Source organism: Helicobacter sp. 23-1045, from assembly GCF_053654655.1.
Window position 1 is genome coordinate 57,070 of the sequence record NZ_JBSIUR010000001.1, and the last position, 114,162, is coordinate 171,231.

General features: G+C 40.4%; 123 protein-coding genes, 5 tRNA genes, 1 other RNA gene and 2 pseudogenes (2 of these 131 cut by a window edge). 93 read left to right on the plus strand and 38 right to left on the minus strand.

The annotated features are described in order from the left end of the window. From ACWIUE_RS00345 to ACWIUE_RS00390, 10 genes are all read left to right on the plus strand, one after another. Positions 1-216, plus strand: partial view of a hypothetical protein gene (locus ACWIUE_RS00345; protein ID WP_454133832.1) — the 3' portion only. It extends 42 nt beyond the left edge of the window; the window shows 216 of its 258 coding nt (coding positions 43-258); the start codon falls outside the window, past its left edge; it ends in the stop codon at positions 214-216. A gap of 226 nt (positions 217-442) precedes the next feature. Continuing rightward, positions 443-571 carry a hypothetical protein gene (locus ACWIUE_RS00350; protein WP_454133834.1) on the plus strand — a complete coding sequence of 43 codons (129 nt, stop codon included), beginning with the start codon at positions 443-445 and terminating at the stop codon, positions 569-571. A 72-nt stretch (positions 572-643) separates the two neighbouring features. After that, entirely contained in the window at positions 644-1,657 is a 1,014-nt protein-coding gene (gene pheS / locus ACWIUE_RS00355) for a phenylalanine--tRNA ligase subunit alpha (RefSeq protein ID WP_454134513.1), read from the plus strand. After that, on the plus strand, positions 1,657-4,176 hold the full coding sequence (gene pheT / locus ACWIUE_RS00360) for a phenylalanine--tRNA ligase subunit beta (RefSeq protein ID WP_454133836.1): 2,520 nt from the start codon (positions 1,657-1,659) through the stop codon (positions 4,174-4,176). Before pheS ends, pheT begins: the two co-directional genes overlap by 1 nt. After that, on the plus strand, positions 4,167-5,513 hold the full coding sequence (gene aroA / locus ACWIUE_RS00365) for a 3-phosphoshikimate 1-carboxyvinyltransferase (RefSeq protein WP_454133838.1): 1,347 nt from the start codon (positions 4,167-4,169) through the stop codon (positions 5,511-5,513). The genes pheT and aroA overlap by 10 nt, the downstream gene beginning before the upstream one ends. Then, positions 5,503-6,321, plus strand: a complete 819-nt coding sequence (locus ACWIUE_RS00370) for a 4-hydroxy-3-methylbut-2-enyl diphosphate reductase (RefSeq protein ID WP_454133840.1) — start codon at positions 5,503-5,505, stop codon at positions 6,319-6,321. The genes aroA and ACWIUE_RS00370 overlap by 11 nt, the downstream gene beginning before the upstream one ends. A 105-nt stretch (positions 6,322-6,426) precedes the next feature. Then, positions 6,427-7,791: a mannose-1-phosphate guanylyltransferase/mannose-6-phosphate isomerase gene (locus tag ACWIUE_RS00375; protein ID WP_454133842.1), complete on the plus strand. Its 1,365-nt coding sequence runs from the start codon at positions 6,427-6,429 to the stop codon at positions 7,789-7,791. Between the two features lie 7 nt (positions 7,792-7,798). Continuing rightward, positions 7,799-7,993 carry a hypothetical protein gene (locus ACWIUE_RS00380; protein WP_454133843.1) on the plus strand — a complete coding sequence of 65 codons (195 nt, stop codon included), beginning with the start codon at positions 7,799-7,801 and terminating at the stop codon, positions 7,991-7,993. Next, positions 7,963-8,115, plus strand: coding sequence for a hypothetical protein (locus tag ACWIUE_RS00385; protein ID WP_454133845.1), 153 nt, complete (start codon positions 7,963-7,965; stop codon positions 8,113-8,115). The genes ACWIUE_RS00380 and ACWIUE_RS00385 overlap by 31 nt, the downstream gene beginning before the upstream one ends. Beyond that, a complete protein-coding gene (locus ACWIUE_RS00390; RefSeq protein ID WP_454133847.1) occupies positions 8,061-8,540 on the plus strand; it encodes a hypothetical protein in 480 nt (159 codons plus the stop codon). The genes ACWIUE_RS00385 and ACWIUE_RS00390 overlap by 55 nt, the downstream gene beginning before the upstream one ends. Here the strand turns inward: ACWIUE_RS00390 and ACWIUE_RS00395 are convergent. The 4 genes and pseudogenes from ACWIUE_RS00395 to ACWIUE_RS00410 all read right to left on the minus strand — a co-directional run bounded on the left by ACWIUE_RS00395 (position 8,465) and on the right by ACWIUE_RS00410 (position 13,806). Next, on the minus strand, positions 8,465-8,719 hold the full coding sequence (locus ACWIUE_RS00395; protein WP_454133848.1) for a hypothetical protein: 255 nt from the start codon (positions 8,717-8,719) through the stop codon (positions 8,465-8,467). The two genes, ACWIUE_RS00390 and ACWIUE_RS00395, sit on opposite strands and share 76 nt — an antisense overlap. 14 nt (positions 8,720-8,733) lie before the next feature. Continuing rightward, positions 8,734-10,818, minus strand: a complete 2,085-nt coding sequence (locus ACWIUE_RS00400) for a PD-(D/E)XK nuclease family protein (RefSeq protein WP_454133850.1) — start codon at positions 10,816-10,818, stop codon at positions 8,734-8,736. A gap of 83 nt (positions 10,819-10,901) precedes the next feature. Then, positions 10,902-12,881 (minus strand): annotated as a pseudogene (tkt, locus tag ACWIUE_RS00405) (transketolase); the annotation flags it as partial. Positions 12,882-13,026: 145 nt separating this feature from the next. Further along, positions 13,027-13,806 (minus strand): outer membrane beta-barrel protein, encoded by a 780-nt coding sequence (locus tag ACWIUE_RS00410; RefSeq protein ID WP_454133852.1) that lies wholly within the window; start codon positions 13,804-13,806, stop codon positions 13,027-13,029. A gap of 408 nt (positions 13,807-14,214) precedes the next feature. Between ACWIUE_RS00410 and ssrA the strand changes: the two genes are divergently transcribed. From ssrA to ACWIUE_RS00450, 8 genes are all read left to right on the plus strand, one after another. Next, positions 14,215-14,587, plus strand: a transfer-messenger RNA (tmRNA) gene (gene ssrA, locus ACWIUE_RS00415). 195 nt (positions 14,588-14,782) lie between these two features. Beyond that, on the plus strand, positions 14,783-15,202 hold the full coding sequence (gene exbB / locus ACWIUE_RS00420) for a TonB-system energizer ExbB (RefSeq protein WP_454133854.1): 420 nt from the start codon (positions 14,783-14,785) through the stop codon (positions 15,200-15,202). Then, positions 15,199-15,579, plus strand: coding sequence for a TonB system transport protein ExbD (gene exbD / locus ACWIUE_RS00425; protein WP_454133856.1), 381 nt, complete (start codon positions 15,199-15,201; stop codon positions 15,577-15,579). Before exbB ends, exbD begins: the two co-directional genes overlap by 4 nt. Beyond that, positions 15,545-16,243: a TonB family protein gene (locus ACWIUE_RS00430; RefSeq protein WP_454133858.1), complete on the plus strand. Its 699-nt coding sequence runs from the start codon at positions 15,545-15,547 to the stop codon at positions 16,241-16,243. Before exbD ends, ACWIUE_RS00430 begins: the two co-directional genes overlap by 35 nt. Position 16,244: 1 nt before the next feature. Further along, positions 16,245-16,553, plus strand: a complete 309-nt coding sequence (locus ACWIUE_RS00435) for a hypothetical protein (protein WP_454133860.1) — start codon at positions 16,245-16,247, stop codon at positions 16,551-16,553. A 55-nt stretch (positions 16,554-16,608) separates the two neighbouring features. Then, positions 16,609-16,848 (plus strand): hypothetical protein, encoded by a 240-nt coding sequence (locus tag ACWIUE_RS00440; RefSeq protein ID WP_454133862.1) that lies wholly within the window; start codon positions 16,609-16,611, stop codon positions 16,846-16,848. Continuing rightward, positions 16,803-17,012 carry a hypothetical protein gene (locus ACWIUE_RS00445; protein WP_454133864.1) on the plus strand — a complete coding sequence of 70 codons (210 nt, stop codon included), beginning with the start codon at positions 16,803-16,805 and terminating at the stop codon, positions 17,010-17,012. The genes ACWIUE_RS00440 and ACWIUE_RS00445 overlap by 46 nt, the downstream gene beginning before the upstream one ends. A 27-nt stretch (positions 17,013-17,039) precedes the next feature. Continuing rightward, on the plus strand, positions 17,040-17,162 hold the full coding sequence (locus ACWIUE_RS00450) for a hypothetical protein (protein WP_454133866.1): 123 nt from the start codon (positions 17,040-17,042) through the stop codon (positions 17,160-17,162). A 241-nt stretch (positions 17,163-17,403) separates the two neighbouring features. On the opposite strand, the gene ACWIUE_RS00455 is transcribed toward ACWIUE_RS00450, so the two are convergent. Continuing rightward, positions 17,404-17,565: a hypothetical protein gene (locus ACWIUE_RS00455; RefSeq protein ID WP_454133868.1), complete on the minus strand. Its 162-nt coding sequence runs from the start codon at positions 17,563-17,565 to the stop codon at positions 17,404-17,406. 215 nt (positions 17,566-17,780) lie between these two features. Here ACWIUE_RS00455 and ACWIUE_RS00460 point away from each other — a divergent pair, with 215 nt between their 5' ends. The 15 genes from ACWIUE_RS00460 (at position 17,781) to ispG (ending at position 29,916) form a co-directional block, all read left to right on the plus strand. Continuing rightward, positions 17,781-20,051 (plus strand): TonB-dependent receptor domain-containing protein, encoded by a 2,271-nt coding sequence (locus ACWIUE_RS00460; RefSeq protein ID WP_454133870.1) that lies wholly within the window; start codon positions 17,781-17,783, stop codon positions 20,049-20,051. 23 nt (positions 20,052-20,074) lie between these two features. Then, the gene (locus ACWIUE_RS00465) at positions 20,075-20,380 is read left to right on the plus strand and encodes a hypothetical protein (protein WP_454133872.1); all 306 of its coding nucleotides are present in this window, start codon (positions 20,075-20,077) and stop codon (positions 20,378-20,380) included. A 121-nt stretch (positions 20,381-20,501) separates the two neighbouring features. Continuing rightward, entirely contained in the window at positions 20,502-20,690 is a 189-nt protein-coding gene (locus tag ACWIUE_RS00470) for a hypothetical protein (RefSeq protein WP_454133874.1), read from the plus strand. After that, positions 20,657-20,785 carry a hypothetical protein gene (locus ACWIUE_RS00475; RefSeq protein ID WP_454133875.1) on the plus strand — a complete coding sequence of 43 codons (129 nt, stop codon included), beginning with the start codon at positions 20,657-20,659 and terminating at the stop codon, positions 20,783-20,785. Before ACWIUE_RS00470 ends, ACWIUE_RS00475 begins: the two co-directional genes overlap by 34 nt. Continuing rightward, positions 20,751-21,173, plus strand: coding sequence for a hypothetical protein (locus ACWIUE_RS00480; RefSeq protein WP_454133877.1), 423 nt, complete (start codon positions 20,751-20,753; stop codon positions 21,171-21,173). The genes ACWIUE_RS00475 and ACWIUE_RS00480 overlap by 35 nt, the downstream gene beginning before the upstream one ends. 13 nt (positions 21,174-21,186) lie before the next feature. Then, positions 21,187-22,188 (plus strand): hypothetical protein, encoded by a 1,002-nt coding sequence (locus tag ACWIUE_RS00485; protein WP_454133878.1) that lies wholly within the window; start codon positions 21,187-21,189, stop codon positions 22,186-22,188. Continuing rightward, positions 22,189-23,427, plus strand: a complete 1,239-nt coding sequence (locus tag ACWIUE_RS00490) for a molybdopterin molybdotransferase MoeA (RefSeq protein WP_454133880.1) — start codon at positions 22,189-22,191, stop codon at positions 23,425-23,427. It begins immediately after the preceding gene. A gap of 70 nt (positions 23,428-23,497) precedes the next feature. Continuing rightward, positions 23,498-23,728 (plus strand): hypothetical protein, encoded by a 231-nt coding sequence (locus ACWIUE_RS00495; protein ID WP_454133882.1) that lies wholly within the window; start codon positions 23,498-23,500, stop codon positions 23,726-23,728. Between the two features lie 149 nt (positions 23,729-23,877). Next, a complete protein-coding gene (locus tag ACWIUE_RS00500; protein WP_454133884.1) occupies positions 23,878-24,294 on the plus strand; it encodes a universal stress protein in 417 nt (138 codons plus the stop codon). Between the two features lie 24 nt (positions 24,295-24,318). Then, entirely contained in the window at positions 24,319-25,548 is a 1,230-nt protein-coding gene (traF, locus tag ACWIUE_RS00505; RefSeq protein ID WP_454133886.1) for a conjugal transfer protein TraF, read from the plus strand. A gap of 8 nt (positions 25,549-25,556) precedes the next feature. Beyond that, positions 25,557-25,787: a hypothetical protein gene (locus ACWIUE_RS00510; protein ID WP_454133888.1), complete on the plus strand. Its 231-nt coding sequence runs from the start codon at positions 25,557-25,559 to the stop codon at positions 25,785-25,787. A 207-nt stretch (positions 25,788-25,994) separates the two neighbouring features. Then, positions 25,995-26,225: a hypothetical protein gene (locus ACWIUE_RS00515; protein ID WP_454133890.1), complete on the plus strand. Its 231-nt coding sequence runs from the start codon at positions 25,995-25,997 to the stop codon at positions 26,223-26,225. A 99-nt stretch (positions 26,226-26,324) separates the two neighbouring features. Beyond that, positions 26,325-28,139 (plus strand): conjugal transfer protein TraF, encoded by a 1,815-nt coding sequence (traF, locus tag ACWIUE_RS00520; protein ID WP_454133892.1) that lies wholly within the window; start codon positions 26,325-26,327, stop codon positions 28,137-28,139. A 15-nt stretch (positions 28,140-28,154) separates the two neighbouring features. Further along, the gene (locus ACWIUE_RS00525) at positions 28,155-28,784 is read left to right on the plus strand and encodes a hypothetical protein (RefSeq protein WP_454133894.1); all 630 of its coding nucleotides are present in this window, start codon (positions 28,155-28,157) and stop codon (positions 28,782-28,784) included. 79 nt (positions 28,785-28,863) lie between these two features. Further along, positions 28,864-29,916 carry a flavodoxin-dependent (E)-4-hydroxy-3-methylbut-2-enyl-diphosphate synthase gene (ispG, locus tag ACWIUE_RS00530; RefSeq protein WP_454133895.1) on the plus strand — a complete coding sequence of 351 codons (1,053 nt, stop codon included), beginning with the start codon at positions 28,864-28,866 and terminating at the stop codon, positions 29,914-29,916. A 230-nt stretch (positions 29,917-30,146) separates the two neighbouring features. Here ispG and ACWIUE_RS00535 read toward each other — a convergent pair whose 3' ends face one another. Further along, a complete protein-coding gene (locus ACWIUE_RS00535) occupies positions 30,147-30,320 on the minus strand; it encodes a hypothetical protein (RefSeq protein WP_454133897.1) in 174 nt (57 codons plus the stop codon). 23 nt (positions 30,321-30,343) lie between these two features. On the opposite strand from ACWIUE_RS00535, the gene ACWIUE_RS00540 reads away from it, so the two are divergent. From ACWIUE_RS00540 to ACWIUE_RS00570, 7 genes are all read left to right on the plus strand, one after another. Continuing rightward, positions 30,344-30,649 carry a c-type cytochrome gene (locus tag ACWIUE_RS00540; protein WP_454133899.1) on the plus strand — a complete coding sequence of 102 codons (306 nt, stop codon included), beginning with the start codon at positions 30,344-30,346 and terminating at the stop codon, positions 30,647-30,649. A 115-nt stretch (positions 30,650-30,764) separates the two neighbouring features. Beyond that, positions 30,765-31,166, plus strand: a complete 402-nt coding sequence (locus ACWIUE_RS00545) for a hypothetical protein (protein ID WP_454133901.1) — start codon at positions 30,765-30,767, stop codon at positions 31,164-31,166. Between the two features lie 8 nt (positions 31,167-31,174). Beyond that, complete coding sequence (locus ACWIUE_RS00550) at positions 31,175-33,079, plus strand: polyprenyl synthetase family protein (RefSeq protein ID WP_454133903.1); 1,905 nt, start codon at positions 31,175-31,177, stop codon at positions 33,077-33,079. Then, entirely contained in the window at positions 33,079-34,380 is a 1,302-nt protein-coding gene (gene hemA, locus ACWIUE_RS00555; protein WP_454133905.1) for a glutamyl-tRNA reductase, read from the plus strand. Before ACWIUE_RS00550 ends, hemA begins: the two co-directional genes overlap by 1 nt. A gap of 15 nt (positions 34,381-34,395) precedes the next feature. Next, positions 34,396-36,516, plus strand: coding sequence for a proline--tRNA ligase (gene proS, locus ACWIUE_RS00560; RefSeq protein WP_454133907.1), 2,121 nt, complete (start codon positions 34,396-34,398; stop codon positions 36,514-36,516). A 24-nt stretch (positions 36,517-36,540) separates the two neighbouring features. After that, the gene (locus ACWIUE_RS00565) at positions 36,541-36,837 is read left to right on the plus strand and encodes a hypothetical protein (RefSeq protein ID WP_454133908.1); all 297 of its coding nucleotides are present in this window, start codon (positions 36,541-36,543) and stop codon (positions 36,835-36,837) included. 64 nt (positions 36,838-36,901) lie between these two features. Next, a complete protein-coding gene (locus tag ACWIUE_RS00570) occupies positions 36,902-37,384 on the plus strand; it encodes an FxsA family protein (protein ID WP_454133910.1) in 483 nt (160 codons plus the stop codon). Here ACWIUE_RS00570 and ACWIUE_RS00575 read toward each other — a convergent pair. The 3 genes from ACWIUE_RS00575 to ACWIUE_RS00585 are packed head-to-tail and all read right to left on the minus strand — an operon-like array spanning position 37,376 to position 39,305. Next, complete coding sequence (locus ACWIUE_RS00575) at positions 37,376-37,570, minus strand: hypothetical protein (protein WP_454133911.1); 195 nt, start codon at positions 37,568-37,570, stop codon at positions 37,376-37,378. The two genes, ACWIUE_RS00570 and ACWIUE_RS00575, sit on opposite strands and share 9 nt — an antisense overlap. 32 nt (positions 37,571-37,602) lie before the next feature. Continuing rightward, positions 37,603-38,241 carry a hypothetical protein gene (locus tag ACWIUE_RS00580; protein ID WP_454133913.1) on the minus strand — a complete coding sequence of 213 codons (639 nt, stop codon included), beginning with the start codon at positions 38,239-38,241 and terminating at the stop codon, positions 37,603-37,605. Continuing rightward, positions 38,238-39,305 (minus strand): EpsG family protein, encoded by a 1,068-nt coding sequence (locus tag ACWIUE_RS00585; RefSeq protein WP_454134514.1) that lies wholly within the window; start codon positions 39,303-39,305, stop codon positions 38,238-38,240. Before ACWIUE_RS00585 ends, ACWIUE_RS00580 begins: the two co-directional genes overlap by 4 nt. Positions 39,306-39,442: 137 nt before the next feature. Between ACWIUE_RS00585 and ACWIUE_RS00590 the strand changes: the two genes are divergently transcribed. From ACWIUE_RS00590 to ACWIUE_RS00615, 6 genes are all read left to right on the plus strand, one after another. Further along, positions 39,443-39,679 (plus strand): hypothetical protein, encoded by a 237-nt coding sequence (locus tag ACWIUE_RS00590; protein ID WP_454133915.1) that lies wholly within the window; start codon positions 39,443-39,445, stop codon positions 39,677-39,679. A gap of 163 nt (positions 39,680-39,842) precedes the next feature. Continuing rightward, a complete protein-coding gene (locus tag ACWIUE_RS00595; protein ID WP_454133917.1) occupies positions 39,843-42,050 on the plus strand; it encodes an NADP-dependent isocitrate dehydrogenase in 2,208 nt (735 codons plus the stop codon). A gap of 45 nt (positions 42,051-42,095) precedes the next feature. Next, positions 42,096-42,317 carry a hypothetical protein gene (locus ACWIUE_RS00600; RefSeq protein ID WP_454133919.1) on the plus strand — a complete coding sequence of 74 codons (222 nt, stop codon included), beginning with the start codon at positions 42,096-42,098 and terminating at the stop codon, positions 42,315-42,317. After that, a complete protein-coding gene (locus ACWIUE_RS00605; protein ID WP_454133921.1) occupies positions 42,314-42,895 on the plus strand; it encodes an HAD family hydrolase in 582 nt (193 codons plus the stop codon). Before ACWIUE_RS00600 ends, ACWIUE_RS00605 begins: the two co-directional genes overlap by 4 nt. Before the next feature lie 17 nt (positions 42,896-42,912). Further along, positions 42,913-43,425, plus strand: a complete 513-nt coding sequence (locus ACWIUE_RS00610; protein WP_454133923.1) for a methyltransferase domain-containing protein — start codon at positions 42,913-42,915, stop codon at positions 43,423-43,425. A 127-nt stretch (positions 43,426-43,552) separates the two neighbouring features. Further along, positions 43,553-43,774 carry a hypothetical protein gene (locus ACWIUE_RS00615; protein WP_454133924.1) on the plus strand — a complete coding sequence of 74 codons (222 nt, stop codon included), beginning with the start codon at positions 43,553-43,555 and terminating at the stop codon, positions 43,772-43,774. On the opposite strand, the gene ACWIUE_RS00620 is transcribed toward ACWIUE_RS00615, so the two are convergent. Further along, entirely contained in the window at positions 43,708-43,965 is a 258-nt protein-coding gene (locus ACWIUE_RS00620; protein ID WP_454133926.1) for a hypothetical protein, read from the minus strand. The two genes, ACWIUE_RS00615 and ACWIUE_RS00620, sit on opposite strands and share 67 nt — an antisense overlap. An 84-nt stretch (positions 43,966-44,049) precedes the next feature. On the opposite strand from ACWIUE_RS00620, the gene ACWIUE_RS00625 reads away from it, so the two are divergent. Next, the gene (locus ACWIUE_RS00625; protein WP_454133928.1) at positions 44,050-44,244 is read left to right on the plus strand and encodes a hypothetical protein; all 195 of its coding nucleotides are present in this window, start codon (positions 44,050-44,052) and stop codon (positions 44,242-44,244) included. Here ACWIUE_RS00625 and ACWIUE_RS00630 read toward each other — a convergent pair. The 6 genes from ACWIUE_RS00630 to ACWIUE_RS00655 form a co-directional block, all read right to left on the minus strand. Continuing rightward, a complete protein-coding gene (locus tag ACWIUE_RS00630) occupies positions 44,222-44,737 on the minus strand; it encodes a hypothetical protein (protein ID WP_454133929.1) in 516 nt (171 codons plus the stop codon). The two genes, ACWIUE_RS00625 and ACWIUE_RS00630, sit on opposite strands and share 23 nt — an antisense overlap. 78 nt (positions 44,738-44,815) lie before the next feature. Beyond that, on the minus strand, positions 44,816-46,522 hold the full coding sequence (locus tag ACWIUE_RS00635; protein WP_454133931.1) for an AAA family ATPase: 1,707 nt from the start codon (positions 46,520-46,522) through the stop codon (positions 44,816-44,818). Continuing rightward, positions 46,509-47,804 (minus strand): tRNA (N(6)-L-threonylcarbamoyladenosine(37)-C(2))-methylthiotransferase MtaB, encoded by a 1,296-nt coding sequence (gene mtaB, locus ACWIUE_RS00640; RefSeq protein ID WP_454133933.1) that lies wholly within the window; start codon positions 47,802-47,804, stop codon positions 46,509-46,511. The genes ACWIUE_RS00635 and mtaB overlap by 14 nt, the downstream gene beginning before the upstream one ends. A 10-nt stretch (positions 47,805-47,814) precedes the next feature. Further along, on the minus strand, positions 47,815-49,428 hold the full coding sequence (locus ACWIUE_RS00645; protein WP_454133935.1) for a mechanosensitive ion channel domain-containing protein: 1,614 nt from the start codon (positions 49,426-49,428) through the stop codon (positions 47,815-47,817). Continuing rightward, on the minus strand, positions 49,425-50,453 hold the full coding sequence (aroB, locus tag ACWIUE_RS00650) for a 3-dehydroquinate synthase (RefSeq protein WP_454133937.1): 1,029 nt from the start codon (positions 50,451-50,453) through the stop codon (positions 49,425-49,427). Before aroB ends, ACWIUE_RS00645 begins: the two co-directional genes overlap by 4 nt. Positions 50,454-50,529: 76 nt before the next feature. Further along, positions 50,530-51,930 carry a TrkA C-terminal domain-containing protein gene (locus tag ACWIUE_RS00655; protein WP_454133939.1) on the minus strand — a complete coding sequence of 467 codons (1,401 nt, stop codon included), beginning with the start codon at positions 51,928-51,930 and terminating at the stop codon, positions 50,530-50,532. Here ACWIUE_RS00655 and ACWIUE_RS00660 point away from each other — a divergent pair. The 3 genes from ACWIUE_RS00660 to ACWIUE_RS00670 are packed head-to-tail and all read left to right on the plus strand — an operon-like array spanning position 51,911 to position 53,729. Continuing rightward, positions 51,911-52,192: a hypothetical protein gene (locus ACWIUE_RS00660; protein ID WP_454133941.1), complete on the plus strand. Its 282-nt coding sequence runs from the start codon at positions 51,911-51,913 to the stop codon at positions 52,190-52,192. The genes ACWIUE_RS00655 and ACWIUE_RS00660 overlap by 20 nt on opposite strands. A gap of 56 nt (positions 52,193-52,248) precedes the next feature. Beyond that, the gene (locus ACWIUE_RS00665) at positions 52,249-53,316 is read left to right on the plus strand and encodes a tyrosine-type recombinase/integrase (protein WP_454133942.1); all 1,068 of its coding nucleotides are present in this window, start codon (positions 52,249-52,251) and stop codon (positions 53,314-53,316) included. Between the two features lie 44 nt (positions 53,317-53,360). After that, positions 53,361-53,729 carry a hypothetical protein gene (locus tag ACWIUE_RS00670; RefSeq protein WP_454133944.1) on the plus strand — a complete coding sequence of 123 codons (369 nt, stop codon included), beginning with the start codon at positions 53,361-53,363 and terminating at the stop codon, positions 53,727-53,729. Here the strand turns inward: ACWIUE_RS00670 and ACWIUE_RS00675 are convergent. Genes ACWIUE_RS00675 through ACWIUE_RS00685 form a run of 3 tightly spaced genes read right to left on the minus strand, consistent with a single transcriptional unit; the run spans position 53,703 to position 56,337 of the window. Beyond that, on the minus strand, positions 53,703-54,323 hold the full coding sequence (locus ACWIUE_RS00675; RefSeq protein ID WP_454133946.1) for a hypothetical protein: 621 nt from the start codon (positions 54,321-54,323) through the stop codon (positions 53,703-53,705). The two genes, ACWIUE_RS00670 and ACWIUE_RS00675, sit on opposite strands and share 27 nt — an antisense overlap. Beyond that, entirely contained in the window at positions 54,320-54,715 is a 396-nt protein-coding gene (locus ACWIUE_RS00680; protein WP_454133947.1) for a hypothetical protein, read from the minus strand. The genes ACWIUE_RS00675 and ACWIUE_RS00680 overlap by 4 nt, the downstream gene beginning before the upstream one ends. Then, positions 54,712-56,337, minus strand: a complete 1,626-nt coding sequence (locus tag ACWIUE_RS00685) for an exo-alpha-sialidase (protein WP_454133949.1) — start codon at positions 56,335-56,337, stop codon at positions 54,712-54,714. The genes ACWIUE_RS00680 and ACWIUE_RS00685 overlap by 4 nt, the downstream gene beginning before the upstream one ends. Before the next feature lie 181 nt (positions 56,338-56,518). Between ACWIUE_RS00685 and ACWIUE_RS00690 the strand changes: the two genes are divergently transcribed. Together ACWIUE_RS00690 and ACWIUE_RS00695 are read left to right on the plus strand one after the other, a co-directional pair. After that, entirely contained in the window at positions 56,519-56,992 is a 474-nt protein-coding gene (locus ACWIUE_RS00690; protein ID WP_454133951.1) for a hypothetical protein, read from the plus strand. Positions 56,993-57,277: 285 nt separating this feature from the next. Beyond that, positions 57,278-59,398: an AAA family ATPase gene (locus ACWIUE_RS00695; protein ID WP_454133953.1), complete on the plus strand. Its 2,121-nt coding sequence runs from the start codon at positions 57,278-57,280 to the stop codon at positions 59,396-59,398. A gap of 104 nt (positions 59,399-59,502) precedes the next feature. On the opposite strand, the gene ACWIUE_RS00700 is transcribed toward ACWIUE_RS00695, so the two are convergent. From ACWIUE_RS00700 to ACWIUE_RS00745, 10 genes are all read right to left on the minus strand, one after another. After that, positions 59,503-60,942, minus strand: a complete 1,440-nt coding sequence (locus ACWIUE_RS00700; RefSeq protein ID WP_454133955.1) for a BspA family leucine-rich repeat surface protein — start codon at positions 60,940-60,942, stop codon at positions 59,503-59,505. A 14-nt stretch (positions 60,943-60,956) separates the two neighbouring features. After that, positions 60,957-63,023, minus strand: coding sequence for a DUF262 domain-containing protein (locus ACWIUE_RS00705; RefSeq protein ID WP_454133957.1), 2,067 nt, complete (start codon positions 63,021-63,023; stop codon positions 60,957-60,959). Between the two features lie 17 nt (positions 63,024-63,040). Next, the gene (locus tag ACWIUE_RS00710; RefSeq protein WP_454133958.1) at positions 63,041-64,564 is read right to left on the minus strand and encodes a DUF262 domain-containing protein; all 1,524 of its coding nucleotides are present in this window, start codon (positions 64,562-64,564) and stop codon (positions 63,041-63,043) included. Next, the gene (locus ACWIUE_RS00715; protein ID WP_454133960.1) at positions 64,536-65,387 is read right to left on the minus strand and encodes a hypothetical protein; all 852 of its coding nucleotides are present in this window, start codon (positions 65,385-65,387) and stop codon (positions 64,536-64,538) included. The genes ACWIUE_RS00710 and ACWIUE_RS00715 overlap by 29 nt, the downstream gene beginning before the upstream one ends. 3 nt (positions 65,388-65,390) lie before the next feature. Beyond that, positions 65,391-66,035 carry a hypothetical protein gene (locus ACWIUE_RS00720; RefSeq protein WP_454133962.1) on the minus strand — a complete coding sequence of 215 codons (645 nt, stop codon included), beginning with the start codon at positions 66,033-66,035 and terminating at the stop codon, positions 65,391-65,393. Between the two features lie 14 nt (positions 66,036-66,049). Continuing rightward, positions 66,050-66,832 carry a hypothetical protein gene (locus tag ACWIUE_RS00725; RefSeq protein WP_454133964.1) on the minus strand — a complete coding sequence of 261 codons (783 nt, stop codon included), beginning with the start codon at positions 66,830-66,832 and terminating at the stop codon, positions 66,050-66,052. 22 nt (positions 66,833-66,854) lie between these two features. After that, positions 66,855-67,385 (minus strand): hypothetical protein, encoded by a 531-nt coding sequence (locus ACWIUE_RS00730; protein ID WP_454133965.1) that lies wholly within the window; start codon positions 67,383-67,385, stop codon positions 66,855-66,857. Next, positions 67,340-67,633 (minus strand): hypothetical protein, encoded by a 294-nt coding sequence (locus ACWIUE_RS00735; protein ID WP_454133967.1) that lies wholly within the window; start codon positions 67,631-67,633, stop codon positions 67,340-67,342. The genes ACWIUE_RS00730 and ACWIUE_RS00735 overlap by 46 nt, the downstream gene beginning before the upstream one ends. 177 nt (positions 67,634-67,810) lie before the next feature. Beyond that, complete coding sequence (locus ACWIUE_RS00740; protein ID WP_454133969.1) at positions 67,811-68,656, minus strand: metallophosphoesterase family protein; 846 nt, start codon at positions 68,654-68,656, stop codon at positions 67,811-67,813. A gap of 5 nt (positions 68,657-68,661) precedes the next feature. Continuing rightward, positions 68,662-68,805 (minus strand): hypothetical protein, encoded by a 144-nt coding sequence (locus ACWIUE_RS00745; RefSeq protein ID WP_454133971.1) that lies wholly within the window; start codon positions 68,803-68,805, stop codon positions 68,662-68,664. Between the two features lie 499 nt (positions 68,806-69,304). Between ACWIUE_RS00745 and ACWIUE_RS00750 the strand changes: the two genes are divergently transcribed. Continuing rightward, positions 69,305-70,114: a hypothetical protein gene (locus ACWIUE_RS00750; protein ID WP_454133973.1), complete on the plus strand. Its 810-nt coding sequence runs from the start codon at positions 69,305-69,307 to the stop codon at positions 70,112-70,114. 354 nt (positions 70,115-70,468) lie between these two features. On the opposite strand, the gene ACWIUE_RS00755 is transcribed toward ACWIUE_RS00750, so the two are convergent. Further along, positions 70,469-71,437 (minus strand): glycosyltransferase family 8 protein, encoded by a 969-nt coding sequence (locus tag ACWIUE_RS00755; protein WP_454133975.1) that lies wholly within the window; start codon positions 71,435-71,437, stop codon positions 70,469-70,471. Beyond that, a complete protein-coding gene (locus ACWIUE_RS00760) occupies positions 71,403-71,549 on the minus strand; it encodes a hypothetical protein (protein WP_454133977.1) in 147 nt (48 codons plus the stop codon). Before ACWIUE_RS00760 ends, ACWIUE_RS00755 begins: the two co-directional genes overlap by 35 nt. A 96-nt stretch (positions 71,550-71,645) precedes the next feature. On the opposite strand from ACWIUE_RS00760, the gene nadA reads away from it, so the two are divergent. From nadA to ACWIUE_RS00790, 6 genes are read left to right on the plus strand one after another with little or no spacing between them, the layout of a single operon-like run. Next, entirely contained in the window at positions 71,646-72,650 is a 1,005-nt protein-coding gene (gene nadA / locus ACWIUE_RS00765; protein ID WP_454133979.1) for a quinolinate synthase NadA, read from the plus strand. Next, the gene (gene nadC, locus ACWIUE_RS00770; RefSeq protein ID WP_454133980.1) at positions 72,651-73,487 is read left to right on the plus strand and encodes a carboxylating nicotinate-nucleotide diphosphorylase; all 837 of its coding nucleotides are present in this window, start codon (positions 72,651-72,653) and stop codon (positions 73,485-73,487) included. A gap of 14 nt (positions 73,488-73,501) precedes the next feature. Further along, the gene (truD, locus tag ACWIUE_RS00775; RefSeq protein WP_454133982.1) at positions 73,502-74,614 is read left to right on the plus strand and encodes a tRNA pseudouridine(13) synthase TruD; all 1,113 of its coding nucleotides are present in this window, start codon (positions 73,502-73,504) and stop codon (positions 74,612-74,614) included. A gap of 1 nt (position 74,615) precedes the next feature. Then, positions 74,616-75,545 (plus strand): zinc metalloprotease HtpX, encoded by a 930-nt coding sequence (gene htpX, locus ACWIUE_RS00780; protein WP_454133984.1) that lies wholly within the window; start codon positions 74,616-74,618, stop codon positions 75,543-75,545. Further along, complete coding sequence (folE, locus tag ACWIUE_RS00785) at positions 75,542-76,078, plus strand: GTP cyclohydrolase I FolE (RefSeq protein WP_454133985.1); 537 nt, start codon at positions 75,542-75,544, stop codon at positions 76,076-76,078. The genes htpX and folE overlap by 4 nt, the downstream gene beginning before the upstream one ends. 41 nt (positions 76,079-76,119) lie before the next feature. Next, complete coding sequence (locus ACWIUE_RS00790; RefSeq protein ID WP_454133987.1) at positions 76,120-76,416, plus strand: hypothetical protein; 297 nt, start codon at positions 76,120-76,122, stop codon at positions 76,414-76,416. Here ACWIUE_RS00790 and ACWIUE_RS00795 read toward each other — a convergent pair. Continuing rightward, on the minus strand, positions 76,410-76,820 hold the full coding sequence (locus ACWIUE_RS00795) for a Fur family transcriptional regulator (protein WP_454133988.1): 411 nt from the start codon (positions 76,818-76,820) through the stop codon (positions 76,410-76,412). The two genes, ACWIUE_RS00790 and ACWIUE_RS00795, sit on opposite strands and share 7 nt — an antisense overlap. A gap of 139 nt (positions 76,821-76,959) precedes the next feature. On the opposite strand from ACWIUE_RS00795, the gene ACWIUE_RS00800 reads away from it, so the two are divergent. The 10 genes and pseudogenes from ACWIUE_RS00800 (at position 76,960) to ACWIUE_RS00845 (ending at position 83,452) form a co-directional block, all read left to right on the plus strand. Beyond that, positions 76,960-78,318, plus strand: a complete 1,359-nt coding sequence (locus tag ACWIUE_RS00800; RefSeq protein ID WP_454133989.1) for a signal recognition particle protein — start codon at positions 76,960-76,962, stop codon at positions 78,316-78,318. Between the two features lie 46 nt (positions 78,319-78,364). After that, entirely contained in the window at positions 78,365-78,589 is a 225-nt protein-coding gene (gene rpsP, locus ACWIUE_RS00805; RefSeq protein WP_454133991.1) for a 30S ribosomal protein S16, read from the plus strand. A 16-nt stretch (positions 78,590-78,605) separates the two neighbouring features. Next, entirely contained in the window at positions 78,606-78,848 is a 243-nt protein-coding gene (locus ACWIUE_RS00810) for a KH domain-containing protein (protein ID WP_454133993.1), read from the plus strand. Next, positions 78,821-79,702, plus strand: coding sequence for a PRC-barrel domain-containing protein (locus tag ACWIUE_RS00815; RefSeq protein ID WP_454133995.1), 882 nt, complete (start codon positions 78,821-78,823; stop codon positions 79,700-79,702). Before ACWIUE_RS00810 ends, ACWIUE_RS00815 begins: the two co-directional genes overlap by 28 nt. Beyond that, the gene (gene trmD, locus ACWIUE_RS00820; protein ID WP_454133997.1) at positions 79,703-80,392 is read left to right on the plus strand and encodes a tRNA (guanosine(37)-N1)-methyltransferase TrmD; all 690 of its coding nucleotides are present in this window, start codon (positions 79,703-79,705) and stop codon (positions 80,390-80,392) included. 2 nt (positions 80,393-80,394) lie between these two features. Then, positions 80,395-80,745: pseudogene (rplS, locus tag ACWIUE_RS00825) on the plus strand (50S ribosomal protein L19); the annotation flags it as partial. A gap of 162 nt (positions 80,746-80,907) precedes the next feature. Further along, positions 80,908-81,861: an HTH domain-containing protein gene (locus ACWIUE_RS00830; protein ID WP_454133999.1), complete on the plus strand. Its 954-nt coding sequence runs from the start codon at positions 80,908-80,910 to the stop codon at positions 81,859-81,861. A 9-nt stretch (positions 81,862-81,870) separates the two neighbouring features. Beyond that, positions 81,871-82,758 (plus strand): helix-turn-helix transcriptional regulator, encoded by an 888-nt coding sequence (locus ACWIUE_RS00835; RefSeq protein ID WP_454134000.1) that lies wholly within the window; start codon positions 81,871-81,873, stop codon positions 82,756-82,758. Between the two features lie 86 nt (positions 82,759-82,844). Then, positions 82,845-83,174 carry an ankyrin repeat domain-containing protein gene (locus ACWIUE_RS00840; protein WP_454134002.1) on the plus strand — a complete coding sequence of 110 codons (330 nt, stop codon included), beginning with the start codon at positions 82,845-82,847 and terminating at the stop codon, positions 83,172-83,174. Continuing rightward, a complete protein-coding gene (locus tag ACWIUE_RS00845) occupies positions 83,078-83,452 on the plus strand; it encodes an ankyrin repeat domain-containing protein (protein WP_454134004.1) in 375 nt (124 codons plus the stop codon). The genes ACWIUE_RS00840 and ACWIUE_RS00845 overlap by 97 nt, the downstream gene beginning before the upstream one ends. A 54-nt stretch (positions 83,453-83,506) precedes the next feature. Here the strand turns inward: ACWIUE_RS00845 and ACWIUE_RS00850 are convergent, their stop codons facing one another. From ACWIUE_RS00850 to waaF, 3 genes are all read right to left on the minus strand, one after another. Further along, positions 83,507-83,635: a hypothetical protein gene (locus tag ACWIUE_RS00850; RefSeq protein ID WP_454134006.1), complete on the minus strand. Its 129-nt coding sequence runs from the start codon at positions 83,633-83,635 to the stop codon at positions 83,507-83,509. A 35-nt stretch (positions 83,636-83,670) separates the two neighbouring features. Beyond that, entirely contained in the window at positions 83,671-83,859 is a 189-nt protein-coding gene (locus ACWIUE_RS00855; protein ID WP_454134008.1) for a hypothetical protein, read from the minus strand. A 79-nt stretch (positions 83,860-83,938) separates the two neighbouring features. Further along, complete coding sequence (gene waaF, locus ACWIUE_RS00860; protein WP_454134010.1) at positions 83,939-84,979, minus strand: lipopolysaccharide heptosyltransferase II; 1,041 nt, start codon at positions 84,977-84,979, stop codon at positions 83,939-83,941. Between the two features lie 112 nt (positions 84,980-85,091). On the opposite strand from waaF, the gene hisS reads away from it, so the two are divergent. From hisS to ACWIUE_RS00875, 3 genes are all read left to right on the plus strand, one after another. Beyond that, positions 85,092-86,387 (plus strand): histidine--tRNA ligase, encoded by a 1,296-nt coding sequence (gene hisS, locus ACWIUE_RS00865; RefSeq protein WP_454134516.1) that lies wholly within the window; start codon positions 85,092-85,094, stop codon positions 86,385-86,387. Positions 86,388-86,465: 78 nt separating this feature from the next. Beyond that, positions 86,466-87,446: a hydroxymethylbilane synthase gene (gene hemC / locus ACWIUE_RS00870; protein WP_454134518.1), complete on the plus strand. Its 981-nt coding sequence runs from the start codon at positions 86,466-86,468 to the stop codon at positions 87,444-87,446. Next, on the plus strand, positions 87,439-88,191 hold the full coding sequence (locus ACWIUE_RS00875) for an arginyltransferase (RefSeq protein WP_454134012.1): 753 nt from the start codon (positions 87,439-87,441) through the stop codon (positions 88,189-88,191). Before hemC ends, ACWIUE_RS00875 begins: the two co-directional genes overlap by 8 nt. 274 nt (positions 88,192-88,465) lie before the next feature. Here ACWIUE_RS00875 and ACWIUE_RS00880 read toward each other — a convergent pair whose 3' ends face one another. Then, positions 88,466-88,675 carry a hypothetical protein gene (locus ACWIUE_RS00880; RefSeq protein WP_454134013.1) on the minus strand — a complete coding sequence of 70 codons (210 nt, stop codon included), beginning with the start codon at positions 88,673-88,675 and terminating at the stop codon, positions 88,466-88,468. 421 nt (positions 88,676-89,096) lie between these two features. On the opposite strand from ACWIUE_RS00880, the gene ACWIUE_RS00885 reads away from it, so the two are divergent. Together ACWIUE_RS00885 and ACWIUE_RS00890 are read left to right on the plus strand one after the other, a co-directional pair. Further along, a complete protein-coding gene (locus ACWIUE_RS00885) occupies positions 89,097-90,650 on the plus strand; it encodes an ankyrin repeat domain-containing protein (RefSeq protein ID WP_454134015.1) in 1,554 nt (517 codons plus the stop codon). A gap of 101 nt (positions 90,651-90,751) precedes the next feature. Then, positions 90,752-92,059, plus strand: coding sequence for a phosphatidylserine decarboxylase (locus tag ACWIUE_RS00890; protein WP_454134017.1), 1,308 nt, complete (start codon positions 90,752-90,754; stop codon positions 92,057-92,059). 7 nt (positions 92,060-92,066) lie between these two features. On the opposite strand, the gene ACWIUE_RS00895 is transcribed toward ACWIUE_RS00890, so the two are convergent. Both ACWIUE_RS00895 and ACWIUE_RS00900 read right to left on the minus strand, forming a co-directional pair. Continuing rightward, positions 92,067-92,879, minus strand: a complete 813-nt coding sequence (locus ACWIUE_RS00895) for a hypothetical protein (RefSeq protein ID WP_454134018.1) — start codon at positions 92,877-92,879, stop codon at positions 92,067-92,069. 36 nt (positions 92,880-92,915) lie between these two features. Next, a complete protein-coding gene (locus ACWIUE_RS00900) occupies positions 92,916-93,605 on the minus strand; it encodes a DUF6056 family protein (RefSeq protein ID WP_454134020.1) in 690 nt (229 codons plus the stop codon). A 215-nt stretch (positions 93,606-93,820) separates the two neighbouring features. Here ACWIUE_RS00900 and ACWIUE_RS00905 point away from each other — a divergent pair. From ACWIUE_RS00905 to polA, 19 genes are all read left to right on the plus strand, one after another. Beyond that, positions 93,821-93,896 (plus strand) — tRNA-Thr (locus ACWIUE_RS00905). A 51-nt stretch (positions 93,897-93,947) separates the two neighbouring features. Continuing rightward, a tRNA-Tyr gene (locus ACWIUE_RS00910) sits at positions 93,948-94,033 on the plus strand. A gap of 18 nt (positions 94,034-94,051) precedes the next feature. Continuing rightward, positions 94,052-94,128: transfer RNA gene (locus ACWIUE_RS00915), tRNA-Gly, on the plus strand. Between the two features lie 67 nt (positions 94,129-94,195). Continuing rightward, positions 94,196-94,270 (plus strand) — tRNA-Thr (locus ACWIUE_RS00920). Between the two features lie 42 nt (positions 94,271-94,312). Further along, positions 94,313-95,512, plus strand: a complete 1,200-nt coding sequence (tuf, locus tag ACWIUE_RS00925) for an elongation factor Tu (protein WP_454134022.1) — start codon at positions 94,313-94,315, stop codon at positions 95,510-95,512. 13 nt (positions 95,513-95,525) lie between these two features. After that, positions 95,526-95,696 carry a 50S ribosomal protein L33 gene (gene rpmG / locus ACWIUE_RS00930; RefSeq protein ID WP_454134024.1) on the plus strand — a complete coding sequence of 57 codons (171 nt, stop codon included), beginning with the start codon at positions 95,526-95,528 and terminating at the stop codon, positions 95,694-95,696. 102 nt (positions 95,697-95,798) lie between these two features. Further along, a tRNA-Trp gene (locus ACWIUE_RS00935) sits at positions 95,799-95,874 on the plus strand. A gap of 70 nt (positions 95,875-95,944) precedes the next feature. Then, complete coding sequence (gene secE / locus ACWIUE_RS00940; protein ID WP_454134026.1) at positions 95,945-96,124, plus strand: preprotein translocase subunit SecE; 180 nt, start codon at positions 95,945-95,947, stop codon at positions 96,122-96,124. A 9-nt stretch (positions 96,125-96,133) separates the two neighbouring features. Further along, entirely contained in the window at positions 96,134-96,664 is a 531-nt protein-coding gene (gene nusG, locus ACWIUE_RS00945) for a transcription termination/antitermination protein NusG (protein ID WP_454134028.1), read from the plus strand. Between the two features lie 31 nt (positions 96,665-96,695). Further along, complete coding sequence (rplK, locus tag ACWIUE_RS00950; protein ID WP_454134030.1) at positions 96,696-97,121, plus strand: 50S ribosomal protein L11; 426 nt, start codon at positions 96,696-96,698, stop codon at positions 97,119-97,121. A gap of 10 nt (positions 97,122-97,131) precedes the next feature. After that, on the plus strand, positions 97,132-97,833 hold the full coding sequence (rplA, locus tag ACWIUE_RS00955; RefSeq protein WP_454134032.1) for a 50S ribosomal protein L1: 702 nt from the start codon (positions 97,132-97,134) through the stop codon (positions 97,831-97,833). A gap of 222 nt (positions 97,834-98,055) precedes the next feature. Next, the gene (gene rplJ / locus ACWIUE_RS00960) at positions 98,056-98,535 is read left to right on the plus strand and encodes a 50S ribosomal protein L10 (protein WP_454134034.1); all 480 of its coding nucleotides are present in this window, start codon (positions 98,056-98,058) and stop codon (positions 98,533-98,535) included. A gap of 16 nt (positions 98,536-98,551) precedes the next feature. Next, on the plus strand, positions 98,552-98,929 hold the full coding sequence (rplL, locus tag ACWIUE_RS00965) for a 50S ribosomal protein L7/L12 (RefSeq protein ID WP_454134036.1): 378 nt from the start codon (positions 98,552-98,554) through the stop codon (positions 98,927-98,929). Positions 98,930-99,048: 119 nt separating this feature from the next. Then, entirely contained in the window at positions 99,049-107,721 is an 8,673-nt protein-coding gene (locus ACWIUE_RS00970; protein WP_454134038.1) for a DNA-directed RNA polymerase subunit beta/beta', read from the plus strand. A 143-nt stretch (positions 107,722-107,864) separates the two neighbouring features. After that, on the plus strand, positions 107,865-108,254 hold the full coding sequence (gene rpsL / locus ACWIUE_RS00975) for a 30S ribosomal protein S12 (protein WP_454134039.1): 390 nt from the start codon (positions 107,865-107,867) through the stop codon (positions 108,252-108,254). Positions 108,255-108,271: 17 nt separating this feature from the next. Then, positions 108,272-108,739, plus strand: a complete 468-nt coding sequence (gene rpsG / locus ACWIUE_RS00980) for a 30S ribosomal protein S7 (protein ID WP_454134041.1) — start codon at positions 108,272-108,274, stop codon at positions 108,737-108,739. Between the two features lie 35 nt (positions 108,740-108,774). Continuing rightward, positions 108,775-110,853 carry an elongation factor G gene (gene fusA, locus ACWIUE_RS00985; protein WP_454134043.1) on the plus strand — a complete coding sequence of 693 codons (2,079 nt, stop codon included), beginning with the start codon at positions 108,775-108,777 and terminating at the stop codon, positions 110,851-110,853. Positions 110,854-110,871: 18 nt separating this feature from the next. Beyond that, positions 110,872-111,627 (plus strand): exodeoxyribonuclease III, encoded by a 756-nt coding sequence (locus ACWIUE_RS00990; RefSeq protein WP_454134045.1) that lies wholly within the window; start codon positions 110,872-110,874, stop codon positions 111,625-111,627. A gap of 56 nt (positions 111,628-111,683) precedes the next feature. Beyond that, positions 111,684-114,162, plus strand: the 5' portion of a protein-coding gene (gene polA, locus ACWIUE_RS00995; protein WP_454134047.1) for a DNA polymerase I. The gene runs 980 nt beyond the window's last position; only the first 2,479 of its 3,459 coding nucleotides appear in the window; its start codon is at positions 111,684-111,686; its stop codon lies beyond the right edge, outside the window.

Consider the following 114,162-nt stretch of genomic DNA (forward strand, 5'->3'; position numbering starts at 1 on the left):
AATTTTATCGATAAGCATTTTCAAGGAAAAGACAAAGCAAAAATAAAGAAAGATGCGCTAGAAATCGCAGATTCTATATTAGAGCAAAGCAATAAGGATGTGGATAAATTAGCTACAAAAAATGATATTTTAGAGATTAAATATGAATTGCTAAAATGGCTCGTTATGACGCAGATTGCGATTGCTGGACTATTAGTCGCTACAAAACTTATGTAAAAGATTCTGTAAAATTCGCAATGCGAATCAAAGGGCAAAAAGTCGTCATTGCGAGGCAGTTTGAGCGAAGCGAAAACAACGAAGCAATCCACAAATAGATTCTGCAAATCAAACAATAATCGCAGAATCTAACACAAAATCGCAGAATCTAATTTAAATTGTCATTTTGAGCGAAGCGAAAAATCTCAAAAAATAGAGATTATTCGCTCACTTCGTTCGCGCGAGAATGACAAAAAAATTTGGATTGCCGCGTTCGCTACGCTCACTCGCAATGACGAAGTGGGGACAGATTATGCTAACGCAGAATCTCGCAATGACGAAAAACACACTAGATTCTGCGTTTTTTCTTATTTAATAAAATATTAACGATTTTTTTAATATAATCACAAATTTTTATTTTTAAAGATAAGGATTTTGCGTGGAGTGGATGGATAGCGCATTTAGCGATATTGAAAATGCAAAGAATTTAGATGAGTTAGAAAAAATTCGCATTAGCATTTTGGGTAAAAAAGGCAAATTAACAGATGAATTTAGCAAGTTAAAATCGCTAGATTCTGCGGTAAAAAAGGAAGTGGCAAAAAAGTTAAACGACGCAAAGAGCGAGTTTGAAGGCGCGCTAGCAAAGGCGAAAAATGCCATTTCGCAAAAATTATTAGCGCAAAAAGTGGAGAGTGAGAGGATTGATGCTTCGCTTTTTAGGGCAAATGCGGTGCAGAATCTCGCCCACCCCATAAACTGCACTTTTGATAAAATCATCGATTATTTTGTCGGGGCGAATTTCAGTATTTCAAGCGGTCCGCTAATTGAGGATGATTTTCATAACTTTGAGGCACTAAATCTCCCCAAATTCCACCCTGCGCGCGATATGCAGGATACTTTTTATTTTAAGGATTCGCATTTGCTTCGCACGCACACTTCGCCCGTGCAAATTCGCTCAATGCAACGACTTATAAAATCAAAAGGCAAATTTCCGCTAAAAATTATCTCCCCGGGCGCAGTTTTTAGGCGCGATTATGATATCACGCACTCGCCTATGTTTCATCAAGTGGAGGGACTTGTGGTAGATAGCGGGAATAAGATAAGTTTTGCGAATTTGAAGTTTATTTTGGAGGATTTTTTGCGCTATATTTTTGGCGATGAGATAAAGGTGCGATTTAGGGCGAGTTTTTTCCCATTTACCGAACCAAGCGCGGAGGTGGATATTGGATGTATTTTTTGCAAGGGGAAGGATGAAAAATGTCGCGTTTGCAAGGGGAGCGGATTTTTAGAAGTGCTTGGATGTGGCGTGGTAAATCACAGCGTTTTTGGCGCACTAAAATTAAAAAATGTCAGCGGATATGCCTTTGGACTTGGCATAGAGCGATTTGCGATGCTTTTATATGGCATAAATGATTTGCGTAGTTTTTATGAGAGCGATTTACGATTATTGGAGCAGTTTTAATGAAATTTAGCAGAAATTTATTATCAAAAATCATTGATATTTCAAAAGTTAGCGATGAAGTCCTTTACAAAACGCTAAATGATATTGGATTGGAAGTAGAGAGTTTTAGGAAAATTAGCGTGCCTAAAAATGTCGTAATCGGCAAGGTGGTGGAAAAGTCAAAGCACGAAAACGCCGATAAATTAAGCATTTGCAAAGTTGATATTGGAAGCGAAGTTTTGCAAATCGTGTGTGGCGCGAAAAATGTCGCCAAAAATCAAATCGTCCCTGTGGCAAAAGTCGGCGCGAAACTCGGCGATTTGGAGATAAAAAAGGGCAATTTGCGTGGCGCAGAATCTAATGGGATGATTTGCTCATCTACCGAACTTGGATTGCCAAAGATTGAGGAAGGCATTTTTGTTTTGGATGATAGCATTGGCGAAATTGTGCTTGGGAGAGAACTTTGCGAATACGCGCTTTTTGATGATAGCATTTTTGAGATTGCAATCACGCCAAATCGCGGGGATTGCCTAAGTGTATTTGGCGTGGCGATGGATTTACTTGCCGCGCTAAATTTAAATTTACAAACGATAAAAAATAGAGAGAAAAATAATGAAATCGCCCCCGGCATTGGCAGAATCTTAAATATTTCCTTTGAGAAAAATCTCCACACTTCGCTTTGCTACAAAGTCGCTCAAATCAAAGATTTATATTGCAATGCGGAGTTACGCCTAAATCTCGCGATAAATGATATGTTAAGCGATGATTGTCTGCATAATATGCTACGATTTAGTTGCTATATGACGGGAGTTATCATCCGCGCGTATGCCTTTGATAAGTTTGCAAACTCTGAGGATAAAATCATTTTGCAAATCAAAAGAGATGAGAATGGAATGGAGGGCGTATTTTTCGAGGATAAAAAACTCTCAACAATCGGTTTGGGCGATGAGATTTTGGCAAATAAGCATTCGCAACTTGTGGTTTTTGAGGCGAGTTTCATCCCACCGCACATAATCGCAGAATCCATCTTTAAAAACGCCATAAAAAGCGACTGCAAAACTTCGTATTTATCTAAAAGAGGCAGTTCGCCGCTGCTTGAAGATGGCATTTTGTGTATTTCGTATTTGTTAGAGAATATGTCGCAAAGTATTATTTACTCATCCACGCAAAACTTGCTCCAAAACTACCCACAGCGCAGAATCGACTTTCACTTTGAGGATATTAGCGCAATTATCGGCAATGTGATAAAAAATGAGGAAATTACAAGCATTCTAAATCGAATGGGATTTATGATAAACTCCGCAAGTGATGATAAAATCAGCGCAATCCCACCGCGCTATCGCCACGATATAAGGTTCGTGCAAGATATCGCAGAAGAGATTTTGCGACTAAAAGGCATTGATTTAGTGGAGGCAAAGGCGCAGATTCTGCCAAATAGCGCGAATATAAATGATGATTATAGATTTTATAAATTTAGGCGAAATATCGCTAAAAAGGCGATTGGCAAAGGATTTTTTGAGGCGTTGCATTATGTATTTTGCCAAAGGGCGACTTTGGAAAAGTATAATCTGCCCTTGATTGCGGAGAATTTAGACTTGCTAAATCCTATCACAAATGAGTTAAACACCCTTCGCACTTCGCTTATCCCCTCAATGCTTGATTCGCTAAAACGCAATCAAAATTTTGGGTATGAAAAACTTGCACTTTTTGAAATGGGAAGCATTTATAACGCAAAGCGGGAGGAATCGCAGAATCTCGCCTTTGTAGCGGGAGGATTAAAAAGCGAGTGCAAATATCCCACGCCAAAGGGGGAAAAGTGGGATTTTTATGCGTTTGCAAGTGCGATTAGCGATATTTTGGGTGGAGTGGAGTTAGAAAACGCAGAATCTGCGGTGGATTTGGCGAAAGATTCTGCGAAAGATTCTGCGGTAAATTTGGCAAAAGATTCTGCGAATAAAGCAGATTCTGCGAAAGATTCTGCGCCAAATTCAAATAAAGATTCTGCAAATAAAGATTCTACCAAAGATTCTGCCAAACGCAAGAAAAGTGCAAAATATGCCACATTCGCAGAATCTAGCGGCGATTTATTTCACAAAGGCATTTGCGCAAAAATCATCAAAAATGGCGCAATAGTCGGCATAATCGGCGCGCTAAATCCATTTATCGCAAGTGATTTGGAGATGGAAAATATTTTTATGGCGCAAATTGATTTGGATAGTCTTTTTAGTGCGGAGAAAAATACTGCATTTAGGGAGTTTTCGCACTTTCAGGGGATGGATAGGGAATTTAGCATTTTGGTAGATAAAAACACAAATTTTAGCGAGATAAAAAGAGCGATTTTAGAGGCGAAAATCCCGCACCTAGCGAAAATTACCGCCCTTGATTTATACAAAAGCGATGAGTTTGGAGATAAAATTAGCATTAGTTTTAAGGCGACATTCCAAGCGATGGATACCACGCTAAAAGCGCAGGATTTGGGCGATAAGAAAATATTAGAGATTCTGCGCCAAACCTTTAATGCGGAGATACGATGCGAATAACGAGCATTTCGCCCAAAAGTGCGGGATTTGGGGCGGAGATTACAAATATTGCAAGTGATAAATCAATCTCGCACCGCGCGGTGATTTTTGCATTTTTAAGCGAAGGGGAGAGCAAAATCCGCAATTTTTTATTTGGCGAGGATACGCTAAATACGCTAAAAATCGCAATGCAGTTAGGAATGCGCGTTTTTGCAGACGGCAAGGCGGTTGAAAATATCGTGCAAATCCCGCAAGGCGCGGAGTTAAAACTGCTTCGCCACAAAGATGGCATTTTGGAGGCAGATGATATTTTGGACTGCGGAAATGCTGGGACTGCAATCCGCCTGTATTTGGGACTTTTGGCAGGGCAGAGTGGCAAATATTTCGTGCTGACAGGCGATAAATATTTGCGAGTGCGCCCGATGGGACGAGTGATTGCGCCTTTGCAAAGTATCGGTGCGGAGATTTATGCTAGGGCAGGGCAGATTGCGCCACTGACGATTTTAGGGCGAAAATTATCGCATTTTTCATTTCACAGCAAAATCTCATCTGCGCAGGTAAAAACCGCGATGATTTTAGCAGCCCTAAACGCAGAATCTAGCGAAAAAAGCGCATTTAGCGAAGTCTCACTAAGTCGCAATCACAGCGAAAAAATGCTACTTGGAATGGGAGCGAATTTAGAAATTTGCGAAAATAAAATCGTAATCGCCCCGCTAACCTCCCCGCTAAAACCGCTAAATTTAAGCATTCCATCCGACCCATCAAGTGCGTTTTATTTCGCTATTTTGGCACTTATTACAAACTCCCATATTGTGCTAAAAAATATGCTTTTAAACAAAACTCGCATTGAGGCATTTTGTGTGTTGCAAAAAATGGGGGCGAAGGTTGAGATAAAATGCGAAGATTCTGCGTTTGAGGAAGTGGGGGAGATTTGCATTTATAAAGATTCTGCGCTAAAAGCAGTGGAGTTAAGTGAAAATATCGCTTGGTTGATTGATGAAATCCCGGCATTAGCGGTTATCTTTGCCTTTGCTAGTGGCAAAAGTGTGGTTAGAAACGCAAAAGAGTTGCGCGCAAAAGAAAGCGATAGAATAAAAGCAACTTTGCAGAATCTAATTAAATTTGGCGTGGAGTGCGAGGAATTTGAGGATGGATTTAGCGTATGTGGTGGATTTAAAATGCCAAATAAAAAAGTTGCAATCGATAGTTTTGGCGACCATCGCATTGCGATGAGTTTCGCGCTATTTGGGGCGGTGTGCGAAGTTGAAGTGCTAGATTCTGCGTGTGTTGATGTGAGTTTTCCAAACTTTTTGGAGATTTTGGGGCGATTTGCGGAGATTAAAAACTATGAAAACTAAACGGGCGGAGAAATATGGATTTTGCTTTGGCGTAAAAAGGGCAATCCGCCTTGCCGAGCAGAATAAAAATGCCATCTCATTAGGTCCGCTAATCCACAATCAAAAGGAAATCGAGCGATTAAAAAATGATTTTGGCGTAAAAGTCGAAATGGATTTAGAAAAGGTTAGCGCGGAAAAAAGCGTCATTATCCGCACGCACGGCATTCCAAAAAATGACTACAAAAAGTTAGCACAATCTAGCGCAAAAATCATCGATGCCACCTGCCCCTTTGTGAAAAAACCACAGCAAATCGCCAAAGAATTAAGCGAGGATGGGTATGAAATCATAATCTTTGGCGATGAAAATCACCCCGAAGTGAAGGGCGTGGCGAGTTATTGCGGGGAGCATTTTCAAATCATAATCCACAAAGACGCCCTGCAAATCCCACAAGGCAAAGTCGCCCTAATCTCGCAAACCACCAAAAATATCAATGATTTTTTAGAAGTGGCGAACTTTTTGATAGCGCACTGCGTGGAAGTGCGCGTGTTTAACACAATCTGCAATGCGACTTTTGATAATCAACACGCAGTTAGAGAACTCGCGCAAGAAGTGGATATTTTAATCGTTGTGGGCGGGAAAAATAGTAGCAACACAAAGCAACTTTTAAATATCGCCTTGCAATTTTGCAAGGATAGTTATTGCGTGGAGGATGAGAGCGACTTGCGGTGCGAGTGGTTCGCGGGGAAGGTGCTTTGCGGTATTACGGCGGGTGCTTCTACGCCTGATTGGATAATCAATAATGTCGAAGCGGAGATTCAAAAAATTTGAAATGCTGATTTTTGCCAAAATGCGGGGATTTGGCGAAATGCGGTTTTAGTGAAATACGCGAAAATTTGAAATGCGAGAAATTATCGAAATAAGGGGATTTGTAAGATGAAAATAGCGATTTTATGCGGTGGGAGCGGGAGTAGATTATTCCCCATTTCGCGCGAGTTGATGCCAAAGCAATTTGTGCCATTTTTTGGAGAAAACTCGCTTTTTAAAGAGACGATTTTGCGAAATCTGCCTTTTGCAGAGGACTTTGTGATTATCACAAATGAAGCGCATTATTTTTTAGCGAAAAACGAAGTTGAGGGAATATCGCAGAATCTGCATTTTATTTTGGAGTGCGTTTCTAAAAATACCGCTTCGGCACTGCTTTTTGTCGCACTGCAAAGCAAAAGTGATGAGGTGATTTTGGCACTGCCTAGCGACCATATTATCAAAGATTTGCCAAAATACAAATGCGCGATACAAAACGCAGAATCTCTTGCAAAGCAGGGTAAAATCGCCCTTTTTGGCATAACTCCCACAAACGCAAACACAGGTTATGGATACATTAGCGATAAAAATGGCAAAGTCGCCTTTTTTGAAAAACCCGATTTTGCCACCGCGCAAAAATACCTAAAAGATGGCGGATATTTTTGGAATAGCGGAATGTTTTGCTTTAAGGCGGGGGTTTTGATTGATGAGTTTAAAAAATATCATCCAAAGTTGCTAAAACTCGCCCAAACCGCGCTAAAAAACGCACTCAAAGATAGCGATTTCACGCATTTGAAACGCGAGGACTGCGAGAGTTTGGAGGATATTAGCATTGATTATGCGATAATGGAAAAGTCGCAAAATCTCGCGCTAATCAAAGCGGACTTTGCGTGGAGCGATGTGGGGAGTTTTGATGCGTTAAGCGATGAATACCCCAAAGATAGCGCGGGGAATGCGAGCAAAAGCGAAGTTTTGGCGCTAGATTCTGCGAATAATTTTATTTTGAGTGAGAAACTCACCGCGCTTGTGGGTGCAAATGATTTGATTGTGGTGGATAGCGCGGACTGCCTTATGATTGCCAAAAGGGGGGAGAGTCAAAATGTCAAAAAAATCACCCAAATTTTAAAGCAAAAAAATAGCGATTTGGTGAAGTTTCATAATTTGGTTTTTCGCCCGTGGGGCAGTTATCAAGTGCTTTTGGAGAGTGCGTTTTATAAAATCAAAAAAATTGTCGTCCGCCCCAAAAAACGCCTGAGTTTGCAAAAGCACTTTCACCGCAACGAGCATTGGATAGTGGTGAGTGGGAGCGCGGTTGTTAGCGTGGATGGGGAAGAATTCGTCCTAAATCGCAATGAAAGCACCTATATCCCGATGGGAAGCGTCCATCGATTAAGCAATGAAGGGAAAATCGATTTGGTAATCATCGAGGCGCAGGTGGGCGAGTATTTGGGGGAGGATGATATAGTTCGCATTGATGATGATTTTAATCGAAAATAGGGGCAATTTGTCTTTGGGTGTTCATTTGCGCCGTTTTCACGCAAAACTGCGCTCAATGAACCCCCAAGTTCTATTTCGCTTGTTTCGCGTAAAAACGGCGCAAAGCAACACCGCAAATACTTCGATTGTGATTACGCACTTCGTGCGAATCAAATTGCAAAAATCCCGTCATTGCGAGGCGAATATCGCCGAAGCAATCTAAAAAATAAAATCCCGTCATTGCGAGAAGTCGCACTTTGGGCGACTTCGTGGCAATCCATTTTTAGATTTTGCGATTATTTGTCATTCTCGCGCGAAGCACTTGTGCGAAGCGAAGAATCTTAAAAAATTTCCCCCTCCCTTGCGGAGAGGGATTAAGGGGGTGGGTAATTTTCGCATTAGATTTTGCGTGTAGATTCTGCGAAATGAGTGCAAATCGCAGAATCTGCATTACTCTCCGCCATTGCGAGATTTTGCGAATTTTGCAGAATCTAATGTGTAGTCGCAGAATCCGCTCCCATTTCGTCATTGCGAGGCACGAAGTGCCGAAGCAATCCAAGATTCTGCGATTCGCAGAATCTAATAAACAAAACGGCGAAAATATCGCAGATTCTGCAAATCAAATAAAAATCGCAGAATCTAAAACAGATATGGATTGCCACGATTCTGCTTTGCAGAATCTCGCAATGACGGATTATTTTACCCACCCCCTTAATCCCCCTCCGCAAGGGAGGGGGAAAATTTGTTCAACCTCCGCAATGGATATGTGATTTTTTGTAAAATCCGCGCTAGATTCTGCGATTTTCGTGCGAGTCGCAGAATCTGATACAAAAAAACACAAAATCGCAGAATCTAACACAAAAAAATCCCAAAACCGCAGAATCTGACACAAAAATCCCAAAATCGCAGAATCTAACACAAAAAATCCCCAAAATCCATCGCATTTCACAAATTCGCAAAATTCTAATATCGCTCACATAAATACACATAATCGCAGTGTTTGCAGGGTTTTATATCCTCACAACGCACGAAATCCACCTCGCCACCTAGCGCACCAAGCGCAGAATCTAGCATTGCTTTTGCGCTTGATTCCGCGCTTTCATCCATAATGATTTCTTTATTGTTTAGCAAGTCAAAATAAAGGCATTCGATTTCACAAGAGCCGTATTCGCGCTCAATAGCAAGTTTATAAATCAAAAGTTGCAAAAATCCATTTTTCCCCAAAATGTCGGTTTGGAGTTTGTAGTCGATTATGCGGATTTTCTCCCCCACCTTGTCAATTCTATCGATTTTGCAGGTAAAGTCAAACCCGCCAAATGCAAACTCCACGCTTTTTTCCACCGCCAAAATTTTCGCTCCATTTTTTAACGCGCCACTTTGCTCTCTAAAAAACGCGCTTAATTTTTTTAGCATAATTTCTAAGTCTAATCTCTCGCTCTGCGCGTAAGATTCTGCGAATGCCCTAATTTTATGTAAGTCAAAATCCTGCCCCATTTCGCAGAGTAAATTATGGATTTTTGTGCCTAAAAATTCCTCTTTTTCCTCGCTACTACGCAGTTTTTCGCATAAATATGAAAAGTAAAACTTCCGCTTGCAATCCAAAAATATTTTTATCGAACTCGCAGAGAGGCGCATTTGCGGGACTTTTGCGATGATTTTATCATCAAAATATTTTTTTGCCTCGCCCACCTCATAAAAATGCCACATTTTATCGCCGTCAAACTCCGCCACCTCGCACAATTCGCCCAAATCATTTAGCAAACTCGCCATCGGCGCATTCTTGCAACACGCGATTTCGACAAATTCCGCATTATTTATCAGCATAAAATAATAGTGCCTTTGCAAGTTCTCTTTATCGCGCAGAGTAGGGAGGTTTAGTCGCTTTCGCAGAGCGGTATTTAAAAACATATCATTATCATTTAGCGCGGGGATAAACTCGCTATTAAAATCTACGATAATAACCCTCTCAAATTTAATCAATCTACTCTCCAAAATCCCCATTACACGCACTTTACCGCCGTTATTATCATCTAAATTTTTGATATTTTTTAGCAGAAATTCGATGATTTCATCGCTGCTTAAAGTCGCCAAAATCTCACGCATCGCAAAAATTTCCGCATCAAAGTCATTTTTCACCGCTTCTAAAATCTCATCACACGATTTTTGGCGTAGATTCTGCACTTTTTTAATCAACTTTATGTCCTTAAATCCCATCGCATAATTTAGATTTTTCTCAAACAACTGCAAATATTTCGCAAAATTCTCATCAGGCAAAATCACCGCAATGCTCTGCGCTCCGTCACTCAACCACTCATTTATCTTCGCAATCACAAGCAAAACTTGACTTATCCGCAAGTCAAATTTATAGAGATTGATTTGCTTTGTGTGCCTTTGCAACGCGCCTTTTTCGCGGAGTTCGCCATCATTTAGGCAAAGCGAATAGTGTGTATTTTGGGCGAGATTCTGCGATAGGATATTTTGCAAAAGATTTAGATTATATTTTGTGGTGGTGAAAAATAGCGTGAGATGGGTAGATTCTGCGATTTGGCGTAAAAGTTGCAGTTCTTTTGCACTCAAAATCCCACCTAAAAAAATATCGATTTCATCATAAGTTTGCAGGAATTTTTGATTGATTTTGTGATTTTTATTGCTTAGATTTTGCTTTGCTAACTCGCTTTGATATTTCTCATAAATGCGCTCCAAAACGCTCAAATGGTCGCTGTAATCGCCATAAGTATCGTGCGTATCAATGTCACTAATTTTCACATTCGCAGAATCTAACTCATCAAAAAACTGAAAAATAAAATTTGAATGCTCCAAAAAACTAATGAAACTTTTCTCAAATCCCAAATCGCTAATTTCGATATTTTTAATCGCCCTCCACAAAAATAAAATGCGGAGATTCTGCGAAGTTTGCGCGATATTTCCGCCACTTAGCGCGTATTCAAAAAACTCGCCAATGCTTTTGCAAGGTGGCAAAAACGCAGAATCTGAGTTTTTCGCAAACTCTAAAAGTGCCCTTTGCGAGGAAAATACGGAGAGTTTCATAGAGTTTAGCGAGATTTTGCGGGAGATTCTGCGATTTTTGCGGTGGATTCTGCGAATTTTGTTGCGATAGATTCTGCGCCGAGATGTTTTGCGATTGTTTGCGCTACGCCCTTTGCGCTAAATCCAAATCGCTCAAACACCGCTTCGCCCTTGCCACTTGCGCCAAAACTATCCATTCCTATCACAAAATCCGCAAATCTATACCATTCTAACCCGCGCGAAGCTTCAAGCGCGAAAATTTTGGGATTTGATTCGCCTGAATCTTTTATAGATTTGCTTGAATCACGCCCTAAGATTCGCTCAATAAACGCGCTATCTTGTTTTATAAACAAATCAAAGCACGGCACAGAAACCACGCGCACGGAAATGCCTTGCGATTCTAATAGATTCGCCGAATCTAATGCCAAATGCACTTCGCTACCGCTTGAAAGAATGACTATTTTTTTGCGTGAATCGGCGTTAGATTCGCCACAAAAATCCTTTAAAATATACGCACCACGCGAACAATCGATATTATGCGAATCTAAAATAGGCAGATTTTGGCGCGATAGCACAAAGGCGCAAGGGAGATTTTGCGACAAAGCAATTTGCCAACATTGCGCGTTTTCATTGCCATCGGCTGGGCGAAATACTAGCAGATTTGGCATAGCGCGAAAATGGCTTAATTGCTCGATAGGCTGGTGCGTTGCGCCATCCTCGCCCACGCCAATTGAATCGTGCGTCCAAATATAAAACACGCGCAAGTGGCTAATCGCGGCGATTCGCACACTTGGGCTCATATAATCGCTAAACACAAAAAATGTCGCACAAAACGGCACAAAAAGCCCATAAGCTGCAATCGCATTGCAAATCGCTCCCATCGCGTGTTCTCGTATGCCAAAGTGCAGATTAGCACCACGCGGAAAATCGCCACTATTTTTTAGCGCGGTATTGTTTGATGGGGCTAAATCCGCGCTACCACCGATAAAACTTTTGCCGATGAATCCTTTGCAATGTTCGCTAATAGCATTTAAAATAATGCCGTTTGTTACGCGCGTAGCGATACCTTTTTCGTAGTCTGCCTTGCTAAAATGCGGAAGTTTTAGCGAATCAAAGTTTGGATTTAGTAGCGAATCAAACAGCGATTTTTTACCACTGCGCTTTAAATTTTGAAGCCACATTTGATAGTGCATATCGCCCACTTCAACCGTGCTCTCAAAGGCGATTTTGGCATCTTTTGGAATGACAAATTCGCCCACAAATTCGCCCCCCGCCATTTTTTTGGCTCTCTTTAAAATCTCCGCTCCCAAAGGTGCGCCGTGTGATTTGTGGCTACCCTCTAACTCTAATGCACCTTTTGCGATTTTGGTTTTGGCGATTATAAGTGTGGGTTTTGTCGCCTTTTTTGCGCGTTTGAGTGCCAAATCTATTTGCCTAAAATTATGTCCATCAATCTCAATGACGCTAAATTTTTGCGCCAAAAACCGCGCTTTGACATTCTCATCAAAGGCGATTTTCGCACTCCCTTCAATCGTAATGCCGTTGCTATCATAAATCAAAATTAAGTTATTTAGCCGATGAAGTCCCGCCAAAGAACACGCCTCATAGCTTATCCCCTCGCTCAAATCGCCATCGCCACAAAAGCAATAAACTTTGTGATTTATCAGTTTTTTGCCAAGCAGTTTTTGTGCGTATTTAGACGCTAATGCGAATCCCACCGCATTTGCAACGCCCTGCCCAAGCGGACCTGTCGTCATCTCAATGCCATCAATCAGCCCATATTCAGGGTGTCCCGCCGTTTTGGAATCCAACTGCCGAAAATTTTTCAAATCCTCCAAACTCACATCATAACCACTCAAATGCAAAAAGCTATAAAGAAGCGCACTTGCGTGTCCACCGCTAAAAATAAGCCTATCGCGGTTTATCCATTTCGGCTCTTTTGGATTGTGGATTAGGTGCTTTGAGAGCACAGCAAGAAAGTCGGAGAGTCCCATAGCAACGCCGGGGTGTCCGCTATTTGCCCTTTGCACCATATCCGCACTTAAAAATCGCAGTGTGTTTGACATTTTTAGCTCTAAATTCATATTATGAAGTCCTTTTGTAAGTTGAAAAATGAAATTTTAGCAAAAAATGTTAAATTCGCAGAATCTATCTTAAAAAATTGTTTAGATTCTGCGAATCGCTTTTGATTTGACAAAATTCGCGCAAATCGCGCGAAATCACTCGAATCTAAAATGTATAAACATACCTTGCAAATCCTATGATACTCAAACCACTCTCATCACTTGAAATTAAATTTCCGCGTGGTTGAACAATCGCTTCGATTGCGTGATGGTCTTTTATCACAAAACGCAAACCAATATTACCACCGACTGAAAAATTAGCATCACCAGAAGGACAAGCCTCCCATTCGGGAGTAGTGCTAACTCCACCACCTTCATTGTAGTTATTGCTACACATTCTATCGTATTTATAATTTGTTAAGCCACCGCCCAAATGAAGTCCTACAATCATACCAACTTTAAATTTTTGAGATTTGTTAAAGTTAAACATTAAATCCAAATTGCCACTAAAAATATGCGCATCTATGGGATTTATCCCAGCTGTGGAGAAAAGAAACTGATAGTCCGCATAAAGGCGCGTTCCAAAGATTCCACTCTCTCCAAAAAACCACTTATAACCCAAAAGCAACTCGCCACCATACTCCACGCGTGAGTTGTTAATCGTGTATTCACCATAATATTGAGTGCTTCCATAAGTTACATCAATCGTATATCCCAGCGCAAGTCCCGCGCCTAGCATAAATCCGCTAGGTTCTTTTGAGTTGTTATCGAGATTTTGCTGTGGCTGTGTGGATTCGCCACTTTTGGCTTGCTCTATTTGCTTTTGCAACTCCAAAATGCGCAATTCTTTTTCAAGTTGCTCGATTTGCGCGTCTTGTGAGATTTCTTGTGCGCTTAGAGCTGTGGCAAATGCGATTGCAAGTGCGACTAAATTTATGATTTTCATTCATCCTCCTTTTGTAAAAAAGAGAGAATTGTAACTGCCCCCCCCTTAAAGTTTTCTTAAAAAATCCTTAAAGTTTTCTTAAATTTTCGCGCGAGATTCTGCGAATCAAATAAAATTTACAGAATCTGTTAAATTTTTCGCGCGAGATTCTGCGAATCGCTTTTGATTTGACAAAATTCGCACGAATTTATATAATTCGCCGTTTTTTTAAACAAAAATTGCCTTTTGGCGATTTTGCATTTTTCAAAAAAATCGTTCTTTCAAATCAAATTTTCTAAATCAAAATGCGAAGTATTGTGGAGATAAAATCGTGGTTTTACGAGGCGAACAACGAGATAGGACATAGAAGTCCATCGAGGCAGTGAGCCGAAGTAATCCGCGATTTTAGCCCACAAGACAAGCACTTTTGGGGCTGATTGGCGTTCGACTAGGATAATTCGGCGTTAGACTGCATACCAGTTTGATAAATCTGTAAAATTATCACCTAAATTTAAACGCTAACAATAGCAAACTTGCTCCAGCCTACGCTAAAGCTGCGTAGTCTTAACTAACCTTTTGGAGCGGGATTTGGCGGGTTTCTAGCATTCGCTTAAATCTCTAACCTTTCGCTAGATGCGCTTTTATCGATATTTGGGGCGATAAATGGCAAAGAAAATGCCCTAAATTGCTTATGTGCGTTTGCGATTCGGCGCACATAAAAAGATTTAGATTTGCTTTAAGTATGTCGAGGTCTCTTGCTAAATGTTTTAGGACTGGGGTTCAATTCCCCACAGCTCCACCAGATTCTGCGATTTTTCATCATTTCATTTTTTAAATTTTCATCATTTTTACAAGTTTTTTGCATTTAAATTTTTGCACTTAAATTTTTTCGCACTCGCAAAAATTCAAATTAAATAAAAACAATTCTTATTTTTTAAGTTAAATTTTATGATTCACTCACTAAAATTCGCAAAATTTTTTCAAAAAAGGTGGTTTTATGGAGTTTCTTAAAGAATATAGCGATTTGCTTGTGTTTGCGATTTTGGGATTTATGAGCTTTTTGGTGGTGTGGTTTAGCGTGGAGCGGGTGATTTTTTACAGACGCTTGAATCTCACGAGCTACACGCGATTAGAGGACTTTGAAGAGGCGATTACCAAAAATCTAACTACGCTTTATATAATCTACTCAAACGCCCCATACATCGGGCTTTTAGGCACGGTGGTGGGTATTATGATAACCTTTTATGATATGGGCGTAAGCGGGACGATGAGCGTAAAAGACATTATGCTAGGGCTCTCACTCGCGCTAAAAGCAACGGCACTAGGGCTTGTAGTGGCGATACCCACGCTAATTATTTATAACGCATTTTTGCGAAAAGTGGATATTTTGCTAAATAAATTTAGGGGCGCAAAATGAGATTACCCCGCAAAGATGGGCTAAACATCGTGCCATTTATCGACATAATGCTAGTGCTTCTTGCTATTGTTTTAAGCACGGCGACTTTCATCTCGCAAGGGCACATCAAAATCAACCCCGCTGAATCAAGCTCCGCACAAGCACCCAAAGACAATCAAACGCTTATAATCACCATTGACAGCGCGAATCAAACATATATCGATAGTAAAAAGGTGTCATTAGATGAGATTCGCGCGAAAATTAAGGCACTAAAAAAAGGCGACTTAATCGAACTCACAAGCGATAAAAACGCCACATTTCAGGCGTTTATTGACATTTTAGATATCATCAAAGAGAGTGAAAATGAAAACTTTGTTATCAAAACTAAAAATAAATAAATTCTCGCCCTTGCAGATTGGCTTTATCGCTTCTTTTATCCTACATAGCGCGCTTTTTGCGTCTTTGCTGGACTTTAAAAGGCTCACACGCGAAAATTCAATGCAATCAAAATCGCTAAATATCGCCATCGCAAACATCGCAGGGCAGAGTTTAGATTCACAACAAGCAAAAAAATCGCCCCAAAAAAAGCATAAAAAGCATAAAAAACACAAACACAAGCACAAAAAACATAAAGTTTTGCAAAAAGAAATGCCTGTTGCGCCTTCACAAACGCCACCGCAAGAGCAAAAAATACAAGAAATCGCAGAATCTAGCGAAGATTCGGCGGTAGATTCGAATGCTGGTGCGAGTGTGAATCAAGGCGAAATAATAGAAATTTTAGGCAGTGGCGATGCCTTGCACGCAAGCATTTTAGATATCATCAACAAAAATCGGGGCAACTACCCCAAAATGGCGCGAATGCAAGGATTGCAAGATAAGATTCGCGTGGAGTTTATTTTGCTTGTAAGTGGCGAAGTGCGGGAGATTCGCATAATCTCTGGGCGACATAGGATTTTGAATAATGATGCCATTTCGGTGATAAAGCGCAGTGCGGGGCAGTTGCCAAAGCCGGAGAGGAATAAAAGGGTGAGTGTGGTTTTGGCGTATGATTTGGTGAAGTAAAATGCTTTCAATTTGTTCTGGGGTATGCGATTTCGCACTTGTAAAAATTTTCGGGCGTTCGCAGACCATTAGTCTAGTCTCACGCCCGAAAATTTTTACAAATACAAAAGCCACACCGCCATTACTTCGATTGTTGCTTCGCAAGGCGAATCAAAGTGTGAAATTTTCGTCATTGCGAGACTTGCCAACGCCGAATCGAAGCAATCCAAAAAAACAAAGCGAATCGTCTCCATTTCGTCATTGCGAGAAAATGCGTAGCATTTTCGTGGCAATCCAAAAAAAAGTCATTCTGTGCGAAGCGTTAGCGTAGCGAAGAATCTCAAAAAAACTCTCCCCCTCCCAAATGCGCGCGGGGGATTAAGGGGGTGGGTAAAAATCCCGTCATTGCGAGAAAATGTGAATTGCAGAATCGAACAAAAAATGCAGAAATCGCAGAATCTAGCGTATTTATTTTCGTCATTGCAAGGCGAATCGCAGAATCTAATAAACAAAATGGCGAAAATATCGCAGATTCTGCGTTTATTTTTGTCATATTGAGCGTAGCGAAATATCTCCGTCATTGCGAGAAGTCGCACTTTGGGCGACTTCGTGGCAATCCACAATAAAATCAAATCCGTGCGAAGCACCCGAATCTCGCCCGCTTCGTGGTGCAAAAAATCGGGGCAAGGGGCAAGTCAGTGCCACCCGCCGATTTTTTGCTAGAAGCGGAGAAGGCGAGGCTCTCCCCCTAAAAGCGAAAAAGCGGCTGCTTTTTGGGAACACAATTTAAATAAAGTCGGGGGGAGCGGGGCGGGGGGTGCAGCCCTTTTTGCGAAAAGATTCAAGTGAATCTAAAAAACAAAATGACGAAAATTTGGCAGATTCTGCGAATCGCACGAAAATCGCAGAATCTAACACAATTTCGCAGAATCTGAAATAGATTGCCACAAGAATTCCGCTACCGCTCACTCTCTCGCAATGACGGAAAAAACGCAGAATCTAGATTCTGCGAAAGGCAACAAAATCGCAGAATCTGTCCTAACTTCGTCATTGCGAGGCGCACGAAGCGAAGCAACCATCCAAATCAGGCGAATTTAAATCACAAAACGAATCAATGCCCCACAAGCAAATCAATGCAGATTCATTGCAAGTAAGTGATTCGTCTAAAACGCAGATTCTTCCTAATGGATTGCCACGATTTTGCTACTCAAAATCTCGCAATGACGGAAAAAAACGCAGAATCTATGCGAGAATCTCGCAATGACGGAGAGTAATACAGATTTTACAAATCGCAGAATCTCGCACGAAATCGCAGAATCTAATGCGAAAATTACCCACCCCATAAATCCCCATCCGCAGGGGAGGGGGGACAAGAGAGTTTCTACGATTTACGCAAATCTCGCGCAATTTCGCAAAGTTTCGCGAAAATTCACATTTTCATTTCTACACATTTTTTACAAGTTTTTTGCATTTTTAAAAACAATTCTTATTTTTTAAGTTAGATTTAAAAATTAAATCGCTATATTTCGCCCTTTAAAATTCAAAAATGGAGAAAATTATGAGAAAAACAAAACATTCAATGCTTTTAGCGTCCTTGCTCTTGGGGGGGGGCGCAATTAGCGTTGCGTTAAGCGATGAGTTAGCAACAAGCGAAGATGAAGTTTATGTCGGCGAGAGCGTGATAAGCGCAAGTGGTTACGAGCAGAATCTAAAAGACGCCCCCGCGAGTGTGAGCGTGGTAAAGGCACAGGATATAAAGTCCCGCCCCGTGCGCGATATTGCGGAGGCGATTTCAAATGTGCCGGGCGTCTCTATCGATAGCAGTGTAAGCAAAACGGGCGGATATGGCATTAGCATTCGTGGTATGGGTAGCGCATACACGCTGATTTTAAGCGATGGCAAACGGACAAATGGCGATTCAAGCCTTTTCCCAAATGGATTTGGCGATAGTGTGACTAGTTTTATGCCACCATTAAGTGCGATTGAGCGAATCGAAGTCATACGCGGTCCCGCTTCTACGCTCTATGGTAGCGATGCGATGGGAGGCGTGGTAAATATCATCACAAAGAAAAACTTTGAGCGATGGGGCGTAAGTGTCGGGGCAAACTACACAGCGCAAGAAAGCAAGGCATTTGGCGATACGATGGGATTCAATCTCTACACCGCAGGTCCGCTAAATGAAGCGAAAAATTGGGGATTAATCTTTCGTGGTAACTTTCAAAATCGCCTCTCCGCAAGAAGTCTAAAAGTCGTCCCCGCAAACGGCAACACACTCAAAGACGCCTCCCGCAATCAAATCGTAGGATTAGCCCCAATGCTTGGATACAATCTAGGGACGCGAATCCTTTGGAGCGATACAAACACCACGCACAGCGGAGCACCACTAAATAGCGTGTATTTTGATGTGGATTATGCGCAGTTATCGTATGATAATAAAAAAGGATTGCTTGGCGACTATAAAGGCGATAGAGCGGCAAACGGCTATGGCGCGGATATGAATATCTATCGCTTTAATAGCATTGTCAATCACAAGGGCAACTATATCGATGACTCAAATGCGACTTTGCAAAAATTAAGCGTTGAGACTTCTTTGCAATACAATCTCACCGCAAATCCCGATAGATTCATCCCAAAAGACGCATTTAGCAACAACGCAACTTCGGCACACGGCGTTAGCAAGGGCGACTCCCGCGCACTCATTGGCAATGATATCATTTTAGACTCCAAAGCCCAAATGCTATTTTATTTCAACCCTATCGTAAGCTTGAATCTAACCGCAGGTGCGCGATATTGGTATAATAACTTCAAAGATAATCTCTTTGCCGTAGCGGGTAAAAAAGCCCTCCAAGAGCAACACATCGGCGCGATTTTCAGCGAAGGCGAAGTGATGCTAGTTGATAGTGTGTTTATCACCGCTGGTGTGCGCGGTAATTTCAACTCCATCTTTGGCGCAAATGCTTCGCCCCGCGCATATATTGCTTATAATGCAATCGATAAATGGCTAACGATAAAAGGTGGGGTTTCAACGGGATATAAAACTCCGGCACTCTCAAATCTCATAAACGGCGTGGCAAATCTAAGCGGACAGGGCACAACTCACACTTATGGCAATCCTAAATTAAAGCCTGAATCTAGCGTAAATTACGAGCTGTCAATCATAAGCGATAATGATTATTTTAACGCCTCTCTTACGGGATTTTACACGGATTTTAGCGATAAAATCACAACTATTTCTGGCGCACCCGCTGGATTTTCGTGCTCGGCAACAGGCACTAATGGTGGCGGTGGCGGTGGCGGTAACGGCGGTAGTTGCTCGCACTACATAAATGCCGACAGAGCGATAACCTACGGCGCAGAAGTCGCACTTGGCATAAAACCCATTTTTGTAGGATATGGCGATGTGAGCTTTGATTCAGCCTATACTTTCACGCACTCCAAAGTCACAAAGGGCAAAAATAAGGGCGAGAGACTTACAAATGTGCCTTTGCATAACTTTAATGCGTCCCTAAACTACGATAGCGAGTATTTTGGTGGATATTTGCGCGGTGAAATCAAAGCGGGGATTTATCGTGCAGGGAGCGGTCGTGGTAATGACAACGGCGCAAAAGAGCGGGCGGCACTTGGCGAGTTTTATAAGCCGATTTATTTAATGCACCTTGGATTTTACGGCGTGCCGATGAAAAATCTTCGCATAAACTTTGCCATCTACAACTTGCTAGGGCAGAATTTTATCGATTATGTGGCGTATAATGGGAGCACTTATGCGAATAATTATAATTATATACGAGAGGGGAGAAGGTATTTCTTATCATTGCAATATGAGTTTTAAGTGTGGCGGGGGCAATTTGTGTCTTGGGTGCATTTTTCGTAGATTTGGCAAATTTCGGGCGTTCGCAGACCGCTAGTCTAGTCTCACGCCCAAAATTTGCCAAAAACTACAAAACCTCCACCGCCATTACTTCGATTGTAATTTGCTATTGCAAATTATTTTGTCATATTGAGCGTAGCGAAATATCTCCGTCATTGCGAGATTTGCCAAAGGCAAATCGTGGCAATCCAAAAAAAATAATCCGTGCGACAGCACCGAATCTCGCCCGCTTCGTGGTGCAAAAAATCGGGAGGAAGGACGCAGTAGTGCGTCCGCCGATTTTTTGCTAGAAGCGGATTAAGCGAGGCACTCCCCCTAAAAGCGAAAAAGCGGCTGTTTTTTGGCGAGTAGGGGGGGCGGGGGGGGGTGCAGCCCTTTTTGTGAAAGAAACAAGCGAATCAAAGGGGCAAAATGGCGAAAATATCGCAGATTCTGCGTTTCACGCGAAAATCGCAGAATCTAATGAAAAAACTGCTAAAAACGCAGAATCGCAGAATCTTAAAAAGAGATTCTTCGCCTACGGCTCAGAATGACAAAAAAAGTGCAGTGCAGAATGACAATGTGGATTGCCACGATTTGCATTCGCAAATCTCGCAATGACGGAAAATAACGCAGATTCTACGCTAGATTCTGCGAAACAAACGAAAAACGCAGAATCTAATGAAAAAACTGCTAAAAACGCAGAATCTAAATAGAGATTTTTCGCTCATTTCATTCGCTCAAAATGACAAGGCAATTTATAGATTGCCACGATTTTGCTACGCAAAATCTCGCAATGACGGATTTTTCGCGCTAGATTCTGCGATTTTGTATTTTTCGCACGATTCGCAGAATCTCAAATTTTCGCACGAATCGCAGAATCTAGATTTTGCGAATCGCACACAAATCGCAGAATCTAATACAAAAAATACCCACCCCCTTAATCCCCCTCCGCAAGGGAGGGGGAAAAGTTTGTGCGAATCTCATCCGCAAGGGAATTTATTTCGTCATTGCGAGGCGAATCGTAGATTCGCCGAAGCAATCCATTTTCACAAAATCCCGCGCAAACTTAAATCATTTTTCATTATAATTTCGCATTTTTAAAAAGGGAGCGATGATGAGTGATTTGACAAATGCGCTAGATTCTACGATACGCCTTGATTTTTTGCAAAATCCGCCACTAAATTCGGCACTTGCTAATCTTATGACGCCAAATTACGCATTTAGCTCGATTGCCGACAAAGAGGCTACTTCGCGCATAAAATCCGCACGCAACGCCATCTCAAAGCTATTTGGCAAACAATCCGCTTTGCCTTTTAGCTTCACTTCAAGCGGGTTTGTGGAGCTATTTTTGCAGTTTAAAAAAATCTATTTTTTGCCTAGTTTGCATTATGAGATTCGCCACGCGTTAGAGATTGTGCGCCCATTTGTGGCGTTGCAAGAGATAAAAGATTTAGCGCAAAATTTAGATTCTACGCAAAAAGATTCTACGCTTTTCATCGCTCCACTCATAAATGAGGACATTTTTAGCCTTAATCAAATCCCGCAGACTTGCAACGCTACCCTTGCGCTTGACATTAGCTACGCCCTTGCTTTGGGGCTAGAAGTGCCACAAAATGCGGATATTTTACTTGCAAACGCGCTCCCGCTTGGACTGCCACGCGATTTTGGACTAATAATTAGCGATAAGATTTACTCTTCTACGATTCACAAAAACGGCGTTAGCGAGGCGTTTTTAGGCGCGATAAATGAGCGCAAGGCAAAGAAATTTAGCGTGGATTTAAGCTACACGCTTTTTGAGAAATTAAAGTCGCTTTTTGGCAAGGATATTGATTTATTAACGCGCGATTTTGCCCCGCACACGCTACCTTTGCGCCTCCGCCATATCAACACGCGCTATTTGATTGAGCATTTGTATTTGGATAGCGTTTTCATTCAGCCCTCACAAGACTGCGCTTTGGGCTTTGTGAAACCATCGCACACGCTTTTATCGCTTGGGTTTAGCCCAAAACAAGCGCGTGAGCTGTGCGCTGTGAGCTTTGAGAAGCTTACAAATGCGGACTTAGTGGCGCAAAAAATCTTTGAATCTTACAAAATGATTCGACTAATGGAGTTTTAAATGATGGATTTAGATAAATATTTGGAGCTTTTAAGTGGGCTAAAAGTCGCGCACAAGGGCGAAAAACGCATTAGCATTTTAAAGGCAAAAGGGCGGATTTTGAGCGAAAATATCACTTGCAAAATCCCCATTCCGCGCTTTGATAACTCCGCGATGGACGGCTATGCGGTGCGTTTTGAGCGGGGCGCGAAACCTTACAAAAGCTATTGCATTAAAGGTAGCATTTTTGCAGGGGATTGGCGTGAGTATATTTTGCAAAAAAATGATGCGTTTTGCATTATGACGGGCGCAAAAGTGCCAAAAAATTGCGATTGCATAGTGCAAAAAGAAAAGGTTGAGATTCGCGGCAGTGAAGCGATTTTGCAAGTTACGCCACAAAAAAATCAGTGCATAAAATTTTGTGGTGAGGATTTCAAAAAAGGCGAAATTTTGCTAAAAAAAGGCACGATTTTGGATTCAAATGCAATCGGTATTCTCGCAACGCAGGGCATTAGCAAGGTATGCGTGAAAAAGCGCGTAAAAATTATCATTTTTGGCAGTGGCAATGAAATCGCGCCTTTAGATTCGCCACTCAAAAACAATCAAATTTATGATATAAATTCGCATTTTATCCGTGCGAATTTTGGCAATTTGAATTGCAAAATCAAATACGGCGGGATTTTGGGTGATAGCGCGAAAACGCTTGAAACCGCGCTAAAAAAAGCAGCGCAAAAATATGACATTATCATCACAAGCGGGGGCGTTAGCGTGGGCGAAAAAGACTATATTCACGCGGTTTTGGCAAAAATGGGCGCAAAAATTTTGAGCGATGGCATAAACATAAAGCCCGGACGCCCTGTGGTGCTATCAAAATTTAACGCAAATCGCAAAGATTGCTTTATACTATCATTGCCCGGAAATCCCATAGGTGCGTTTTTGCAGAGCTATTTTTGTCTGCCGATTTTGGTGGCAAAATTTAGCGGTGTGCCTTTTAAGGGATTTGATTCGCTTATAGATTCGCGTGAAATGCCAAATGGCGCGGATTTTAGGGCGACAAAAGGCACAGCGCATATTATGCTTGGGAGTGTAATGGATTGGCAATTTTTTGCCTTTAATGGTGGCAAATATCAAGGCGCACAAGTCGCCCCGTTGCTTCAAAGTAACGCGTTTGCGATTATTCAAAACAAAGATTTTGTCAAAAAAGGCGAGATGATTCGCATTTTGCCTTATAAAGTGAAATTTATGCAGAATCTAGGCTAGATTCTGCGATTTTCGTGCTTTTTTGATAAAGCGCAGAATCTAGCGCAAAATTTATGCTATAATTTGCACTATGAGTAAAAAAGATTCGACAAAGTCTAAAATCAACGCACTAATATCTGCGATGGTGGTGTTTCTTACAGCGTTATTGGCTGTAATTGGCTATGCTTTTGTTAATTATGAAACGCTTGGTTTTTTCAAGGGTTGCTGTGTTGTTGTTGCTTTGATTATATTGACGATTTTGTTTTGCTTGTGCGTGTTTTTTATAAAAAAGGACTTAAAGCGATTGGAGAAAATGAAATGACTGGGATTTTTGTTGTAATTTTTGGGCTTTGCTGTCTTATTTTTTGTGCGGTTTTTGCGGGTAAAGTTTTGGTTTTGGATGATTAGTGTATTTTTGCAAAACGCCGATATTTTTAGGTTAATGCGAGGCGATGTAAAAAGAGGTAAAAAATGAAAAAGATTTTGTTTGGCGTGAGCGACACGGAGGAATGCAGAAAGGCAGTGGGTTGCCTTGTGAAGCTATTTAGTGGCGTGGCAGAGTTTGAAATTTCTTTGCTACGCGTGGTTAGCGAAGTGTTGGTTTATGCTGAATCTGGCGTTTATGATTATGACAATATCCAAGCAGTGCAAAATGTCGATTCTTGCGAACTTTTGAGCGAATTTGAAGCGAAATTTTTGGAGCACAAGATTCGCACCCATAGGATTGTAAAGCGCGGAAATGCGGCGGATATTTTGCTAGAACTAGCCGAAACGCACGATTTGCTAGTCATCGGTGAGAGTGAAAGCTCGATTTTGCACCGCATTTTTAATTCGCACCAAGATTTGTTTATCTCCGCATCGCCTATCCCTGTGCTGATAGCGAAATAGATGAGATTTAGAAAGGGGGACAATATGAAAAAAATAACAGCGATTTTAGTGAGCGTTGGGGCGTTTGCGGTGAGTGCAAATGCCTTTGAGTTTGGCTATATGGGCAATCGTAGCTTTGGAATGGGCGGAGCTGGCGTAGGCGTGGCAAATTCTGCGTGGGGACTCTACTACAATCCTGCATTGCAGGGCGTGGATAATAAATATAAAATCGGCTACTCGCTAGGTGCGCGAATCAAAGAGCACGGCTTATCAAAACTAAAAGATTTCAATCTATCTAATATTCAAAACGGCTCTACGGCGCAAATAAACTCAATTTTACAAGATAACGAAGTGGCAATCACAAGCGAAAATGGCGTAGTTGTGCAAATCCCACTGCATTTAAGCGCGAGAATTAGCCAAAGTATCGGTGCTGGATTTTTCTACACAAAAAGGGGCGCGATAAATTTCACGGGATATTTGAATGGCAACGGCAATAACACAACTAGCCTAGATAAGGCAAATAACGCCTTTATGGTTACAAACACGCTAGATACACTCGAAGTGCCTGTGAGCTATACAATACAAGTTTATACAGGCGGATTTGGCACATTTCACGCTGGAATCGCGCTAAAATATATCTACGCTGGGCATAGCGCAAGTAAAAGCAAACTTACAAATGATATAAATATCACAAATGCGACTAATGAGATTTTCAAATCGCCATCAGGTGCGCGGACACACACAGCGGGGATTGACATAGGATTCGCCTACGCTGCGCCAAATGAATGGATAGTCATCGGCGTTGTGGCAAAAAATATCAATTCGCCCGTTTTGAAAGCGCAACATTTGGTTGATACAAACGGCACGCCCGCGAATAATGACAAGCTAAAAATGGACGCGCAATATCGGCTAGGTATTTCTACAAGGGCGATTCCTATGACGACTTTGGCGGTGGATTTTGATTTGAAGCCAAATTATGAATTTAGCGGATTTAACACAAAAGTCGATACTAATGCAAATTCTATCGGTGTAATTCGTAGGGAGGTGCAGTATATCAGCTTTGGCGCAATGCTAAATGCGGGACTTTTGGACTTGCGACTTGGCGCAGCAAAGGACATAAAAGAGAAAAACGCAAAGGACGGGTGGCTAGTTAGCGCGGGAATCGGCTTTGGCTACTTTGACTTTTCGTTTTTTAGTAGCACAAAAATGTCAAAAGTTGTCAAAAATCTCCCCACAGAGTTTGGATTCAAACTTGGCGGAAGTTTTAGCTTTTAGGGTGTGATATGAGCAAAAAAGATTCAAGTAAAGCTACAATAAACATACTTACAGCCGCAATGGTGGTATTTATGACATCACTACTTGCCGTTATTGGATTTATTTTTATTCATCGCCGAAATTTTGATTTTGTTGATGGATGTTTGGTTATAGCTGGTATAATTGGACTGGCTATACTTATGTGTGCGTGTATATTGTGGTTAAAAAAAGAAATTAAACGATTGGAGAAAATGAAATGATTGGATTATTTGTTTTGATATTTGCATTTTTAAGTCTTGTTTTTTGTGTGTTTTTTATGGGTAAGGTTTTGACTACGCACGACTAACGATTGGAGAAAATGAAATGATTGGTTTGTTTGTTTTGACATTTGGAGTGATGTGCGTTATATTTTGCGTATGCTTTGCGCTTAAAACATTGAGTTCAATATAGTTGAGTTATGGTGTGATATGAGCAAGAAAGACAATGTCAAAGCTAAAATTAGCTTTTTTCAAGCTATTATTATTGTGCTTGTAACTACGCTGTTTGCAATATTTGGCTATACGGCAATTCATTATAAAGAATTTGATTATTTGCTTGGAATTGGCACAGCGATAGGCATTGCTTTACTTATCATTTTGCTTTGCGTGTTTGGTAAATATTTTAAAAACAACCTTGATAAATTGGAGAAAATGAAATGATTGGAATTTGCGTGGCATTATTTGCAATAATTGGACTTTTTGGCTCTTTGCTATATATCGCTAGGATTATAAGCGAGTGAATCATAAAAAGGGGGAACTATGAAAAAACTAGCATTTATCGCGCTAATAGTTAGCAATATTTTCGCATTAGAATTTGGGCAGCTTGGCAATACTCCCGCATCTGTGGGCGGTGCTGGTGTCGCGTATAAGAAAAATGCGTGGGCGGTTTATTATAATCCCGCGATTTTAGGCGCGAATCGTAATGCAAATATCGCATATAGCTTTGGCGTGGGCTATGCCGATAGCAATGTGCTAGAACTTGCATCCATAGATGTAAATTCGCTTATGAATCTCCCAAAAGAAATCGAGTCACTAACTAAAAATCCAAAAACGCAACAAGCCACACAAACGCAAACACAAGTCAAACGCGCAAGGCGAAGCGCAGAATCTCGCAATACACAGCAAGCAGACGCCACCACAACTAACACTTGGAAATTTGGCGATTTAGGCATTTTAGGCGAAGTGCTAGGCAATCTCACAGGTAACGGCACAACAGGCGGAGGTGGCAATGGCGGTGGCACAAGCACAGATTTAACTAGCGATAAATTAAAAGAATATCTTTGCGGTAAAGTAGGCAGTGGCACAACCACACAGAACAAAGCGGGAAAAAATGGAACAGATAATTGCAGTTTAGACAATGTCAAAGAAAAATTAAGCGGTAACACAACCGCCACAGAGGCAATCAAAAAAGAACTTGGCGAGGCGATTAGAAAAACCGCAGAATCTAACCCCGATAGCCAAACGCCCCTTGCCGTTTTGGAGAGTATCGTAAGCGGACTTGACCCTAGCAAAATCCCTGATTTAGTTGAAAGTGTGAAAGGTGGTAAAGTCGAGCTAAAAGATATTTTGACAAAAGTAGGCGGTGTGAGTATCGCAAGGGGCGCAAGTCCTGCGCTTGATAGTCTTTTTACCATTTCAAGCGTGATAGATAAAAACTCGCTTTATTTCACCTCAAATAACGGCATTGCGTGGCACATAAAGGGCAATAAAAGTCGTGGTGCGATTGGTATGGGACTTTTTGCGAATGCCTATGCTTTCGCTGGGGTGGAGATGGATTCTGCGCGAAAGAAAATTATCGTAAAGGCAAATGAAAGCGATTACTTTGAAGTGGGCGTTAGCGGGGATAAAATCACGCTAAAAACTTCTGGTTCAGATTCTTATACAAGCAGTTCGATAATGTCCCCAAATGCCAATCACAAACTCCACGCAAACGGCATTGTAATCACTGAAATCCCTATCGCCTACGGGCATACAATCTCGCTCCCTGTGGGCGATTTACACTTGGGGGCAACGCTAAAATATATCTTTGCGATTAGCTCTGATAACACACAAAAATTTAATTTTGAAAAGATGAGCTTTGATACAAATATCAGTAAAAATCTCCGCTACACGCACAACTTCGGCGTAGATTTAGGTGCGCTTTACACGATGAAGTGGCTTGGCGCGGGGCTTGTGGTGAAAAATCTAAACGCCCCTACGATAAATACCGCAAATGGCAAATATCGCATTCTCCCGCAGGTGCGCGCGGGATTTAGCGCGGAGGCGTGGAAACTGACATTTTTGCTAGATATGGATTTGACGCCAAATAAGACACTTGAACCAAACAAACTCAATCAAATGGTGGGCGGTGGCGTGATTTTGGATTTGAAATGGGTGGATTTTCGCTTCGGTATGATGGGCGATATGCACAAAAATCCCTATGGACCGATATTTACGGCGGGTATGAATATCGTGCATTTTTTGGATTTTAGCATTCAATCTAGCGCAAAACTCGTAGATTTAGGCGAATATACAAACGGACTAAAAATGCCAAATTATTTCAAAGTCAATTTCGGCGGTAGATTTCAGTGGTAGGGGCAAAAATAAGTCGTGCAAAATTTTGTCAAATTATTTTCACAAGCGCGACTAGATGACTATGCCAATTTGGCGCAACACGAAGCAAATCTAGCCCTTATTGGCAGAATCTCGCATAAAATAGGCATTTTAGAAATTATTTTGCGAAATAAAATTGATAATATTATACAACGCCAAAATCCGCAGTGGCTTGAATTACTACCAAATGATTTGGAGTTAAAAAATCCAAAAGAGCTAGATTCTGCGCGTGATAAGGTTGTATCATCGCAAAGTTTGGGTTTTTGGGTGCGTGTGGTGGAGCATTATAAGATTCACAATCGAGTGTTTGATGCTTTATTTTTAGATAATTTGAATTTGAAAAAATACTATATAAAAAACAAAAATCGCTTTAAACCCAATGTATGCTTAAAAAAGTATCATAAAGTAAGTGTGATTTTGCAACTCTTTCGTCTTATTCGCAATAGGGCATTTCACTTTGAAAATCTTTACAAGATGAATAAAAAAGGTCCTAGATTAAGCGTTAAGATTTACAATAAATATAATGAATCGTTAATAGTATCCATTCAACCAAATAAGATTATGGATTTTCTTAATGATTTAATCGCGAGTTTTGATAAGGATTTGATTTACTATGCGGAAAAATAAAGGTGGCGGACAAAGAAGCCGCCTTGAAAACGGGCGAATTATATCGCATAAAACTTAAATAAAAATTAAGGCAAGCAAAATGAGATTCAAAACCAAAAAAATTTTTGTAGGCAATGTCGCTATCGGCGGGGATTCGCCTATCAGCGTCCAAAGTATGGCATTTAGCAAGACAAAGGACATTAAGGCGACAAAGGCGCAGATTGATAGACTACAACTCGCAGGGTGCGACATTGTGCGCGTGGCTGTGAGCGATGAAGAGGACGCAAACGCGCTAAAAACGCTAAAAAGTCAAATTAGCCTCCCGCTTGTGGCTGACATACATTTCCGCTATAAACTCGCGCTGATTGCGCTTGAATCCGTTGATTGTATCCGCATAAATCCGGGCAACATAGGCGACAAAGAGCGCGTGAAAATGATAGCAAATGGTTGCAATGAGCGCAAAATCCCTATACGAATCGGCGTAAATGCAGGGAGTTTGGAGAAGCGCTTTGAGCAAAAATACGGCGCAACCCCGCAAGGTATGGTTGAATCCGCGCTGTATAATATCAAATTGCTAGAAGACTGCGGATTTACAAATATCAAAATCTCACTAAAAGCAAGCGATGTGGAGCGCACAATTGCGGCTTATAGATTGCTTCGCCCAAAAGTCCCATATCCATTTCATATCGGCGTAACGGAGGCTGGGACGCTTTATCATTCTATCATCAAAAGCTCTATGGCACTTGGCAACTTGCTAATGGATGGCATAGGCGATACGATGCGCGTCTCAATCACGGGCGAATTAGAGAGAGAAATCGAAGTGGCAAAGTCGATTTTGAAATATTCTGGGCGACAAAAAGAGGGCATTACGCTCATATCCTGCCCCACTTGTGGGCGAATCGAAGTGGATTTAGTCCGCGCAATCAAAGTCATAGAGGACAAATTAAAGCATATCAAAAAGCCCCTGCAAGTCTCTGTAATGGGTTGCGCGGTAAATGCGCTAGGCGAAGCAAAACACGCTGATATTGCAATCGCCTTTGGCAACAAAAGCGGACTAATCATCAAAAAAGGCGAAATTTTGCGCAAAGTAGCCGAAAATGAAATAGTCGCAGAATTTATCAAAGAAGTAGAAAAAATGGCAGATGAAGCGTGAAACGCAGAATCTAGGGGCGATTTTGGGCGTAGATTCTGCGAAATTGCACCAAAATCGCAGAATCTACAAATTTCACACCAAAAACGCAGAATCTAGCGAAAATTAAGGAAAATCGCAGAATCTAGCGAAATTAAGGAAAACGCAGAATCTGCGAATTTCACGCCAAAAACGCAGAATCTGCCACCATTTTGTCGTTGCAAGATTCTGCGATTCGCGCAAATCGTGGCAATCTAATTTAGATTTAGTTTAGATTTATAGATTGCCGCGTTCGCTTCGCTCACTCGCAATGACGGATTTATGGGGAGATTCTGCGAAATTGCGTCAAAATCGCAGAATCTGCTTTGATTAAAGATAATTTTAAGTTTAAAAGCGTTAAAATCCACACTTTGAAGCGAAAGTTTCAAAAAATCAAAAACGGGAGAGTGTAATGAAAAAGCTTCTTTTTATCGCGCTTTTTAGCGCAGTTGGTTTGTTTGCGGCGGACGGAGCGACATTGTATAAAACTTGTATCGCTTGCCACGGAGCAGGTGCGGACAAAGTGCCACCCACTTCTAAGGCGACTTATACAATCAATACATTGTCAAAAGAAGTAATCGTTGCAGACTTGAAAGGCTACAAAGCAGGGACTTTGAATAGATACAATCAAGCCCAAGTAATGAAGCCTTTCTTGGCGAAATTGACAGACGCTGATATTGACGCTTTGGCGACTTATATCACTACGCTTAAAAAATAAGCCGTTAGATTCCGCGCTTTTTTAGCTTTAAAAAGGCTTTGAGTGCGCGGAATCGGCGATTTTTATTTTTAAAAATATTATTTTCACAAAATAGCATTTTTAAGGATAAAATATTTTGAAAAAAATCATAATTTTATGCTTTCTTTTGTGTTTTTCTGCTTTGATAAATGCCCTAAATGCCGAGCTAATCGAGGAATTTATCCTAAAAAAAGATGAAAGCAAAGTCATAAATCTTTTTGTAGAAAACACGCACAAAACGCTAACGATTCGCTGGACGCTTTATAAGGACAGAGGGCTTGTGATGCACCTAAACTACGATAGAAACCCGCATCAATTTCAGCTCTACAAAGAGAGCCTTGCGCTAAATTCATTTAAGATTGTGCTAAATCACACAAACTCTACAAGGGCGCAAAATCCGCACATTATCATTTATTTTGTGGATTTTGACGATGACAAAAAAGAAGCAAAATTTCGCTATTATTTGAATAAATATAACGCACAAATTGAGATAATGTAGGGGTTTTTATGCAAGAAAAATTAGCGCAGGTGCGGAATCTAATAGAGCGACATTTTGATAGTGTGGATAGCGAGGCGTTTGCGCGATTTCGCGGGGATTTTAGCTTTGGGAAAATGCTTCGCTCCAAACTTTTGCTAACAATCGCACCTGATTCGCCACACTCTACGCAAATGTGCGCGATTATTGAGCTAATCCATTTTGCTTCACTTTTGCACGATGATGTGATAGATTCGGCGTCTTTACGGCGTGGCAAACAAAGCATAAACGCCAAATACGGCGATAAAAATGCCATAATGTTGGGCGATATTTTGTATTCAAAGGCGTTTTATGAAGTGGCGACTATGGGCGCAAATTTGGCGCAAGTCATCTCAAATGCCGTGTATGAGCTAAGTTTGGGCGAATTGGACGATGTGAGTTTGGGCGAATCGATGAATTTGGATTCGCGCAAATATCTTGCGATGGTTGGGCGAAAAACGGGAGCGTTGATAGAAGCAAGTGCGGTGTGCGGTGGGATTTTAAAAAGCAATTTGTCTCTTACACGACCTTCGCGGGAGCTTGAAAAATTCTCATTCGATAGACCGCAAGTCTTATCTCAATCGAATTTTTCTGCGCAACCCACGAATCTCACGCAAGATACTAGAATTGCGGAGGATTTAAAGGATTCGTCATTGCGAGAATTGCGAAGCAATTCGTGGCAATCCAAATCAAATTGTCATTTTGAGCGTAGCGAAAAATCTCAAAAAAACAAAAAAGATTCTTCGCTTTGTGCTTCGCACTCCGCTCAGAATGACAAAATAATGGATTGCCACGATTCTGCTACGCAGAATCTCGCAATGACAGAGAATAATACAGATTCTGCGAATCAAACAAAAATCGCAGAATCTGCCCCCACTTCGTCATTGCGAGGGAGCGAAGCGACCGAAGCAATCCAAGATTCTGCGAACGCAGAATCTAATAAAAATCAATCGTGCGACAGCACCGAATCTCGCCCGCTTCGTGGTGCAAAAAATCGGATTCAAGGTTGCAGTAGTGCAACCGCCGATTTTTTGCTAGAAGCGGAAAAGCGAGGCTCTCCCCCTAAAAGCGAAAAGCGTGAGCTTTTGGCGCGTAGGGGGAGCGGGGCGGGGGGTGCAGCCCTTTTGCCAGAAAAAACAAGCGAATCTAAACAAAAAAATGGCGAAAATATTGCAGATTCTGCAAAACAAATAAATGTGGATTGCCACGATTCTGCTATGCAGAATCTCTCAATGACGGAGAATGATACAGATTCTGCGAATCAAACAAAAATCGCAGAATCTAGTATAAATTCGCAGAATCTAAACGCAGAATCTTGCACAGCACACGATTTGCAAGACAAACAATCGAAGGATTTGCGGTGTGGCTTTGCGCTGTTTTCGCGTGAAACAAGTGAGATAGAACTTGGGGTTCATCGAACGCAGTTTTATGCGGAAACGGCGCAAATTGCATACCCAAAACAAGGCGTAGCCGAAGTTTCTTTAGTAAAGGCAAATTGCAAACAAGACGACGCCAATATCCACAAGTATCGCATCTACGGGCAAAATCTCGGTATCGCCTTTCAAATCATCGATGACTTGCTAGACATTACGCAAGAGGATTCAACGCTTGGCAAAGAAGCATTTAGCGACTTCAAAGAGGGCAAAACCACGCTACCTTACATCTATCTCTACAACGCTTTGGGCGAATCTGACAAAGCGATTTTAAAATCATACTTTAAAAAGCCCCTAGATTCAGCACAAAAAGAGTGGATTCGCACCAAAATGGCAGAGCATAACATTATCGCAACTATTCAGCAAATCGCAAAAGATTACGGCGCAAAGGCACTCTCCGTGCTAGATTCTGGTGATAAAAATCTGCAAAAAATCATAAATGATATGATTGATAGGGAGTTTTGATGAAGTATTTGGTGCTTAGCTTTTCGCACAAAAACGCGCCCATTGAGATTCGTGAGAAAGTGTCGTTTGAAGATGCCACGCCTTTGCTTGATTATTTGCATAGTTGCGAGTGCATAAAAGAGAGCATTGCGCTATCTACCTGCAATCGCACGGAGATTTTTATGCTATGCAATGATAATTATTGCGCACTACAAGAATGTTTTAAGAAATTATCAGCGATGTCTAGCGTAAATATCGAAGTTTTAAAGGGTTGCGCGAGTAGTTATGAGGGATATAGCGCGATTCATCATATTTTTTTGGTGGCAAGTAGCTTGGATAGCCTTGTGGTGGGGGAGACGCAAATAGCAGGACAGCTAAAAAAGGCTTATCGCTACGCGCTTAAAAATGGCTACTGCACGACAAAAGGGCTTGGACTTGTGATTGACTTTGCCTTTAAATGCGCAGGGAGCGTTAGAAACGAAACGGGCATTTCTAAAAATCCCGTCTCTATCGCTTCTATTGCGGTTTTGAGTGCGAATGATTTGCCACTAAATCAAAAACGCGCCGTTGTAGTGAGCGCAGGGACAATGGGGAAAATTGCCATAAAACACCTGCTAGGCGCAAAATATCGCGTGTTGCTTTTAAATCGTAGCTACCAAAAGGCAGTGGATTTTAAAAACGAGCTAAATGATGAAAATCTGCAAATCGCGGAGTTTAGCGAACTAAATCGCGTTATAAATGACTGCGAGTTGCTATTCTCTGCGTCAAGTGCGCAAAATCCCATAATCACAAAGGCGATGATTAAGCAAACGCCACACAAGCGGTATTTTTATGATTTGGCGATTCCGCGTGATATTGAAGAGGATTTGGGCGAAAATGTGGAGATTTTTAGCATTGATTCGCTTCAAAAAGTCGCAGAAGCAAACAAAGAAAAGCGCAAGGATAGCATAAATATCGCCTATCAAATCGTAGGCGAACAAGTCAATGAATTTTTCAAATATCTAAATATTTTGGGCGTTGAGCCTATCATAAAGCATTTGCGAAATCTAGCCAAAAGCGCGTCAATGCAAGAGATTGACAAAGCGATTGCAAAGGGATTTTTGCCCCAAACTCATAGGGCGAATCTGCAAAAGACGATTCACAATGTTTTCAATGTCTTTTTGCATACGCCCACAAAAAACCTTAAAAATGTCGCTTCTACCGCACAATTAAAAGAAATAAAGCGAAGTTTAAAAATACTTTTTGAATTAGATGATGAGAATTTAGCAGAAGCGCAAATCGCCCACGACAAAGGGCTTGAAACCAAACCACAAAAATTTTAAAAAAAGGACAATGCAATGAAATTTTCTACACTTTTTGCCCCCACCACAAAAGAAGAGCCAAAGGATTGCGTTTTAAAAAGTCATAGTATTTTGATTCGCGGAGGCTTTATAAAGCAAATCGGCAGCGGGATTTATAGCTTTTTGCCACTTGGCAAAATCGTGCTTGACAAAGTGCAAAAGATTGTCAAAGATGAGATGGACAAAGCGGGTGCGAATGAAGTGCGCTTGGGATTTGTAACCCCTGCGGAGCTGTGGGAAAAATCAAAGCGATTTGACAAATACGGCAAGGAATTGCTTGTGTTTAGGGACAGAAAGGACAATAGATTCGTGCTAGGTCCCACGCACGAGGAAGCTGTGGTGGATTGCGCCAAAGGTTTGGTGAAAAGTTACAAGCAATTACCGCTAAATCTATATCAGATTCACACAAAATTTCGCGATGAGATTCGTCCGCGCTTTGGGCTAATGCGAGCGCGTGAATTTGTGATGAAAGATGGGTATAGTTTTCACGCGGATAGTGCGGATTTGGATAGAGAATTTGCGCTAATGGAGCAAACTTATCGGCGAATCTTTGATAGATTGGGCGTAAAATATCGCGTGGTAGAGGCGGATAGCGGGGCGATTGGCGGGAGCGGAAGCAAGGAATTTATGCTTTTGGCGGATTCGGGCGAAGATGATATTGTGATATGCGAAAAATGCGACTATGCGAGCAATATCGAAGCAGCCACGCGAAAACCGCGCCCTGTGCCAAAATCTAGTGCGCCACAAGCGGATTTTGCGAAGTTTCACACGCCAAATGTAACGACTATAAAGGCGTTGAGTGAGTTTTTTAAGATAGATGAGTATTGGACGATGAAATGTGTAGCGAAAAAAGCGGTATTTGGGCGCAATTCGGGCAATTTGTCTTTGGAGTCGCGCAATTCGTTCTCGGGTAATCATTCCGCAGATTCGCTAGATTTGGAGCGTTCGCAGACCGCTAGTCTAGTCTCACGCCCCAAATCTAGCGAAAACTACGAAAGCACTACTGCGATTCCTTCCGTTGTAGATTCTGCGAATCTAGAATCTAAAATAGATTCGTCATTGCGAGATTCGCAACGCGAAGCGAAGCAACCATCCACAAAAAATCAAAATGCAAATTCTAGTATTGTGAGCGAGAAATCGGGGTTGTGTAGCCACGAGCAAGGAAATAGAACTAATGGTTCATTGACGAAGCGAGTGGCAAATCTCCCCGATTTCTCGCCACAAGACGAATTTGCTACTGCACCTTGTTTCTTTTTTATTCGCGGTTGCGATGAGCTAAATCTCACAAAAGCCCTAAATGCCATCCCAAACGCCATTGATTTAGTGGATTTACCCAAAGATGAGTTAGAATCACTTGGGTTAAAAAGCGGATTTATCGGAGCTTACGGGTTGCAACATATCACAAAATCGCCCTACATTTATTTTGACAATGAGTTGCGCGATAGCGCGAATCTCATCTGTGGCGCGAATGAAGCGGACTATCACTTTGTGGGCGTGGATTTGGCGACATTTAGCGATTTGCAATACGCGGATTTGGTGGAGGTAAAAAAGGGCGATTTTTGCCCTAAATGTGGCGCAAAAGGCATTGATTCAACGCTAGATATTACAAAGGGCATTGAGTTAGGGCATATTTTTAAGCTTGGGACGCGATATAGTGCGCCAATGGAAGCGACATTTTTGGATAGCAATGGACGCGCAAAGCCCTTTGTTATGGGATGTTATGGCATTGGCGTGTCGCGAATCCTCCCTGCGATTTTGGAGCAAAAAGCCGATAGCAAGGGTGCGATTTGGGGTGCGCTTGCGCCTTTTGCGCTAACTATCATCATTTCAAACACCAAAAACGCTGACGAAGTGGATTTTGCGACAAAAATCTATGATGCACTTTGCGCTAATTTTGGCACTGCGGAGATTTTGCTTGATGATAGAGATGAGCGATTTGGCGTGAAAATGGCGGATTTTGAGCTACTTGGTGTGCGATTCGCTCTCATTGTCGGCAAAGAGTTGCAAAATGGCAAGGTTGAGCTAATAAATCGCGCGGATTTATCGCGCAAAGCGTTAGATTCACGCGATTTTGGCGCACTTGTAGAGCAAATCAACGCGGCATTAAGTGCGGATTAAAATGCAATTTAAAAAGGATAGCAAATGGATTTTTGGGGATTTATTTTAGGTGCGATTTTTGCCACTATCTTGCCTTTGTTGTTTGTTTTTAGCGACAAATTATTAAAGGGCAATTCCGCTCAACGCCTAAAAGGCTGGACAATCATCGTATTTGTGGGTATTGCTATTGCGTTACCCATCGTGTGGGTGATTATTTCTAGTTCAGGCGATGGCAATGTCGCTGCTTTTGGGCTAATTTTTAGTTTATTTGCTATGCCGATAATCTCGTGGGTTGGGGTAATCATCGCAAATATTTTATATTTCATCGCAAGGCGGATTTAAGTGCGGATTCAAATGCAAATCTTGCGAATCTAACGCAATAAATTTAAACAAAAGGGGGCGCGAAATGCGATTTTTAATCTTTTTGGCATACATCGCAATCGAAATTTATTTAGTGGCAGAAGTCATCGATGAATGGGGCTTTTTGGCGTTTATTTTGGAGATTATTTTAAGTGCGGTGCTTGGCGTTGGCATTTTGGGAGCGCAGTTTGGGAGAGTTGGGGAGAATTTACGCAAAATTGCGGAGTTTAGATTGAGCGTTGGCGGATTTTTAGGGAGAAGCATTTTTTGCGCGCTTGGGGCGATTTTGCTGATTATTCCTGCGATTTTGAGTGATATTTTTGGCGTTTTATTTTTGCTAATTTCGATATTTTTTAAAAACGCAGAATCTAGCAACAATTTTAACGCAGAATCTAATAATTTCAGCGATTTTCGCAACTTTAACGCAGAATCTAGGCATTTTAGCGCAGAATCTGCAAATTTCAGGGCAGAGCAGAGCGATGAGATAATCGAAGCAGAGATTATCGAACATAAAGAGAAATTAAAATAGCAAAAAATTAAAATAGCGAGAAAATAAAGCAGATTCTGCGAAACGCCCTTTATTTGCACTTAGATTCTGCGAAAATCGCCCAATTTTGGCGAGAAGTTGCGAGAAAACAAAGCAGATTCTGCGAATTGCCCCGTTTTTGGCACTTAGATTCTGCGAATCGCCCCGTTTTGCATTTAGATTCTGCAAAAATCGCGTTAAATCGCAGAATCTAGCACATTTTATGCCCTAAATTTGTCCCTATTTATTCTAAAAAATTCCATCGTAAAAACGGCAATACTTCCAAAAATAAAGGCAGTAATGAATGCAAGGATGATTTTAGAGCGGAAAGAAGTCTGCACGAAGTCTTTTTCGGCGTTTTCATCTTTTTGCTCTTGCGGTTTTGGTATTTTGGCGATTGTCGCTTTTTTGTCATTTTGCACCGCGCTAATTAGTATTTGCTTTTTTAGATTCTGCGTTTTAAATCGCATTAGATTCGCAGAATCTAGCGTAGTTATTATATTATCCGCATAGATTTCCGCCTCTTGCAGATTGTTGCTTGAAAAGGTGAGTTTAAAAATATTATTTTCGATGTGTTCTAGTGATAAAGTGGGATTTTCCACAAAAGAGTTGCTAAGCATTTCTCTTATTAGATTCTGCGATATTTGCAAGGATTGCAAATCGATATAAAATGAAAAATATTCCTTTATCTCAGGCATAATCTCAACTTTTGCTTCCTCAACCACTTCGTTTTTCTCTATTTTCTCCACACTCATCGCAATTAAAAGCGCACTTACAATCATTGTAAATGCAAACACCCCCACAAAAACCTTCCACCAATAAAAATATATCCGTAAAACTTCCCACGAATTTAGTCTCATCTCTCCCCCTTTAAAAAATAAAATGGCATTCCAATAATGTCGTAGTTGTAGTAAATTCTCGTGTTTGTCAAATCGCCAAAGACGCTTTTTGTCTGCGCGACATTTAAGATGACAAGCAAACTAAAAATTAGCAAAATAAAAGGCAACTTTCGCAACGCAAAATACAAAAAATATCCAAGCACAATATACATTAAAATCACGCCAATTCTAATGCTAAAATGCGCACTTACAAATACGCTTGAAAAGTAAAACAAAACTAGTCCGATGACTAAATATTTAAGCGGTTTTTTCATATAAATTATCGCGCCAAAAAGTAAAATTAGCAAAAAGACTAAATTCCTAATGCCAATGCTCGCGCCATCTAGTGCGCTTTTTGTGATGATATAGGGCGATAATTTTATTTGCAGTGCTTTGAAAAACGCAATGTCTAATTTTAAATGCCACAAAAAATGAGTGATTTCGCTAAAAAAGCAAAATGCAAGGCAGATTATAAAGCAACAAAACAAACCAATTTTAGGGCGATTATAAAGCAAATAAATGATGGGATAAAAAAGCAATGAACTTGTATGAAAACTAACTGCGATGATGAAAAATATCCATTTAGCATTTGTGCTAGTAGAAAATATGGCGTATAATATAAAAATACTCGCCAAAACCTGCCTACACAACAACGCAGAAAACCAAAAGTCAAACAACGCCAAAGATAGCGCAACACAAAATGCCTTTTGTGTAGAATCTAATCTCTTTGTGCCATAAATTTCTAACCAAATATAAAATAGCATTGCTGAAAATGCGATTTGCATACTCATAAAATGCGCGGGCGATAACGCGCCAAAAATCTTGCCAAGCACAAAATAAACTATCGGCAGTCCTACTTCAATGCCCCCTGCGAAATATCCAAAAAACTTAAAGTTATTTTCAAGCATTCCATTATACACTCTAAAATAATGCACAAAATCGCTATGCGGGACGGCGTCGCCATTTAAAAACGAAGCACTTAAAATTATCATCATCGCTAAAAAAACGCGCAAAGCACCGCCAATGCAATGCGCAAAAATTACCATCACACAAAGCGTCCAAATAAAGCAAATAAAAGGCGAAAATGGGAAAATAAATATTGTTATGAGAATAAGAAAAATATTTGCGGAGCGATTAGCGCATAGGGAATGTTGCGTTAAATAGGAATGTTGCGTTAAATGTTGTGTTGAATATGGGGGGGGGCAAAAATAGTTTTAATATCCATAAAAATATCCTTAAAAAATCACATAAAACGCAGAATCTGCAAAAAAAGTTTGGATTATACACTAAAAAAATTATTTTAAACTTAAAGTTTTGGTTGCATTTTTTTGCACTTAGATTCTGCGAAAATCGCCCAATTTTGGCGAGAAGTGGCGAGAAGTTGCAAGAAGTTGCGCGTTTAAGGGCGACTTTGTGGTAATCCATACCTTCCGTCATTGCGATACTTGCCAAAGGCAAGTCGTGGCAATCTCTTAAATTTTGTTTATTTTTGGAATATTTGCGGTGTCAAATCGCAGAATCATAGACTTAGATTCTGCGAATGTTTGCTATAATTTCACACATTTTTTTACAAAGGACACACAATGAAAATCACATACACACTAACTGACGAATCCCCTGCCCTAGCGACTTATTCGTTTCTACCCATCGCAAAAGCATTTTGCAACCACGCGGATATTGAGGTGGCTACGAGCGATATTTCGCTCTCTGCGCGCGTTTTGGCGCAATTCCCAGAATCGCTTAAAGATTCCCAAAAAGTGCCTGACACCCTAGATGAGCTAGGCAAACTTGTGCAACAAAGCGATTGCAATCTTATAAAAACCCCAAATATTTCAGCGAGCATTCCACAGCTAAAAGCGACTATCAAAGAGCTTCAAAGCAAAGGCTATGCGCTCCCAGATTTTCCCGATGAGCCAAAAGATGACGCCCAAAAAGCAATCAAAGAAAAATACCAAAAAGTGCTAGGAAGCGCGGTAAATCCCGTGCTAAGAGCGGGCAACTCCGATAGGCGAAGCACAAAGGCAGTCAAAGACTACGCGCGCAAAAACCCTTATCGCGTGATTCCCTTTGATAAAAGCTCCAAAACCATTGTGAGCTATATGAAAGATGGCGATTTTTTTGACAACGAAAAAGCCGCTCTTATCGATAAACCCACCACCGCAAAAATCATCTTTAAAGATTCTAATGGCACAACCACAACTTTAAAAGAAAATCTCAAATTAGAAAAAGATGAGATTTTGGACGCCACATTTATGGATAGCGCGAAGCTCTATGACTTTTACAAAGCACAAATTGAAGTCTGCAAAAAGCAAGATATTTTATTCTCCCTCCACCTCAAAGCCACGATGATGAAAGTAAGCGACCCCGTGCTATTTGGCTACGCGGTGAAGGCGTATTTCGCCGAAATTTTTGAGCGATTTGGCGATGAGCTAAACGCGCTTGGAGTGAATGCAAATAACGGCGTGGCAGAGATTTTAAGCAAAATCGAATCTAGCCCTAAAAAAGCTGAGATTCTCGCGCTGTATAACGAAATCCTTGCCAAATCCGCCAAAATCTCAATGGTAGATTCTCGCAAAGGCATCACAAATCTGCATATCCCAAGCGATGTGATAGTCGATGCGTCAATGCCTGCTATGCTAAAAAACGGCGCGAAGCTATGGGACAAAGATGGCAAAGAGTGCGATACCAACGCGGTAATCCCTGATAAAACTTACGCTACGATTTATGAAGCCGTGATAGAGGATTTGCGGCGTAACGGCACACTAGAGCCTAGCAAACTAGGCAGTGTCAGCAATGTCGGGCTAATGGCAAAAAAAGCGCAAGAATACGGCAGCCACGACAAAACTTTTATTGCGCAAAGCGATGGCGAGTTTAGCATAATCGATGAAGTAGGCAGTGCGCTTTTGACTCACAAAGTCCGCAAAGGCGATATTTATCGCGCAAATCAAGCCAAAATTGACGCAGTGCTAAATTGGATAGATTTGGGAATCGAGCGAGCCGAGCTCACAGGCGATAGGGCGATTTTTTGGCTTGATGAGAAGCGAGCTAGCAATAAAATAATGGCTGACATTGTGAGAGAAAGATTAAAGCAAAAGGGCAAATCTATGGAGATTTTAGCCCCCAAAGAGGCGTGCTTAGAATCGCTAAAACTAATCCGCGCAGGCAAAAACGCCATAAGCATTACGGGCAATGTGTTGCGCGATTATCTAACCGATTTATTCCCTATTTTGGAGCTTGGCACGAGTGCCAAAATGCTCTCCGTAGTACCTATGCTAAATGGCGGGGCGATGTTTGAGACAGGTGCTGGAGGCAGTGCGCCAAAGCAAGTCGAACAGCTAGTGGAGGAAAATCACTTGCGCTGGGATAGTTTGGGAGAGTTTTTGGCATTGCAAGCGAGTTTGGAGTTTTACGCACAGCGCAATAGCAACGCCAAAGCAAAAGTCCTCTCACGCGCCCTAGATAGCGCGATAGGGCAATGGCTAGATAACAACAAAGCCCCATCACGCAAAGTAGGCGAGGACGACAACCGCACAAGCCATTTTTATTTGGCGATGTATTTCGCACGCGCGCTAGCAAATCAAAGCGAAGATTCTGCGATTTCTAGCTTTTTTAGCGCGGTGGCAAGTGAGCTAGAATCAAGCGCAGATTCTATCCGCGCAGAATTTAACTCCGCGCAAGGCAAAAAAGTGGATTTAGGCGGATACTACAAACTCAATGATGACAAATGCAACGCCATAATGCGCCCTAGCAAGGCATTTAACGCGATAATTGAAAAAATCGCTAAAAGATAAATGCGACTTTTTTAATGCGATTTTTGCAAAACGCAGAATCTGCGGTTGATTTTTTTTGTAGATTCTGCGATTTTCGTGTTATTTGTAGGCACAATCGAAATATTTGCGGTGTGGCTTTGCACGAAGTTTGCCCCGTTGCTAGGAAATAGAACTGATGGTTCATTGACGACGCAATGGGGCAAACTTCGTGTGAATTGCATACCCAAAGATAAATTGCAAAGCGTAGATTTTAAAAAAATATTAGCATATAAAAGGGTTGATGATTGAACATAGCATTTTTTGATTTCGATGGGACGATTAGTCGGGGCGATAGTTTTGCGCTGTTTTTGCGCTTTATTTTGGGGCGAAAGTTTTATGTGAAGTTAGCGCAGAATCTGCCTATTTTGTGCGCGTATAAAATGGGTTTGATTAGCAATGGCGTGGCAAAAGAGCGCATTTTAAAGTCGTGCTTGGGCGGGATGAAGGTTAGTGAGTTGCATAAAAAATGCGCGGATTTTCTGCCGATTTTGGAGGGGATTTGCAAAGATTCTGCGATTGCAAAAGTCAAATGGCACAAGGCAAATGGCGATAAGGTGGTGCTTGTGAGTGCGAGTTTCGAGGAATATTTGGCGCATTTGGCGCAGAATCTTGGCATTGAGGTGATTGCTACAAAAATGCAAGTGGTGGGCGATAAAATCACAGGTGCTTTTGCCACGCCAAACTGCTATGGTGCGCAAAAAGTGGCGCGGATTAAAGAGCGATTTGATTTAGGCAGGTTTGAAAAAATCTATGCGTATGGCGACACGCGTGGCGATAAGGAAATGCTAGATTTGGCGCACCACGCGTTTTATAGAGTTTTTAAGTGAAATTTAAGGAAGCGAAAATGTGGCAAAATATTTGGAGCAAAAAGGGATTAGATTCTGCGGATTTCGACATTGCGAGTTTGATGAAGGCAGATGGATTTGACACGAGCGGAGCGACACTCAACGCAGAATCTTGGGTAGAATTTTTCAAATATGTCGCAAAAATGGCGCGATGTGGCAAGGGCAAAAAGCGAGTTTTGGAGGTAGGATGCGGAAGCGGAGCGGCACTAAAATCGCTAGTTTGCATAAATCCGCATTTGGAAATTTATGGCATAGATTACTCGCAAAATTTAGTTAATATCGCCAAATGCGCGATAAAAGAAGGCAGATTTATCTGCGATGAGGCGAAAAATATCGATTTGGCGTTTGGGGCAGTGGCGGATTCTGCGAATTTGAGGGATTTGGCGTGTGAAGATTTTGCGAATGGTGCGGATTCTACGAATATGGCGGATTCTGCGAATAAAGATTCTGCGTTTGCGGATTCTGTGAATATGGCGGATTCTGCGATTTGTAACGGGGGGGGGGGGATTTGACTTTATCTTTTCAAACTCCGCATTTCAATACTTCCCAAGCAAAAATTACGCATTTAGCGTCATAAGCAAATCCTATAATTTACTCGCGCGGGGCGGAAATCTCGCCTTTTTAGACTTAAATGACGCAATGGCAAAACCCGCCTACACCGCAATCCGCAAGGGCGATTTGAGTGAGGTGGAATACTCCGCAAAATACGCTGGTTTGGAGCATTTATTTTTCGATAGGGGCGAAATCTTTGAGATTATAAACGCACTTGGATTTGAGAAAATCATCATCGAAAATCAGCACATTGCGGGGTATATCAATAATGAATGTCGCTTCAATGCCTTTGCGCTAGGGAAAAAATAGGATTTTTGCGGAAGATTCTGCGGAGTTTGGGGCGGAATTGCGAATTTAAAAAACGCAGAATCTGTAATGAAAAAATAATGTGGATTGCTTCGCCTTGCTATCGTAAGGACTCGCAATGACGAAATAATCTCGTTAGATTCTGTAAAATCGCAGAATCTCGCAACATTCTCGTAAATCGCAGAATCTCGCACGCAAATTTGTCATTTTGAGCGAGTAACGAAGCGAAAAATCTCTTTTGTTTTTTTGAGATATTTCGACTTTTTCAAAGTCTCAATATGACAAATTTTAGGGTAGATTCTGCGATTTTTTCGTTATTGCGATGTGGTTTGAGCGAAGCGAAAACAACGAAGCAATCTATTTTTGATTTATGGATTGCCACGAAGTCGCCCTTAAAAGTGCAACTTCTCGCAATGACGAATAAAGGTAGATTTTGCAAAAACGCAGAATCTACGCAAAATTCGCATTTTTAATAAAATATACAATCCCATATTGCGCGAAAAAATTGACTGAATCTTTTGTGCTGTCATCTAAAAATACGACAATTTCAATGCCTTTTTGCCTTAATCGCTCCAAATTTTTGCAAAGCGTAGAATCTGCGCTAGTAGAAAATTTGTTTTTTGTGGATTGCCACGACTTGCTTTGCAAGTCTCGCAATGACGAAAAATAGCGTGGATTGCTTCGGTGAATCTGTGATTTGTCTTGCAATGACGAAATAGGGGTAGATTCTGCGAATTTTGGTGCGATTAAAATTATGCGATTTATGCGCTTTTTAGCATTTAGTGCAAATGCTATCGCCTCCATCGCTCCGCTTCCAAGCGCACAGATTTCATATTGCGTCATTTTAAAATTAAATGCCCGCAAAATCGGCGCAACTTTTTTAAATACAACTTTTTTAAACGCAATATCTTTTAGCGCACCTTTTTTTAGCGCACTTTCGCTAGAATCTTCGCCAAAAACTTTCATCGCAAAATTTCGCCCAAATCCCCGCTAAAAATTTTCATCGCAAACTTTCGCCCATCGCTTACACCACGCCAAGCACCGCTATTGCAACGAATCTAGCGATTTTTTAAAAATCGCGCTGATTTCATATTTTGTGATTTTTTCATTTTCTAATAGCAATTTTTGCGCCTCCAAAAGCGCATTTTTAGAGCTTGTGAAAAAGATTTTTAGCTCATCTTGGACGGCGTTTAAAATCTCTAAAATATCCTCCCCGCTAATTAGCATTCGCTCTCCCATTCCGTAATCCTCGCACATTTCAGTGGCGATGATTTTGGCGATTTGTATGTCATCTTTGCAATTCGTATAAACTTCGCCGACATTCATATTTAGCACGACATTGCCACTTAGAGCGACTTTGATTTGGTTTAGCAAGTCCGTTTTGGAGCGTAGATTTTTATCGGCATTTTTGATTCCATCGCCCAAAAGCGACACTTTGTCAAACTCCATTTCGCACCAATACGCACACAACGCCTTTGCAGCTTGATAGAGTGAGAGAATATTTTTTTCCTCCGCGCTTAAAGTGAGCTGTTTTTTAATGCCACCTTCGATTTTGCTCTGCGATGCGAAAAAATCATCATTTGTGATTGTCTCAGCACCGCGTCGCAAAGCATTTAAACTCGCTTCATTGACTAATGACGCTAACGCCGCACCGCTAAATCCCACGCTCATTTTTGCCACTTCGTTGATATTGACACTATGATTTTTCCCGCGCAAATACAGCTCGATAATTTTTACGCGCTCTTCAAAGTCTGGCAAATCAATGTAGATTCGCCTATCAAATCGCCCTGAACGAAGCAACGCGCTATCCAAAATCTCTACGCGATTCGTAGCACCCACGACAATCACACCACTGCTATCCACAAAGCCGTCCATTTCGGTAAGTAGCTGATTTAGCGTGGTTTCGCGCTCATCATTTCTATGCTCCCCACGCGCTTTGCCCACAGCGTCAATCTCATCGATAAAAATAATGCTAGGACTTTGCCGTTTCGCTTGGTAAAATAGCTCACGGACGCGTTTTGCACCCACGCCTACATAGATTTGTGCAAACGAACTGCCACTTTGATAAAAAAACGGCACTTTTGCTTCATTTGCAATCGCCTTTGCAATCATCGTTTTTCCCACGCCGGGCGGTCCTATCAGCAAAATGCCTTTTGGCAAGGCTATGCCTTTGTCTTGGTATTTTTTAGGCAATTTCAAATAATCGATAATTTCTAACAAATCATCTTTGACTTCCTTAATCCCAGCTATGTCATCAAAGGTAATATTTGGCGAATTATCCGCGATAATTGTGGGGTTTGCAATGGGATTTGCAAAAGAATTCGCGTTTGCTTCGCGATTCAAATCCTGCGTCAAATTTTGGCGAATCTGCTTTGAATCTGCATTATTTCGCTTTATCGTGCGTGAGAGGGCATTTACAAGCACGGCGATTCCTAGCAGGACAATCACCAAAATGCCTATGTCGCTTAAAATGTTGTTAAATCCACTATTATTTTTCACGCGGACGATTAGATTGGGATACGCGCTCAAATCTACCAGCGCACGGGCGATTTTGTGCTTTTTTGCGCCGTCATTTAGATAAATGTAACTCTCATCAATCATTACGCTAAAATCCTGTGAATCGCTTACAATGCGCGAAAATTCCTCCATATCAATAATGCTTGTATTATCGCGCAAAACAAGCACCGCGCTTAAAATCGCCACCAAAATAACGCCACAAAAAATAATTATAAGACTTTTAGATTTCTGCATAATTTAGCTCTTCCTTTGTTTGATAATCGCTTATTTCTATCCACGAGTGCGATAGATTCGCGCCTGAATCTGCGGAGGTTTTAATCGCCATTTTGTTGAAAAATTCATCAAAACCATAAAAATAATCGCCCTTTTTGGATTCAACCAAAATATTTAGCGATTCGCGCGTTTTTGCCTTTGCGAATCTAAATGCAAAATTTTTAGCTTGAATCAAATCTACCACGCGCTTTAATCGCTCTTTTGCGACAATTTTTGGCGTATCATTTGGCATTAAGGCTGATTTTGTCCCACTTCTAGGCGAAAAGATGAAGCAATGAATATGCGTAAGTGGCATAGATTCTAGCTTTTTTAGCGCGGATTCAAAGACGCTATCGCTCTCATTTGGGTGCGCTACGATAAAATCTGTCCCCAAAGCAAAGCCCTTTTTTGCGATGGATTCAAAGAGTTGCAAATCCTTTTCAAAGCGGTTGGCGCGATTCATAAGGCGTAGCATTTCGTTATCTGTGTGTTGGATTGCAATATGCAAATGTCGCTCTAAAATTGGCATTTCCAAAATCTCTAAAAACGCGCTATTTATTTGCGAAGGCTCTAAACTGCCTAGCCGAATGCGCTTAACGCCCTTAATCTCTGCAATATCGCTTATGAGTTTGGGTAGCGAATCACGCGAATCCAAATCCTTGCCATAACTCCCCAAATTTGTCCCGCTTAACACAAATTCACTAATGCCTTGATTTGTAAGAGCGCGAATCTGCTCCAAAATCAAATTGCGATTTAAACTCCGCGCTTTGCCACGCACCTGCGGGATAATGCAATATGAGCATTTAAAATCGCAGCCCTCTTGCACTTTGATAAATGCGCGGGTGCGCCCTGTGAGCGTTTTTAGTGCGACATTATCAACCGCGCTTAAATCATTTGGCGCAAAAAATGGATTTTGCGATTTTAGTAGCGTTTGAATCTGCCCTTTTTCGCTATGCCCAAACGCCCCAAAAATCGCGCCTTTGTCAAAAAGTGTGCGCCCCACGCTATCCAAAGCGCAACCTGTAAAAAAAATCTTTTTGTTTTGTTTGCGAATCTGCGAAACATACTCTCTTAGGGATTTATCGGCGTTATTTGTAACGGTGCAAGAGTTTATCACAATAATATCTGCTTCGCTCTCACTTTCGCTAATTTCAAAGGATTTGCTAGATTCTGCGCTTTTCGAGCTTAAAAGTTGCGAAATCATCACTTGCGTATCATAAATATTTGTCCTGCAACCAAAGGTTTTAAAAAAGATTTTTTGCATTTTGCGCACCTCAATTTGTCGAATCGTGATTCGCCGAATCTTGCGGGATTTTGCCATCTGCTAAAATACGATTCGCACTTTTTAGATTCGCACTCGAATTTAAACGCGAATCCACGCCCAAATCCAAAATCCCCAAATCCCTCTCTTTTGGCACAATCGTAGTTGTAGGATAAGAAATCTCAATGTCATTTTCGCGCGTAAATGCTTCGATGAGTTCGCCTGAAATTAGCGAATTTAGCATTAAAGTCGCATAGGCGTTTGTTTGAAACCACACAGAAATCTTTATGCCATTTGGCACTATAAAACTGAAGACTCTTGGCTCTACATTCATATCGCGCAAAGAATATTTGACTTTTAGCAGATTTAAATTTCGGCGCGTGGATTCGGTGTATCCGCTTGAATATTTTTTGGCGATTTGAGAGGCTAGGCGCAGGGCTTTTTTGTAGTTGCTTTTAAAAGTGATGGTAATATCTACGCCATCCCACGCGGTTTTCATATTTTCGTGCGAATAGTTTGCAAACATTGTGGTAAAGATGAGATTGTTTGGGATAAAGATGATTCGCCCTGCACGGCGATTTTCGCTATAAGTGGTGTAGGTTACATCTTCATAGAGCGTAATTCGTAGCATTGAAATATCAATCACATCGCCTACATAAGTAACGCCGTCTTTTACCACGCGAATCCTATCGCCAGATTTTACCATTCCACCGCCCATAATCACCATATAGCCAAAAAAGCTCATAAACCAATCCTTCATCGCAATGGCAAATCCAGCCGACACAAAACCGATGATTGCGATGATATAGGCGACATTTTCAATGTATGCAAAAAGCGAGATTAAGATAATTAGCGAGATATTTATAACATTTATGATTTTATTTATCGCATAGGAGCTGTGTGAATCTTCGTGTGAGCGGGCATAAAGTTTTAGGATAAATTTTATGGCAAATGAGATTGCCGAAATAAGCGCGATTGCAAGGGTGATATAAAGCAACTTCAACGCCTCCGCGCGGATTGCGTCATTTACTTTTGCGATATTTTCAGTGGCATTTTTCTTAAAAATATCGCTATAAAGTTCTAGCACTTTTTTCGCAGAATCTAGCTCAGATTTCATAATTTGGGCGTTTTTTAGATCAGATTCTGCGTTTTGTAGCGTTTGCAAAATGGCGATTTTTTCATCTAATAAATCTAATAAATTTTGCAAATTCGCGTAATTTGCTTCAATATTTTGCAGTTGCGCGTTTAGATTTTTGATATAAGAATATCCGCTTTGAATTAAGAATGGATTCGTAATCTTTGGCGTTTCGCTAATATCTTTTAAAAGCTCTTTATATGGCTCATCTTTGTAGGTTCGAAGCAATTCTTCTTGCCGTTCTAGTGTGTGAAGTCGTTGCTCCAAATCATCTATTTTTGCAAAGTCTTTGGATTCGGCGGATTTGTTAAGCGAATCTAGCTGATTTTTAAGGCGCGAAGTTTCACGCAAAATTTGATTGTATTCATTGTAATTTTTATACTTTGCAATCCACGCATTGCTTTGAATCTGCGCATTTAGATTTGCCAAATCCGCGCCAAAAAGTGTGAGATTTGCTAACGCAAAAGCCAAAAAAGCAACAATTTTTTTCATAATATCTCCAAAATGGTTTCTTTTGGGGGATTTTCGATGATTTGCATATCGCCAATGCCGTCTGGCAGGACAAATCGCAAAATGCTATTTTGGCTTTTTTTATCCAAATAAAATTTTGCAAAAAAGTCATTTTTATCGCTCACAGCGTAAGAAATCGGCAGTCCATTTTTTGCGATTAGATTTTGGATACGATTCGCTTCATCGCTAGTAATCGCACCTAATTTCACCGCCAACGCATTTGCTTTGATTATGCCAAGCGCAACCGCTTCGCCGTGCAAAAACTCCCTGTATTTGCCAAGCAATTCGATGATATGCCCAAAAGTATGCCCATAATTTAGCCCAGCGCGAATCCCGCCTTCTCTTTCATCTTGCGCCACGATTCGCGCTTTTATCGCCACTGATTTATAAATCGCTTTTTTTAAATCATCGCGGTTTTCAAGTAGATTCGCGCCCTCCAACCACTCAAAAAATTCTTTGTCAAAGCAAACAGCGATTTTGATAATCTCTGCAATCCCAGCGCGAATCTCGCGCACTGATAGCGAATCCAAATATTTTGCATTGATAAAAACTGCCTTTGGCTGATAAAAAAGCCCGATTAGATTTTTGCCAAAGTCGTTATTTACGCCTGTTTTCCCGCCCACACTTGCATCAACTTGCGCTAAAAGCGTGGTTGGGATATTTATAAAATCAATCCCACGCATAAAAATCCCCGCCGCAAATCCCGCCATATCCGTTATCACGCCCCCGCCAAAGCCGATTATTAGCGATTTTCTATCCATTTTGTGGATAAATGCGTTTTCTAAAATGTCATTCACACTTTGCAAATTTTTATACTTTTCGCCGTCCTTTATTGTCGCCACAAAGACTTCATCAGCGTTTATTCGCGCCAAAAGATTCGCGCCGTGCAGGGCAAAAACCTTTGGATTTGAGACAATTAGCACTTTTTTGTAACCCGCAATCTTAAAATCATCGCCAAAGCAAACAGCATAAGAATTTGCGCCTAAATCTATTTCTATTTTTTTCATTACGATTCGCCTTTTTTTAAACTTACCTTTATCTAAATTCGCCTTTAAAAATTTCATAATTGTATAATTTTTTTGCTTATATCGGCAGTAAAATCTGCGGATTTTTGTGAATTAGAAGCGAGAGATAATTCGCATTTTTCTCTAAAATCCACGAAAAGCGCGATTTCAATATATCAATTTCAAGCGGGATAAATTGCAGAATCTGCGTTTTATAAATCCAAAATAGCGGATTTGTCGCATTTGTCCGCTCAAAGCAAATCTCTTTGTGTAGCACCTTGCAGAGATTGCGATAATATTGCGCCAAATTTTCGTTAAACTCACCATCGATTTGAAACTCATAAAGCATAATGTTTAAGTTGAGCTGTGCGCTAAAATCCACAATATTATAAGCGATATTTTGCGCTGAATCTGCGGTGATTGTGAGCGATTTTGCGATATTTTCTAATCGCACTTTGCCGACTTTTAGAATGGGGCGATTTGCTTTGAATAAAATTTTGCGATTGCCCTTGCTTTTAAAAATCGCGCTTGGAGCGATGATTAAGCCCATTTTTTTCGCAGAATCTAGGGCGATTTTTTGTGCGATATTTATTTTTGCATATTCGATTTTTACAAAAATATTATCGCTTTGAAGGCGCAGAATCTCGCGTAACTCCGCAATATCGCTTGGATTTAGAATGTTTATTATTAGATTATCATTTTTGATTTTTTTATGTAAAAATAGCGCGTCAGCGATTATGCCTTTAATCTCATCTTTATCGCAGATTCGAAAGTCGATATAGGTGAAAATATCCCGCCCAAAGGGTGCTGGGAAGCTATGCTTGTTGTTATTTATGCGTTTATAGATTTTATTTAAGATTCGCGGTTCGCCCACCGCCAAAATGCTGTCATTTGGGAGAATTATGGTGCTATCTTTTGGCAATAAAAAATTAAATCCCCGATAAATCCCCGCAATGCTCCACCCCTTTTGCAAAATCGAGCCCACGCTAGTGTGTGAATATGGACTGCCAAAGGGGACGCCAATTTGCATAATCTCGCCTTTATTTAACCCAAATCCCCGCGCGATTACGGGGATATTTGGCATTTGCTGGATTAGCGACTTTGCACTTAAAAAGTCACTTGAAACAATGCTGATATTTGCGTCATTATGCAGATTCTGCGATAGATTTGCCTTTTGCTTTAAAAAGACTACGATTGGGATTTCTTTGGCATTTTGGCGGATAATGTGGCAGACTTCGTTGCTCTTTGCGGGATTTTGCGTGATGACAAAAATGCTGTGAATTTTATGCGAGATTAAGGGCGTTAAAAAAAATGATGAGGTAATCTCCGCTCGTAAAATGTGAAATCTATCGCCAAACGCCAAAATCTCGCTGTCATTTGAGATAATCGTGTAATTATTATTGCTTTGATATTTTTCTGCCAAAAATTCTAAAAAAATCTTTGCCACACCGCCCTCAGCGATGATTAGAACGCTTTTCATTTTACCTTTGCCACCTTTTGATTTGCCTTATTTATTTGCCTTTGCCATCTTTTTATTTTGCCTTGCCGTATTAAAAGCGAAATTATATAAAAATATTTACAAAAATATCGCTTTTTGTGTAGAATCTAAAATTTTTAGGGCAGATTCTGCGATTTACGCCGTCATTGCGAGGCAGTTTGAGCGAAGCGAAAACAACGAAGCAATCCACGAATCAAATTTTGGATTGCCACGATTCTGCGTGAAACGCAGAATCTCGCAATGACGAGCGATTTCTGCGAAAAAAGGCAGATTCTGCGAAATTAGCAAAAGGGTAGGGCGATGCGATATAATTTGGACGAAGAGAGCAGTTTTGAGGCGAATTTGCTATTTTGGATTGAGCGATTTTTGCATTTTAAAATCACCTCTTTAAGTTCGCGAAATGTGAAAGATAGGGCGGTTTTAAATGAGATTTTAAAGCAACTTCGCTTTGGGATAAAAAATATCGCGGATTTAAAAGAGCTATCCAAAAAAGTCCGCAACATAGGACTTATCGGCATAAACACTTATGCAAATCCGCTAATAAAACTCTTTATCTACCTGCAAGATTTTGGATTTGCGAGTATGAAAGAGATTGACGAGGAAAAACTGCGCGATTTTATCGCTGTGGAGTGCGCCGCGCTAAGCAATGCGAGCAAAAAAAACTATCGCATTGCAATCATTGGGTTTTTTGCATTTATCGATAAAAATAACGAGGATAGCGAGGGGAAAAGCTATATTTTCAATATCGAGCTAAAAAATATCGGCGATATTCGTAGCAAAAGTATCGAAAAACTGCCATCTTTTATGAGCGAGGGCGAGGTGGAGAAGTTTATTAGTGCGATTGATGAGTTCCCATTTAGCGCGAAAATCACAAATCGCAATCGCCTGATTTTGAAACTCATTTTATACACCGGCATTCGCGTAAGCGAGGCACTAAACCTAAAAATAAAAGACATTGCGCCAAAGGATGAATATTATATCTTGCAAGTGCGTGGCAAGGGGAATAAACCGCGCGTTGTGATGATTTTTAGGCGACATATTGAGGAATTATTAAATGCGTGGTTAGAGCAGAAAAATGCGATGCTGTTGAAAAATGACTTAATTTTTTGCAATTTTAAGGACAAAATGCTGACACAAGCATACATTAGTCGCGTGGTGGAGAAGGTGCTAAGTTTTGCAGGGATTAGAAAGGAAAAAAATGGCGCGCATATGCTTCGCCATAGTTTTGCGACTTTGCTGTATCAAAAAAGTTTGGATTTGATTTTGGTGCAAGAGGCGTTAGGACACGCAAGTATCGCCACCTCGCGGATTTATACGCATTTTGATATCTCGCGACTGCAAAAGACAACGAGCATTATGCCGGATTAGATTCTGCGAAATATGCGTTTTATCGCAGAATCTGCGTTATTTTTTTGTCGTTGCGAGATTCTGCGATATTGTGTAAGATTCTGCGAATCGCAGAATCTAATAAAAATCAATCGTGCGAAGCACCCAAAACTCGCCCGCTTCGTGGTGCAAAAAATCGGGAGCAAGGGTGCAGTAGTGCCACCCGCCGATTTTTTGCTAGAAGCGGAGAAAGCGAGGCTCTCCCCCTAAAAGCGAAAAGCGGCAGCTTTTGGGGACACAATTTAATAGTCGGGGGGAGCGGGAGCGGAGTGCAGCCCTTTTGCGAAAAAGAAATGAACTTAAAAAGTGTTTTGGCGATAGATTCGCAGAATCTGCGTTATTCTTTTTGTCGTTGCGAGATTCTGCGTTTAGATTCTGCGAATCGCAGAATCTAGCGATTTTATCCCCCAAATCGCGCAATAAAAGCAACTATAAATTAGCAAATATCCATCAAATAGCGCGAAAATTTCGCCACCAAAAAGAAATGCGGCAAGGGCGGACGCGGCTATGAATTTATTTGCAAAATAAAGTGCGATTATAAATGCGCTGATAAAAACCGCGCAAGGTGCTAGATTGCGCGAAAAATCAAATGCGATTACATCAAACTGCCCTAAAAATAGCGTGAGTGAAAAAATGAAAATGATTAGATTTTGCGATATTTTGGCGTTATTTGAATCGCAAAATCCACAATCGCAAAATCCACAATTACAGAATTTGGCGTAAATCTCGCAAAATCCGCTGATATTTTTTGCTAAATTTTGCAAAATAAATGTAGCACATAAAAGGGCGCAAAATAAACTCGCCTCCCCAAAGAGCGAGAAAAATAGCATTACAAGTGAGTAAAAATCCCACAGCACGAAAAATATGGGTAGATTTATGAAAATCATTAGCGATGCGATGGTGGCGTATTTTGCGGTGTTGTGTCGCCTAAAAATGGCGTTGCCTAAAAATACAAACGCACTTAAAAATAATAAATTTATGCTAATCATCTTTCACCCCTAACGCCCTTAACATTAAAAAGATTCGTGCGAAGCACCCTTAATCTCGCCCGCTTCGTGGTGCAAAAAATCGGGAGCAAAGGGTGCAGTAGTGCCACCCGCCGATTTTTTGCTAGAAGCGGATTAAGCGAGGCTCTCCCCCCTAAAAGCGAAAAAGCGGCTGCTTTTTGGCGCGTAGGGGGGAGCGGGGTAGGGGGGTGCAGCCCTTTTTGCGAAAAAATAAGAGATTTTGAATTGAAATTAGGCGACAAAATCGCAGAATCGCAGAATCTAAAATGAGATACTTCGCTTCGCTCAATCCGCAGGATTTGTGAGCGTAGCGAAACAACCATACGACAAATTGAAGCGCGATTCGCAGAATCTAATAACAATATTTCACTCATTTATTCACCTTTTTCGTGCTAGATTCTGCGTTTTTGTTGCCTTTCGCAGAATCTAAAATCATAAAATCTGATATTTTTCTCTCCAAATCTACCAAATTAATTCGCTTAATTTTAATATTTTTGCGATTGTGCGTGTAGGCGATAAAAAGGTAGTTTTTGTCGATGAGCGCGGATGGATAGCTCACTTCGTGGGGATAAGATTGCTCTGTTTTATCGATATTTTGCAAATGCGAAAAATTCGCAAAATCACTCAAAAGATACAGCCCCAAACTCGCACGAGAATTGCCCAACCACTCGCCATTTTCAAGCATTTTGCCATCGTTGTAAAGAAGTAAGATTCTGCGAATATTTTGCGGATTTTTATAGCTCACAAGCACGGGTGAATCGTCCCACCCCATTAAGTTTGTCGCACTTGGCGCACTCCATTTCGCGCCAAAATCATCGCACTCTTGCAAAAAACTTGCATTTTTATGCGCCTTGTGATTGCGAAAAAATGCAAGACATTTGCGCGAATCTAGCGCGATAATCGTTGGTTGAAGTTGATTTTTTAGCGCGTTTATGCGCTTTGCGTGCGTGAAATTCGCATTCTCATCAAAAAACGCCACCAACGCGTATTTCGCCCCAAGCTCATAATAAATCGGCAACATAAATCCGCCATTTTCAAGCAATAGGGGCGGTGTCCGCACCAAATGCGAGAAATTTGCCAAAAGTCCTAATTTTAGCTCACTTCTAAATTCTAGCGTTTGCAAATTTTCTCCAAATTGCAAATGATAAATCTTTGAAGTCGCCCACCCACCGAGACTAACGCCCACTACAAAAAGATGAATGCGCCCATTTTTATCCCTAAAAATCACGGGATTGCCTAGCTTTTTGATGAATTTTTGCGCCATTATTGAAAGCATTTTAGCGTCCAAAATCGCGCGCTGTGGGGAGGATTGCAAGGTTTGCTTGTCGATGAAATGCGACATAATCTTCACATCACTCGCCCCCTCTTTGCTCCCCGCAAAATACACCGCCATTATTTTCTCGCCCAAGTCTAAAAGCGAACTGCTGTGCGCGCTGTTTGTGGCATTTGGCAAGACGAGATGAGATTTAGCGAGATTATGAAAATTTTTGCGATTCGCAAAATCTGCGTTTTGTCCTCCCATCTTTGTGGAGGATTCACGCAAAAATCCCCCCTCCCTTGCGCTAGGGTGGTGCAGGGGGTGGGTAAAGTCATTATTTGAAAATTTCGCGCTACTATTTTTTTGCGAATTAACCCACCCCCTTTGTCCCCCTCCGCAAGGGAGGGGGAGAGATTGAGACTTATTCTTTGCAAGGGAGGAGATTTTTGATTTTATCTTATATTCTGCCCCCCCCCGTGCGAGATTCTGCGATTCTGCGTTTGATTTTGCAAGATTCTGCGATTTTTCGTTTGACTCAAATAAATTCACGCTAGATTCTGCGAGATTTTGAGATTTTTCGCTACGCTCAAAATGACAAGATTCTGCGCTAGATTCTATAAATGGCACATATTTTGGCGCATTTTGCTTTACAAAAACTACAATCGCCACGCATAAAATCGCTATAAAAATCACAAATCCACTTAAACCACGCATTATTTTGCGCATTAAAACTCGCATTAAATTTCGCAAACCTTTCAATCCCTTCGCATTTTTTAAAACCGTAATTTTAGCAAATTTGTCGCAAAACTTTTAAATATTTATTATAAAAGGTATAAATTTTAGCGCGAATTATAGTCCCGTTGCAATCAAACATAAAACTTGTTTTTGTTTGATTGACATTATTTTTATGGAGGTCATTATGACAAAAAGTAGCGTAGTTAGTATAAATGAATCGTTAGAGCAAATCGAAGAATTAACAGCGGACATTCGCCTATCGCTTATGCAAAGGGATATTGAAATGGTTTGCAATGATTATTTGTGCGAAGTCCAAAGAGTTGATGATTGCATAGCAATCCATTTTGAAGCGCATTCAAAGTATCATTTTGGGATACTTGTGGGGTATTTTGATGAGTGCTGGTGGAGCGGAATCGTGCTATTTAAAGCAGACGATTCAACCGCAAGCACGAGCGATAAGCTACAATCAGCAAGTAATGATTTGCACCAAAAAGGATTTAAGATTTCGCTATCAAGCGAACATTATGTCTATATGGATTCTGTCGGAGTCATTGAGTGCGAAGAGTTTAGCGAGTTTATGCCAAAAGTGCTTGAATCTATCAATGCAAACAAAGATTTGCTATACAAGATAAATGTATCGCTAGAAAATTCCATATAAAGCATAATCGCCACTCCCCCGAATGGGGGGAGAATTGAATGTTATTTAGCTACTTATCGAACTCGGCGCAAGATTTAATTGCCTTTGCTTGTGTGAGAGGTGGTAAAACTTGCAAACGATTCGCGTAAGATTTGCATATTTTTTGCAAAAGATTCGCACATTTTTGCTGTCGAATCTAAAAGCGATTGAGAGTCGAATCTAAAAAGCGATTCGGCAGGACAACTTTTTGTCCATTTTTTATGGAGTAATTTCATTTGTAATTTTAACTTTGAAAGGGGATTGAAAATGAGAGCAAATCAAGTTCAAAAAATCATCAGCGATGAGCAACTTTACCTAAAAAGCAAAGCAAAAATTTATATGCTTAAATTTTTGGTAGAGTTAGATGGATTTACGCGTTTTATGTCTTATATGGCTAGACAGCCCTATGATTATGATGAAATCTCTGATTTTATGGGGTTTCGCAAAATTTGCCCCTTGCACGAGACTTATGCAAAGAGCAAAAACAAAGAAAAATACAAAAATGAAATCCTTGCATTTTGCAAAGTCGAGTTGGATTTGCTATTAAAAAAAGAAAAGCAAGGAAAAATCGGTTTTCACAAAACGCTAAATGACAATTTGCACATTTTAGCGGATACTTTGCATTTAAATGATGCGGAGTTTGCTTTGGTGAATATCACTGCGATTGCGACAGAAGTTAGGGAATTTAGGGATTTTTTGGAAGCGTTTGGTAATGTAGGACGCCGTGAATCCGCGCTTATTATCAGTCAGTTGCTAGGATTTTCTTATGATAAGATTATAAATGCCCTTAGCGATGAGGGTATTTTGCGACAACTTGAAATTATCCGCTCTTATCGCAAATCCATAAGTCTTGCGTTGGAATTTGAAAGCGGGGATTTTATCAATATTTTGCTAAGTGAGCATAGAAGTAAAAATGAGCTAACGCGCAATTTTGTTATCCCTTGCGGTGAATCTAGATTAGATTCAAGCGATTACACGCATATCAAAGAGCTGGATTCGCTACTTTGCTATTTGCGATTTGCCAAAGATTCACGCAAAAAAGGTGTGAATATTTTGCTTTATGGGACACCGGGGACGGGCAAAAGCGAATTTGCCAAAATCATCGCCAAAAATATCAGCGCAAATCTATTCAAAGTCCGCGTAAATGATAGCGATGGAGACGCCCAAGATGGCGAAGCGCGAATCGGTTCATATCTTTTAGCGCAACGCTTTTTGGACGCAAACAAAGATATTTTGCTTTATGATGAAGTGGAGGATATTTTAAACTGCGATAAAGGTAGATTTAAAAACAAAGCGTTTTTTAACGAAATGCTCGAATCAAATCCCGTGCCGACTATTTGGATTACAAATAAGATTTATAATGTGGATAGTGCGCTAATTCGCCGATTTGACTTTGTCGTAGCGATGAATGCGCCTAAAAAGAGCGTCCGCAAAGCAATGCTAAATAAAATCTGCGGTGAAAAATTAGACAAAAAGACTTTGAAATTAGCGCAAAAATCGCCAAATCTCGCACCCGCGCTCATAAATCGCGCAAATGAAGTTAGCTCTGTGTTGCAAGGGGATTTTTCAAAAAATTTCTTAATGTTAGTCAATAACACGCTTAAAGCGCAAGGACACGAGCCTATCAAAAAATCCAAAAAAAGCAAGGATTCTAAAATCGATTTGCCAAAAAGTTATTCGGTTGATTTTATTAACGCGGATTGCGATATTTCGCGCATAGCGGAAGGTTTGAGTGCGAATCCAAATGCGCGAATCTGCCTTTATGGATTAAGCGGGACGGGCAAAAGTGCCTACGCGCAATTTATCGCAAAAACACTCAAACGCCCTTGCATTATCAAAGCTGTGAGCGATTTGGAATCAATGTGGGTGGGAATGACAGAGAAAAATATCGCCAAAGCATTCAAAGAAGCACAAGCCAAAAAAGCCGTGCTTGTCTTTGATGAGGTGGATAGCTTTTTGCGTGATAGAAAACTTGCGCGTCAAAGCTGGGAGCAAACAAAAGTCAATGAAATGCTCTTGCAAATGGAAAAATTTAATGGGATTTTCATCGCTACCACGAATCTAATGGATAATATCGACAAAGCCGCATTGCGTAGATTTGATTTAAAAGTCGAATTTAAAGCATTAGATTGTGCGCAACGCGTGAATCTATTTAAAAAAGAATGCGCGATTTTGGGATTGAAGTGCGAATCTAGCGTGAGAGATTTGGTAGCAAGGTTGGAATGTCTAGCACCGGGCGACTTTGCTGCGGTAAAACGACAGCATAAATTTAGCCCGATAAAAAATGCGCGTGATTTTTATGCGCGACTTTGCGATGAAGTCAAAGTCAAAGATTTGCGCGAAGGTAGTGCTTTTGGTGCAAATGGTGGAGTGGGATTTTTGAGATAAAATTGTATTTAGATTCACACTTTTGTGGCGTGAATTTATGATTTGGATTTGCACTTGATTTGCCAATATATTATATTTTTGTTTCACACGAATCTACCACAATCTTACTGCGAATCTTGCGCCTTTATTTTATCTACAAACCATTTGGGTGGATTGTCTTTTAGTGGTGTGTTGCGAAATGCCCATCTGCTAACTCTACATTTTTTATCGATATGCCATTTTTCAATCCCGCTAAAATCCCTGCGCCGCTCTAATGGCGTATCAAGGAATTGCATATCATTGACTTTTGAAGTATCAATTTCGCCCAGATTCACGCGCTCAAACGCGACTAAATCATATAATTCATCATCATTTTTGGGGATATATTTTCGCGCTTTTTTATCGAATAGCGAATCAATATATGGCAAATACCATTTGGGCGGATTTTGTTGTAGGGGCGATTCAAAAAATGCAAAATGAAACGGCTTATCGCAATCAGCGCAATTTGCCAAAATCGCCTCCGTATCCACAGCCCACGAATCTAAATTGTGATTAAATCGCAATGCACCATCAAAAGCACGGCTAAAATCCCTCACGCGTGAGACATTCCAGCGACTAATATCCGCATTAAAGAGCCTTGCACTCATAAACATACTGCTTATATTCTCCACATTTGCGACATTCCACCCGCTAATATCGGCGTTGAAATGCTTTGCGCCACAAAACATCGAATCCATACTTTTGACTTTGCTAGTATCCCAGCTTTCAATCCCGCTAAAATCCTTGCGGTATGTGTGGCTAAAAATTAGCATCATATCATCAATAGCCGAAGTATCAATATCGCCCAAATGTATTATCTCAAAGGCGCACAAAAATGACAACTCTTCGCGCGTTTTGGGTTGATATTTGCCAATATTTGCATTGTATAGCTCATCAAATTTTGCGCGAATCCAGCGTGGCGGATTTTTCATCAAAGGGCTACATTCAAGCATATAGTAGCACTCCCAGCTCAAATCCCACGAATCAATATTTTGACAAAAACTTTGTGCGCCTGTGAAAAAGTTTGATATTTGATAGCAACCACAAGCCTTATTTTTTATGCTACTCATATCCCATTTGTCAAGTGGCTGATTGAATTTTCTTGCGCCTGAAAATATCCAATTTATACACCACACATTTGAGACATTCCAATCATTTAGCGGTTGATTGAAGCTATACGCGCCCTCAAACATACCCTCCATCATCGTAGCACCAGAAGTATCCCACTTGCCTATGGGCTGATTGAATCGCTTTGCAAAGCTAAACATATAATCCATATTCCACACTTTTGAAGTATCCCACCCGCTTATGTCGGCGTTGAAATAAATGGCATTGCGAAACATACCAACCATATTTTTTACATTGCTCGTATCCCAGCCTTCAATCCCGCTAAAATCCTTGCGCTTTGAATCGCAAAAAAGCCACCGCATATTTTCAACGCGCGAAGTGTCAATGTCGCCTAAATGAATCCGCTCATCTTTGACTAATTCGGCTAATTCCTCATAAGTCGCGGGGTGAAATTGCATAGTTAAGATTCCTTTTATTGCTTTGAATCTTGCGAATCTTTTGAATCGTTTGGATTTAAACTTAGCGATTTGATTAGAATGTCAATCATTTGATTTTGGTGTGTTGTCGCATCTTTTTCTGTCCATTCATATTCCTCTGCCCCTTCATCTTTATTTAGATTTGCACACATTATGAAATATTTTAGACTTTCTAATCTGCCTCGTTTAAGCTGTCCAATAACTTTGTCTTTTTTAAATTCTTCTAATTTGTTTGATAAAGATGAATTTAAATTTTGGCTTATGAGCGCAAGATTGCCAAATATATTAAGATTCCATTCATTTTGTCTCTTAATTTCGCGTTCCATTGCGCTAAAATGCTCTATTGAACCTAACATTCTAAAATGAAAATATTTTGAGTTTAAAACGCATTTATCTTTGTTTAAGTCAAATGTATAATCCCCTATTGTTTTATTAAAATCACCAAGTTTTTCTGGTGCATATTTGCCCCATTTCCACAAATAATACTCCAAGCGATAAAACCAATAATGCGGCGTTGTTGTGCCATTTGATAGATATTTTGTTAAAAAAGATTCATCGATTGTAAAATTCTCATCTCTATAATACTCTTTTAGATTCACATTGTGAATCTGTTTAGTATCCACTTTTTCTAAATGTCCTATAAGTTTTATTTCTAATAGATTTGGCTGTTTTGAGTTGTTTGAATCGTCTTTTTGTTTTATAAGACATTGTGGCGGGGTTAATTCATTTTTTATTTCATTATTGTATTGCAAAAAGTTGCTCATAATGCCAAAATTTTTGATTTCGTTAATTTCTTGTTCATCTTTACTATCAATCAAAAAACACAAAAAGTTCGTTAGCCAATGCTCGTAATTTTGATTTGTCCCACGCCGTGCTACACGCAAATAATTTTGCACCATTTCCAAATCTTTCAAACCTGAATCAACGATATATTTGCCATCAGAGCCTAATCGTTTGATTTTATACGAACTTTCTTTATCGTTTATATCTTTATCGGTTTTAGCGGTAAATTTAATCACAAAACTATCAAAAAGCACACGATAGCGGAGCATAGATTCGATAAAACATTCAGCTTTGTTGCTGTTCCATTCATTTGGCTTTATCATATCTAAAAGTTTATCTTTGCTTATTTGAAAGTCTTGTGGCATTTTTTCGTTTTCTTGTCCCACAACCCAAAGTTTATAGCAATGCAACAAAAATGTAGGAAAATCAATGATAGATTCGACTTGATATGTTTCACTTTCACTACTTTGAAAAATGTATTTATCCATATCACTACACAAATCCCAAATTTTGGCGTATTTTTTCCATTCATCGTCATTGTCATTGCCTTTTATTTTATCTAAGATTCGCGCTTTTAAAATCTCGTGTTTTTCAAGTTGCACTCCACGATTATTCATTCGCACAAAGAAGCGATTTAAATCCGTTTTTTTCGCCAAAGCTACAAAAACAAAGCAAACTTTTGTATAAATATATTCTGCAAATTTTTCTATATTATCTTTGCCAATATTTTGCTCAAACCACGATTCTATGCACTCAAAAGCTTTTTTAATTTTTTCGTTGATATTGCTTTGGGGGAAACTAAAAAGTTTTTCATTTTTCTTATCGTTATTTTCGCCTTTAAAATCAGCAATTTTTCTTGCAAGTTCTTTGAGCGCATTTTCCTCGTTATCTCGTATAGGCATAGCGATTCGCAAGTCATCGCCCTGCATAATAAAATCTTTCCAATTTGGGCAATTTTGACTTGCAAGGTAAAACCCCATAAACCAAAGCGTAGTAAGCCTTTGCTGTCCATCGATAAGCACAAATTTATTTTTATCATCTTTATCCACACTTGTAGTGATATTGCCGATGAAATACTCTTTATTTTCGTTTTTTATTGTGTCTTTTGTGGTTTTATCATCGCTATTTTTTGAATAGTTTGGCTTCCACGCATTTTTCATATCATCAAGCAATGTGTTAATTTCTATCTCGCCCCACGCATAAAGCCTTTGATATGGTGGAATCTCAAAGCGATATGTTTGAATCTGCTCTATCGTTTTCTTTTCTGCATTATTTTTCATTTTGCTCTCCTTTATTTTTATTTTGTGGATTTTTTTGGTATATGTGCTGTAATGCCATATTTTTTGTATTCCTCTTGCATTACAGCAAGGTATTCCGCTTCTTTTTTAAATTTAGTGTTATCGCTTTCTTTTGCTTCATTGGCAAGTTCCGTTTCGATAAAATCATTTAATTTATATTCAAGTTCTTGCTCATAACTTGCATAGTAAATCAAAGGTAAAAGCCTTATGCCATACTTCTCTGTTATTGTATATTTAAGAGATTGTTCGCTTATTCTCACACTAAACACCGCCCTTGCGATAAGGCGTAACATATAATCAATCTTGCCATTTGGAAATTTATTTAGGTAAATAAGACTTGACATAAGATAGAGTTTTAGAGCATAGTCAAAGCCACCTTTATCTTTTAATCCATTCAATTCCGCATAAAGCCTAAAATCTTTCATTCTTTTATAATGTGTATCAAATTCTTTAAGATATTCAAAGAAATCAACCCCACCCATAAAATTTTGCAAGATTCCTAGTGAATTTTGCGTTGGATTTGGCTCATCTTTTCTAAATCGCTGTGGAATCTCTTTGCAAAATTCATTATAAATTTTCATAGTTTCCTCTATGTTTTCATTTTGTTTGTGTTTCATTATCCACTCTCTCGCAAGTTTTAGCACACGGTTTATAAGGATATTTAAATCATCTCCCCTTGTCGCAAGATTTTCAAAAAATCTTGCATAATGCGGAATCTTATCCTTACAAGTGTCCTCTAATGCTCTTAAATGATATGCCTTGATTAAATCATAACTTTCAAGGCGTTTGCCTTTGGCGTTTGCGCTATCAAAAAATATAAAGGCATCATCAATGCTATCTGTAAAAACGCAAACAAATTCTATATTGTTTTTTAGATATGTCAAAAAGCTATTTTTGTCTCCGCCATTGAACCAATTTTTGATAGCTTCATTTGCTTTTCCTTTTGGTGTTTGCGGTGTTTTTGCATTAGTTTGACTATTTTGATTTTCTTCTTTTTCTTTTTCTGCAATTTCCCTGCCATTTATACTGCCAGCCTTATTGTCATCATCGCCAAACAACGCTTTTGACGAATCTAAGTATTTTAAAACCAAATCCAAAGTCGTAAGCCTTTGTTGTCCATCGACTATATTAAATTCGTTGCCCTCGATATGGACAATCAAACTACCCAAAAGATAGTTTTTGCCCTCTTTTCTTTGCTCATCTATATCCTCAAGCATAATCTTTACCATATCCTCGCTCCACACATAAGCGCGTTGATAAAATGGGATTGTAAGCTGATATGCTGAGCTCTCGCCACTTTTTAACAAAGTTTGCATTTCATTAGAAAATTTTTTAAATTTTTCATTACCTAAATCTTTGTCAATCAACTCACCAAGCGTTAAAACGCAAGTTTCTACCATATTTGCTCCCTTTAATATAAATTTTAAAACTGCAATTCTATCATATTTTTTTAAGATTCGCACCACATTTTTTTTAAAATTCGCAGATTCGCGCCTATATATCATTTGTATTGCTATACTCATCTAAAAACTCATAGTATTTTTCCATCAGCGATTCCAAAACGCCAAATCCTTGCAATTCATCTTTTTTGGCAAGTGCGTAAGCTTGTCTATATATGGATTTTATGTTTTTTAGTAGTTGGGTTTGCTTTGGCGTGAGAAGTTGCAAATATTTTGCATTGCCTTGTAGCGCACCTGCACTTATACTATGAATCAGCTCGTGAAGTAGAGTTCGTGCCAATCTATATATAGAATCTGCAAATTCTTTTTTGGTAAATATTTCTATGTCGTTTTGATTAAAACGATAATGTGCTAACCTGCCCCTGCATTTGCGTGTGGTAAAGGTGATTTTGACTTTGCGCTTTTTTGCGATAGGATAAGTTTTATCAAAGATTTCATCATTTAGCGAATCTTTATTGTATCGCTTAAACAGTGCTAAAATAATCCCAAAATCCTCATCATTAGCCAAATCAAACGCATAATCTTGCGCGATATTATTATCAAGTAGAGTTAGATTGTATTGTATGAGATTTAGCGAATCATATAGTTTGCGATATTTATCGTGTGTTTTTTCCTGCTTTGCCAAAATCGCCTTTATATCGTTTGTATTTTCTATGCAACCTATATAATCTATTCTTACACTAATATTTTTATCTTTATAGAAATTCCACCAAAAATTTCCCATTGAAAGATTATCGCGGATATTTTCAAAAAACTCTCTTTTTTCAAGTTTAAGCGAATCTAACTCTTTATTGATTTTATCGACTTTGGATTGCGCTTTTTGTTTGTCGCATTGCGCTTGTGTGATTTGCTCTTTGATTTTTGTCATTAGTATTTGGTTTGTCATTGTTTATCCTTTTGTTTTGGTATTTATTTTTGTTGTTTCCTCAATCTCAAAGCAAACTTTTTTATACACAAACTCTGCGAATTTTTCACAAATAGCATTGCCTTTAAATACGCACGACTTTTCAAAATTATCATCAAACCAAAATTCTATGGCTTGAAGTAAGTTTGTGATATTTTCGCTAATACCCAAATCCCGCGCACAATCATCTAATCTAAATATAAAATTTGGAGCCAAAACTTGCTTCATAAATGTCCCAAACTTGCTCTCATCATCTTTTTGCGTAGGCATAAGGATTGCTGTCCATAATAAATATCGCCATAGCTCCCAATAAGTTCGCATTTGCCCAAAACAAATGCCTAGTAATATCACTATCCATATTTGTTTCGCCCCTTTTGTGATGATATATTTAGTGGCGGTATATTTTTTGCCATTATATTCTTTGTGTTCCTTTGCGACTATGATTTTGATATTGTCGATATGATATTTTGCTTTTGGATTTGTCTCAAAGGCTACTTTGATTTTGTCTAGCAAATCTTTTAATTCGCATTCACTCAAATCAAAACTTTGCGCCAATTCAATAGTGCCAAAACTAGAATATTCATTCCGCCTATGAAATCCGCCTATTGTCATTTTTCGCTTTTTTGTCATTTTTGCCTCCCATTTTAATTACACGATTCGCTTAAAAAATTATCACTATTTAGGCGCAATAAAAATCGCACACATTTATGCTCGACTTCATCGCTTATATTTGCGATGATATTTTTCATAAATTTTATTAGATTCGCACGGGGATATGATAGATTTTCATAAGTGGCAAATTCCAAAACGCTATTTGGCTTTATAATGCCACGCTCCAATCGCAGATGATAAAGAAAAGTCCATAACCACCGATAACCCCAGCCATTTTTGTCGCATTTGTATTTTAGCTCACTTTGCATTTTTGCTAATTCCATAAGTTGCCATCCGCCGACAATCGCACTCATTTTGCCACGAATCACAAAACAATCAAAAAGCACACGATAATAAAACATAGTTTCGATAAAATCTTTGTAGTCGTTTTTATCGCGGTAGCTAAGCAAAAATGCGTGTTTGTTAGATTCGCTATACCACATATATTCAAGCAAATTATCCGCCTTATGTGGAATCTTTGCCAAAATATCGCTCACATTTTCGCGCTCTGCTATCCAAAGCCGATAGCAATTTAGCAAAAATATAGGAAATTTTATGATAGATTTATGGCAAGGATTTGCAATGGATTCTTTGCCATTTTCATCAAAATGCGATTCAATTAGCGGACGATTCATATTCTCACATAGCTTCCAAATCTGCCAATATCTGCGCCACTCATCATTATCGCAACTATATATTTTAATGTGCATCATACCGTGTATAAACTCGTGCGGTTCGAGTTCTGCTGGATTTTTCTTTTTAGATTTATTGTCCATTTTGCACCTCCATTTTTTTGATTTATTGCGCTTGATTCGCGCTAAAAACTTGCGAATCTAAAAATGAAAAATACGCTTTTAGTGCCGAATCCAAAATGCCTATTTTTGCCAAACTATCCCTAAAAAGCGGATTTGACAGCTCTGCTAAAAATTCTTTTAGATTCGCAAACCCATAGCATTTGCGATTACACCACACTTTTAGCGTCATCTCGTGTGGCTTTGCGATTTCGTATAAATCTTGCAAATCTTTTATGGCGCAAATCTGCGTGGCAGATTCGTTTGAATCGCTTTTAAGATTCGCGTTTTTAAATTTGCCAAACGCCTCCAAACTCACACTATGAATCAGCGAATGAAGCAAATAATGTGTGCTTTTTGTCAAATCATTTGCAAAGATTTGGATTAGATTGTTTTCGCTCAAATATTTCGCTACGCCATTTTGTGCGACAAAGATGATTTTTGTAGCGCGAATCTTTGCTATCAAAAGCGTTTTATCAAAAATCACTTCGCTTAATTTATCATCATTGTATCGCTTGAAAATGCCTCTATCACGCAAAAATCACACTCATCGCTTAAATCAAAAATGCAATTTAGTGCGATATTATTTTTTAGCAAATCGCGCTCATATCGTGCGACTTGCAAGATTTGTGCGAATTTGTAGCCTTTTTTGTACGCCAAAATCCACGCTTTTTTAGGCAACGAAGTATCTATCAAATCTAACGCTTTGCCTAATTTTGCTTTGATTTGCGTGATTTTTGTGCTTAATTGCGCTAATTTTGCGCGGTTTTGTGATGTGATTTTCATTGCCTGTCCTTTTTTAAAAAATTGCTGATTCGTAAGCAAGTTGATTTACAAACGAATCTAAAAACTAACAATGAAATTACAACATATTTTGCGGACAGATTTTTGTCCATTTTTGTTTTTTTTGAAAAAAAATGCGGATTCGCGTGAAAAATTTTTGTGTAGATTCGCACGAAAATTTTACCTTATCACAATCTCCGCTCTGCCACTCTCACTCCCCACAATGTAAGTTTCCTCATATAATAAATGCGCATTTATGGTTAGTGTTTGTGGCAAATCTTTTGGCAAATCTGTGTTAGATTCGCGTGAATCAAACGCAGATTCGTGCAAATTTAAAGGAGAATCGATTTCAACTTTAAAATCCAAATCACTATGCCAATGCCCAAAAAACCACTCGATTTTTCCGCTTTGATTTAGGGCGATTTTTTGCGCCAAAATCTCCAACCACACGCAATTTTCATCATCGATTTTAAAGTCCAATCTCAAATGCTTATCAATGTGTGGCAAAAAGCACTTTGGGCAAGTGTGAGTGATGACAATGTCGATTTTATCCCTAAATCGCGCCAAATTTTGCAGGGCATATTTCATTTGTGATTGTGTGATATTTTCGCCATCCCACCACGAAATATTGCGCACTCTTTCAGCAATGTCAATGCTTTTTGCCCCGCCCATTGTGAAAATATTGCGCCCTGCGATTTGATAAATCTCCCCACGCCTTAAATGATAGCATTTATCTTTGATATATTCGCCCACGATTCCGCCAAATTTCTTGCGTTTGGGGAGTTTAGTTAGGCGATTAAAATTCTCGTGGTTGCCGTCAATAAAGAGCAGAGTGCAGGGTAGCTTTGCAAATTCTCTCATCAAAATAGATTCATTGCTATCGATTTCATCGCTCCACAGCACACCAAAATCCCCGCATACTACGATAAAATCACCTTTTTTGTAAGATTCGTCAATAAAAAAGACTTTTTCAATATCCACTATGCCGTGCGTATCGCCAAAGAGATAGATTGTGGGATTGTGCATTTTAACTACGCCTTTTTAAACCATTTTGGTAGATTATTTTCCATTGCTGAATCTTTAAACATATCAGTAAATGGGGATTTTAGGCGATATAATTCGCGCTTCTTATATGAACTTCGCCTAAAACTCTTTGCGCTACTAATATCCCACAAATCCAAATTTTAATTAAAAGACTTTGCGTCTAAAAACATTCTATTAAATTTTATAACTTTGCTAAATATTATCATTTTCTGCTAAATCCTGCAATTCTGTCATATCAGCTGGTTTGTATTTTGCCATTTTGTCTTTTTTTAATAAAATCATCGATGAAATTTTAACATAATTCAGATTTTGTCTGTTTTTTATAGTGAAATTGTATTTTATTTTTGGTTCAATTAACCTCAAACAATCTAAAATGTAGTATAGAATATTATACGCACAATAAAAACAAGTATTTACAGCATATAAAACCCCTGCAAGAATGTCAGAAGAATTAAAATTACGCAAAAAATCTTTTTTGCGATAGGGTGAAATCTGTTTGATTTTGTCCTAAATCTAAATTAAAAAAAAATACATTACACAAGTAGTTTTAAAATCACTGTTTTGATTATATGCTGGAATATTTTTTGCTAACAAGATTATGATTACTAAATATGTAAAATGGAGTATATCTTGAATTACTTTATTCAAAAAAAATATGATAAATTAAAAAATTTTTATCATAAGAAAGCATTGTATTATTTATATTTTATTGGGCTTATTATTGCATTTATTGCGTTAAATATTGATGATGGATGGCAAAAAGATATGCTGTTATCATTGGGATTTTTAGTTATTTTAATACCATCAATAGCTGATTTATATAGAGTTACTAAAAATATTATTGCAAACAATATTATAAGGTCCATTATGACTATTTTGCCATTCTCTTATATTCTTTATGGAATAGCGGAAATTTTATCAAAAGAGCATATTAGAACTATTGTAAATTTTATGCCAGATAGTTATACAACGGCAATATATTTTTTTGCAATATTTTATGTGGCTTGTATTTCAATCATTTTGTTTATGGCTATTTCGGCATTTATTTTGATGATATATTGTGTATTTTCTACGCTCAAAGATATTGAATTTATAAAAAGTCTATTTAGCGGCATAGAGAATTATATTATAAAAAAATTTGATTTTCAAAATAAGATTCATTTTGGAGCTTTTATGCTTTGTGGTTTATTTGCCATATTATACGTTATTGGCATTCTCGCACAAAAACCCGCTTTTTATTTTTCCAAATATGCTCCCTCAATCATTCATTATACTTCATACTATGAAAATGGCAAAATATGTTCTAAAATCAATGAAAACTATTATATAAAAATTTTGGGCGACAATCTAGCCTCTATTTCGCCATTCATCGGCAAAATAAATGATGATATATGGCAATACGACAAAGAAAAACAATTCATAATCAAACAATGCAATTAGCGCAAAGTCTAAATTATACTATTTCTATAATTTAATAGCTCGACTTAACTTAAAATGTATTTTGTCCTGTTAAATTTTATCGCTTCAATATCAAAACTTCGTAGAGAAATACTTTTAAAATCACACATAAACTGCAATCACACTTTTGCTTATCAAAAGTTGTGATTTGCGTTTCGACTTTTTTGCGCGAGAAAATGTGGTGGAGTTTGCGAGACAGATTCGCAGAATCTAGCAACACTTTTAATTTCTACAAATTCGCTTTTTTATCCCACGCAAAATATTCCAAAGGATTTTTGGCATAAATGCCTTGCTGTAAGCATAAATATTTGTTTTAAGCGATAATTTTTGATAACTTCACAGAATCTCAAAGTAAAATGGCGTTTTTCTCGCCTTGCGCCACCACAGCGCATCAAAAGGATTTTTTACAAAAAGCGGTTTTTTAAAATGCCCCATATTCCAATTTACCTTTTCCCAAGGTTTATAAGACGCCGCGAAGTGGATAAATAGCGGATTTTGCATTGCATCTTTTATCTCATCCTTGCAATACGCGCTAGGGCGGACAAAAAATCCATTGCGATATTCTTGCTGTGATATTTGTGTGGTTTGCCCTTCAAAATCAAGTCTGCGCCAATCAATCCACACAAAGTTAAAGCGAAATGGCAAAATTTTAATTTGCCCTTTAAATTTATAATTCAAAAAATCTTGGTCATAAAGTTTTAGCGCAAAAATCTCATCCATATTTTTTGCCCGATATTTTGTCATATCAATTAGCATCACGCCAGAATTGCAATAGTTTTGTGCGTCAAACAAATCCGCGCGATTTGCAAGTCCATTAGAAATAATCGCATCTTTTGCCATCGCAAGGGCATTTCCGCCTAAATCTATATGAAAAATCTCGCGCACATCGCTAGCACACATCACATCGCTATCCAAATACAGCGCAAAATAAATATTTTGCGGTAATAAATCTCCCATTTTTAGGCGAAAATACGCGCAATAATTCTCCCCACTCACGCCCCACGCGCCAAGTTCCTTAAAATAATCCTGCGAGAGATGATAGGTGCTAATAAAAAGCGGGTAGATTTTGGAGAGCTTTGCCTCCAATGCTTTTAATTTTGCTTTTGTTTGGGGCAAAATCGTGTCGGTGATGAGATGAAAGTGAAGCGGGAGATTTGGGTAAGATTTTGCGTGTAGATTCTGCGATTTTGGGGTAGATTCTACGATTTTTGTGGTTTTTTCGTTAGATTCTGCGTTTTTTACAGAATCTATCACATTCGCAGAATCTAACTTATTCTGCCCCCCCCCTATTTGATTTTTCGCCAAATTTTTCGCTAGATTCTGCGATAGATTCTACAATGCTTTGCATACAAACTGCGCAATATTTTACATAATTATCATCGCAACAAAACACGATGTGATAGGCATTATCTTTCATTTGCAATCCTTAAATTCAAAAAATAAAACGCATATTGTAGCATTTTAAACAAAATCAAAGTAAAATCCGTCCAATTTTTTTAGCAAAGGCACTTAAATGCAAGATTTACAAAAGCAGATTCTGCGATTAAAAGATGAGCTAGACGCGCTAATCGTGGCGCATTTTTATCAACGCGATGAGATTGTGGCAATCGCTGATTTTTGTGGCGATAGCTTGGAACTCGCAAAAAAGGCAAGTAGCGCAAAGCAAAATCTAATCGTATTTTGTGGCGTTAGCTTTATGGGGCAGAGTGTAAAGGTGCTTGCTCCGCAAAAGCGCGTGATTATGCCCCGTCTTGCGTGTTGCTCGATGGCGCGAATGATAGATTCAAGCTATTTTGATAAAAGTGTGGCAAAGCTCGAATCTTTGGGGATTACGGATATTTTCCCTATGACTTATATCAACTCAAACGCCGATGTCAAGGCAAAAGTCGGCAAAATGGGTGGCGTAGTTTGCACAAGCGCAAATGCCGCAAAAATCTTTGATTACGCAACTTCCACAAATAAAAAAATCTTTTTTATGCCAGATAGGTGCTTGGGGCTAAATCTAGCACAAAAAAACGGCAAAAAAGCCTGTGTGCTAGGCAAATGCACGGACGCAGAGATAATCGAATCTCACATAATCTGCTATGATGGATTTTGCTCGGTTCATCAGCTTTTCACGCCTGATGACATTGACTTTTACCGCGAAAAATTTAGCGATATTTTGATTGCCACGCACCCAGAATGCGACCCTGCGGTGGTAGCAAAAAGCGACTTTGTCGGCTCAACTAGCCAAATCATAAAGTTTGTAGCGGATTTAGAGCAAAGTGCAAAAGTCGCCGTTGGCACGGAGTTTAATTTGGTTCATCGCCTAACCAAACGAAACGGCAACAAAGAAAATATTTTTGTGCTATCCTCCACCAAACCGCTTTGCCCTACGATGAATGAGACGACTTTGCAGGATTTATACGCCGTGATGAGCGCATTTAAGGACGATATGCCCTATAATGAGATTTGCGAAAACGATGAGACGATAAAATACGCAAAAATGTCGCTAGAAAAAATGTTAGAGTTGTCATAAATGAGCGTTAGAGATTTTGTAAAATCCGTCATCGCAGAGGATTTGGGGCGTGGAGATTTGTTTGAGCGGTGCATTTCGCACGAGTTAGCGCATAAAAAGGTAGAGGCGCAAATCATCGCAAAAGAGAGCGGGATTTTTAGTGGCGAAGTTTATCTAAATGCGCTGTATGAGATTTTTAAAATCAACGCTGAGTTTTTAAAGGCGGATGGGCAACATTTTAAGCGTGGCGAAGTGCTTGTGAAGTTGCGTGGAAATTATATCGACATTTTGCAAAGTGAGCGCGTGGGGCTAAATATGTTGGCACATAGCAGTGGAATCGCCACAAATACGGGCAGATTCGTAGCAATTTTGCGCGAAAATGGTGCGAATCTAAAAATTTTGGATACGCGAAAAACGCGCCCATTGTTGCGTGAGATGGAAAAATACTCCGTGCGCAACGGCGGGGGGATAAATCACAGGTTCGGGCTTGATGATTGCCTAATGTTAAAGGATACAAATCTCGCACATATTGCGGATTTGAGTGCGTTTATCGCAAATGCAAGGGCGCAAATCTCGTGGGTTGCAAAAATCGAAGTTGAATGCGAAAGCATAGAGAGTGCCGAATCTGCGATGAATGCGGGTGCGGATATAATAATGTGTGATAATATGAGCGCAGAATCTGTGTCAAAAGTCGCCAAAATCCGCAATGAGAAATATCCGCATATTTTGTTAGAAGCAAGTGGCAATATTACGGAGCAAAATATCGCACAATACGCAAAGCTTGGCGTTGATGCGGTGAGTATCGGCGCACTAATTCATCAAGCGAAATGGGTAGATTTGAGCTTGAAAATGAAATAATGAAGGTGAAATAAATGCTAAATTATCTATCGCACGCCCCGATAAACTTCCACTTCGCAAAGTCGCCAAAGTCCTTTATCGTGGAGGAAATCCCGCTTTATGGGTTTTGCGGAAGTGGGGAGCATTTAATCCTAAAAGTGCGTAAAAAAAATCTCTCCACCGCAGAAATGCTAAATATTTTTAGCGAAAATTTAGGCATTAAGCGCGCTGAAATCGGCTATGCGGGGCTAAAAGATAAAAACGCGCTTTCCATTCAATACATTTCGCTTCCTAAAAAGTTTGAGGCAAAAGCGCAGAATCTATCAAACGAAAATATAAAAATCCTAGATTCTGCGACTCACAAAAACAAGCTTAAATTAGGGCATTTGGCGGGGAATAAATTTCACATTCAAATAAAAAAAGTAGATAAAATTAACGCCTTAAAAATCGATGAAGTTTGCAAAATCATCGCACAAAATGGAATGCCAAATTACTTTGGGGCGCAGAGGTTTGGCAAAAATGGCGATAATTTTTTGGAGGGAAAGGCACTAATGGAAGGCAAAATAAAAGTGCGGGATAAAAAAATCGCAAAGTTCCTAATTAGCGCGTATCAAAGTCATTTGTTTAATTTGTGGTTAGAAAATCGCATAAGATTTTGTCAGATTCTGCGTTTTGCGCCAAATGAAGCGAAAAATCGTTACAAAATTACACAAAGCGACTTAAAAGATTTGCAAAATCAAGCGCATTTTTTTAAGATTCTGCGTGGCGATGTGGCGTGCGAATTTCCGCAAGGGAAGTTATTTTACACAAACGCAGAATCTGCGCCTTTATTTAGCGCGCAAAAACTCGCGCCCACAGGCATTTTATACGGAGGTAAAATCCTAAAAGCAAAGGATTTTGCGCTAGAATTTGAAATGCCATTTTATGATGAGATTCTGCGAAATGAGATTGGCGATAGGCGTGTGGCGTGGGTTTTCCCGCAGAATCTAAATTTTATCTACAAAAAAGAAGTCGCGCAAGGGGAATTCAACTTTTCGCTACCAAAGGGAAGTTATGGGACGATATTTTTGGAAATCCTGCAAAACACAAAGGATTTTGCGAGTAAAAACGCAGAATCTAGCGCAGATTCTGCGATAAAAAGGGGGTAAAATGCGAGTAAAAGGACGATTTGAGCGAATTATAAAACAAAATCAAAAAAAGACAAATTTGGTTTTGGTGACTTATATCGCGATATTTGCGGTGATTGGGCTGCTTGTGGATATTGTGCGGATTGATGCAGAGTCGCTTGGCGGGGGATTTAGCGATTTGCTATCTTTTAGAGAGATGCCCGTTGTTACGCTATTTATGGGCGTAATCGCGCTTGTTATCATCGCAGTTATGATTAAAAATTTTAAAAAAATTATGCTTAGCGGAAATCAACACAAACTAATAAATCCAAATCGCGTCTTATCCCGCAAAGAGCAAGAATTATGCGATATTTTAGATGAGCTTTTAAAAGCGTCAAAAACGCCCTTTCGCCCTGAATTGTATTTGATGGAGGCGCAATATATGAATGCCTTTGCAAGTGGGTGGGATAAAAATAACTCGATAATCGCGCTTACAACGGCACTTGTGGATAATCTCACGCACGATGAAATAAAGGCGGTGATGGCACACGAGCTAAGTCACATTCGGCACGGCGATATTCGGCTGACTTTGAGCGTGGGGATTTTAAGCAATGTAATGCTTCTTGTGGCAAATTATGGGGTGTTTCTCTTTGCTAGTAGCAATCGCAATTCAGGCGCAAATGCCGCGCGAATGATTTTGCTAGTGCTACAATTTATTTTGCCTATTTTTACGATTTTGCTTCAAATGTATTTAAGTCGCTCGCGTGAATATATGGCAGATAGCGGGGCGGCGTATATGATGGAGGATAGCGCGCCGATGATTTCTGCGCTACAAAAAATTAGCAAAAGTTATAATACAAGCGATTTTGGCGATATCAATCCCACTCGCAGGGCGGCGTATATTTTTGATTTTAAAGAGAGTTTTAGCACGCACCCAAGCATTCAAAATCGCATAAAGGCGTTAAGTAAATGAAGCGATTTTTTGATGAGTTTTTTGCGGAAATTGGCGAAGATTCTGCGCGTGAAGGACTTTTAAAGACGCCTGAGCGGGCAATAAAATCGTGGGAATATTTATACAGCGGATATAAAAAAAATCCGCTTGATTTATTAAACGCCACGCAATACGCCGAAAACTACGATGAGATGGTGATTTTGAAAGATATTGAGTTTTATTCGATGTGCGAGCACCATATCTTGCCATTTTTTGGAAAGGTGAATATTGGGTATTTGCCCGATTCAAAGCTCGTGGGAATCTCGCACCTTGTGGAAGTTGTGGAGATTTTTGCAAGGCGATTGCAAATTCAAGAGCGACTAAATGAGCAAATCACAGAGTGCATTTGGAGTGCGCTAAATCCCAAAGGCGTGATGGTTGCCATCGAAGCGACACATCTTTGTATGGCAATGCAGGGCAAGAAAAATGCGAAAATTGTGACAAGCTCAGTGCGCGGGACTTTTAAGAAGGATGCGAGAAGTAGGGCGGAGTTTATGGCGCATATAAAGGCGTAAATTTAATGTTGCGTGGATACAATTTGTTCTGGGGTAATCATTTGAATTATTTTTGCATAAAACCGCGCTCGATGAACCCCCAAGTTCTATTTCGCTTGTTTTGCATAAAAACGGCGCAAAGCCACACCGCCATTACTTCGATTGAGATTCTGCGAATCGCAGAATCTAATAAACAAAATGACGAAAATCTCGCAATGACGAAAAAAGCTCGCAGATTCTGCGAAATTTGCATTAGATTCTGCGTTTTTATAATTTTTCGTGCGAATCGCAGAATCTATATTGCCATAAAGTCGCCCAAAGCGCGACTTCTCGCATTTTCAAAACAATGCCACTATTGACACGCCCTACACACTCCGCTGAAAATCACCGCCGTATCATCAATCTTACTATACCCGCTTTTTTCTTCGCAATACGCGCGAAAATCGCTCATATCCAAGTCAAAATCTTCTAATTTATCGCAGATTCTACAATGCAGGTGGATGTGCGGATTTTTATTCAACTCGTATTTTTGCTTTTGTGTGGGCGTTTTGATACTCTTTAAAACTTCGGCATTTTGCATTAAAAGGATATTTTTATAGATTGTCGCAAGAGAAACGCGCGGTATGCGCTCTTTTATAAGAGCGTAAATGTCATCCACGCTTGAATGCCCGTTTTTATAAATCTCATCTAAAATCGCCACGCGCTGGGCGGTTACCTTCAAATGTTTGTCTTTTAAAATTTTTGTAAAATCTATGCTACTCATTATGTCGCCTTAAAAATTTGTGATTTGAAAAATGCGGATTATATAATAATTTTTATCGTATTTCAAAGGGGCGATTTGTTTATTTTTGAAAAAAATTGTAGAATCTGCACTTTTTTAAACGCAAATTTAAGGGGAGAAAATGTTTGATACGCTTACAAATTCGTTTAAGGGCATTGTTAGCAAGATTCGCTTCCAAGATGATGAACGGGCATTAGCGCGGAGTTTGGACGAACTAAAAAAGATTTTGCTTCGCAATGATGTCTATCACAAAGTCGCAAAAGAAATCATCGCGCAAGTTGAAGGCAAGTGCAAGGGCGCAATCGGGCGCGATAATTTTAAGAGTGCGCTAGAATCCGCGCTTTATAGCGTTTTTAGCGGGACTTATGGATTCACCTACGCGCCCAAACCTCCTACAATCGTGCTTATGGTAGGGCTTCAAGGCAGTGGCAAAACGACAAGTAGCGCGAAACTTGCAAACTATCTCAAACTGCGTGGCAAAAAGGTGCTTTTGGTATCCTGCGATTTGCAAAGATTAGCGGCAGTTGAGCAACTACGGCAATTAGCAAAAGAAATCGAAGTGGATTTTTTTAACGCAGAATCCACGCAAAACGCAGAATCTAGCGCAGATTCTGCGAGTGTGCTTCAAATCGCACAAGATTCCGCAAAATACGGCGAATCCAAACTTTATGATGTTGTCATCATCGACACGGCGGGGCGTTTGGCGATTGACAAAGATTTGATGAGCGAATTACAAGCGATTAAAAGCAAAGTTAATGCAAATGAATCATTTTATGTTTTAGATAGTTTGAGCGGACAAGACGCCGTGCGGAGTGCGGATACATTCAATAAAGAGATAGGTTTAAGCGGTGTGATTTTAAGCAAATTTGATAGCGATACAAAAGGCGGCATCGCGCTCTCTGTCGCAAAGCAAATAAATGTCCCCATTCGCTTTATCGGTAGTGGCGAAAAAATGGCGGATTTGGATATTTTCTTGCCTGAACGAATCGTGGGGCGACTTATGGGCGCGGGAGATGTGGCAGGATTTATTGAAAAAACCACCGCCGTAGTCGATGAAAAAGAAGCAAAGGCAATCACCAAAAAAATCAAAAAAGGCACTTTCACATTTACGGACTTTTTGGCGCAACTTGAAAATATCAAAAAAATGGGTTCGATGAAGTCGCTCATTTCGATGATGCCCGGACTTGGCGCGATGGGCGATGCGCTAAAAAATGTCGATATTGACAACTCACGCGAAATAAAAGTCATAAAGGCGATGGTAGCTTCGATGACGCCAAAAGAGCGCGAAAATCCCGACATTTTAAATGGCTCTCGCAGAAAGCGAATAGCACTTGGCGCGGGGCTAGAAGTCAGCGACATAAATCGCGCTTTAAAGCAGTTTGATATGGCTGCAAAAATGGCAAAGCAGATGACTTCCCCAAATGGCGTAAAAAACATTATGAATATGATTCAAGGTGCGAATCTTAATAAAATGCGATAAAATTTTGCTATAATTCGCGTTTTTTAAAAAATATTAAGGAGAAAAAATGGCAACAGTGATTAGACTAACTCGTGCGGGGCGTAAAAAAAAGCCCTTTTACAAAATCGTAGTTACAGACAGCAGAAAAAGGCGCGATGGCGGGTGGATTGAATCAATCGGCTACTACAATCCGCTAAACCCAGATTTCAAAAAAGTCGATAAAGAAAGGCTTTCTTATTGGATAAAAGTGGGCGCGAAAATGAGCGATAGAGTGAAAGAAATCACAAAATAATTTTGGTTTGTGGCAAATGATTAAAGATTTTATTCAATCCTACGCGCAAAAAATCGCCCTAAATCCAAAGCAGATTATGGTAGAAGAGAGTATTGATTCGCAACATAAGATTCGCAATATCACAATTTACGCAAGTAGCGCAGATGTAGGGCGATTGATAGGCAAACAAGGCAAAATGATAAGCTCCATAAAAACGCTTGTATCGGCGTGTAAGGCAAAGGACGGAATGAGTTGCAAAATCGTTGTCGAGGCGATTTAGGCGAATCTAATGCAAATTTGACTTTGGATTCGCGCGAATCTAGTGGCGATTTGTGCGATTCGCACAATCTAAACGCCGATGATTTTGGCATTTTGGTGGCAAAATGTGGCAAAACCATTGGGCTAAAAGGCGAGATTCGGCTCATCATTTATAGCGATTTTGATGAAATTTTCACAAAGGGCAATGTGTTTTTGGCAAGGGATTCGGCGCACGATTCACGGCACACAAAGCAAACCACCACTCGTCATTGCGAGGCGTTTGAGCGAAGCGAAAACAACGAAGCAATCCACGAATCAAAAAATGGATGGTTACTTCGCTTCGCTCGTAAATCCTGTGGATTGCCACGACTTGGCTGCGTCAAGTCTCGCAAAACGAGGCAAAGCCGAAGTTTCTTTAGTAATGACGGCTTATTTCTCACGCTAAAATCTTTCAATCCACATAAAAAAAGCGCGACATTTGATGAAATTCAAAGCATTGATAACGCAAAAAATCTCACTTCGCTTTTGCTTTATTCTAGCGAATCGTTGAGCCAAAAATATTGTGCGCTTAGCGAAAATGAGCATTTTTGGTTTGAAATCATCGGTATGCGCGTGGTTGAAAATGATGAGATTATCGGCATTGTGAGCGACATTGAGCGAATCGGAAGTGTGGATTATTTGATTGTGGCAGTGAGTGCCGAGATTTGCGCGAAATATCCGCACATAAAGGCAAAAAAATTTTATATCCCATATATTTCGCGCTATATTTTGCGTGTAGAAAAAGGCGCGAATCTACCGCAAGATTCGCAAGATTCGCCCGAATCCAAAGGCAATATTTTTACGCAAGATTCGCTAGGCATTTTGGAGAATTCATAAATGCGATTCACATTTCTAACGCTTTTTTCTAACCTAATCAGCGGATATTTTAGCGATTCGATTTTAAAACGCGCCATTGATTCGCAACTCATCGAAATTGAAATCATCGATTTTCGCGCATTTAGCACGGACAAGCACAAAAAAGTCGATAATTATCAAGCAAGTGGCGGTGCGGGGCTTGTGATTTGCGCTGATATTTTGGAGAGTGCGATACGCAAAATCGCCACGCCACAAAGCCATATCATCTATCTTACGCCTGTGGCAAAGCCTTTTTGCAGTTTTGATGCGAAGCGTTTGGCGCAAAATCAAAGCCATATAATTTTCATTTGCGGGCGTTATGAGGGCGTTGATGAGCGCGTGATTGAGGCGTTTGTCGATGAAGTTTTTTGCATTGGCGATTATATTTTGACGGGGGGCGAGATTGCAAGTTTGGTGCTTTGTGATTGCATTTCACGCCACATTCCACAAGTTTTAGGCAATGCTGAATCTTTGCAGGGTGAGAGCTTTGAATCAAACCTTTTAGAAGCCCCCATTTTCACAAAAAATATGAATAATGAAAAAAATATTGCAAATTTAAGCATTCCTTTAGAATATATAAAGGGAAATCATAGTAAAATTCGCACTTTTAAACAAAAATTAGCAGTTGCAAAGACGAAATATTTTCGTCCAGACCTGCATAAAAGGACATAACAATGCAAAATAAATATATTGAAGCGTTTGAAAAAGCGCAGATTAAGGATAAAAAAGTCCCTAATTTTAGGGCGGGAGATACGCTAAAAGTCGGCATTATCATCAAAGAGGGCGATAAAAGCAGGATTCAGTATTTTGAGGGAATCTGTATCGCCGTGCGTGGCAGTGGCGTGAATAAGAGCTTTAGGGTGCGAAAAATCGGCGCAAACAATGTGGGCGTGGAAAAAACCTTTCCGCTTTATAGCGAGGGGTTGGATTCAATCGAAGTTGTCCGCAAAGGCAGTGTGCGCCGTGCAAAACTCTACTATTTAAGAGACAGAAAAGGCAAAGCCGCGCGTATCAAAGAACTCCGCAAACAAGATTCAAATAAAGATAGCGCAAAAAGCGCGAAAAAAGGTGCTGAATCTAACGAATCTGCCGAATCAAACAACCCCGCAAACCCCGCATAATATTGTGGATTCGCCCCTTGCAAGGCGAATCCAAAGGCGAATCTGTGTTAAAGTAAGGAAACAAAAATGACATTTTTAGAATTAGCCGAAGCGGTTTTGAAAAAAGCAGAAATGCCGTTAAATTATAGGGAAATGTGGGAAAGTGCGAAAAATATGGGGCTTGATAAAGAGCTAGGTAGCGATGGCAAAACGCCAGAGGCAAGTTTGTCGGCACAACTTTTTACAAATATCAAAGAAAAAAGCGATTCAAAGTTTTACAATCCAAGCAAACGCCCCACGACATTTTGGCTCAAATCCCGCGCAAATGAAATCATCGGCAAAGAAACACAAATCGAGCAACAAAACCAAGCCACGCAAGAAAAAGAGCTAAAAAGCAAGGAAAAAGGCTTTTTAGAAATTGACTTGCACCCCTTGCTTGTGAAGTTTTTGTTTGAGAGTGAGAAATTTAATCTATTTTGCAAGACAATCAACGCAAACAAAAGCAAATCCACAAAAGCAGGGCTAAATGAGTGGATTCACCCCGATATTGTCGGCATTCATTTTCCTTTTGATGATTATCAAAACAACACGCTAGATTTACTCCGCAACATAAGCAAATCTAGCTATAAAATCTACTCATTTGAAATCAAACGCTTTATCAATAGTGCGAATCTAAAAGAGTGCTATTTTCAGGCGGTGTCAAACTCTAGCTTTGCAAATGAGGGCTATTTGGTAGCCTATGAAATCAAAGACGATGAGGAAGTGCGCAATGAGCTATCGCGACTAAATGCAAGTTTTGGCATAGGCGTAGTGGAGCTAAAAGATGAAAAAGTGCTTTTTAATGCACGAACGCGGGAGCTAGACATTGAAACGCTTGATATGCTAGTGCAAAAAAATGGGGATTTTAGAGAATTTATCGAAAATGTCAATAAGGACATTGCGACAAACGACCCAGAGCGTATCGCTAGAGGCAAATATGATGAGATTTTTAGCGATGAAAAGATAAAAGCACACAAGGCAAAATGCAACATTGTAGAGTAGATTCGCACTATGAACTCTCCCCGCACTACGCGCATAAATCAGCTCTATGAACGGCTTAAAAATTCTAACGGCATTAGCCCTAGCGATTTGGCGCGTGAGTTTGGCGTCAGCACCAAAACCATTCAGCGCGATTTTGCAGAGCTACGCAATTTGGGCGCGTATAAAGTCGGGCATTTGCTTTGCCTTGACAAGAAACGCGCTACTGACGCCCTAAAAAGCGATGAGCGAATCATACTTGGCATTTTAAGCAAACTCGCCAAAAATAACGGCACGGATTTTTATCTAAAAGCCCGTCCCCTGCTTACAAAGCTAACCCAGCAATTAGACCAGCCCATTCACATAAGTGCGCAAAGTGAGAGTTTGGAGGACGATGATTTGGTGCATTTTGACTTTATCGAAAAGCTGATTTTAGAGCGCGTGGAGCTTGGATTTGCCTACCACGACAAAAGCTATCAAATCAAACCCATAAAACTCGCGCATTTCGATGGATTTTGGTATGTGTTAGGGCTTGATAGCGCGGATGACGACATTTTTAAGAAGTTTTATTTTAAGGATATGCGCGATTTGGTGGCTTTGGAGCGCAAATTTGCGATTAGCGATGAAGTGGAGCAACGGCTAAAAAAAGCGCATAGCGCGTGGTTTAACCTAAATGAGCCGTTTTTGGTGCGACTGCTAATTGATGCAGAAATCGCCAAATACTTCAAACGCAAGTGCATAAATGGCGCAATTTTGACAGCGCAAAAGGACGGTAGCGCGATTTTGGAGCTAGAAATCTCGCACATTATGGAAATAAAGCCACTAATCTATCAATATATCCCGCACATTAGGGCAATAGAGCCAGAATGGCTAAACGATGAGCTAAAAGCTGAAATTGTGGGATATGTAAATTCTATCTAATATCGCAGAATCTACAAAAATAAACTGACAGCTTATTGTCTATTTTTTACGCTACATTGCAAATATAAAATTTTTAAGGATAATCTATGGATTGCAATCAAATATTGTTAGATTCTGCGAGTTGTGGCGATTTGAATAAGATTAAAGAGTGCCTATTGCAGGGCGCAAATATAAATGCGAAAACTCCATTTGGCAGAACTGCCTTGCTAAATGCCACTGAAAATGGGCATTTGGAAGTGGTGCGATTTTTAGTCGTAAATGGCGCGGATATTACTAGCAAGGATAGTTGCGGTATGAGCGCGCTGATGGAAGCGGCTCAATGGGAGCGTTATGCAATAGCGCAATTTTTGCTAGAAATGGCGCAGAGATTCACGCTACAAATAATGATGGCAAAACTGCCTTGCACTTTGCGATAGAATTTCAAAATTGCGATATTATTAGACTATTAATTGAGCGCAACGCAAATATAAACACCAAAGCAAAAAACGGCTGGAATGTGCTAATGGTGGCGGTAGCGTGCAAGGATAGAGATTTGATAGATTTTGTTTTATGGCGTGGTAGTTTGCAAATAGATATGTTGCTAATATGCGATGCTATCGAGCTAGCAAGGGAGCTAAATTATGCTGATATGGAGGATTATTTATATTCACAAGCGGATATGGATTTATGGAAATATTGGAGTTTTTATATATGATTTAAAATAATTTAATCAACTTAAAAAAGTGCGAATTTGTCGTAAATTTTATATTTAAATTAGCGTGAATCTAAATAGTAGATTCTGCGGATTTTTGACTTTTTTTGTGCTAGATTCTGCGAATCGCAGAATCTGAACGCAGAATCTCGCACGAAATTCGTAGAATCTAAAAAAAATTGTCATTCTGAGCAAAGCGAAGAATCTTAAAAATTTATCCGTCATTGCGAGGCGCACGAAGCGAAGCGAGTGCAACGAAGCAATCCATAATAAAAATTAAAAAAAATAGATTGCCACGAAAATGCTACGCATTTTCTCGCAATGACGGAATATATAGATTGCTTCGGCGAATCAAGATTCGCCTCGCAATGACAGAAAAATAAAAACGCTAGATTCTGCGAATCAAACAAAAATCGTAGAATTCACCGCAGATTCTGCGAATCGCACGAAAATCGCAGAATCTTGCATAATTTTCGCAGAATCTGCCCTTTAACGCATTATTTTATTCACGCGCTCGATGACTTCATCAGGCGTAATCAGCTTCATACAATTATGATGTTTCAGCGGACATTCGCGCTTTTTGCACGGCGCACAGGGCAAATGCTTATTTAAAATCACCGCATTATCCACCCACGGCGAAGTTTCAGTCGAATCTGTCGCACCAAAAATCGCAATTAGTGGCACACGAAACGCCGCAGCGATGTGCATAGGACCGCTGTCATTGCTTATAAAAATATCCATTTGCGCGATATAATCAACTAGCTCGGTGATTGAAGTCTGCCCGATTAGATTGTGAAATCGTGGGTTTTGCGCTAGATTCGCTGACAATCTCACACTATCATTGCCAAAAACAAACACCGCGCAATCATTTTTCAAAAAATGCAAGATTATTTCTACGAAATATCGCTCTTCCCACCGCTTCGCGCTCCCATAAGCTGCGCCCGGATTTATGCCAATGCAAAGCAAATCATCGCTTTTAAAGCCTTTAAGTCCGCGATTTTCTAGCCTTAAAGGCGTAGATTCGCACGAAATTTCGCCCATATTTTTTATCAGTTTTTTGCCACAAATTTCATTTACAAGATTTATATAACTTGCCACTTGATGAAGCCCACGCACGAATCTAATGCGCCTATTTAGCAAAAATGGACGCACATTTTTTGTATATCCCACGCGAATCTTTGCGCCTATGAGATAAATCAAAAGTGCCGAAAAAAAGTGATTTGTAAAATCCACCGCAATGTCGATTGCACCGATATTGTCGCGAATCTCACTCGCAAAATTTTTTGTCGCCACAAATCGATTTTTGAGATTATTTTTGCGCCCATTTTGCGCCTTTTTGGTTGAATCTATAAAGATTTTCTCCACGCGCAAATCCCTACTATAAATCCCGCAACTAGCCTCCGTGCCGACTAGATAAAATTTCGCGCCCACAAAATGCGCCTTTAACATTTCAAACGCAGGACTTACCATAACCGCGTCCCCAAGCCAATTTGGCAATCGCAACAAAATCTTTAATTCCCGCGAATTCATTTTGCAAATCCCCCAAAAATTAAGGTAAAATTTAAAGGTAATTTTAGCTAGAATCCGCAATTTTTAAGTTTAAAATTTAGGATTTTTTAAAAGTATGGCGACTGAAAATAATATCATTACCCCGCGAATTTTGAGCGGATTCAAAGATAGACTGCCAAATGAAGCGTTTGCCAAATATAAACTTTTGCGGGTTTTAAGCGCGGAGTTTGAAAACTTTGGGTTTATGCCCATTGAGACGCCACATTTGGAGTATGCGGATATTTTGGTAAAGCAAGGCAGCGAAGAGATTCAAAAAGAACTCTATCGATTCAAAGACCACGGCGGACGCGATGTGGCACTGCGATTTGACCAGACCGTGCCACTAGCGCGATTTATCTCACAGCATAGAAGTGAGTTGGATTTGCCATTCAAGCGATATGCAATCGGCAATGTTTTTCGTGGCGAACGCGCACAAAAAGGGCGATATAGGGAATTTACGCAATGTGATTTTGACTTTATCGGTAGCGATTCAATCGCCTGTGATGCGGAAATCGTGCAAGTGATTTATGCGTCCTTATGCGCTTTGGGGATTGATGAATTTACCATTTGGCTAAATAATCGCAAGATTTTGAATGGAATCTGCGCTCATTTTGGCGTGAGTGGCGAGATAAATGCGATTTTGCGAATCATTGATAAAATCGATAAAATCGGGCGCGAATCCGTGTGCGATGAGCTATCAAAGATTATCCCCGCAAAAACAGCAAGGGATTTGATTGAAACGACAAGCATTAAGCAAATAGGCAATGCGGAGGAATTTTTTAGCGAAATCGCGCATTTAAAGGCGTGGAATGATGAGTTGGCACAAGGAATCGCAGAGATTGAGCGCGTGTATGAGATTTTGAGTGGGTTAAATATGGATAGAGACTGCTACCGCGTGAATTTTGCAATCGCGCGTGGGCTAGGATACTACACGGGCATCGTTTATGAGACTACGCTAAATTGCCACAAGGATTTAGGAAGCGTGTGTAGCGGGGGACGATATGACAATTTGGCGGCGACTTTTTCAAAAGAAAAAATTAGTGGCGTGGGTGCGAGTATCGGCATAGATAGGCTACTTGTGGCACTTGGCGAAGTCAAAAAACAGCCCACCGCACGAGTGCTAATCATCTGCCTTAATGAAAAGCACTTAAATTACGCCTACAAAATCGCCGAATCTTTCCGCCGTAGCAAGATTCCAAGCGAAGTTTATCCAGACATTGCCAAAATCAAAAAGCCCTTTTCTTATGCGAACTCCAAAGGACACGAATTTGTCGCAGTCATCGGCGAAGATGAAATCAAAAGCAACGGCATAACGCTAAAAAATATGACAAGCGGAATGCAAATGAATGGCATTTCGCTATTAAAAGCAATCGAACTTTTGAGGGCATAAAATGGGCGAATGTGGCGTGAATCTAGCGCAATTTATGGCGAATCTAGGCGCGAATCTTATGAAACCAAAAGGGCGCAAATGAAATCAATCACAATCGGCACAAGGGGAAGCGTCCTAGCCCTGTGGCAAGCAAATTTTATCAAAGATAAATTAGCAAATTTGGGCGTGTGCGCAGAGCTAAAAATCATCAAAACCACAGGCGATAAAATTTTGGACGCACCACTTGCAAAAATCGGTGGCAAGGGACTTTTTACCAAAGAATTAGAGGACAAATTGCTAAATGGCGACATTGATTTAGCCGTGCATTCGCTAAAAGATGTGCCTGTAATTTTGCCAAGCGGTTTGCAACTCGCCGCAATTACAAAGCGCGAAGATGTCCGTGATTGCTTTTTAAGCGATAGATTTGCGGAGCTTAAATCGCTACCACAAGGCGCAAAAGTCGGCACGACTTCACTACGCAGGGCAATGCAAATCAAAGCTATTCGCGCTGATTTGGAGACATTGAGCCTTAGGGGCAATGTGCAAACGCGCCTAAATAAGCTAAAAAGTGGCGAATTTGATGCAATCATTTTGGCAAAGGCAGGCGTGAATCGGCTAGGTATTACGACAAATGAAGTGCGATTCATCGTGCCATTTGCGACAAGCGCAACGACTTCTATTTCAATGATACCCGCTATGGGGCAAGGTGCGCTAGGGTTAGAGTGTAGAGAAAATGATGAGATTGCGGACATTTTGGCAAAGCTAAATCACGCGCCCACGCGCATAGAATGCGAGGCAGAGAGAGAATTTGTGCGCCTTTGCAATGGTGGCTGTCAAGTGCCTATTGGCGTAAATGCGAAGTTAAGTGGCGAATCGCTTGAAATTCACGCGATTTTGGGACTGCCAAATGGGGAGAAAATTTTGCGTGAATCTATTTTTGATTCGCACGAATTAGACACAACTTCAAGCATTCAAAACGCCAAAGCCCTTGCGCAAAAATTATTTGCCATTTGCGAACAAAAGGGCGCGAAACCCTTGCTAGATGAAGCCCTAGCGATGATAGAGGATTACTTTGGATAGAAGCTACAAAAACGCCTTTTTTTACTACTCATTTAGCGATTGCGCCTATATAGAGGGATTAGAGACGCGCTTTCATTATGCAGCGATTGAGCAATGTAAAGAGGAATTTTACAATGCCCTTTTAGAGCGCGGGTGGCGGAGATTTGGCGAAATGTTTTTTGCGCCGTTTTGTGATTTTTGCGATAAATGCGTATCGATTCGCTATCTTGTGGGCGATTTTGCACTCTCACAAAACCACAAGCGAATCTTACGCAAAAACGCCCACATTCGCATCGAATTTCAATCGCCCACTTACAACGCCGACAAAGTCGCACTCTACAACAAATATCACAGCCAAATGAATATCAAAAAGGGCTGGGAATACAATCAAATCGATAGGGATAAATACAACTATATGTTTGTCGATGGGCGCGGGAGTTTTGGCAAGGAAATCTGCTTTTTGGACGATGAGAGGCTTATCGCGGTGGCGTTAGTGGATATTTTGAGCGCACACAAGGCGATGAGCGCGATTTATTTTTTTTACGACCACGATTATGCGAATCTCTCGCTTGGGACATTTTCGCTTTTAAAACAATTTGAAATCGCAAAGGATTTGGGCGTGAAATATCTCTATCCGGGATATTGGATTAAAAATCATCGCTCACTAGGCTACAAAGAGCGATTTAAACCATTTGAATATTTGCTAAACCGCCCAAATCTTTATGAAATGCCCGAATGGCGAAAATATCTCCATTCGTCATTCTGAGCAAATAAAGTGAAACAACCATCCAAATCACACGAATCTAAATTAGATTTGCTAGATTCACAAGATTTGCTTGAAACATTGCATTGCCAAATCTACGCTACAATGCTAAAAATCACAATTTTTGTGTGTTTAATTCGCCTTAATTGGCAATTTTCTAATCTTTTCTAATCATTGCCTTGAAATGCAGATATATAACACGCGGTAAAAAATCCCACAAAACCCAAAGCAATCGCACAAGTAACTACAATTTCCATTTCACAGCCTCCCTATATCATCAATGATTTTTTTGATTTTTTTTAGCAAGTAGCGCAATGGCAACACCCAAAAATACCACAAGCACAATGCTTAAATATAGCAAAAATGTAGCCATCGTATCATATTGCGTAGCAATAAATGCCACAACAGCGATAAATATCGTTACGCAATAATTCTGCCACCGCTGATATTCTGCTAGTAGCCTATCTTTTTTATCTTTTTTGCTCATCGCAAATCCTTTGCATTATTTCAAAGATATTTTTGTAATTATATCGTAAAATTTACAACATAACGCTAAATACTCTCAAAGCCCTAACAATCCTTAAAAACATCAAAGCTCCAAAGCCTTTGATTTACTTTGTTGCCGAAATATTACCAAAAATTAAACTTAAAAGACACTTAAACACAAGCACTTTATTTTTATTTTGCCCTTTGATTTGCTTGTCTGTTATAGATTTGGCTTTTTTTAGATTTGCGTGGTTTGGATACTTCACGCTGTCGCGCTCAGTATGACGGATTCGGTTTGGATTGCTTCGGCTTTTGCAAAGCCTCGCAATGACAATTTTTTTGCATTAGATTCACGCGAATCTTAAATCATTTTTCGCTAAAATCGTAAAATTTATTTTAAAAAAATCAAAAGGATTTGGATTATGGATTGGAATTGTGAATTGCGCGAATCTGCCGCAGTTGGTGATTTAGAAAAAGTCAAAGAATGTATCGAAAACGGCGCAAATGTGAATGCGAAAGATTATGTCGATCTCTACACTGCTTTAATGAAAGCTTCGCAAAATGGACATTTTGAAATTGTGAAATATCTAGTCGAAAATGGTGCAGATGTGAATGCGAAAAGAGAGCATAGTGGCGAAACTGCTTTAATGTTGGCTTCATATAATGGACATTTTGAAATCGCTAAAATTTTAGTTGAAAATGGTGCGAATGTGAATGCGAAAAATAAATTGGGCAACACTGCTTTAAGGTGGGCTTCACAAGAAGGATATTTTGATATCGTTAAATATTTAGTAGAAAATGGTGCAGATATCGATAACGCTTATAGTGGTGATATTAAAACAAAGGCTTTTTTAGATTTGTATCATAATTTTATAGAGTTTGCCAAGCAAGGCGACTTAGAAAAAGTCAAAGAATGTTTAGCAAATGGTGTAATTATAGATGCAAAAGTTGATGACAAAACCGCTTTAATGGCAACTTCGCAAAACGGACATTTGGAAGTTGTAAAATATCTAATATCGCAAGGTGCGGATACGAATGCTAAAGGCAATAGTGGCAAAACTGCTTTAATGTTGGCTTCAAAATGGGGACATTTTGAAATTGTGAAATATTTAGTCGCAAATGGTGCAGATGTGAATACGAAAGATTATGGCGATACTGCTTTAATGTATGCTTCACAAAAAGGACATTTTGAAATTGTAAAATATTTGGTAGAACACGGCGCAGATGTGAATGCGAAAGATGGCATTTTGGGCCACACTGCTTTAATATATGCTTCAGAAAATGGGCATTTTGAGGTTGTAAAGTATTTGGTTGAAAATAGTGCAAATGTAAATGCTAACTCTTTATGCTGTGCTTCAGAAAAAGGATATTTTGAAATTGTGGAATATCTAATTGCGAATGGCGCAGATGTAAATGCGAAAAATAGTTATGGCACAACTGCTTTAATGTGTGCTTCACAAGAAGGACATTTTGAAATTGTGAAATATTTAGTCGAAAATGGCGCGGATGTAAATGCGAGTGATGATTCTTGTAAAACTGCTTTAATGGAGGCTTCATACAAAGAACATTTTGAAATTGTGAAATATTTAGTTGAAAATGGTGCAGATGTAAATGCGAAAGATAAATGGGGTAGAACTGCTTTGGATTCAGCAAAAACTGATGAAATAAAAAGATATTTAGGACAAATACAAGATTTTATAGACTTTGTCAAACAAGGCGACTTAGAAAAGATTAGAGAATGCCTAGCAAGTGGCGTAAATATAAATATGGTAGATAGTAGTGGCAAAACTGCTTTAATATTGGCTTGTCAAAATGGGAACTTTAAAGTCGCAATCACTTTAATATCAAGTGGTGCGAACATAAACGCAAAAGACAAAAATGGCAAAACCGCACTAAACTACTCCGCAGAGAGTGGCAATGTAGAACTAATGAAGCTACTTTTGGCGCAAGGTGCGGATACGGGAGCAAAAAAGTAAGCGCAAAATAAAAAAACACAAATTTTTAAGCTAAACTTAAATCGCAAGTAATTAGAATCCCAAAAAGGCAATTTTGCAAATCAGCTGTATAAGGATTAAAAATGGCAAAATTTATCGTAATTTTTCTAATCACCGCCCTATTTTGCGTAGCAATCTACGCGCTAAATTGGAGCAAAATCATCTCACTTTGCTTTGGCGCAGTGGCAAATCTCCGCTTCCCAGCCACGATACAGAGCTTTATCAACGCAAAATATGTGGCGTTTTTCAATATCTCTTTGAGCGAATTTCCGCCACTTGAATCGTATAAAAGCCTAAATGAGCTTTTTACGCGTGGCTTACGCAAAATGCGCGATTTTGACAAACAGGACAATATCATCATTTCGCCTAGCGATAGCCTTGTGATTGAGAGTGGCAAAGTCGCGCAGGGCAGGGCGTTGCAAATCAAGGGCTTTTCTTATGAAGTCGCGCCACTTTTGGGCGTGAGTGCGAGAGATTTGCCCACAAATCTCTACTATGCGAATCTCTACCTTTCGCCGCGCGATTATCACCGCTATCACGCGCCTTGCGATATGTTTGTAGAATCTATCGTGCATTTTACGGGCAAACTCTTGCCCGTGCATCAAAAATCGCTAAACAAAAATCAAAATCTCTTTATTCGCAATGAGCGCGTGGTTTTACGGGCACGAATGAAAAATGGCGCGAAAATTTATTTTGTCGCGGTGGGTGCGCTAAATGTGGGACAAATCGTCTTTTATATCGAGCCAAAATTGCAAGAAAAATTTAGCGAAAAAAAGAGAGAATTTTTCTACAAAGAGCCAAAATTTGTCCGCAAGGGTGAGGAATTAGGAATGTTTAAGATGGGCTCTACGATTGTGCTATTTGTCGAAGCTAGGGGCAATTCGTCTCTTAAACGACCTATTTTACCTTTTGCGCGGGAGTTTGAAAAATTCTCGCTCGATGAACCATCAGCTCTATCTCACTCGAATTTTTCGGCACAACCCACAAAACAAGGCGAAGACGAAGTTTCTTTATCAAATCTCGCGCAAGATACTAGAATTGCGGAGGATTCAAATGATTTGTCATTGCGAGATTCTGCGAAGCAAAATCGTGGCAATCCATTAGATTCTACGAAAAGCACGAAAATCGCAGAATCTAGCGAAAAATCATCAGATTCTGCGAATTTGACAAAAATCGCAGAATCTAACACAAAAGATGATTTGTGCGGAAGTATTGTGGATGAGAAATCGGGGTTGCGCAGTTGTGAGCGAGGAAATAGAACTGATGGTTCATTGACGAAGCGAACAACAAGTCTCCCCGATTTATCGCCACAAGACAACGCACCTTGCATAGAAATCTTTAAGCAAGGCGAAAAGATTCGCTTTGGCGAGGCACTATTTAAGTTAAACTAGCGCGAGATTACCTAAACTCCACGCTTTTCACACCAAAGACATATTCATAATTCGAGTATTCTAGCTCTCTTTGTCGTTTTGGATGATTTGGCTTGAAAAATGTGCTTATCATAAAATAATCAACCTTAAATTTTTCCGCACCATACACGATTTCCGCATTTTCTCCATAAATATTTTTCTGCGCCTCCACAAATTCAACTAGCGCATTCCATTTGATGCGCAAATCGGCGTATTGATAAATCGTGTAGGCAAAAAATACAATCATCGCACCACACAAAATCACCATAATTTTTTTAGAAAAAATATAAGTTTTGAGACTTAACGCGCAAATGCAAATTAGCAAAATCAAATCCGCACTTCTAGCGCGAAGTGGCAGATTTTTGGCAAATTGCAACTGCGTGAATGCTAACGCAATCCACACGCAAAGCGCGATTAAAATGATTTTGTTTGTGGCGGTGGGATTTATGCGAAAAATATAACATTGCATTGCGATTAAAATGATAATTCCACCCATCGCATTTTCTACCAAAAGGGCGCAAAATAGGCAAAATGACAGCACAAAAAGTGTGATATTTTTGTATAAAATTTTGGCATTATAGATTTGAAAAAATGCGCAAGAAAATATCAAAAGTAGCGCAACAAGTGGCGTTTGATTGGCAAAATTGCCTAGCACTAAATAGATTCTACGAAGTTTTTCTCCAAAGTCTAATCCCCAAAGTTCGCCCAAACTCAAATAATCATATCTTGTAATTTCGGTTGCGATTCGCGCAGTTGTGCCCGGTGCGGTGATTAAATACAGCAATCCTATTACAAAAAGCACAAATGAGATTTTGTAATAAATTGGCAGTTTTGTGCCCTAAATCTTGGAGGCGCAAAATAGCGCGATATAGGCGAATATGCCAAAGACAGCAAGGGTTTCGTTGCTTGACGCACTAATTAGACTTAAAAGCAAAAGGGCGAAAATTGTGATTTTAGATTCTAAAAATCGCGTGATTTTTGCACTACGATTTTGCAACAAAAATATTTTTATATGAAGCATTATTAGCACAATGCCAAGTGCGCCCCAAAGGTAGTTTGCGCTCCCATCGCCCCACAAAAAGATTGCCTCAAAGGCACTTGCGCTGCAAAGTAAAAACAATAAAACACAAAGCAAAAATATGTCTTGCAGATTAAATGTTCGCCTAAAATCCCAAAATAAAAGCGCAAATAATCCCACCACGAAACTCGCGCCCAAAATCGCGTTAAAAAAATCAAAAATATATGGATTTAATCGCACGATATACGCGCCATAGAGCATTTCATAAATTCGCGCATTCCAGCTGTGATATGAATATATTAGCGATTGAATGCCATTGCTTTGATTTAGAAGGACATAATCATCGCCTATGAGTGGCACAAGTGCGTTTAGCGCGAATAAAAATGCAAAGATGGATAGGCAAATTGCAAGGGTGATTTTGGTTGAGATGGGTTGTAAGTCGCTATTTTTGGGTGCTAACGGGGGGGGGGATTTATGAAGTTTTGTTGAAAATTTTGCTGAAAGTTTCATTTGTGTGAATCCTTGAAATATAAAATCAAAAATTGCGATTGTAGCAAAAATGCGTTTAGATTCGGCGATTTATGCAAAATTCGCAGAATCTCGCACGAAAAAAGTCAAAAATCGCAGAATCTAATGTAAAATTTTAAACTTTCACTTGACATAATGGATTTTATTTCGATAGAATTGCGACTTTTATTTTTAAAAATCCTAAAAATTTAAATTTTGCTGGCTTAGCTCAGTTGGTAGAGCATCTGCCTTGTAAGCAGAGGGTCGGGGGTTCAAGTCCCTTAGCCAGCTCCATTACTTTAAGCATACAAAATGCAGTGTTAGGACCAATTTTTAGTGTTTTTGGGTGAGTTACTCAAGTGGCCAACGAGGGCAGACTGTAAATCTGCTGGCTTTCGCCTTCCGTGGTTCGAATCCACGACTCACCACCATTTTTATGAAATGGATTTGCGGGAATAGCTCAGTTGGCTAGAGCATCAGCCTTCCAAGCTGAGGGTCGCGGGTTCGAGCCCCGTTTCCCGCTCCAAAAGGCTAAAATTATATTTGGGAGCTGTTTAGATTCTCACAAATATAATATTATCCTTGCAAATTGCGCCCATATAGCTCAGTGGCAGAGCACTTCCTTGGTAAGGAAGAGGTCGGCGGTTCAATCCCGCTTGTGGGCTCCAGATTTTCGGTAACGATTTAATTCAAACATAAGGAGAAATGTTATGGCAAAAGAGAAGTTTAACAGAAGTAAGCCCCACGTAAATGTGGGCACAATCGGGCATGTCGACCACGGCAAGACTACGCTTAGTGCTGCGATTTCTGCTGTGCTATCGCTAAAAGGCTTGGCAGAGTTGAAAGATTACGACAATATCGACAACGCCCCTGAGGAAAAAGAGCGCGGGATTACCATTGCGACTTCGCATATTGAGTATGAGACAGAAAACCGCCACTATGCACATGTGGATTGCCCCGGACACGCTGACTATGTCAAAAATATGATTACAGGTGCGGCACAAATGGACGGCGCGATTTTGGTAGTATCAGCTGCCGATGGTCCTATGCCACAAACTAGGGAGCATATCTTGCTTTCTCGTCAAGTGGGCGTTCCGTATATCGTGGTTTTCTTAAACAAACAAGATATGGTAGATGATGCGGAGTTGTTGGAACTAGTTGAAATGGAAGTGCGAGAACTTTTAAATAAATACGAATTTCCCGGCGATGATACGCCTATCGTGGCTGGTTCTGCGCTAAAAGCATTAGAGGAAGCCAAAACAGGCAAAGTTGGCGAATGGGGCGAAAAAATCCTAAAACTAATGGAAGAAGTGGATAAATTTATCCCCACTCCACAAAGGGATACTGAAAAATCATTCCTAATGCCTGTCGAAGATGTGTTTTCAATCGCTGGACGCGGGACGGTCGTTACAGGGCGAATCGAACGCGGTGTGGTAAAAGTGGGCGATGAAATCGAAATCGTAGGGATTCGCGACACTCAAAAAACAACCGTTACAGGCGTAGAAATGTTTAGAAAAGAGCTAGACAAAGGCGAGGCAGGCGATAATGTCGGCGTTCTTTTGCGAGGCACTAAAAAAGAGGAAGTTGAGCGCGGTATGGTGCTTTGCAAACCCGGCTCAATCACTCCGCACACGAATTTTGAAGGTGAAGTTTATGTCCTATCAAAAGATGAGGGCGGACGCCACACACCATTCTTTAAAGGCTATCGTCCGCAATTCTATGTGCGAACTACCGATGTTACAGGCTCAATCACTTTGCCTGATGGCGTTGAAATGGTAATGCCCGGTGATAATGTAAAAATCACCGTTGAGCTAATCAACCCAATCGCGCTTGAAGAAGGCACACGCTTTGCGATTCGCGAGGGTGGTAGAACGGTTGGCGCAGGTGTGGTTACAAAAATCATCAAATAAAGGTTTTTAGAAAATGGCTAAGGGAAATGTAATTAAAATCGGGTTGAAGTGTTCTGAGTGTGGCGATATAAATTACTCTACCACAAAGAATGCAAAAACAAATACAGAAAAACTGGAGCTCAAAAAGTTTTGCCCTAGATTGAATAAGCACACGATTCATAAAGAGGTAAAATTAAAGAGTTAGATTTGTGTGGATTTTGGGGTTAGATTCTGCGATATTTCGCAGAATCTAGCATATTTACCCTCAATCGCAGAATCTAGATTCTGCGAATCTAATCCACATAAAAGGTCAGTAGCTCCAATGGTAGAGCATCGGTCTCCAAAACCGACTGTTGGGGGTTCGAGTCCCTCCTGACCTGCCACTTTTCTGTTTGATTGAGATTATATTAGAGTTTAAGTGGACATAGCTATTTATTTTAAAATGGAGTTTTTATGAAAAGACTAATTACGGCGTTGAGATTGGCAAAAGACGAATGGGATAAGACTATTTTCCCCACAAAAGAGCAGATGCGTAGCGCACACATTTCGATTCTATCAGTGGTAACGGTGATAACATTATTTCTAGCGTTGGTAAATGTCATACTTGATGCAATCGTATCTAGCATATTATAAGGAAACAAAATGGCATTAGAATGGTATGCGATTCAAACCTATTCAGGTAGCGAAAAGTCCGTGAAGTTGGCTATTGAAAATCTTTTAAAAGAAACAAATATGCTTGATAAAATGGAGCAAATAGTTGTGCCCACAGAGGACATTGTGGAGTTTAAAAATAACAAGCGCAAAGTAACGGCGCGAAGCCTCTATCCGGGCTATGTGTTTATCAAAATCGATTTAAGCACGGAGCTTTGGCATTTGATTCAGTCCCTGCCACGCGTGGGGCGATTCATAGGCGAGGCAAAAAAACCCACACCGCTTAGTCAGCAAGACATTGATGTGATTTTAGAAAAAGTCAATAATCGCGCCGCACCAAAGCCCAAAGTTTCATTTCATCAAGGCGAGTTTGTGCGGATTATCGATGGAGCATTTTTGAATTTTACAGCCACAGTGGAAGAGTATGATATGGAGCATCGCAAATTAAAGCTAAATATTTCGATTTTTGGCAGAAATACGCCCATTGAAATACCTGATTCGCAAGTGGAAAAGATTATATAAAAATCATCTAATTTAAACGAAAGGATACAAAATGGCAAAAAAAGTAGTCGGTGAATTAAAATTACAAATCCCAGCAGGAAAGGCGAATCCCTCCCCACCCGTAGGTCCAGCTTTGGGGCAAAGAGGCGTGAATATTATGGAATTTTGCAAGGCTTTTAACGAAAAGACAAAGGATATGGGCGATTTTAATATCCCTGTGATTATCACGGTTTATCAAGATAAAAGCTTTACATTTATCACCAAAAAACCGCCCGTTACGGATTTAATCAAAAAAGAAGCAAATATTAAAAAAGGCTCGGACAATCCGCTAAAAAACAAAATCGGTAAGCTAACTAACGCACAAGTCGAATCCATCGCCAAAACCAAAATGGACGACTTAAATGCAAACGACTTAGAAGCCGCAAAGCAAATCGTTTTAGGCAGTGCGCGAAGTATGGGCGTAGAAATTATTGATTAGGGAGTTGTGAATGAAAAAAATAGCTAAACGGATACAAAATCTTAACGCGAAATTAGAAAAAGGCAAGATTTATGACTTGACTAGCGCGACTACAAAGATTAAGGATTTGGCAAGTGCGAAGTTTGATGAGACCGTTGAGATTGCCATAAGGCTTGGCGTAGACCCGCGCCACGCTGACCAGATGATTCGCGGGGCGGTTGTTTTGCCGCACGGCACGGGCAAAAAAGTGCGCGTTGCCGTTTTTGCCAAAGGTATCAAAGCAGATGAGGCAAAAAACGCAGGGGCGGACATTGTAGGCGATGAGGATTTGGTAGCGACAATTCAAGGTGGCGAGTTAAACTTTGATATGGTAATCGCAACGCCTGATATGATGGCTCTTGTGGGCAAAGTCGGTAAGATTTTAGGACCAAAAGGGCTTATGCCAAACCCCAAAATCGGCACGGTTACGATGGATGTCGCCCAAGCTGTGAAAAATGCCAAAAGCGGACAAGTGAATTTTCGTGTGGATAAAAAGGGCAATATTCACGCACCTGTGGGCAAAGCTAGTTTTGAAGCCACAAAAATCAAAGACAATCTTGTGGAGCTAATCAAAATGATAAACAAATTAAAGCCCACAAGCGCGAAAGGCAAGTATATCAAGCGCACTTCTATTTCATTAACGATGAGCCCGTCTTTGGAGATTGATTGCTTGGAGTTGGCGGATATTAAGTGAGATTCATACTTGAATCGTGCGCTAGATTCGCATAATTTTGCGCGAATCTTGCGTTAGATTCAAAGCTGAATCAAAAGCGTTTTTTAAAACTTTATCTTGGGACTTGAGACTACAAGGGAGTTTTCTTAATTCTTTGGCTTTGAATCTTGGCGGATTTCACGCTAGAAACCCAAAAGATTCAAAGCAAAAGTCCTTGTATAGGTCGGTCTGAAAGGAGGAAATATGACAAAGCAAAGTAAAATCGAGCTTGTGAATGCTCTTAGTTCCCACTTTTTGGATTCAAACATTATTGTTTGCGATTACAAGGGATTAAGCGTAAAAGAGTTAGAAGTCTTGCGGCGCGAGGCATTGAAAGGCGAATCAAAAGTGCAAGTGATTAAAAATACCCTTGCAGGAATCGCCTTTAAAAATGCCAAAATTGAAGGCATTGCGCTAAAAGATACTAATATCTTTATTTGGGGCAAAGACCAAATCGCGCTTTCAAAAGTCGTCCAAAAATTTGCGGACACTAATAGCGAAAAATTCACTATAAAAGCGGGATTTTTTGATGGCGCAGTGGTGGATAGCAATCATATCAAAGCTATATCCAAATTGCCCAGCAAAGAGGAACTTATTGGTATGCTTCTATCTGTATGGAGCGCACCAGCAAGGTATTTTGTAACAGGCTTAGATAATCTAAGAAAGCAAAAAGAAGCTAGCTAAAATTAAGGAGTAAAAAATGGCTATCACAAAAGCAGATGTTTTGGATTATATCTCTAATCTTTCAGTATTAGAGCTTTCAGAGTTGGTAAAAGAGTTTGAGGAAAAATTTGGCGTAAGTGCAGCTCCCACGGTCGTAGCAGGTGCGGGTGGAGGCGCAGCAGGTGCGGCAGCAGCGGAGGAAAAGACAGAATTTAGCGTCATTATCACTGATAGTGGCGATAAGAAAATCAATGTCATCAAAGTTGTGCGCGAGGTAACAGGACTTGGGCTTAAAGAGGCAAAAGACGCTACCGAGCAAGTGCCACACACGCTAAAAGAAGGCGTAAATAAAGAGGAAGCCGAATCTATCAAGAAAAAGCTTGAAGAAGCAGGCGCGAAAGTAGAGATTAAGTAAATCTCTTTGGATTTAGATTCTGCGAGATTCGCAGAATCTATGAATTTTTAGTATTTTAACGGCTATTTTTTAGCATAGAAAACAGCCTTTATAATATCACAGCAAAAAGAGGATAAAAAATGCCAACACAATCACAAATCAAATCAGGAAATAGACTGCGACTAGGTTTTAGCGAAGCACAAGATGGATTAGACATACCCGATTTATTGCAGTTGCAACGCAATAGTTATGATTCATTTGTCAATGTGAAGCACCCAGAGGAAAGCGGGATAAATAAAGTCTTTCAATCCGTTTTCCCCATTCACGATACGCAAAATCGCTTGACTTTGGAGTATTGCGGTTGCGAATATGGCAAACCAAAATACACCGTGCGCGAAGCAATGGAACGGGGAATCACTTATGCAATCCCGCTTAAAATCAAAGTGCGCCTTATTTTGTGGCAAAAGGACGAAAAAACAGGCGAAAAATTAGGAATCCAAGATGTAAAAGAGCAGAGCATTTTTGTGCGTGAGATTCCGCTAATGACGCCAAAAACTTCATTTATCATAAATGGCGTTGAGCGCGTTGTTGTAAGTCAGCTCCATCGAAGTCCGGGCGTAATTTTCAAAGAAGAAGAATCCACCACTTCATCAAACAAACTCATCTACACAGGGCAAATTATCCCCGATAGAGGTTCGTGGCTGTATTTTGAGTATGATACAAAAGATACGCTAGTAGTGCGAATCAACAAAAGACGCAAAGTGCAAGTAACCATTTTGCTTCGCGCTTTGGGCTACAATAGGCAAGATATTATACGAATCTTTTATCCGCTCATTGATGTGAAATGCGAAAAAGACAAATATTTTATCCCATTTAACCCAAGCGATTTGGTAAATAGCGTGGGCGGGAAAGTTAGCTTTGATATTGTGGATAAAAAAGGCAAGTTGATTTTAAAAGAAAACACCAAATTATCGATGAAAAAAGCAAACGAATTGCGCGATGGTGGATTGGATTGGATTGCTTATCCGCGCGAAGTGTTGGAGGGCAAGTATTTTGCCGAACCCATTGTGGATAAAAATGGCGAAGTGATTTTTGATTGTCTAACTCAAATCGATGAGACAAAGCTAAAAAAACTCTCCGAGCTAAAAATCACAAAATTTAAAATCGTTAATAGCGAAGCACCGGGCTGTGATTCGGCGATTATCAATTCATTTTTAACCGATGTCGAATCGCTAAATTTGCTCCGCAAAGCCGAAAAAATCGATGATGAAAATGATTTAGCCGCTATTAGAATCTATCGCGTGATGAAGCCCGGCGACCCCGTTACCAAAGAAGTTGCGCGAAATTTCGTTCAACAGCTATTTTTTGACACTGAGCGATATGATTTGACAAAAGTCGGGCGAATGAAAATGAATCACAAATTAGGGCTAAAAGTGCCTAGTTATGTAACGATTCTAACGCGTGAAGACATAATTGAGAGCATAAAATATCTCATCAAAGTCAAAAACGGAATGGGGCGAATCGATGATAGAGACCACTTGGGAAATCGTAGGATTCGCGCCACAGGTGAGCTTTTGGCAAATGAATTGCATATTGGGCTAATGAAAATGCAAAAGGCAATTCGCGACAAATTAGTTAGCACGAACACAGACCACGAAAATATAATGCCCCACGAGCTAATAAACTCCAAAATGATTACAAGCACGATTTTGGAATTTTTCACAGGTGGGCAACTTTCGCAGTTTATGGACCAAACGAATCCATTAAGCGAAATCACGCACAAACGCCGACTCTCCGCGCTTGGCGAGGGCGGACTTGTAAAAGAGCGCGTGGGATTTGAAGCGCGCGATGTGCATCCTACGCATTATGGGCGAATCTGTCCTATTGAAACGCCAGAAGGGCAAAATATCGGGCTTATCAATACGCTATCGACTTTCACGCGCGTAAATGAGCTTGGATTCATCGAAGCACCATATCGCAAAGTCGATGGCGCAAAAGTAACCGATGAGATTACATATATCACGGCTTCACAAGAGGAAGGTTTAGTCATCGCACCAGCTAGCACAAAAGTCGATGAAAATGGCAATATTATCGAAGATTTGATTGAGACTAGAAAAGATGGCGAAATCATTTTAAGCGAAAAAAATAAAGTTGATTTGATTGACTTAAACCCGCGAATGCTTGTAGGCGTGGCAGCTTCGCTTATCCCATTTTTGGAGCACGATGATGCAAACCGCGCACTTATGGGCTCAAATATGCAGCGACAATCTGTCCCGCTACTAAAACCTGATGCACCAATCGTTGGCACGGGCATTGAAAATATCGTGGCACGAGATTCGTATGAAGCGGTTAAAGCGCAAAGAGATGGCGTGATTGAGCTAGTGGATAGTCGCAATATTTATGTGATGGGAGAGGACGAAAATGGCGCATTTATCGACCATTATTCATTGCAAAAAAATCTCCGCACAAATCAAAACACTTGCTTTTCGCAAAATCCTATTGTCAAAAAAGGCGATAAAGTTGTCAAAGACCAAGTCATCGCAGATGGCGCAAGTATGGATATGGGCGAACTTGCCTTGGGAAAAAATATCCGCGTAGCCTTTATGCCGTGGAATGGATATAACTTTGAGGACGCCATTGTTGTAAGTGAAAAGCTAATCCGCGAGGACGCATTTACTTCGATTCATATCTATGAAAAGGAAATCGAAGCGCGTGAATTAAAGCAAGGCACAGAGGAAATCACCTCTGATATCCCTCAGGTAAAAGAAGAGGAAATCGAGCATTTAGATGTGAGTGGGATTGTAAAAATTGGCACTTATGTCAAAGCTGGAATGATTTTGGTAGGCAAAGTCTCCCCAAAAAGCGAGGTAAAGCCCACACCTGAGGAGCGATTGCTTCGCGCAATTTTTGGCGAAAAAGCTGGACATGTGGTAAATAAATCGCTTTATTGCCCGCCATCAATGGAGGGCGTGGTTGTTGATGTGAAAATCTTTACCAAAAAAGGCTATCAAAAAGACGCAAGGGCGATTAAGGCTTATGAGGACGATAAAAATCGCTTGGAAGCCGAGCACCGCGATAAAATCGTAATGTTAGATAGAGAGGAAATGTTACGAATCAGCACCCTTTTAGGCAAAGAAAAATTAAGCACTGCCACAAAAGTAAATGATAAAAGCTACAAAAAAGGCGACATTGTCAAAAAAGAGGACATTGCCACTATGAATCGCTTTGCGCTAAATGCCTTTGTGAAAAACTATTCTAGGGCATTGCAAAGGGAGTTTGAGCAAATCAAAAATAATTTCTTGCAACAAAAGAAAATTTTAAATGATGAATACAACGAAAAACTCTCCATTTTGGAAAAAGATGATATTTTGCCAAGTGGCGTTGTGAAAAAAGTCAAAGTCTATATTGCAACCAAACGCAAACTAAAAGTCGGCGATAAAATGGCGGGGCGACACGGCAATAAGGGCATCGTCTCTATCATCGTGCCTGAAGTGGATATGCCTTATACAAAGGATGGCAAAAGCATTGAAATCGTGCTAAACCCGCTTGGTGTGCCTAGTCGTATGAATATCGGGCAGATTTTGGAAATGCACTTAGGGCTTGTAGGCAAAAATTTGGGCAATCAGATTCAAAGCATTTTTGATTCAAACAAAGCGAATTTTGTCAAAGAATTGCGCACCAAAATGACGCAAATCGCCCAAATCTCAAAGCAAACGCAATCTCTAGAATTTATCAAAAAATTAAGCGATGATGAGCTGATAAATTACGCAAGAGATTGGAGCAAAGGTGTGCGATTCGCAACGCCTGTGTTTGATGGCGTAGATGAGGAATCATTTAGCAAACTCTTTGAACTTGCAAAAATCGATATGGATGGCAAAAGTGAGCTATATGATGGCAAAACGGGCGAAAAAATCCGTGAGCGCGTAAATGTAGGCTATATGTATATTTTGAAATTGCACCATTTGGTTGATGAAAAAGTTCACGCACGAAGCACAGGACCTTATAGTTTGGTTACGCAACAGCCTGTGGGCGGGAAAGCTCTTTTTGGCGGACAGCGATTTGGCGAAATGGAAGTGTGGGCGTTGGAGGCTTATGGTGCATCGCACACGCTTAAAGAAATGCTTACCATTAAATCCGATGACATTGATGGCAGATACAACGCATACAAGGCAATTACAAGCAATAAATCCGTAGGCGAATCTGAAATACCACAAACTTTCTATGTGCTTACAAAAGAATTGCAATCTTTGGCGTTAGATGTGATAATGTATGACAAAAATAATGAGCCTATGCCATTATTAGATGAGAGCGATTCGCGTGAGCGCAAGTTGCGTAAGGATTTTGCGTCATTACAATTAGTCCTTGCAAGTCCAGAGACGATTCGCTCTTGGAGCTTTGGCGAAGTCAAAAAGCCAGAGACTATCAATTACCGCACTTTGAAACCTGAGCGAGATGGGCTATTTTGCGCAAAAATCTTTGGACCTGTGAGAGATTATGAATGTATTTGCGGGAAGTATAAAAAGAAACGATTCCGCGATACCGTAATGGTGTGCGAAAAATGTGGCGTGGAAATCACCACTTCAAAAGTGCGCCGTTCGCGTATGGGGCATATTGAGCTTGTAACGCCTGTGGCGCATATTTGGTATGTAAATTCACTGCCTAGCCGAATCGGCACACTTTTGGGCGTAAAAATGAAAGATTTGGAGAGAGTGCTTTACTATGAAGCATACATTGTAAAAAATGCGGGTGAGGCGTTTTATGACAATGAAAACACCAAAAAAGTCCAAAAATACGATGTGCTAAATCAAGAGCAATATGACGCATTGCATAAGCGATTTGAACATACGGATTTTGTCGCAGAAATGGGTGGCGCAGCGGTGAAAGAGCTATTAGAAGAGCTTGATTTGGTGGATTTGCTTATGCGGTTAAAAAATGATATTAAAAACACAGAATCCGACACAAAGAAAAAGACGATTGCAAAGCAATTAAGGGTGGTTGAGAATTTCATCAACTCCAAATCCAAGCCAGAAAATATGATGCTAACCGTGCTACCTGTTTTGCCACCTGATTTGCGTCCTTTGGTTGCGCTTGATGGCGGAAAATTTGCCGTTAGCGATGTAAATGACTTGTATCGCCGTGTGATTAACCGCAATCAGCGATTAAAAAGGCTTTTGGAGTTGGATTCGCCTGAAATCATTATTCGCAATGAAAAGCGAATGTTGCAAGAAGCTGTCGATGCGCTCTTTGACAATGCGCGAAACACAAATGCCGTAAAAGGCGCAAACAAACGCCCATTAAAATCTTTGAGCGAAATTATCAAAGGCAAACAAGGGCGATTTAGGCAAAATCTACTTGGCAAACGCGTGGATTTCAGCGGACGAAGCGTTATTGTCGTAGGACCGAATCTGCGAATGGATCAATGCGGATTGCCTAAAAATATGGCATTAGAATTATTCAAACCGCATTTGTTGGCGAAGTTGGAGGAAAAAGGCTACGCCACGACTTTGAAACAAGCAAACAAAATGATAGAGCAAAAAAGCGATGAGGTTTGGGAATGTTTGCAAGACATTGTCAAAGGCTATCCTGTGCTTCTCAATCGTGCGCCGACTTTGCATAAGCAATCAATCCAAGCATTTCACCCAAAACTCATCGAAGGCAAGGCAATTCAGCTTCACCCGCTTGTGTGTTCGGCATTTAACGCGGACTTTGATGGCGACCAAATGGCGGTGCATGTGCCTTTAAGCCAAGAAGCGATTACAGAGTGCAAGATTTTAATGCTTAGCTCTACAAATATTTTGCTCCCAGCAAGCGGAAAAGCGATTGTCGCACCTAGCCAAGATATGGTTTTGGGGCTTTATTATATTTCATTAGAGAAAAGCAATGTCAAAGGCGAACACAAACTCTTTGGCAATATCGATGAGATTATGATTGCGCTTGATTTTGGCGAGTTGGATATAAATGCGAAAATCCGCACTTATGTGGATAATCGCCTTATTTACACCACTGTGGGTAGAATGATGATTTATTCGATTTTGCCTAGTGGAATCCCTGTGGATTTGTGGAATCGCGTGATGAAAAAGAAAGACATTAGCAATCTAATCGACTATGTCAATAAAGAAAGCGGAATGTCTGCGATTGCTAGATTTTTGGATAATCTAAAAGATTTAGGATTCAAATACGCCACAAAAGCGGGGATTTCGATTTCTGCTTATGATGTCATCGTCCCAAATGACAAGCAAAATATTATCGATGAGGCTAAAAAGCAAGTTCGCGCGATTCAAACGCAGTTTGACAAGGGGCTTTTAACTGAGCAAGAGCGATACAATAAAATCATTGACATTTGGACAGATACAAGCAACAAAATGGGCAAAGATATGATGAAGCTAATCGAATCTGACAAAGATGGATTTAACTCCATTTATATGATGGCAGATTCGGGTGCAAGAGGTAGTGTGGCACAGATTCGACAGCTATCCGCAATGCGTGGGCTTATGGCAAAGGCGGATGGCACGATTATTGAAACTCCCATTATTTCAAACTTTAAAGAGGGCTTAAATGTGCTTGAATACTTTACTTCAACGCACGGCGCAAGAAAAGGGCTAACTGATACCGCGCTTAAAACGGCAAACGCTGGATATTTGACTAGAAAGCTAATTGATGTTAGCCAAAATGTCAAAATCACAATGCACGATTGTGGCACTCACGAGGGCATTGAGCTAACAGACATTACCGTTGGTAGTGAGCTAATTGAGCCATTAGAAGAGCGAATCATAGGGCGTGTTTTGGCTGAAAATGTCATCGACCCGATTACAAATGAAATTTTAATCATCGAAGGCTCTTTGATTGATGAAACAATGGCTAGAAAAATCAAAGAAGCCGAAGTGAAATCCGTTGTGATTCGCGCTGCCACCACTTGCAAGGCAGAAAATGGCATTTGTGCGAAATGCTATGGTTTGAATTTAGGCGATGGCAAAATGGTGCATATCGGCGAGGCTATCGGTATCATCGCAGCGCAATCTATCGGCGAGCCCGGCACTCAGCTGACTTTACGCACATTTCACGTGGGAGGAACAGCATCAAGGGCGCAAGAAGAGCGACAAGTTGTCGCGGAAAAAGAGGGATTCATTCGCTTTTATAATATTAAAACCTATAAAAACAAACAAGGCAAAAATATCATCGCAAACCGCCGAAATGCCGCGATTTTGCTTATCGAGCCAAAAGTCAAAGCCCCATTTGATGGTGTGGTAAAGGTTGAAAATATCCACGATGAAACGGTGGTAAGCATTGTAGGCAAAAAAGAAACGGTGCGCTATGCGGTGCGAAAAAGCGATGTGGCAAAACCAAACGAGCTTGCGGGAGTTAGCGGAAAAATCGAGGGCAAACTTTTTATCGCGCACGGCAATGGCTACAATATCAAAAAAGATGGCAGTATCATTGAAATTATCAAAGACGGGTGGAATATCCCACATCGAATCCCTTATGCAAGCGAGCTAAATGTCGAGGACAACGCGCCAATCGCGCAAGTAATCACCGCCAAAGAAAAGGGCATTGTGAAAATTTACAAATTAGTCGGCAACACGCTAGAGCGCATTAGAGATGTAAAAAAAGGATTTAAAGTTACCGAAAAAGGCATTTTTGCCATAATCGCTGATGAAAACGACAGAGAAGCGACACGGCATTATCTTGCGCGTGGCTCTATTTTGCAAATCAATGACAGCGCAAATGTCGAAATCGGCGCAATTATCGCCAAACCTGAATCCGAAGAGCAAAAAATCATCGCGCAGTGGGACCCTTACACTACGCCTATCATCGCTGAAATCGATGGCGTGGTGAGATTTGATGATATCATCGCAGGACTTACCGTAACTGAGCAAGTTGATGAAATCACAGGACAAAGCAATTTGGTGGTGAATGAATACTTGCCACAGGGCGCAAAACCTGCCATTATCATCACAAACAAAAACGGCGAATCCAAACGCTATCCAATCGACCCAAAAACTTCGATTGTGGCAAGTGAGGGCGCAAGTGTTTATACGGCGGATATTATCGCTCGTGCGCCAAAGGCGATTGCAAAATCAAAAGACATTACAGGCGGTTTGCCACGCGTAAGTGAGCTTTTTGAGGCGAGAAAGCCAAAAGATTCTGCGGTTTTAGCGGAGATTGATGGTGTTATTAGCTTTGGTAGTCCGCTGCGTGGCAAAGAAAAGATTATCATCACTTCGCAAGATGGGCGAGTCGCAGAATATTTGATTGACAAAAATAAGCAGATTTTGGTGCGTGAGGGCGAGTTCGTGCATTCGGGCGAAAATATCACAGATGGCATAATTTCTAGCCACGATATTTTGAAAATTTTGGGCGAAAAGGAATTGCATAAATATATCGTTAGCGAAGTGCAGCAAGTTTATCGTCGTCAGGGCGTGACGATTGCCGATAAGCATATTGAAATTATCGTTAGCCAAATGCTTCGCCAAGTTGAGATTGTCGATAGTGGCGATACGCGCTTTATTGAGGGCGATATCGTAAGCAAGCGCGCTTTTAGGGTTGAAAATGAAAGTAAGATTCGACTTGGTGGTGAGCCTGCGATTGCAAAGCCGATTTTGCTAGGCATCACAAGAGCATCTGTTGCGAGTGATAGCATTATCTCTGCGGCGTCTTTCCAAGAGACTACAAAAGTCTTAACGGAGGCAAGTATCGCTGCAAAAGTTGATTCGCTAAAAGATTTAAAAGAAAATGTGGTGCTTGGTAGAATGATACCTGTCGGCACGGGTATTTACAAAGATAAAGCCTTTAAGGTTAAGGGCGTTGAATCGTAGATTCTGCGTTTTAGATTCTGCGATTCGCAGAATCTAATGCAAAAAATCATAATTTTTGCTTAATTTAAGCAAAATAAAAGATTAGATTTTATACAATTTCAGCTTTTTTAAAGGCAAATTTTAATTTATAGAAAGGAACAAAAATGCCAACGATTAACCAACTCATACGCAATGAGCGCAAATCTTTAACCAAAAAGTCCAAATCCCCTGCGCTAATGGATTGTCCGCAAAGGCGGGGCGTTTGCACTAGGGTTTATACAACCACACCAAAAAAGCCAAACTCAGCGTTGCGAAAAGTCGCCAAAGTAAAGCTCACAAGCAAAATCGAAGTCATTAGCTATATCCCCGGCGAGGGGCATAACTTGCAAGAGCACTCCATTGTGCTTGTGCGTGGTGGCAGGGTTAAAGACTTGCCGGGCGTGAAATATCATATCATTCGCGGTGCGCTAGATACCGCTGGTGTGGCGAAGCGAAGCGTATCGCGCTCAAAATATGGTGCGAAAAAAGCAAAAGCAACCGAAGCAAAAAAATAACATAAAGGATTGTTAAAATGAGAAGACGAAGAGCTCAAAAAAGAGAAGTGTTAGGCGACCCTATTTACAACGACAAAGTCGTTACGAAATTCATCAACAAAATGATGTTAGATGGCAAAAAAAGCGTTGTGGAAAAGATTATGTATGCCGCGCTAAATAAGATTGAGGAAAAGACAAACGAAAAAGGCATTGACATTTTTCAAAAGGCATTAGAAAATGTCAAACCTTTGGTGGAAGTGCGCTCACGCCGTGTGGGCGGGGCGACTTATCAAGTGCCTGTGGAAGTGCGCGTAGAGCGACAGCAATCGCTTTCAATCCGCTGGATACTCGAATCTACACGCAAACGCAATGAGCGCACGATGATTGATAGACTTGCAAATGAGCTAATTGACGCGGCAAACGAAAAGGGCAGTGCGTTTAAGAAAAAAGAAGATGTGCATAAAATGGCAGAGGCAAACAAAGCCTTTGCGCATTATCGCTGGTAAAATTCGCAATATTACATTAGAAAAAAGGACTTAAAATGGCTAGAAAAACTCCATTAAATATGCTACGAAATATCGGTATTGCCGCACACATTGACGCGGGGAAAACCACCACAAGTGAGCGAATCTTATTTTATACAGGCGTTAGCCACAAAATCGGCGAAGTGCACGATGGCGCAGCGACAATGGATTGGATGGAGCAGGAAAAAGAGCGCGGGATTACCATTACAAGCGCGGCTACGACTTGCTTTTGGAAAAATTACCAAATCAATCTAATCGACACTCCCGGACACGTGGATTTCACAATAGAAGTGGAGCGTTCTATGCGTGTGTTGGATGGCGCAGTGGCGGTGTTTTGCTCAGTTGGCGGAGTGCAACCACAAAGCGAAACCGTTTGGCGACAAGCAAACAAATACGGCGTCCCGCGCCTTGTTTTCGTAAATAAAATGGATAGAATCGGCGCGAATTTTTATAGTGTCGAATCGCAAATCAAAGAGAGATTAAAATCAAACCCCGTGCCTATCGCCTTGCCTATCGGCGTGGAGGATAATTTCAAAGGAATCGTTGATTTGGTAGAGATGAAGGGCTATATTTGGAATGATGAAACTATGGGCGCGAAATATGACATAGTTGAAATCCCCGATGATATGAAAGAAATTAGCGCGAAATACCGCGAAAAGCTAATCGAATCCGCTGCCGAGCAAGATGAAATTTTGATGGAAAAATACCTAAATGGCGAGGAATTAAGCAAAGATGACATTAAAAAAGGCATTAAAATCGGCTGTCATTCTATGGCGATTATCCCAATGCTATGTGGTTCTAGCTTTAAAAATAAAGGCGTTCAAACTCTGCTTGACGCAGTTATCGACTATCTCCCTGCACCCACAGAAGTAGCGGATATTAAAGGTATCGACGCAAAAACTGACGCCGAAGTCCAAGTAAAATCAAGCGATGATGGTGAGTTTGCAGGACTTGCATTTAAGATTATGACTGACCCATTTGTGGGGCAACTTACTTTCGTGCGCGTGTATCGTGGAAGTATTGAAAGTGGAAGCTATGTGTATAACTCTACGAAAAACACCAAAGAGCGCGTGGGGCGACTTTTGAAAATGCACTCAAACAAAAGAGAGGATATTAAAGAAATCTATGCGGGGGAAATTTGCGCGTTTGTGGGGCTAAAAGATACGCTCACAGGCGATACGCTTTGCAGTGAGAAAAATCCTGTGATTTTGGAGCGAATGGAGTTCCCTGAGCCCGTCATCTCAATCGCTGTTGAGCCAAAGACAAAAGCAGACCAAGAAAAAATGTCATTAGCACTTGCAAAACTAGCCGAAGAAGACCCAAGTTTTAGAGTTAAGACTGATGAGGAAACAGGGCAGACGATTATCTCTGGTATGGGCGAATTGCACTTAGAAATCATCGTAGATAGAATGAAGCGCGAGTTTAAAGTCGAAGCCGAAGTGGGCGCACCGCAAGTGGCATTTAGAGAGACGATTCGCGCCTCCGTTACACAAGAGTGCAAATACGCTAAACAAACGGGCGGACGCGGACAATACGGACATGTCCATATCAAATTAGAGCCAAAAGAAGCGGGTAGTGGATATGAATTTATCAATGAAATCAGCGGTGGTGTCATTCCAAAAGAATATATCCCTGCGGTGGATAAAGGGATTCAAGAGGCAATGCAAAGCGGTATTTTGGCGGGGTATCCTGTGGTGGATTGTAAGGTTACGCTTTATGATGGTAGCTATCACGATGTGGATTCAAGTGAGATGGCGTTTAAAATCGCGGGTTCTATGGCATTTAAGGACGCTTGTCGCAAGGCAACGCCCGTGCTTTTAGAGCCGATTGCAAAGGTTGAAGTCGAAGTGCCAGAGGAATATATGGGCGATGTCATCGGTGATTTGAATCGCAGACGCGGACAGATTAACTCTATGGACGATAGAATGGGCTTAAAAATCGTAAATGCCTTTGTGCCACTCGCTGAAATGTTTGGCTACTCGACAGATTTGCGCTCAGCTACGCAGGGTAGGGCGACTTATAGTATGGAGTTTGACCACTATGGCGAAGTGCCGACTAATATCGCCAAAGAGATTATCGAAAAACGACAATCCTAAAAGCGCGAAAGCCCAAAAATGAAACTAATTTCGTGGAATGTAAATGGGCTTCGCGCTTGTATGAATAAAGGCTTTATGGATTTTTTTGATTCGCAAAATGCGGATATTTTTTGCCTCCAAGAAACCAAAATGCAAAAAGAGCAAGCCGACTTTTCTTTTTCAAATTATCACGCTTTTTGGAATAGCGCGGTGAAAAAGGGCTATTCAGGCACTTTGATTTTATCGCGCCAATCGCCCATCGCCGAATCTTATGGCATAGGAATCGATTTGCACGACAACGAAGGGCGCGTGATTGCGTTAGAATTTCAGCAGTTTTTTTTGGTAAATGTCTATGTGCCAAATTCTCAGCGCGAACTTGCACGGCTTGATTATCGTATGCGCTGGGAGGACGATTTTCGCGCATTTCTTAAAGGGCTTGAATCTAAAAAACCCGTAATTGTCTGTGGTGATTTAAATGTCGCACACAAAGAAATCGACTTAAAAAATCCCAAACAAAACACCAAAAACGCAGGATTTACAAAAGAAGAGCGCGAAAAATTCACCGCACTTTTGGATTCGGGCTTTATTGATTCATACCGCCATTTTTACCCGCACAAAACGGACGCTTACACTTGGTGGTCGTATATGGGCAATGCAAGGGCAAAAAATATCGGTTGGCGGATTGATTATTTTTTACTATCAACCGCCCTTGCGCCAAATCTAAAAAGCGCGGAAATTTTTAGTGAGATTTTAGGTAGCGACCACTGCCCTGTGGGCATCACACTCGCATTTTAGGGCAAATATGGGCAAATACCAAATATGAGCAAATAAAAATTAAGCGAATCCAAACTATGAGCGAATCAAAGCCCACACTTGCCATAATTGACACCTTTGGATATTTTTTTCGCAACTTTTACGCCCTGCCAAAGCTAACTAGCAAGGACGGCTTCCCCACAGGCGTTTTGTTAGGCTTTGTCAATCTCATCAATCAACTCTTTGAGGACAAATCCACGCACTTAATTTTTGCACTAGAAGGGCAGGGCGAAAAGTGGCGCAAAAGCATTTATCCAGCATACAAGGCGAATCGCAAAGAGGCGGACAAGGATTTAATCGCCCAAATCGAAGTGGCGATTCGCTGGATAGGCGCGATGAATCTCTCCCAAATCGCAATCGATGGCTTTGAGGCAGATGACGCGATTGCCACGCTTTGCCGACTTGCCAAGCGCGAAAATCTCGCTGTCCGCATTGTTAGCGTGGATAAGGACTTGTATCAGCTAATCGATAGCAACACGCACATTTTTGACCCCGCTAAAAAGCGCGAGATTCACGAGGCGGAGTGCTTTGAAAAGTTTGGCGTGAATCCCGCGCAGTTTGTGGATTATCAAAGTTTGGTGGGCGATACAAGCGATAATATCATAGGCGTGAGTGGAATCGGCGCAAAGGGCGCACAGAGCCTTATTAGCGAATTTGGTAGCCTTGATAATCTCTATGCGAATCTCTCACAAATCCCGCCCAAAATGGCGACAAAAATCAGCGCGGGTAAGGATAGCGCGTATCTTAGCCAAAAGCTCGTGCGATTGCGTGATGATTTATTGCAAAATTTTGCCTTTGATTCGTGTGTGAAACCTGCGCAAAATCCGCTATTTTTAATCGAATCTGAGTTAGAAAAATACAACATAAATATTTTGGATAAGATTCGCAAAAAAACAAAAAATCCGTCAAATTATGCGATTTTCGCAGAATCTAATGAAAATAAATCCGTGCGAAGCACCGAATCTCACCCGCTTCGTGGTGCAAAAAATCGGATTGAAGGTTGCAGTAGTGCAACCACCGATTTTTTGCTAGAAGCGAAAGCTGGGCTCTCCCCTAAAAGCGAAAAGCGGCAGCTTTTGGGGACACAATCAAATAGTCGGGGGGAGCGGGAGCGAGGTGCAGCCCTTTTGCGAGAAAAAACAAACGAATCTAATCTAAAAAACGGCGATTTTATCGCAGATTCTGCGAATCGAACTAAAATCGCAGAATCTACTTCACTTCGTCATTGCGAGGCACGAAGTGCCGAAGCAATCCAAAAAAATAATAATATGGATTGCCAAGATTTTGCTACGCAAAATCTCGCAATGACGGAAAATAACGCATTAGATTCTGCGAATCCACAAAATCAAAATGTATCTGCGATTCGCACGAAAAACGCAGAATCTAAAATAAAAAATACCCACCCCCTAGCCCCCTCCGCAAGGGAGGGGGGATTTTTGGATTCAAACTCCGCAAAAGATGGGGGATTTATCGCAGAATCTAGCACCGAATCTCGCCATTTTTGTCATATTGAGCGAAGCGAAATATCTCAAAAAAACAGAGATTCTGCGCTACACGCTTTGTGTTTCGCTCAGAATGACAAAATAAATGTAGATTCTGCGAATCGCAGAATCTTGCACGAAATCGCAGAATCTAATACAAAAAATACCCACCCCCTAGCCCCCTCCGCAAGGGAGGGGGAATCCACCACAAAATCCATCGATTCGCTTGAAACGCACCTAAAAGATTCACAAAAAATCTGCATTTTAGATTCGGCTGAACTTTTGAAAATCATCGATTCAATCCCAAAAGACGCACTTGTGGCATTTGATACCGAAACCGATTCGCTTGATTCAAATACCGCAAATATCGTGGGATTTTCTTTTGCATTTGAGCTAAATCGCGGATTTTATGTGCCACTGCGCCATAGCTATTTGGGTGCGCCTAGTCAAATCGCTAACAATGACGCAAAAACCGCACTTTGCAAACTTTTCTCCCACGAAATCATCGCGCACAACGCAAAATTTGACATTAAGATTATTTGGCATAATTTTGCCCTTGACATTTCGCGCATAATCGATACTATGCTTTTGGCGTGGCTTAATAGTAGCGATTCGCCTTGTGGGCTTGATTTTTTGGCAAAGACGCACCTAAATTACACCACGATAAAGTTTGATGAAGTCGTCCCCAAAAAGGCATCATTTGATATGGTGGCAATCGACAAGGCGACAGATTATGCCGCGCAGGACGCGCTTTGCACCCTTGCGCTGTATAAATATTTTTGTGAAAATTTAAGCGCGGATATGTTTGACATCGCAAAGCATTTGGAGTATCCCATAATTAAGATTTTGGCAAAAATGGAGGGCGCGGGAATTGGCGTTGATACGGAGTTTTTTGGTAGTTTGCGCGATGAGTTAGAATCTAAAATTAGTCGTTTAAGCAAGGAAATTTTCACACTTTGCGAAGCGGAATTTAATCTCAACTCGCCCAAACAATTAAGCGAAATTTTGTTTGACAAACTCGGGCTAAAAAAGGGCA

Excerpts from the sequence above, each read along its gene's own strand:
- ACWIUE_RS00635 (WP_454133931.1), bottom strand. The coding sequence starts at position 46,522 with ATGCAGAAATCTAAAAGTCTTATAATTATTTTTTGTGGCGTTATTTTG.
- ACWIUE_RS00710 (WP_454133958.1), bottom strand. The coding sequence starts at position 64,564 with ATGAGTATAGCAATACAAATGATATATAGGCGCGAATCTGCGAATTTT.
- ACWIUE_RS00720 (WP_454133962.1), bottom strand. The coding sequence starts at position 66,035 with ATGACAAAAAAGCGAAAAATGACAATAGGCGGATTTCATAGGCGGAAT.
- ACWIUE_RS00580 (WP_454133913.1), bottom strand. The coding sequence starts at position 38,241 with ATGAGACTAAATTCGTGGGAAGTTTTACGGATATATTTTTATTGGTGG.
- pheT (WP_454133836.1), top strand. The coding sequence starts at position 1,657 with ATGAAATTTAGCAGAAATTTATTATCAAAAATCATTGATATTTCAAAA.
- nusG (WP_454134028.1), top strand. The coding sequence starts at position 96,134 with ATGGCATTAGAATGGTATGCGATTCAAACCTATTCAGGTAGCGAAAAG.
- rpmG (WP_454134024.1), top strand. The coding sequence starts at position 95,526 with ATGGCTAAGGGAAATGTAATTAAAATCGGGTTGAAGTGTTCTGAGTGT.
- ACWIUE_RS00690 (WP_454133951.1), top strand. The coding sequence starts at position 56,519 with ATGACAAAAAGTAGCGTAGTTAGTATAAATGAATCGTTAGAGCAAATC.
- ACWIUE_RS00900 (WP_454134020.1), bottom strand. The coding sequence starts at position 93,605 with ATGAAACTTTCAGCAAAATTTTCAACAAAACTTCATAAATCCCCCCCC.
- ACWIUE_RS00680 (WP_454133947.1), bottom strand. The coding sequence starts at position 54,715 with ATGAGTGAAATATTGTTATTAGATTCTGCGAATCGCGCTTCAATTTGT.
- ACWIUE_RS00540 (WP_454133899.1), top strand. The coding sequence starts at position 30,344 with ATGAAAAAGCTTCTTTTTATCGCGCTTTTTAGCGCAGTTGGTTTGTTT.
- ACWIUE_RS00795 (WP_454133988.1), bottom strand. The coding sequence starts at position 76,820 with ATGAGTAGCATAGATTTTACAAAAATTTTAAAAGACAAACATTTGAAG.
- ACWIUE_RS00725 (WP_454133964.1), bottom strand. The coding sequence starts at position 66,832 with ATGGACAATAAATCTAAAAAGAAAAATCCAGCAGAACTCGAACCGCAC.
- ACWIUE_RS00455 (WP_454133868.1), bottom strand. The coding sequence starts at position 17,565 with ATGGGGTGGGTAATTTTCGCATTAGATTCTGCGATTTCGTGCGAGATT.
- trmD (WP_454133997.1), top strand. The coding sequence starts at position 79,703 with ATGCGATTCACATTTCTAACGCTTTTTTCTAACCTAATCAGCGGATAT.
- ACWIUE_RS00885 (WP_454134015.1), top strand. The coding sequence starts at position 89,097 with ATGGATTGGAATTGTGAATTGCGCGAATCTGCCGCAGTTGGTGATTTA.
- ACWIUE_RS00595 (WP_454133917.1), top strand. The coding sequence starts at position 39,843 with ATGAAAATCACATACACACTAACTGACGAATCCCCTGCCCTAGCGACT.
- ACWIUE_RS00760 (WP_454133977.1), bottom strand. The coding sequence starts at position 71,549 with ATGAAAGATAATGCCTATCACATCGTGTTTTGTTGCGATGATAATTAT.
- rplA (WP_454134032.1), top strand. The coding sequence starts at position 97,132 with ATGAAAAAAATAGCTAAACGGATACAAAATCTTAACGCGAAATTAGAA.
- ACWIUE_RS00700 (WP_454133955.1), bottom strand. The coding sequence starts at position 60,942 with ATGCAATTTCACCCCGCGACTTATGAGGAATTAGCCGAATTAGTCAAA.
- ACWIUE_RS00695 (WP_454133953.1), top strand. The coding sequence starts at position 57,278 with ATGAGAGCAAATCAAGTTCAAAAAATCATCAGCGATGAGCAACTTTAC.
- folE (WP_454133985.1), top strand. The coding sequence starts at position 75,542 with ATGAAGCGATTTTTTGATGAGTTTTTTGCGGAAATTGGCGAAGATTCT.
- ACWIUE_RS00375 (WP_454133842.1), top strand. The coding sequence starts at position 6,427 with ATGAAAATAGCGATTTTATGCGGTGGGAGCGGGAGTAGATTATTCCCC.
- ACWIUE_RS00625 (WP_454133928.1), top strand. The coding sequence starts at position 44,050 with ATGACAAATTTTAGGGTAGATTCTGCGATTTTTTCGTTATTGCGATGT.
- tuf (WP_454134022.1), top strand. The coding sequence starts at position 94,313 with ATGGCAAAAGAGAAGTTTAACAGAAGTAAGCCCCACGTAAATGTGGGC.
- ACWIUE_RS00705 (WP_454133957.1), bottom strand. The coding sequence starts at position 63,023 with ATGAAAAATAATGCAGAAAAGAAAACGATAGAGCAGATTCAAACATAT.
- ACWIUE_RS00840 (WP_454134002.1), top strand. The coding sequence starts at position 82,845 with ATGGATTGCAATCAAATATTGTTAGATTCTGCGAGTTGTGGCGATTTG.
- ACWIUE_RS00460 (WP_454133870.1), top strand. The coding sequence starts at position 17,781 with ATGAGAAAAACAAAACATTCAATGCTTTTAGCGTCCTTGCTCTTGGGG.
- ACWIUE_RS00970 (WP_454134038.1), top strand. The coding sequence starts at position 99,049 with ATGCCAACACAATCACAAATCAAATCAGGAAATAGACTGCGACTAGGT.
- mtaB (WP_454133933.1), bottom strand. The coding sequence starts at position 47,804 with ATGCAAAAAATCTTTTTTAAAACCTTTGGTTGCAGGACAAATATTTAT.
- ACWIUE_RS00655 (WP_454133939.1), bottom strand. The coding sequence starts at position 51,930 with ATGAAAAGCGTTCTAATCATCGCTGAGGGCGGTGTGGCAAAGATTTTT.
- ACWIUE_RS00550 (WP_454133903.1), top strand. The coding sequence starts at position 31,175 with ATGCAAGAAAAATTAGCGCAGGTGCGGAATCTAATAGAGCGACATTTT.
- ACWIUE_RS00890 (WP_454134017.1), top strand. The coding sequence starts at position 90,752 with ATGGCAAAATTTATCGTAATTTTTCTAATCACCGCCCTATTTTGCGTA.
- fusA (WP_454134043.1), top strand. The coding sequence starts at position 108,775 with ATGGCTAGAAAAACTCCATTAAATATGCTACGAAATATCGGTATTGCC.
- ACWIUE_RS00800 (WP_454133989.1), top strand. The coding sequence starts at position 76,960 with ATGTTTGATACGCTTACAAATTCGTTTAAGGGCATTGTTAGCAAGATT.
- ACWIUE_RS00370 (WP_454133840.1), top strand. The coding sequence starts at position 5,503 with ATGAAAACTAAACGGGCGGAGAAATATGGATTTTGCTTTGGCGTAAAA.
- ACWIUE_RS00810 (WP_454133993.1), top strand. The coding sequence starts at position 78,606 with ATGATTAAAGATTTTATTCAATCCTACGCGCAAAAAATCGCCCTAAAT.
- pheS (WP_454134513.1), top strand. The coding sequence starts at position 644 with ATGGATAGCGCATTTAGCGATATTGAAAATGCAAAGAATTTAGATGAG.
- ACWIUE_RS00400 (WP_454133850.1), bottom strand. The coding sequence starts at position 10,818 with ATGAAACTCTCCGTATTTTCCTCGCAAAGGGCACTTTTAGAGTTTGCG.
- ACWIUE_RS00480 (WP_454133877.1), top strand. The coding sequence starts at position 20,751 with ATGAAAAAACTGCTAAAAACGCAGAATCTAAATAGAGATTTTTCGCTC.
- exbB (WP_454133854.1), top strand. The coding sequence starts at position 14,783 with ATGGAGTTTCTTAAAGAATATAGCGATTTGCTTGTGTTTGCGATTTTG.
- secE (WP_454134026.1), top strand. The coding sequence starts at position 95,945 with ATGAAAAGACTAATTACGGCGTTGAGATTGGCAAAAGACGAATGGGAT.
- ispG (WP_454133895.1), top strand. The coding sequence starts at position 28,864 with ATGAGATTCAAAACCAAAAAAATTTTTGTAGGCAATGTCGCTATCGGC.
- ACWIUE_RS00830 (WP_454133999.1), top strand. The coding sequence starts at position 80,908 with ATGACATTTTTAGAATTAGCCGAAGCGGTTTTGAAAAAAGCAGAAATG.
- ACWIUE_RS00715 (WP_454133960.1), bottom strand. The coding sequence starts at position 65,387 with ATGACAAACCAAATACTAATGACAAAAATCAAAGAGCAAATCACACAA.
- waaF (WP_454134010.1), bottom strand. The coding sequence starts at position 84,979 with ATGAATTCGCGGGAATTAAAGATTTTGTTGCGATTGCCAAATTGGCTT.
- ACWIUE_RS00350 (WP_454133834.1), top strand. The coding sequence starts at position 443 with ATGACAAAAAAATTTGGATTGCCGCGTTCGCTACGCTCACTCGCAATG.
- ACWIUE_RS00565 (WP_454133908.1), top strand. The coding sequence starts at position 36,541 with ATGGATTTTTGGGGATTTATTTTAGGTGCGATTTTTGCCACTATCTTG.
- rpsP (WP_454133991.1), top strand. The coding sequence starts at position 78,365 with ATGGCAACAGTGATTAGACTAACTCGTGCGGGGCGTAAAAAAAAGCCC.
- ACWIUE_RS00470 (WP_454133874.1), top strand. The coding sequence starts at position 20,502 with ATGGCGAAAATATCGCAGATTCTGCGTTTCACGCGAAAATCGCAGAAT.
- htpX (WP_454133984.1), top strand. The coding sequence starts at position 74,616 with ATGCGAGTAAAAGGACGATTTGAGCGAATTATAAAACAAAATCAAAAA.
- ACWIUE_RS00495 (WP_454133882.1), top strand. The coding sequence starts at position 23,498 with ATGAGTAAAAAAGATTCGACAAAGTCTAAAATCAACGCACTAATATCT.
- ACWIUE_RS00850 (WP_454134006.1), bottom strand. The coding sequence starts at position 83,635 with ATGACAATTTTTTTTAGATTCTACGAATTTCGTGCGAGATTCTGCGTT.
- ACWIUE_RS00740 (WP_454133969.1), bottom strand. The coding sequence starts at position 68,656 with ATGCACAATCCCACAATCTATCTCTTTGGCGATACGCACGGCATAGTG.
- ACWIUE_RS00630 (WP_454133929.1), bottom strand. The coding sequence starts at position 44,737 with ATGAAAGTTTTTGGCGAAGATTCTAGCGAAAGTGCGCTAAAAAAAGGT.
- traF (WP_454133892.1), top strand. The coding sequence starts at position 26,325 with ATGAAAAAACTAGCATTTATCGCGCTAATAGTTAGCAATATTTTCGCA.
- nadA (WP_454133979.1), top strand. The coding sequence starts at position 71,646 with ATGCAAGATTTACAAAAGCAGATTCTGCGATTAAAAGATGAGCTAGAC.
- proS (WP_454133907.1), top strand. The coding sequence starts at position 34,396 with ATGAAATTTTCTACACTTTTTGCCCCCACCACAAAAGAAGAGCCAAAG.
- ACWIUE_RS00570 (WP_454133910.1), top strand. The coding sequence starts at position 36,902 with ATGCGATTTTTAATCTTTTTGGCATACATCGCAATCGAAATTTATTTA.
- ACWIUE_RS00615 (WP_454133924.1), top strand. The coding sequence starts at position 43,553 with ATGGCAAAACCCGCCTACACCGCAATCCGCAAGGGCGATTTGAGTGAG.
- ACWIUE_RS00880 (WP_454134013.1), bottom strand. The coding sequence starts at position 88,675 with ATGAGCAAAAAAGATAAAAAAGATAGGCTACTAGCAGAATATCAGCGG.
- ACWIUE_RS00675 (WP_454133946.1), bottom strand. The coding sequence starts at position 54,323 with ATGATTAGCATAAATTTATTATTTTTAAGTGCGTTTGTATTTTTAGGC.
- ACWIUE_RS00515 (WP_454133890.1), top strand. The coding sequence starts at position 25,995 with ATGAGCAAGAAAGACAATGTCAAAGCTAAAATTAGCTTTTTTCAAGCT.
- ACWIUE_RS00660 (WP_454133941.1), top strand. The coding sequence starts at position 51,911 with ATGATTAGAACGCTTTTCATTTTACCTTTGCCACCTTTTGATTTGCCT.
- ACWIUE_RS00410 (WP_454133852.1), bottom strand. The coding sequence starts at position 13,806 with ATGAAAATCATAAATTTAGTCGCACTTGCAATCGCATTTGCCACAGCT.
- rpsL (WP_454134039.1), top strand. The coding sequence starts at position 107,865 with ATGCCAACGATTAACCAACTCATACGCAATGAGCGCAAATCTTTAACC.
- ACWIUE_RS00435 (WP_454133860.1), top strand. The coding sequence starts at position 16,245 with ATGCTTTCAATTTGTTCTGGGGTATGCGATTTCGCACTTGTAAAAATT.
- ACWIUE_RS00835 (WP_454134000.1), top strand. The coding sequence starts at position 81,871 with ATGAACTCTCCCCGCACTACGCGCATAAATCAGCTCTATGAACGGCTT.
- traF (WP_454133886.1), top strand. The coding sequence starts at position 24,319 with ATGAAAAAAATAACAGCGATTTTAGTGAGCGTTGGGGCGTTTGCGGTG.
- ACWIUE_RS00845 (WP_454134004.1), top strand. The coding sequence starts at position 83,078 with ATGGGAGCGTTATGCAATAGCGCAATTTTTGCTAGAAATGGCGCAGAG.
- ACWIUE_RS00430 (WP_454133858.1), top strand. The coding sequence starts at position 15,545 with ATGAAAACTTTGTTATCAAAACTAAAAATAAATAAATTCTCGCCCTTG.
- hemA (WP_454133905.1), top strand. The coding sequence starts at position 33,079 with ATGAAGTATTTGGTGCTTAGCTTTTCGCACAAAAACGCGCCCATTGAG.
- ACWIUE_RS00510 (WP_454133888.1), top strand. The coding sequence starts at position 25,557 with ATGAGCAAAAAAGATTCAAGTAAAGCTACAATAAACATACTTACAGCC.
- ACWIUE_RS00585 (WP_454134514.1), bottom strand. The coding sequence starts at position 39,305 with ATGGTAATTTTTGCGCATTGCATTGGCGGTGCTTTGCGCGTTTTTTTA.
- nadC (WP_454133980.1), top strand. The coding sequence starts at position 72,651 with ATGAGCGTTAGAGATTTTGTAAAATCCGTCATCGCAGAGGATTTGGGG.
- ACWIUE_RS00610 (WP_454133923.1), top strand. The coding sequence starts at position 42,913 with ATGTGGCAAAATATTTGGAGCAAAAAGGGATTAGATTCTGCGGATTTC.
- rplJ (WP_454134034.1), top strand. The coding sequence starts at position 98,056 with ATGACAAAGCAAAGTAAAATCGAGCTTGTGAATGCTCTTAGTTCCCAC.
- exbD (WP_454133856.1), top strand. The coding sequence starts at position 15,199 with ATGAGATTACCCCGCAAAGATGGGCTAAACATCGTGCCATTTATCGAC.
- aroB (WP_454133937.1), bottom strand. The coding sequence starts at position 50,453 with ATGAAAAAAATAGAAATAGATTTAGGCGCAAATTCTTATGCTGTTTGC.
- ACWIUE_RS00665 (WP_454133942.1), top strand. The coding sequence starts at position 52,249 with ATGCGATATAATTTGGACGAAGAGAGCAGTTTTGAGGCGAATTTGCTA.
- ACWIUE_RS00645 (WP_454133935.1), bottom strand. The coding sequence starts at position 49,428 with ATGAAAAAAATTGTTGCTTTTTTGGCTTTTGCGTTAGCAAATCTCACA.
- ACWIUE_RS00485 (WP_454133878.1), top strand. The coding sequence starts at position 21,187 with ATGAGTGATTTGACAAATGCGCTAGATTCTACGATACGCCTTGATTTT.
- rplL (WP_454134036.1), top strand. The coding sequence starts at position 98,552 with ATGGCTATCACAAAAGCAGATGTTTTGGATTATATCTCTAATCTTTCA.
- ACWIUE_RS00500 (WP_454133884.1), top strand. The coding sequence starts at position 23,878 with ATGAAAAAGATTTTGTTTGGCGTGAGCGACACGGAGGAATGCAGAAAG.
- rplK (WP_454134030.1), top strand. The coding sequence starts at position 96,696 with ATGGCAAAAAAAGTAGTCGGTGAATTAAAATTACAAATCCCAGCAGGA.
- aroA (WP_454133838.1), top strand. The coding sequence starts at position 4,167 with ATGCGAATAACGAGCATTTCGCCCAAAAGTGCGGGATTTGGGGCGGAG.
- hemC (WP_454134518.1), top strand. The coding sequence starts at position 86,466 with ATGAAATCAATCACAATCGGCACAAGGGGAAGCGTCCTAGCCCTGTGG.
- truD (WP_454133982.1), top strand. The coding sequence starts at position 73,502 with ATGCTAAATTATCTATCGCACGCCCCGATAAACTTCCACTTCGCAAAG.
- ACWIUE_RS00490 (WP_454133880.1), top strand. The coding sequence starts at position 22,189 with ATGATGGATTTAGATAAATATTTGGAGCTTTTAAGTGGGCTAAAAGTC.
- ACWIUE_RS00685 (WP_454133949.1), bottom strand. The coding sequence starts at position 56,337 with ATGCGAGTTTTAATGCGCAAAATAATGCGTGGTTTAAGTGGATTTGTG.
- ACWIUE_RS00735 (WP_454133967.1), bottom strand. The coding sequence starts at position 67,633 with ATGAAAATCACATCACAAAACCGCGCAAAATTAGCGCAATTAAGCACA.
- rpsG (WP_454134041.1), top strand. The coding sequence starts at position 108,272 with ATGAGAAGACGAAGAGCTCAAAAAAGAGAAGTGTTAGGCGACCCTATT.
- ACWIUE_RS00990 (WP_454134045.1), top strand. The coding sequence starts at position 110,872 with ATGAAACTAATTTCGTGGAATGTAAATGGGCTTCGCGCTTGTATGAAT.